This is a genomic window from Anaeromassilibacillus sp. An200 (assembly GCF_002160025.1).
GTDB lineage: Bacteria > Bacillota > Clostridia > Oscillospirales > Acutalibacteraceae > Caccousia > Caccousia stercoris.
Genome location: NZ_NFJU01000004.1, coordinates 1 through 115,343, shown reverse-complemented (window position 1 = coordinate 115,343; position 115,343 = coordinate 1). Strand labels below are relative to the sequence as shown.

General features: G+C 55.6%; 107 protein-coding genes, 1 tRNA gene and 1 pseudogene (1 of these 109 running past the window's edge). 63 read left to right on the top strand and 46 right to left on the bottom strand.

Annotated elements, in window-relative coordinates; genetic code table 11:
- From B5F35_RS03355 to B5F35_RS03220, 28 genes and pseudogenes are all read left to right on the top strand, one after another.
- Positions 1–143, top strand: the 3' portion of a protein-coding gene (locus tag B5F35_RS03355; RefSeq protein ID WP_087238060.1) for an SMI1/KNR4 family protein. It extends 448 nt beyond the left edge of the window; only the last 143 of its 591 coding nucleotides appear in the window; its start codon lies beyond the left edge, outside the window; its stop codon occupies positions 141–143.
- Positions 140–457: a hypothetical protein gene (locus B5F35_RS03350; protein WP_087238058.1), complete on the top strand. Its 318-nt coding sequence runs from the start codon at positions 140–142 to the stop codon at positions 455–457. The genes B5F35_RS03355 and B5F35_RS03350 overlap by 4 nt, the downstream gene beginning before the upstream one ends.
- Positions 458–484: 27 nt before the next feature.
- The gene (locus tag B5F35_RS03345; protein ID WP_087238056.1) at positions 485–1,081 is read left to right on the top strand and encodes a hypothetical protein; all 597 of its coding nucleotides are present in this window, start codon (positions 485–487) and stop codon (positions 1,079–1,081) included.
- Positions 1,082–1,103: 22 nt separating this feature from the next.
- A complete protein-coding gene (locus B5F35_RS03340) occupies positions 1,104–1,739 on the top strand; it encodes a hypothetical protein (RefSeq protein WP_087238054.1) in 636 nt (211 codons plus the stop codon).
- Positions 1,740–1,765: 26 nt separating this feature from the next.
- Complete coding sequence (locus B5F35_RS03335; RefSeq protein ID WP_087238052.1) at positions 1,766–2,320, top strand: SUKH-3 domain-containing protein; 555 nt, start codon at positions 1,766–1,768, stop codon at positions 2,318–2,320.
- A 23-nt stretch (positions 2,321–2,343) separates the two neighbouring features.
- The gene (locus B5F35_RS03330; protein ID WP_087238050.1) at positions 2,344–3,192 is read left to right on the top strand and encodes a YwqG family protein; all 849 of its coding nucleotides are present in this window, start codon (positions 2,344–2,346) and stop codon (positions 3,190–3,192) included.
- A gap of 40 nt (positions 3,193–3,232) precedes the next feature.
- On the top strand, positions 3,233–3,490 hold the full coding sequence (locus B5F35_RS03325; protein WP_242969381.1) for a hypothetical protein: 258 nt from the start codon (positions 3,233–3,235) through the stop codon (positions 3,488–3,490).
- The gene (locus tag B5F35_RS03320) at positions 3,477–3,803 is read left to right on the top strand and encodes a DUF5713 family protein (protein WP_055270415.1); all 327 of its coding nucleotides are present in this window, start codon (positions 3,477–3,479) and stop codon (positions 3,801–3,803) included. The genes B5F35_RS03325 and B5F35_RS03320 overlap by 14 nt, the downstream gene beginning before the upstream one ends.
- 5 nt (positions 3,804–3,808) lie before the next feature.
- Positions 3,809–4,156 (top strand): hypothetical protein, encoded by a 348-nt coding sequence (locus B5F35_RS03315; protein ID WP_087238046.1) that lies wholly within the window; start codon positions 3,809–3,811, stop codon positions 4,154–4,156.
- Positions 4,157–4,192: 36 nt separating this feature from the next.
- Positions 4,193–4,924: a DUF4241 domain-containing protein gene (locus B5F35_RS03310; protein ID WP_087238045.1), complete on the top strand. Its 732-nt coding sequence runs from the start codon at positions 4,193–4,195 to the stop codon at positions 4,922–4,924.
- An 11-nt stretch (positions 4,925–4,935) separates the two neighbouring features.
- The gene (locus B5F35_RS03305; protein ID WP_087238043.1) at positions 4,936–5,895 is read left to right on the top strand and encodes an NTF2 fold immunity protein; all 960 of its coding nucleotides are present in this window, start codon (positions 4,936–4,938) and stop codon (positions 5,893–5,895) included.
- 8 nt (positions 5,896–5,903) lie between these two features.
- Positions 5,904–6,140: a hypothetical protein gene (locus B5F35_RS03300; protein ID WP_087238041.1), complete on the top strand. Its 237-nt coding sequence runs from the start codon at positions 5,904–5,906 to the stop codon at positions 6,138–6,140.
- A 17-nt stretch (positions 6,141–6,157) separates the two neighbouring features.
- Positions 6,158–6,757: a hypothetical protein gene (locus tag B5F35_RS03295; RefSeq protein WP_087238039.1), complete on the top strand. Its 600-nt coding sequence runs from the start codon at positions 6,158–6,160 to the stop codon at positions 6,755–6,757.
- A gap of 2 nt (positions 6,758–6,759) precedes the next feature.
- Entirely contained in the window at positions 6,760–6,996 is a 237-nt protein-coding gene (locus B5F35_RS03290; RefSeq protein ID WP_206424001.1) for a hypothetical protein, read from the top strand.
- 25 nt (positions 6,997–7,021) lie between these two features.
- The gene (gene ybiA / locus B5F35_RS03285; protein ID WP_087238036.1) at positions 7,022–7,891 is read left to right on the top strand and encodes a riboflavin biosynthesis intermediates N-glycosidase; all 870 of its coding nucleotides are present in this window, start codon (positions 7,022–7,024) and stop codon (positions 7,889–7,891) included.
- A gap of 54 nt (positions 7,892–7,945) precedes the next feature.
- Positions 7,946–8,389, top strand: coding sequence for an Imm51 family immunity protein (locus tag B5F35_RS03280; protein ID WP_087238034.1), 444 nt, complete (start codon positions 7,946–7,948; stop codon positions 8,387–8,389).
- Positions 8,379–8,708: a hypothetical protein gene (locus B5F35_RS03275; RefSeq protein WP_206424000.1), complete on the top strand. Its 330-nt coding sequence runs from the start codon at positions 8,379–8,381 to the stop codon at positions 8,706–8,708. The genes B5F35_RS03280 and B5F35_RS03275 overlap by 11 nt, the downstream gene beginning before the upstream one ends.
- An 18-nt stretch (positions 8,709–8,726) precedes the next feature.
- Positions 8,727–9,023, top strand: coding sequence for a DUF6881 domain-containing protein (locus tag B5F35_RS03270; protein ID WP_087238032.1), 297 nt, complete (start codon positions 8,727–8,729; stop codon positions 9,021–9,023).
- Positions 9,024–9,039: 16 nt separating this feature from the next.
- A complete protein-coding gene (locus tag B5F35_RS03265; protein ID WP_242969380.1) occupies positions 9,040–9,591 on the top strand; it encodes a hypothetical protein in 552 nt (183 codons plus the stop codon).
- A 67-nt stretch (positions 9,592–9,658) separates the two neighbouring features.
- A complete protein-coding gene (locus B5F35_RS03260) occupies positions 9,659–9,940 on the top strand; it encodes a hypothetical protein (RefSeq protein WP_087238030.1) in 282 nt (93 codons plus the stop codon).
- Positions 9,937–10,905 carry a hypothetical protein gene (locus B5F35_RS03255; protein WP_087238028.1) on the top strand — a complete coding sequence of 323 codons (969 nt, stop codon included), beginning with the start codon at positions 9,937–9,939 and terminating at the stop codon, positions 10,903–10,905. Before B5F35_RS03260 ends, B5F35_RS03255 begins: the two co-directional genes overlap by 4 nt.
- Before the next feature lie 16 nt (positions 10,906–10,921).
- Positions 10,922–11,491, top strand: coding sequence for an RNA 2'-phosphotransferase (locus B5F35_RS03250; protein WP_087238026.1), 570 nt, complete (start codon positions 10,922–10,924; stop codon positions 11,489–11,491).
- Between the two features lie 126 nt (positions 11,492–11,617).
- Complete coding sequence (locus B5F35_RS03245) at positions 11,618–12,466, top strand: hypothetical protein (RefSeq protein ID WP_087238024.1); 849 nt, start codon at positions 11,618–11,620, stop codon at positions 12,464–12,466.
- 25 nt (positions 12,467–12,491) lie between these two features.
- The gene (locus B5F35_RS03240; protein ID WP_275532246.1) at positions 12,492–15,971 is read left to right on the top strand and encodes a suppressor of fused domain protein; all 3,480 of its coding nucleotides are present in this window, start codon (positions 12,492–12,494) and stop codon (positions 15,969–15,971) included.
- A gap of 15 nt (positions 15,972–15,986) precedes the next feature.
- Positions 15,987–16,130: pseudogene (locus B5F35_RS03235) on the top strand (CbrC family protein); the annotation flags it as partial.
- Positions 16,131–16,187: 57 nt separating this feature from the next.
- A complete protein-coding gene (locus tag B5F35_RS03230; RefSeq protein ID WP_087238020.1) occupies positions 16,188–16,604 on the top strand; it encodes a hypothetical protein in 417 nt (138 codons plus the stop codon).
- 49 nt (positions 16,605–16,653) lie between these two features.
- Positions 16,654–17,190: an SF0329 family protein gene (locus tag B5F35_RS03225; RefSeq protein ID WP_087238018.1), complete on the top strand. Its 537-nt coding sequence runs from the start codon at positions 16,654–16,656 to the stop codon at positions 17,188–17,190.
- A 21-nt stretch (positions 17,191–17,211) separates the two neighbouring features.
- Positions 17,212–17,406: a hypothetical protein gene (locus B5F35_RS03220; protein ID WP_242969379.1), complete on the top strand. Its 195-nt coding sequence runs from the start codon at positions 17,212–17,214 to the stop codon at positions 17,404–17,406.
- A 274-nt stretch (positions 17,407–17,680) separates the two neighbouring features.
- Here the strand turns inward: B5F35_RS03220 and B5F35_RS03215 are convergent, their stop codons facing one another.
- On the bottom strand, positions 17,681–18,418 hold the full coding sequence (locus B5F35_RS03215; protein WP_087238016.1) for a hypothetical protein: 738 nt from the start codon (positions 18,416–18,418) through the stop codon (positions 17,681–17,683).
- The gene (locus tag B5F35_RS18370; protein ID WP_140401131.1) at positions 18,415–18,930 is read right to left on the bottom strand and encodes a hypothetical protein; all 516 of its coding nucleotides are present in this window, start codon (positions 18,928–18,930) and stop codon (positions 18,415–18,417) included. The genes B5F35_RS03215 and B5F35_RS18370 overlap by 4 nt, the downstream gene beginning before the upstream one ends.
- 382 nt (positions 18,931–19,312) lie before the next feature.
- Between B5F35_RS18370 and B5F35_RS03205 the strand changes: the two genes are divergently transcribed.
- On the top strand, positions 19,313–20,134 hold the full coding sequence (locus tag B5F35_RS03205) for a helix-turn-helix domain-containing protein (protein WP_087238014.1): 822 nt from the start codon (positions 19,313–19,315) through the stop codon (positions 20,132–20,134).
- A gap of 301 nt (positions 20,135–20,435) precedes the next feature.
- On the opposite strand, the gene B5F35_RS03195 is transcribed toward B5F35_RS03205, so the two are convergent.
- A complete protein-coding gene (locus B5F35_RS03195) occupies positions 20,436–21,473 on the bottom strand; it encodes an aldo/keto reductase (protein ID WP_087238012.1) in 1,038 nt (345 codons plus the stop codon).
- A 307-nt stretch (positions 21,474–21,780) separates the two neighbouring features.
- Between B5F35_RS03195 and B5F35_RS03190 the strand changes: the two genes are divergently transcribed.
- The 7 genes from B5F35_RS03190 (at position 21,781) to B5F35_RS03155 (ending at position 31,594) form a co-directional block, all read left to right on the top strand.
- Complete coding sequence (locus B5F35_RS03190; RefSeq protein ID WP_087238010.1) at positions 21,781–22,668, top strand: LysR family transcriptional regulator; 888 nt, start codon at positions 21,781–21,783, stop codon at positions 22,666–22,668.
- A gap of 379 nt (positions 22,669–23,047) precedes the next feature.
- Positions 23,048–24,139, top strand: coding sequence for an NADP-dependent oxidoreductase (locus B5F35_RS03185; protein WP_242969378.1), 1,092 nt, complete (start codon positions 23,048–23,050; stop codon positions 24,137–24,139).
- A gap of 987 nt (positions 24,140–25,126) precedes the next feature.
- Complete coding sequence (locus B5F35_RS03175; RefSeq protein WP_087238004.1) at positions 25,127–25,990, top strand: CbrC family protein; 864 nt, start codon at positions 25,127–25,129, stop codon at positions 25,988–25,990.
- A 53-nt stretch (positions 25,991–26,043) separates the two neighbouring features.
- Positions 26,044–27,642: an Imm5 family immunity protein gene (locus tag B5F35_RS03170; RefSeq protein ID WP_162611316.1), complete on the top strand. Its 1,599-nt coding sequence runs from the start codon at positions 26,044–26,046 to the stop codon at positions 27,640–27,642.
- A gap of 109 nt (positions 27,643–27,751) precedes the next feature.
- On the top strand, positions 27,752–27,985 hold the full coding sequence (locus B5F35_RS03165) for a hypothetical protein (RefSeq protein WP_087238000.1): 234 nt from the start codon (positions 27,752–27,754) through the stop codon (positions 27,983–27,985).
- Between the two features lie 55 nt (positions 27,986–28,040).
- Positions 28,041–29,090 (top strand): mannonate dehydratase, encoded by a 1,050-nt coding sequence (gene uxuA / locus B5F35_RS03160; RefSeq protein WP_087237998.1) that lies wholly within the window; start codon positions 28,041–28,043, stop codon positions 29,088–29,090.
- Positions 29,091–29,200: 110 nt separating this feature from the next.
- On the top strand, positions 29,201–31,594 hold the full coding sequence (locus B5F35_RS03155; protein WP_140401130.1) for a beta-mannosidase: 2,394 nt from the start codon (positions 29,201–29,203) through the stop codon (positions 31,592–31,594).
- A 33-nt stretch (positions 31,595–31,627) separates the two neighbouring features.
- Here the strand turns inward: B5F35_RS03155 and B5F35_RS03150 are convergent, their stop codons facing one another.
- From B5F35_RS03150 to B5F35_RS03140, 3 genes are all read right to left on the bottom strand, one after another.
- Positions 31,628–32,809, bottom strand: coding sequence for a Gfo/Idh/MocA family protein (locus B5F35_RS03150; protein WP_087237994.1), 1,182 nt, complete (start codon positions 32,807–32,809; stop codon positions 31,628–31,630).
- A 117-nt stretch (positions 32,810–32,926) separates the two neighbouring features.
- A complete protein-coding gene (locus B5F35_RS03145) occupies positions 32,927–35,194 on the bottom strand; it encodes a glycoside hydrolase family 95 protein (protein WP_087237992.1) in 2,268 nt (755 codons plus the stop codon).
- Positions 35,195–35,321: 127 nt separating this feature from the next.
- Entirely contained in the window at positions 35,322–36,203 is an 882-nt protein-coding gene (locus tag B5F35_RS03140; RefSeq protein WP_140401129.1) for an AraC family transcriptional regulator, read from the bottom strand.
- A gap of 214 nt (positions 36,204–36,417) precedes the next feature.
- On the opposite strand from B5F35_RS03140, the gene B5F35_RS03135 reads away from it, so the two are divergent.
- The 4 genes from B5F35_RS03135 to B5F35_RS03120 all read left to right on the top strand — a co-directional run bounded on the left by B5F35_RS03135 (position 36,418) and on the right by B5F35_RS03120 (position 40,527).
- Positions 36,418–37,380: an aldo/keto reductase gene (locus tag B5F35_RS03135; RefSeq protein WP_087238153.1), complete on the top strand. Its 963-nt coding sequence runs from the start codon at positions 36,418–36,420 to the stop codon at positions 37,378–37,380.
- Between the two features lie 97 nt (positions 37,381–37,477).
- Entirely contained in the window at positions 37,478–38,443 is a 966-nt protein-coding gene (locus B5F35_RS03130) for a uroporphyrinogen decarboxylase family protein (RefSeq protein WP_087237988.1), read from the top strand.
- A 104-nt stretch (positions 38,444–38,547) separates the two neighbouring features.
- The gene (locus B5F35_RS03125) at positions 38,548–39,213 is read left to right on the top strand and encodes a M24 family metallopeptidase (RefSeq protein WP_162611315.1); all 666 of its coding nucleotides are present in this window, start codon (positions 38,548–38,550) and stop codon (positions 39,211–39,213) included.
- 42 nt (positions 39,214–39,255) lie between these two features.
- The gene (locus tag B5F35_RS03120) at positions 39,256–40,527 is read left to right on the top strand and encodes an L-cysteine desulfidase family protein (RefSeq protein WP_087237984.1); all 1,272 of its coding nucleotides are present in this window, start codon (positions 39,256–39,258) and stop codon (positions 40,525–40,527) included.
- A gap of 47 nt (positions 40,528–40,574) precedes the next feature.
- Here B5F35_RS03120 and B5F35_RS03115 read toward each other — a convergent pair whose 3' ends face one another.
- From B5F35_RS03115 to B5F35_RS03100, 4 genes are all read right to left on the bottom strand, one after another.
- Positions 40,575–41,531, bottom strand: a complete 957-nt coding sequence (locus tag B5F35_RS03115) for a uroporphyrinogen decarboxylase family protein (RefSeq protein WP_087237982.1) — start codon at positions 41,529–41,531, stop codon at positions 40,575–40,577.
- Between the two features lie 43 nt (positions 41,532–41,574).
- Positions 41,575–42,996 (bottom strand): Sapep family Mn(2+)-dependent dipeptidase, encoded by a 1,422-nt coding sequence (locus tag B5F35_RS03110; protein ID WP_087237980.1) that lies wholly within the window; start codon positions 42,994–42,996, stop codon positions 41,575–41,577.
- A 178-nt stretch (positions 42,997–43,174) separates the two neighbouring features.
- Positions 43,175–44,353 (bottom strand): Gfo/Idh/MocA family protein, encoded by a 1,179-nt coding sequence (locus B5F35_RS03105; RefSeq protein WP_087237978.1) that lies wholly within the window; start codon positions 44,351–44,353, stop codon positions 43,175–43,177.
- A gap of 15 nt (positions 44,354–44,368) precedes the next feature.
- The gene (locus tag B5F35_RS03100) at positions 44,369–45,208 is read right to left on the bottom strand and encodes a sugar phosphate isomerase/epimerase family protein (RefSeq protein ID WP_087237976.1); all 840 of its coding nucleotides are present in this window, start codon (positions 45,206–45,208) and stop codon (positions 44,369–44,371) included.
- A 332-nt stretch (positions 45,209–45,540) separates the two neighbouring features.
- Between B5F35_RS03100 and B5F35_RS03095 the strand changes: the two genes are divergently transcribed.
- Together B5F35_RS03095 and B5F35_RS03090 are read left to right on the top strand one after the other, a co-directional pair.
- Positions 45,541–46,353, top strand: coding sequence for a sugar phosphate isomerase/epimerase family protein (locus tag B5F35_RS03095; protein WP_242969387.1), 813 nt, complete (start codon positions 45,541–45,543; stop codon positions 46,351–46,353).
- 106 nt (positions 46,354–46,459) lie between these two features.
- Entirely contained in the window at positions 46,460–47,338 is an 879-nt protein-coding gene (locus B5F35_RS03090) for a DUF4261 domain-containing protein (protein ID WP_087237972.1), read from the top strand.
- 188 nt (positions 47,339–47,526) lie between these two features.
- On the opposite strand, the gene B5F35_RS03085 is transcribed toward B5F35_RS03090, so the two are convergent.
- From B5F35_RS03085 to B5F35_RS03045, 9 genes are all read right to left on the bottom strand, one after another.
- Positions 47,527–48,804 carry a sn-glycerol-1-phosphate dehydrogenase gene (locus B5F35_RS03085; RefSeq protein WP_087237970.1) on the bottom strand — a complete coding sequence of 426 codons (1,278 nt, stop codon included), beginning with the start codon at positions 48,802–48,804 and terminating at the stop codon, positions 47,527–47,529.
- A gap of 92 nt (positions 48,805–48,896) precedes the next feature.
- On the bottom strand, positions 48,897–50,006 hold the full coding sequence (locus B5F35_RS03080; protein WP_087237968.1) for a bifunctional chorismate mutase/prephenate dehydratase: 1,110 nt from the start codon (positions 50,004–50,006) through the stop codon (positions 48,897–48,899).
- Positions 50,007–50,031: 25 nt separating this feature from the next.
- The gene (aroC, locus tag B5F35_RS03075; RefSeq protein ID WP_087237965.1) at positions 50,032–51,135 is read right to left on the bottom strand and encodes a chorismate synthase; all 1,104 of its coding nucleotides are present in this window, start codon (positions 51,133–51,135) and stop codon (positions 50,032–50,034) included.
- Positions 51,083–52,408: a 3-phosphoshikimate 1-carboxyvinyltransferase gene (gene aroA / locus B5F35_RS03070; protein WP_087237962.1), complete on the bottom strand. Its 1,326-nt coding sequence runs from the start codon at positions 52,406–52,408 to the stop codon at positions 51,083–51,085. Before aroA ends, aroC begins: the two co-directional genes overlap by 53 nt.
- A 5-nt stretch (positions 52,409–52,413) precedes the next feature.
- Complete coding sequence (aroB, locus tag B5F35_RS03065) at positions 52,414–53,490, bottom strand: 3-dehydroquinate synthase (RefSeq protein ID WP_087237960.1); 1,077 nt, start codon at positions 53,488–53,490, stop codon at positions 52,414–52,416.
- 110 nt (positions 53,491–53,600) lie between these two features.
- On the bottom strand, positions 53,601–54,449 hold the full coding sequence (locus tag B5F35_RS03060; protein ID WP_242969377.1) for a prephenate dehydrogenase: 849 nt from the start codon (positions 54,447–54,449) through the stop codon (positions 53,601–53,603).
- A gap of 3 nt (positions 54,450–54,452) precedes the next feature.
- Positions 54,453–55,469 (bottom strand): 3-deoxy-7-phosphoheptulonate synthase, encoded by a 1,017-nt coding sequence (gene aroF, locus B5F35_RS03055; RefSeq protein ID WP_087237958.1) that lies wholly within the window; start codon positions 55,467–55,469, stop codon positions 54,453–54,455.
- Between the two features lie 378 nt (positions 55,470–55,847).
- Complete coding sequence (locus tag B5F35_RS03050; protein WP_087237956.1) at positions 55,848–56,375, bottom strand: shikimate kinase; 528 nt, start codon at positions 56,373–56,375, stop codon at positions 55,848–55,850.
- Positions 56,375–57,250, bottom strand: a complete 876-nt coding sequence (locus tag B5F35_RS03045) for a shikimate dehydrogenase family protein (protein WP_087237954.1) — start codon at positions 57,248–57,250, stop codon at positions 56,375–56,377. The genes B5F35_RS03050 and B5F35_RS03045 overlap by 1 nt, the downstream gene beginning before the upstream one ends.
- A 240-nt stretch (positions 57,251–57,490) precedes the next feature.
- Here B5F35_RS03045 and acpP point away from each other — a divergent pair, with 240 nt between their 5' ends.
- The 5 genes from acpP to proS all read left to right on the top strand — a co-directional run bounded on the left by acpP (position 57,491) and on the right by proS (position 61,403).
- Positions 57,491–57,718: an acyl carrier protein gene (gene acpP / locus B5F35_RS03040; RefSeq protein WP_087237952.1), complete on the top strand. Its 228-nt coding sequence runs from the start codon at positions 57,491–57,493 to the stop codon at positions 57,716–57,718.
- Positions 57,719–57,822: 104 nt separating this feature from the next.
- Positions 57,823–58,338: a GNAT family N-acetyltransferase gene (locus B5F35_RS03035; RefSeq protein WP_087237950.1), complete on the top strand. Its 516-nt coding sequence runs from the start codon at positions 57,823–57,825 to the stop codon at positions 58,336–58,338.
- A 285-nt stretch (positions 58,339–58,623) separates the two neighbouring features.
- On the top strand, positions 58,624–59,706 hold the full coding sequence (locus tag B5F35_RS03030; RefSeq protein ID WP_087238150.1) for a sodium ion-translocating decarboxylase subunit beta: 1,083 nt from the start codon (positions 58,624–58,626) through the stop codon (positions 59,704–59,706).
- Between the two features lie 18 nt (positions 59,707–59,724).
- A complete protein-coding gene (locus B5F35_RS03025; RefSeq protein ID WP_242969376.1) occupies positions 59,725–59,919 on the top strand; it encodes a hypothetical protein in 195 nt (64 codons plus the stop codon).
- A gap of 47 nt (positions 59,920–59,966) precedes the next feature.
- Entirely contained in the window at positions 59,967–61,403 is a 1,437-nt protein-coding gene (gene proS, locus B5F35_RS03020; protein WP_087237948.1) for a proline--tRNA ligase, read from the top strand.
- A gap of 329 nt (positions 61,404–61,732) precedes the next feature.
- On the opposite strand, the gene B5F35_RS03015 is transcribed toward proS, so the two are convergent.
- The 11 genes from B5F35_RS03015 to B5F35_RS02965 all read right to left on the bottom strand — a co-directional run bounded on the left by B5F35_RS03015 (position 61,733) and on the right by B5F35_RS02965 (position 74,298).
- Complete coding sequence (locus B5F35_RS03015) at positions 61,733–62,845, bottom strand: phosphotransferase enzyme family protein (RefSeq protein ID WP_087237946.1); 1,113 nt, start codon at positions 62,843–62,845, stop codon at positions 61,733–61,735.
- A gap of 5 nt (positions 62,846–62,850) precedes the next feature.
- Complete coding sequence (locus B5F35_RS03010) at positions 62,851–63,777, bottom strand: nucleotidyltransferase family protein (RefSeq protein ID WP_087237945.1); 927 nt, start codon at positions 63,775–63,777, stop codon at positions 62,851–62,853.
- A 104-nt stretch (positions 63,778–63,881) separates the two neighbouring features.
- Positions 63,882–64,790: an AraC family transcriptional regulator gene (locus tag B5F35_RS03005; protein ID WP_087237943.1), complete on the bottom strand. Its 909-nt coding sequence runs from the start codon at positions 64,788–64,790 to the stop codon at positions 63,882–63,884.
- Between the two features lie 11 nt (positions 64,791–64,801).
- Positions 64,802–65,662 (bottom strand): helix-turn-helix transcriptional regulator, encoded by an 861-nt coding sequence (locus tag B5F35_RS03000; RefSeq protein WP_087237941.1) that lies wholly within the window; start codon positions 65,660–65,662, stop codon positions 64,802–64,804.
- A 224-nt stretch (positions 65,663–65,886) separates the two neighbouring features.
- Positions 65,887–67,338, bottom strand: a complete 1,452-nt coding sequence (locus B5F35_RS02995; RefSeq protein WP_087238147.1) for an arylsulfatase — start codon at positions 67,336–67,338, stop codon at positions 65,887–65,889.
- 81 nt (positions 67,339–67,419) lie between these two features.
- A complete protein-coding gene (gene gnpA / locus B5F35_RS02990) occupies positions 67,420–69,591 on the bottom strand; it encodes a 1,3-beta-galactosyl-N-acetylhexosamine phosphorylase (RefSeq protein WP_087237939.1) in 2,172 nt (723 codons plus the stop codon).
- A 126-nt stretch (positions 69,592–69,717) separates the two neighbouring features.
- Entirely contained in the window at positions 69,718–69,921 is a 204-nt protein-coding gene (locus tag B5F35_RS02985) for an ABC transporter permease family protein (RefSeq protein WP_442856420.1), read from the bottom strand.
- A 28-nt stretch (positions 69,922–69,949) separates the two neighbouring features.
- Complete coding sequence (locus B5F35_RS02980; RefSeq protein WP_087237937.1) at positions 69,950–71,167, bottom strand: ABC transporter substrate-binding protein; 1,218 nt, start codon at positions 71,165–71,167, stop codon at positions 69,950–69,952.
- Between the two features lie 237 nt (positions 71,168–71,404).
- Positions 71,405–72,070 carry a DUF6320 domain-containing protein gene (locus B5F35_RS02975; protein ID WP_087237935.1) on the bottom strand — a complete coding sequence of 222 codons (666 nt, stop codon included), beginning with the start codon at positions 72,068–72,070 and terminating at the stop codon, positions 71,405–71,407.
- Positions 72,067–73,344, bottom strand: coding sequence for a hypothetical protein (locus tag B5F35_RS02970; protein ID WP_087237933.1), 1,278 nt, complete (start codon positions 73,342–73,344; stop codon positions 72,067–72,069). The genes B5F35_RS02975 and B5F35_RS02970 overlap by 4 nt, the downstream gene beginning before the upstream one ends.
- Positions 73,345–73,350: 6 nt before the next feature.
- Positions 73,351–74,298 (bottom strand): alpha/beta hydrolase, encoded by a 948-nt coding sequence (locus tag B5F35_RS02965; protein WP_330396263.1) that lies wholly within the window; start codon positions 74,296–74,298, stop codon positions 73,351–73,353.
- 225 nt (positions 74,299–74,523) lie between these two features.
- Here B5F35_RS02965 and B5F35_RS02960 point away from each other — a divergent pair, with 225 nt between their 5' ends.
- The 3 genes from B5F35_RS02960 to B5F35_RS02950 all read left to right on the top strand — a co-directional run bounded on the left by B5F35_RS02960 (position 74,524) and on the right by B5F35_RS02950 (position 78,602).
- Positions 74,524–75,870, top strand: a complete 1,347-nt coding sequence (locus tag B5F35_RS02960; protein ID WP_087237930.1) for a butyryl-CoA:acetate CoA-transferase — start codon at positions 74,524–74,526, stop codon at positions 75,868–75,870.
- 232 nt (positions 75,871–76,102) lie between these two features.
- Entirely contained in the window at positions 76,103–76,387 is a 285-nt protein-coding gene (locus tag B5F35_RS02955) for a zinc-ribbon domain-containing protein (protein ID WP_087237928.1), read from the top strand.
- A gap of 166 nt (positions 76,388–76,553) precedes the next feature.
- Complete coding sequence (locus B5F35_RS02950; protein ID WP_087237926.1) at positions 76,554–78,602, top strand: beta-galactosidase; 2,049 nt, start codon at positions 76,554–76,556, stop codon at positions 78,600–78,602.
- Between the two features lie 68 nt (positions 78,603–78,670).
- Here the strand turns inward: B5F35_RS02950 and B5F35_RS02945 are convergent, their stop codons facing one another.
- The 5 genes from B5F35_RS02945 to B5F35_RS02925 form a co-directional block, all read right to left on the bottom strand.
- Complete coding sequence (locus B5F35_RS02945) at positions 78,671–80,656, bottom strand: right-handed parallel beta-helix repeat-containing protein (RefSeq protein ID WP_087237924.1); 1,986 nt, start codon at positions 80,654–80,656, stop codon at positions 78,671–78,673.
- Positions 80,657–80,828: 172 nt separating this feature from the next.
- On the bottom strand, positions 80,829–81,644 hold the full coding sequence (rhaD, locus tag B5F35_RS02940; RefSeq protein WP_087237922.1) for a rhamnulose-1-phosphate aldolase: 816 nt from the start codon (positions 81,642–81,644) through the stop codon (positions 80,829–80,831).
- A gap of 14 nt (positions 81,645–81,658) precedes the next feature.
- Positions 81,659–82,903 carry an L-rhamnose isomerase gene (gene rhaA / locus B5F35_RS02935; RefSeq protein ID WP_087237921.1) on the bottom strand — a complete coding sequence of 415 codons (1,245 nt, stop codon included), beginning with the start codon at positions 82,901–82,903 and terminating at the stop codon, positions 81,659–81,661.
- Positions 82,904–82,941: 38 nt separating this feature from the next.
- Positions 82,942–84,429 carry a rhamnulokinase gene (gene rhaB, locus B5F35_RS02930; protein ID WP_242969375.1) on the bottom strand — a complete coding sequence of 496 codons (1,488 nt, stop codon included), beginning with the start codon at positions 84,427–84,429 and terminating at the stop codon, positions 82,942–82,944.
- Positions 84,430–84,483: 54 nt separating this feature from the next.
- Positions 84,484–85,458: an AraC family transcriptional regulator gene (locus B5F35_RS02925; RefSeq protein WP_087237918.1), complete on the bottom strand. Its 975-nt coding sequence runs from the start codon at positions 85,456–85,458 to the stop codon at positions 84,484–84,486.
- A 146-nt stretch (positions 85,459–85,604) separates the two neighbouring features.
- On the opposite strand from B5F35_RS02925, the gene B5F35_RS02920 reads away from it, so the two are divergent.
- Together B5F35_RS02920 and B5F35_RS02915 are read left to right on the top strand one after the other, a co-directional pair.
- Positions 85,605–87,281 carry an FAD-dependent oxidoreductase gene (locus tag B5F35_RS02920; protein ID WP_087237916.1) on the top strand — a complete coding sequence of 559 codons (1,677 nt, stop codon included), beginning with the start codon at positions 85,605–85,607 and terminating at the stop codon, positions 87,279–87,281.
- Between the two features lie 117 nt (positions 87,282–87,398).
- Positions 87,399–88,334: a ferredoxin-like domain-containing protein gene (locus B5F35_RS02915; RefSeq protein ID WP_087237914.1), complete on the top strand. Its 936-nt coding sequence runs from the start codon at positions 87,399–87,401 to the stop codon at positions 88,332–88,334.
- 90 nt (positions 88,335–88,424) lie between these two features.
- Here the strand turns inward: B5F35_RS02915 and B5F35_RS02910 are convergent, their stop codons facing one another.
- Positions 88,425–89,585, bottom strand: coding sequence for an aldo/keto reductase (locus B5F35_RS02910; RefSeq protein WP_087237912.1), 1,161 nt, complete (start codon positions 89,583–89,585; stop codon positions 88,425–88,427).
- A 188-nt stretch (positions 89,586–89,773) separates the two neighbouring features.
- On the opposite strand from B5F35_RS02910, the gene B5F35_RS02905 reads away from it, so the two are divergent.
- The 7 genes from B5F35_RS02905 to gatB all read left to right on the top strand — a co-directional run bounded on the left by B5F35_RS02905 (position 89,774) and on the right by gatB (position 94,974).
- The gene (locus B5F35_RS02905) at positions 89,774–90,139 is read left to right on the top strand and encodes a winged helix-turn-helix transcriptional regulator (RefSeq protein ID WP_087237910.1); all 366 of its coding nucleotides are present in this window, start codon (positions 89,774–89,776) and stop codon (positions 90,137–90,139) included.
- A 59-nt stretch (positions 90,140–90,198) separates the two neighbouring features.
- Positions 90,199–90,275 (top strand) — tRNA-Ile (locus B5F35_RS02900).
- 68 nt (positions 90,276–90,343) lie between these two features.
- The gene (locus tag B5F35_RS02895) at positions 90,344–90,775 is read left to right on the top strand and encodes a GNAT family N-acetyltransferase (RefSeq protein ID WP_162611313.1); all 432 of its coding nucleotides are present in this window, start codon (positions 90,344–90,346) and stop codon (positions 90,773–90,775) included.
- 70 nt (positions 90,776–90,845) lie between these two features.
- Positions 90,846–91,817, top strand: coding sequence for an aldo/keto reductase (locus B5F35_RS02890; protein WP_162611312.1), 972 nt, complete (start codon positions 90,846–90,848; stop codon positions 91,815–91,817).
- 43 nt (positions 91,818–91,860) lie between these two features.
- The gene (locus tag B5F35_RS02885) at positions 91,861–92,139 is read left to right on the top strand and encodes an Asp-tRNA(Asn)/Glu-tRNA(Gln) amidotransferase subunit GatC (protein ID WP_087237904.1); all 279 of its coding nucleotides are present in this window, start codon (positions 91,861–91,863) and stop codon (positions 92,137–92,139) included.
- Positions 92,132–93,562: an Asp-tRNA(Asn)/Glu-tRNA(Gln) amidotransferase subunit GatA gene (gene gatA / locus B5F35_RS02880; protein WP_087237903.1), complete on the top strand. Its 1,431-nt coding sequence runs from the start codon at positions 92,132–92,134 to the stop codon at positions 93,560–93,562. Before B5F35_RS02885 ends, gatA begins: the two co-directional genes overlap by 8 nt.
- On the top strand, positions 93,559–94,974 hold the full coding sequence (gatB, locus tag B5F35_RS02875; RefSeq protein ID WP_087237901.1) for an Asp-tRNA(Asn)/Glu-tRNA(Gln) amidotransferase subunit GatB: 1,416 nt from the start codon (positions 93,559–93,561) through the stop codon (positions 94,972–94,974). The genes gatA and gatB overlap by 4 nt, the downstream gene beginning before the upstream one ends.
- Positions 94,975–95,077: 103 nt before the next feature.
- Here gatB and B5F35_RS02870 read toward each other — a convergent pair whose 3' ends face one another.
- The 6 genes from B5F35_RS02870 to B5F35_RS02845 all read right to left on the bottom strand — a co-directional run bounded on the left by B5F35_RS02870 (position 95,078) and on the right by B5F35_RS02845 (position 103,875).
- Positions 95,078–96,688 carry a DUF4091 domain-containing protein gene (locus B5F35_RS02870; protein ID WP_087237899.1) on the bottom strand — a complete coding sequence of 537 codons (1,611 nt, stop codon included), beginning with the start codon at positions 96,686–96,688 and terminating at the stop codon, positions 95,078–95,080.
- 206 nt (positions 96,689–96,894) lie between these two features.
- A complete protein-coding gene (locus tag B5F35_RS02865; protein ID WP_087237898.1) occupies positions 96,895–98,490 on the bottom strand; it encodes an extracellular solute-binding protein in 1,596 nt (531 codons plus the stop codon).
- Between the two features lie 83 nt (positions 98,491–98,573).
- Positions 98,574–99,470, bottom strand: coding sequence for a carbohydrate ABC transporter permease (locus B5F35_RS02860; protein ID WP_242969374.1), 897 nt, complete (start codon positions 99,468–99,470; stop codon positions 98,574–98,576).
- A gap of 17 nt (positions 99,471–99,487) precedes the next feature.
- Complete coding sequence (locus tag B5F35_RS02855; RefSeq protein ID WP_087238141.1) at positions 99,488–100,414, bottom strand: ABC transporter permease; 927 nt, start codon at positions 100,412–100,414, stop codon at positions 99,488–99,490.
- Between the two features lie 301 nt (positions 100,415–100,715).
- Positions 100,716–102,095, bottom strand: a complete 1,380-nt coding sequence (locus B5F35_RS02850; RefSeq protein WP_087237896.1) for a response regulator transcription factor — start codon at positions 102,093–102,095, stop codon at positions 100,716–100,718.
- Positions 102,088–103,875: a sensor histidine kinase gene (locus B5F35_RS02845; RefSeq protein WP_087237894.1), complete on the bottom strand. Its 1,788-nt coding sequence runs from the start codon at positions 103,873–103,875 to the stop codon at positions 102,088–102,090. The genes B5F35_RS02850 and B5F35_RS02845 overlap by 8 nt, the downstream gene beginning before the upstream one ends.
- A gap of 307 nt (positions 103,876–104,182) precedes the next feature.
- Between B5F35_RS02845 and B5F35_RS02840 the strand changes: the two genes are divergently transcribed.
- Positions 104,183–105,667, top strand: a complete 1,485-nt coding sequence (locus tag B5F35_RS02840) for a sulfatase-like hydrolase/transferase (protein ID WP_140401128.1) — start codon at positions 104,183–104,185, stop codon at positions 105,665–105,667.
- Between the two features lie 82 nt (positions 105,668–105,749).
- Here B5F35_RS02840 and B5F35_RS02835 read toward each other — a convergent pair whose 3' ends face one another.
- The 3 genes from B5F35_RS02835 to B5F35_RS02825 form a co-directional block, all read right to left on the bottom strand.
- Positions 105,750–108,368 (bottom strand): beta strand repeat-containing protein, encoded by a 2,619-nt coding sequence (locus tag B5F35_RS02835; RefSeq protein ID WP_087237892.1) that lies wholly within the window; start codon positions 108,366–108,368, stop codon positions 105,750–105,752.
- A 136-nt stretch (positions 108,369–108,504) separates the two neighbouring features.
- On the bottom strand, positions 108,505–109,374 hold the full coding sequence (locus tag B5F35_RS02830; RefSeq protein ID WP_087237890.1) for a carbon-nitrogen hydrolase family protein: 870 nt from the start codon (positions 109,372–109,374) through the stop codon (positions 108,505–108,507).
- Positions 109,375–109,487: 113 nt separating this feature from the next.
- Complete coding sequence (locus tag B5F35_RS02825) at positions 109,488–111,245, bottom strand: glycoside hydrolase family 35 protein (protein WP_087237888.1); 1,758 nt, start codon at positions 111,243–111,245, stop codon at positions 109,488–109,490.
- Between the two features lie 251 nt (positions 111,246–111,496).
- Between B5F35_RS02825 and B5F35_RS02820 the strand changes: the two genes are divergently transcribed.
- Positions 111,497–113,500, top strand: coding sequence for a beta-galactosidase (locus tag B5F35_RS02820; protein ID WP_140401127.1), 2,004 nt, complete (start codon positions 111,497–111,499; stop codon positions 113,498–113,500).
- 119 nt (positions 113,501–113,619) lie between these two features.
- Here the strand turns inward: B5F35_RS02820 and B5F35_RS02815 are convergent, their stop codons facing one another.
- Positions 113,620–114,288: a hypothetical protein gene (locus B5F35_RS02815; protein ID WP_206423999.1), complete on the bottom strand. Its 669-nt coding sequence runs from the start codon at positions 114,286–114,288 to the stop codon at positions 113,620–113,622.
- Between the two features lie 256 nt (positions 114,289–114,544).
- Here B5F35_RS02815 and B5F35_RS02810 point away from each other — a divergent pair, with 256 nt between their 5' ends.
- Positions 114,545–114,784 (top strand): hypothetical protein, encoded by a 240-nt coding sequence (locus B5F35_RS02810; protein ID WP_140401126.1) that lies wholly within the window; start codon positions 114,545–114,547, stop codon positions 114,782–114,784.
- A gap of 23 nt (positions 114,785–114,807) precedes the next feature.
- Positions 114,808–115,206, top strand: a complete 399-nt coding sequence (locus B5F35_RS02805) for a uroporphyrinogen decarboxylase/cobalamine-independent methonine synthase family protein (protein ID WP_087237882.1) — start codon at positions 114,808–114,810, stop codon at positions 115,204–115,206.
- Positions 115,207–115,343: the final 137 nt, after the last annotated feature.

Below are 115,343 nucleotides of genomic sequence, written 5' to 3'. Positions count from 1 at the left end.
TCTGTCAGATCGATCATGAGGTTCTCTTTTCCTTGGATGAAGATACTGTTCAGAAAGAGGAGATCGCCCAAAACATGCAATATCTATCGCAAAACCTCTTCACTTATTTGGAGAGCATTTTGGATAACGGAGAATTATCATGAGCAATGTGTCTATCATCTTCACTCCAGAACCAGATCAGTGGGGGCTTCGGGGCGACCCTTTCCTGTGGCAGCTTCTGAAGGAGCGGTATCAGGCGGTGGAACTGCCGTATCCACCCAATGTTCTCTGGGAGGAAATCCTCCGCATCTTTGCTGATTTGACCGGCGAGCTTCCGGAGCCGGGCAAACACTACTATGTAGATCAATTTGCCAAAACTCATGTAGGAATGTCCACTGGTTGGATAAGCGGAGATTTTTGGCAGGCTACGGCAATCCCACTGTTGATGGGACGACTGGAGCAGGCCAATCGTTCATAAAGGGACGCCAGGAAAGGAGGTGCGGCGATGAGACAGAACAGTAATCAGACAAAGCATCTGCCCACACTTCTGGTTCAGCAGATCCGCCTGCAATGGTATAAAGACTGCCGGGGCGGAAATGCGGCCGCACAGCGGAACCAGTATCCCAGAGCCATGCGGCTGCCTAAAGACTTCTTCTCCTATTATCCTTTTGGGTTACCTACTCACTTTGCATCTATCATACAGAGGCCCGATGGATTTCAGATCGATAGGGACTGTCGTAGGCTGATGGAATGGAAGCCGAATGGCACAATGCGGCTTCACCCTTTTGAACTGATTCAGCAGGAGACCGGAATCCATGTGCGTTACCGCAATGATTGGCACATCGGGGCGATGCCGGAGCGATATACCTACGATAAGACCGGGCAGAAACAGCCTCTCAATGAGCTGGCATTAGATTTGGCTCCCGGCGAGTATGGGAGAGCTGTCTGCAATGGGCGGTTCCGGGACTGGGATACAGGAATCTGGTATTATGTACTGGATATTTTGAATGTGATGCCGCTTACAGAACCCACTGACTCATTGACCAGTTTTACGGACAGAGAGCCTAATAAGATATATACCCAGATTGACCGACTGTGGTGAAGGAAGACAGGAGGATAACCACATGATTTCCACAAAAGATTTATCTTGCTTTCCCAGTGCGGAGCGCCTGAAAAACTTCTGCAAAGGGCTGGCAGCTCTGGACATCATCATGGTGGAGGAGGAATGGAGCTTCATCCGCCACTATACCTACAACCCCGCATGGCGAAAAGGCAAAGAGGCATTCTTTGCCACTGATGGCAGTGACCAGAGCATGATCGTCATGTTTGCGCCGGAAGGCTGTGTAATCAATGGTGTGGATTCCGAACTCTACGACTGGGAGGAAAAACTTCCCCGTATCGAAGACCTGACGGATGGAATGCCCTCTGCTTTACAAAAGCTCATGGGCAGCCGTGAAGTCAAAAAGATGAAAAGTACCTTCTGCGTTTGGACGGAAGATGGCACCACCTGGCACTGCAATCCCATGGACGGCGAGGACGCATCCAAGGATCTGCTCTCCACGATTGATGGTAATCCACAGAGCTATGTGGATTACGGGAAGTGGTTTTACCCAGCAGACCTGCCTTTGGAGGCTGTGCGCCAGCTTGCTGATGCGGTTCCGGTAACAAAAGAACTGGTCGCTGCGTTGAACCCTAAGCGCAATGAATGGGAAGAAATAAAGGCGGGCTTGGATAAGATCGGGTATCCAAATGAACTTTGATTGGCAGCCGACAGGAGAGGATTCGAATGATCAAAGAACGTATCCCCATCTCCGGCGATCTCAAAAGCAAGGTCAAGCAGCTGATGGAGTACGCCGGATGGCAGGAAGGGCGAAAAGTGGACATCTCCATTGCGGAGAAGTATTACGCCGAGCATGGCGTTCCGATGATGAAGACCACCCAGCGGTTTTACCGTAAGTATTTCGGCCTGTGCTGTGAGTGGTACTTAGCACAGAAAAAGATGGACTGGGCGGCCGACTTTGAATTCGCTCTGTTTCCCTATCTCATCAACGGAATTAAACACCATTTGGAGGAAGCTTATTTTCGGGATATGTCCGGTTGTGATTTGGCGGAGATTGAAGAAGTGGCTGGTCAGAAATGCCAGCCCATCGGTCATATCGGCTACTACTACCCGGCAGAGGTCTGGATCTCCGAGTACGGGAAACTGTATGCAAGATATGAGTATCAGGATGAGATCGAATGCTTTCCGGATGTGTTTGCCCTGATTGAGCGGGACCTGCGGCAATGTAAATTTGATTCCGCTGCCATGAAAACGGTTGAGGCATTGGATGGAAAGCTGTAAGAACTCTTCAAGGAGGAACTGACATGAGCATCAAAGAAAAACTGGAGTCGTTGGGCAGAAACAGCATTCAGCTGAAAATTGCCAGAAAAGAAACATACAAGCTGGGCGCTACCCGCTTCGGCGGGAAGCCGGATGTGCCGCCGGACTTCGTTTGGCCCACCTATGAGGGCGAGAGCTATGACCATGTGGTGAAGGATCGTCCTCTCACTTTCCTGGCTCAGTTCAACTGTGCGGAGCTGGTCCAGTTTGACAAAGAGCATCTTCTGCCCGACCACGGCCTGCTCTCCTTCTTCTATGAAACGGACACCCAGTGCTGGGGCTATGACCCCAAGAATCAGGGCTGTGCCCGCGTCTACTGGTTTGAGGACATGTCCGCGCTGTCCGCCGCTGACTTCCCGGCGGATATGGGAGAGGATTTCAAGTTTCCAATGGTCAAGATCAAGCTGGATGCCAAGACCTCCTATCCTTCCTGGCAGGACTTCAGCGAGATGTTCCCGGATGAAAAGGATGACGACGCTTTCAACGATGCTTTGGATGAACTGACTGGCGAGGACCCCGAGAACCCGGATGATCGCTCCCAGCTGCTGGGCTGGCCCGATGTGATCCAGAACAGCATGTTTGACGAGTGCGACCTGGTGACTCAGGGCTACTATCTGGGCAACGGCTGGCTCAATATCCCCAAGGAGGTCCGTCAGCGGGCGGAAGAAACGGCCCGTGACCGCTGGATGTTGCTGTTCCAGCTGGATATCGTGGAGCTTGGCGACTTTGAGCTGATGTTCGGAGACTGCGGGCACATCTATTTCTACATTACCAAAGAGGATCTGGCCGCCCGCCGCTTTGATCGGATCTGGCTGATCCTCCAGTGCTATTAAAAATATGAAACAGGACTTTACTATTTGGCGCAATCAAATATTGCAGAATCCACGGGACATTTCACCGCTGAAATTCGGAATATCGCAGGATGAGGTCATAGAAATCTTCGGGAATCCCGATGCCGTTTCCACCATGAGAAGCGACGGGAAACCTCTAATCCTCAAATATCATGACATTGAACTGCATTTCGATAGAAAGGCCCCTCATGGGCTGCATTTGGTTTATAGCGACGATGAGATTGAACTGAGCATTACAGCCGAGTACGAAGAAAGGAGCAATCCCTATGAAAGCATTTGACCCGAATTACAAACTGTTGGACGAGATGTATCAGGACGATTACTATCCTGCTTTTCTGGTAGACAAGGTAAAAGACGAACTTCAGAAGGTCATCGACCTGCTGGAGAGCGGCGAAACCGACATTGAAGTAGTGCAGGAGACGCTGGACGAGGCGGTCTGCGGCATCAATGATCTCCAAGAGGAGTTTGACGAGAACGACAGCGAGATCGAAACGGTGGCCCGGGATTGTATTGGTGTCACTGTGGCCTACATTCTGGAGTGGTTCGGCATTCCGATTGATATTGAGGAGGCCATCCGAGAAAGGGACTGGTAAAAACAATGTCCATTGAAAATATGTTTGGCGAACTGGATAAGATCGACATTCTGGCAGAAACCAAAACCGGAGAAGTGGTGATGGTTTTGGTTTGTAATGGCTTTATTGACGGCTCCCCGGAAACGCAGAAGGCCCTGCTGGACAAGATGGAGGGCTATCTGAACCACACCCAGAGTGAGGAATTTCAAAAGGAATATAGTGGCTGGCCCGTGATTCTGCGTGTGACCCTTGGCCGGGAGCCGGATGAGCGCATCCTGGCCCTGCTCAGCAAGTGCCCTGCGTGGGCGGCGGACTACGGCGTAAAGCTGGAAATTGAAATTGGAGGAAAACAGGTCCGCATTGTAGAGAGCTGACTTATCCTCAAACCAAATCAACAGGAGGAAGCGACTATGCCGACAACAGAATGGCTGAACAAATATGAATCCATCAAAGATAAACTGGTCTGCAAAACGGACCTGGACGCCTATTTTACAGAAAAAGTGATTGGGAACATGGGTGTGGATGTGCTGGACATTGGCGCCGCCCATTTCTCCACCGGAACGATCTTCGCCTGCGATCCGCTGATGGAGCTGGAGGACACGCCGCCCTTTATCCAGACGATCCCCGCCGGGACTTATCCCGTGAAGATCTGCGTGGTACCCAGTGAGAAATACGGGGACCGCTACGCCTGCGTCAAGGTGGAGGTCAGTCGGGGAAAGCCTGTTCGCTATGAGCTGGGTATGACGGGCAATGAAAATCTGGATGAAGAACTGGGCGATGATGACTACTTTGGGTTTGGAGTGGATGCCGGAATGGGATGCATTGCGGACGTTCAGACCCAGGCGGCCTTCAAGACCTACTGGGCCAAGCGGCTGGAGGAAGACCCGGACATCAACCCCTACGATGACCTGTTCTATGATTTGATGGAGGAAAACGCTAAAGCCCATCCCAAGTATCAGGAGAGCCATGGCGACTGGCTCAACTGGACAGTGCCGGACACGGACTGCAACCTGCCCATCTTCTCCTCCGGCTGGGGTGACGGTTACTATCCCGTCTACTTCGGCTATGATGCAAAGGGTGAAGTCTGTGCCGTGTATGTGCGTTTCATTGACATTGAGGACGATTACCAGAAGCAGGTGTAAGGAGGACAGCGATGGAATGGCCAAAACGAGCGCGGACAGTGGACTGGGTAAGTGGTGTCCTGACCTTAGACGGAGAAAAGCAATTTGAAGTCCCAGAGCTGACCGCAGAGACCATGGAGCGGCTGGCCGCTTACACCCTGGTGAGCTTTCATGTGAAAGGCTATCCGGTGACGGATGAACTGCTTGCCCCCTTTGCCGGGCATAAAAGCATGGCCAACTTCGGCGTGGAGGACGGCGCGCTCACTGACGCCTGTTTCGCCGTTTTTTCCGCTATGCCCAAGCTGCGCTATCTGCTGCTGGACGGCAATGCCGCCATCCATGGCAGCGGCCTGTCCGCCCTGCAAGGCTGCAAGCTGGACCTTCTGACCCTCAACCGCACCGGGCTGGATGATGCCGGTCTGCTCCAAGCGGCCTCCATCCCCAAGCTCTCCCACATTCAGATCGACCATACCGCCGTTACCTATGAGGGCCTACTGGCCATCGCTGGCAACAACCGCATCGAGCCGGTGGCCCATGTGCAATTCACCAAGGAGCAGATGGAACACTTCTCCCAGCTCCAGCGGGAAAAGGCCAAAAAGCCCGTCCAGCTGGACGGGCAGGCGGCGGAAGAATGCCGCAGGGTGTTGTCCGCCTTCTTTGCCGAGATGACAGAATGGGAGCAGTACATGGAGCAGGCCGGGTTTGAAGATGCCGAGGCTGTGCCCCGCCTGCGGGCGATCTGGGAGAAGTATGTGAGTGAAAAGCCCCGTCCGGGCTATCGGCCTCTGGGCCTCTTATACAGCGCCCAGGGCACCTACAACGGGGAAGAATTCCTTGACGTGGAGCAGATCACCAAGAACAAGCTCTACATCTACACCAGGGAGAAAAATACTGGCTTTGACCGCCGCTTCCTCATGAAGCGTGTGGGCGAGGGCTGGAGGATCGACGGGGTGCAGGAGCGGCTGGACGGCTGGCAGCGCACGGGATTGTGAGGCATCACATGGCTTGGAAATATGAAACCTTTGGCCCAGACGGTCAATGCAAATTGTTCGGTGTGAACATCTTTGACTACGACTGGCAAACCACGGGAAAGCGAGTAAAAGTCCAAGACCCGATCTATCACCAAGACCATACCTTCGAGGTCTGGCAGGTGGAGATTGACGGGCAGATCCACCACTTTGCCGCTGGAGAGTTCTCCAACTGCGTATGGGGATTCTATCTGGAAACGAACGGATGAGAGGAGTGTGTGGGCGCATGAGCCGAATTGTCGATAAACCCTATTTCACCCACAGTGCCTACAGCGCCTTCACCACTGGCATCCAGGTAAAATGCCCCAAATGCCATGGCACGGGTGTGGTGACAGCGGACGATGACAACGCCTATTTCCGCTGCTTGAGCTGCGGCCATCAGGAGACACGCGACCGGACGATCTACCGCTATGATGTCCATAACCAGTGCAAAAACTGCGGCAGGTACTATCGGGTGGATATTGAAGATGAGACAAAGCAGCATTTTTTCGTTCTCCATGTGGCCTGCCCCTATTGCGGGGCAACCACGCCGGGCGCGGTATATAAGACGGCGGAGGCTTTCTCCTGTGGCTCGGAGATTCGGGGTGGCCAGGATCCCTGGTTAGGCCTGGAACTGTGGTTTTTGACCTCATTCCAGGGTAAGCCGGTCTGGGCCCTCAACCGGGAGCACCTTGCCTATCTGATCGCCTATCTCAGCGCCGACCTGCGGGAAAAGCCATCGGGAAGCCAGAAAAAGACCCAGGCAGATCATCTCCCCACATTCATGAAAACCGCAAAGAACCGGGAACGGATCGTGAAGCTGCTGAAGAAACTACAGGAGGGATGAGGATGGATCAGAATGTCCTTTATCGCGGTCAGCGTCTTACCCTGACGCGGTTTTGGGCGACGGGAGAGCCTTGCCTGTGGATCACCGATCCAAAGCAGATCGGGATGCCTAAAATGGAATTTGTGGGAGGCCACCCGGACGAATACTGCATTTTCCTGAAAAATCTGACTGAAACAGAGCTGGCACAGATCACATCCCTGGACGGTGCTCCACTGGATGCAAAGAATGAATTGCGATAGTATCTAACAGGAAAGGGCAAAACCTATGGCACTACAAGATAAGAAAATCATGCCTCCCCCTTGGCTGGCCCACCGGGAGATCGAGCGATACTCCATTGGCTGGCGCATGGGCTATGGGGAGGATTACATAGACCGATTTGGCGATTGGCTGGACACCCTCTCCCCGGAGGAGCGGACGGAATACCGCACTCTCTTTCCCGAGCCGGTGACCTGGAAGGGCTGGTGGGATGACGAGGACAGCAGCGAGGTACTGGAGCATGGTGACTTCTTGGTGGATGCGTGGCAGCCGGAGGGCCGGCCAAAGTACACCCGCCAGTGGCTCCAGCAGGAGTTTGCCGCCGGGCGGAAGCGGGAGCTGTGCCTGTTCTGGGGCCATCAGCTATCCGAGGACGGCCAGCTGACAAAAAGCTGCCTCAGCCAGTGGTGGATGGAGGACTTCTATACGACGGCTGACTCCTACCTCTGCATGGAGCAGTATATGATGGCTGCCAAGGCCGAGCTGTTCGGCGACAAAGAGATCCGGGACCAGATTTTGAAATGCAGCGACCAAAAGCAGATCAAGGCCCTGGGCCGCAAGGTGCGGGGCTTTGAGCAGAAGGTATGGGACAAGTTCAAGTACGCCATTGTGCTGCTTGGCAACTGGCACAAATTCAGCCAGAACCGCGAACTGCGGGAGTTTCTCCTTTCCACCGGGGACAGCGTGCTGGTGGAGGCCAGCCCCTATGACAACATCTGGGGTATCCGCCTCGCGGCCAGCTCCCCGGAGGCCCAGGACCCCATGAAGTGGCGCGGACAAAACCTGCTGGGCTTTGCGCTGATGGAGGTGCGGGACGAGCTGCGCCGGGTGACACAGAATGAAATGCTTTGCGATTGGAGCATGGTATGGCAACAATGAAACTCTATGAACTGGTCAACTGGGCTGCTGATGTGCCGGAGAGCGAGGGATTACATGAAAGACTTTTCCCAATACGGAAACAGACCGGACGACCAGTGGGAAATGCTGCCCTGGATACCCAATCCGCGCCCGCCCTTCAAAATCTGGGTGAAGCCGGAGCAGATCTCGCCATTCTTCCTCATTCCCCACCACCCCTATGCAATCTCCCTCCTGCTAAAGATCAGCGACGGATTCCGGGCAGAAGAATTCTGCCGGCTGGGACTGACCGGCAGCAGCGGAGACTGGGAACGGCTGGTCCGGGGCGTGATCCGGGAGTTTGAGGAAAATAACAGCGGCGAGGATCTGTTTCACTTCGACTCCGACGAAGATGTGTTCTGCGTGTACTCCCAATACATCGACGATTTGATGCTACTGTCCAAAATGATCCGGGCGGCCTGTGACAATGAAAAAACGATGGGGACTTATCTGGGTATAGGTGAGGTGGAACATGAGAAATAAGGAGCAGGAGATGGCATGGCGAAAAGTAATGGAAGCCTGCATGGAGGATGTGAAACACCACTTCGATGACATCCAGCAGGCCATTGAGTTTGGCTACTACATCCAGCCGGACAACTACTTTGCGTCCTACATCTTTGCCACGGACTCGCAATTAGAGACGGCGCGGCAGAGCGGCCTGACGGAACAGATCAATTCCTATCACAGAGAGCAGCTGATAAAGCGTCATTACCCCATTGAGGGAATCAAGGACTGCACCTTTGCCTCACAGGAGGAATGTGACCGGGAATTTGGCGGGAATTGGTATTACTATTTCAAATGATACGATGAGGGGATCGAGATGATCGAGTACATCAAGCTCTTTTGGAAAGGCGCACCGGAGGGAGAACCAGCGGTCATCCTCTATGAAGTAGATACCGAAAATGAGCGGCTGGCCCATCGCTCCATCGACATTTTTGTAGATGGCCGCACCCACAACATTCCTGACCTTTACGACGGTGTCATCGAGATCACGCCGATCCCCACCGTGGAGGAATTGAACGCCCATGTATGGGGCGAGGAATTCCACGCCTGCATCATAGAGCAGGCGGAATTTGAGGCCATCTGGGAAAGCCGATTTTATAGCGGAGCGTTTTGAAAAGCGAGGAATGACAATGGTTGAAATCAATCGTGTCTGGCTCAATGTGGATACAGACACCAACAAAATCACACTATTCAGCCGTCCCCGTGTATCCATCCATGTGGATGAGTATATTTGGAGTTTGATCGAAGAACATATCGTGAAGCCCCATAAGCTCATGCGCAGCGAAAAGTATAGGTATCTGCTGAAAATTTCATTTGACCGATTTGATCCGGTGCGGCACCGGTATTATCCGCTTTCCCCGTACAATGGGCCGCTTTGGGAAGGCGTCAAGCCGGACAGCGCAAACGGATGGTATCCCCGTGAGGACTTTGCAGACTCTGAGGCACGCGCCACCTGGTTCTCTCCCGATAAAATCTGGACAAACTGCGGCAAAAAGGTTCTGGATATAAATATTGACGCTGCCAATGTAAGCGAGAGCATCACCCCCAGAGAATACGCAGACTTGCTGTTCGATGGGATTGGGGCAGCATTGGTGTTTAACTTCAAAAGGCTCAAGCGCGAGGAGCTTGATGGGCTGAAACCCAAGATCGACTGGAGCATGATAGAGAGTTTTCCCTTTTGAGAGTGAGGCCAAGTGGCAGTTTGCCGCTTATCTGCCAGAATGTCCGTGCAGCCAGGAAGTCAAAGACATGATCCTGGACTTCGCAAAGGACCCCAATGAATATGTGAGCCGGCGGGCACTTTTGGCGATGCCTGCTCTGCGTCCTGACTGTGTGGAACAGTTCGCTCCGCTGTTCTGGGAGCGGAACTGTTATTCCCTCGAATTACAGGAATACCAGCGGATCGCTGTTCTGGTCTCGCTGGACGCCATCCATTCCGACCTGCTTCCACAATACTTGGAGCAGGCCAAGCAGGATGGCCGGCGCTATCTGCTGGAACACGCAGAAAGGATCGAAGGAGGACTACTGTGAACGAAAATTTATTCCGCACCCAATTCGATCAACTGGAAAACACCGAGAAACAGGCGCTGATGGAAAGTCTGGCTGCTCGTTATGATATGGCTTTTCTCGGTCTACATACCTTTGACCGCTGGGGCCAGAGCAGCACCACTGGCATATTCAAGAAAGATGGCCGGGAGTTTGTCTTTGTTCCCGGTGATACCGTCACCCTGGGCTGGGAACAATTTGCCGTAGGGCTGAATCAGGAGAGCCGGGATGAATTGGAGTACCTGTTCCGGGAATGGGAGATGGAACAGGACCCGGAGGAGATGATCCGGGAAAGCATGGCTCCCGTTCGGCAGGCAGCCATTGGCCCTATGCTGGTGGGCCGGGAACTGGAGGAACTGTGCTGGGAGCTAGTCACAATGGACGATCCCAGATTGACCGCCTATCCTGACTGGCTGAAGCAGTTTCGGGATTTTGCCTGGAGCGACCTTGACAGCCTTACCATGCACAAGTCGGCCCGCATTGAGCGGACGGAAAAGGGCTTTCAGATCTGCATCTATAACCGCACAGACTACGATGAACTCCTTGCCGGGATGGAAAAGCAGGGGCTCTCGCTGCCTACAGCAGACGAGTGGGCCTATCTGTGCGGCGGCGGGTGCCGCACCCTGTTCCCCTGGGGGGATGGAATGGACTACTCCATACACCTGCATCACTTTGAAAGCCCGGAGGATGAGGACAAGCCCTTCGATATGGAGGAGCCCAACTTCTTCGGCCTGTCCATCGCCTATGACCCCTATATGCGGGAGGTCGTGCAAGCCGAGCAGTTTACCACCTGCGGCGGTGATGGCGGACGCAGCATCTGCGGCGGACTTGGAATTTTCCTCGGTTTCCTGCCCTGTTCGCCGCACTGCAAGCCGGAAGTGCAGGAGGACAAGGAACTGAACGGCGACTATGACTTCTACCGGCCTATCATCCGGGTGGAGGTAATTTGAGAATGCGGAGGGCACCATGAGAGAAACAACACCCGATCTCACAAGGATCAGCAAGTATATCAGCTTGATCCTTCGGCACAAGCCGGAGGTTATTGGGATCCAGTTGGATACCCACGGCTGGGCGGATGTCAATGCGCTGCTGGCGGGTATCAGCAGAAAATACCCCATCAACCGGGACATTCTGGAGGAAATCGTGCGGAGTGATGAAAAGCAGCGATATTCCTTCAGCGAGGACGGGACAAAAATCCGGGCCAACCAGGGCCACTCCGTCCAGGTGGATGTGGAACTCCCCGTGACTGAACCACCGGAGACGCTGTACCACGGAACGGCCCGGCGGTTTGCCGCCTCCATCGAGTCCCAGGGACTGCTCCCCCAGAGCCGCCTGTATGTTCATCTTTCACCGGATCAGGAAACAGCGGAGAAAGTTGGGTGCCGGCACGGAGAACCTGTGATCTATCGGGTGGATGCCGGACGGATGCACCGGGATGGATATCTCTTTTATTTGTCCGCCAATGGAGTCTGGCTGACAAAGGTAGTTCCTGCGACCTACCTGAAACGCTTGGAAGATGGATTGAAACAGCATTGACCTATCCCACCGTTATGGTTGTAGAAAGTAATTTGTAGCCGGAGGGTGAAAGAAAACCTGGGCACCCGGCTGTGGGGCCGGTGTGGAACCTACTGCTTACAGAAAAAAGCTGAAGGAGGCGTCAACATGGATGTCGTGAAACTTCCCAAGAAAGTCCGCATGGTCTGCTATGAGATCATGGATGGCAACGAAGGAGCCTTGGACACCCTGGAATCCTTTGCCGATAAATACCCCCATCAGGTAGCGGCGGTCAAGGCTGAGGTCGCCTATTTCAACCTGGACTATGAAAAGGCGCTGGCTTTGGATTTGGCCATCCTTCCCTGGCTGGAGGAGTGGTATTACAGCGATGTGAGCGATGAGCACATGATCGCCATGACGGTGGCGGCCATCCGGCTCCATCGAGAGCAGGAGCTGATGGAGGCGCTGACGAAGGAACAGGCGCGCATCCGGGCTGAGAACGGCCTCCCCCAGCGGGATCGGTTCTGTGACATCCTAATGGACTACCTCAAGCGGGGCGTGATGCCCTTTGCGGACAATGACAAGAACTACCCTTACCATGAACCGGAGGAGCCCCAGACGAAGGAGCAGCTCTGGGCGAAGCTGGTGGAACAGAATAAGAAGCTCTCGCCGGACGATCCCGATGCCAGGCGGAAGCTCTATCACCACTGTTGTATGTTCGGAACCGCCAGGGATGCCGTAGATCTCTTCGAGGAGATTCAGGACGTCCCCTTGGCTGACTCCTCCTATCGGGACGCAATCGCCCGCTATCTCTATCTGGGGGATCGGGAGAAGGCGCTCCAGACAGCGGAGCGGTTGGCAACATTGCGGCTGTGGGCGGTTGCCGGGCCGACACAGGTGCGTCCCATGTCCTTCTTTGAGGACCCGAACCTGCGGGAGTTTTTGCTGGAGCCGGAATCCCTCCGGCGCATCTGGGAAGCTGCCTTCATTGATGACGGGAGCTTAATCCGAAAGTAAATTGCTTTGGAATGGAGGATCTGCCATGAGCAAGGGTATTTTAGAGCAGTGCCAGAAGTGGCATGAGGAGGACAAACACCAGAAAATCGTTGACGCGCTGGAGGCCATCCCTGCCGAGGAGCGTACCCCGGAAATGGATATGGAGCTGGCGCGAGCCTACAACAATTTGGGGAATCCCGGAAGTTGGGAGGGCAGAAAGCTGCTGCGCAAAGCACTGGAGCTGATGCAATCCCACGAGGAGGAACTGGGAGATACTTATTCCTGGAATTTCCGCATGGGCTATTCCTATTTCTACCTGGATCAAGAGGGCCGCGCTCTGCGGTATTTTGAAAAAGCTCTGGAACTGCATCCCGGTGATGATCCGAAACTCAATACCCGACAGGACATTGAGGAACTGATCGACTCGTGCAAGAAGGGGATTTCCCTGCCGCAGTTCTCGGAGTGCTTCCGGGAGCGGACAGAGGACTGGTGGGAAACCTTTGCCGAGATGGAAGCAGAATTGCGCCAGATGATGGATGAGGACAAAGACCATACCCGCGGCGCAGAACTCGTGTCCCAAATGCAGGAAACGCTGAATCTGGTTTTTGATGAAATCTCTTTCGAGATGGGCTTCAATGGTGAAAAGCATGAGCTGATCCTCACCCCAGAGGGTGACAAGGTCAAACTGTTTGAGCTGGTCTACTTCCAGAAGCACGCCTCCAAGGAGGTGCTGGAGCACTGGAACATCCTTGTGGGCCGTCAGCCCATCCGAAACATCGAACTGCGCACCGAGGATGGATGGAATATCTCTGGGGATGATGTGAAGATCTGGTTGGAGGAGCAGGGCGAAAACAGCTTCACCATCTCCGCCTACTGCGAAAAGCTGCTGCCCATGCTCCGGGAGGCGGAAGGCCGTGTCTGGTGGATGCTCACCACCCTCACTGACCAAGTGCTGGGCGAGATTCCCCACATGTGGTACATTGATGACTTCAATGTACTGGAGGAGCCCAAGGCGGAGCAGTCCTTCCTCCTGTCCCAGCTGCCCGATATGCTGAAGGAAAAGGGAGCGAACCTCTCCACCGACCCGAAAGCCTATCTGGAGAGCTATCTTGGCTACAAAATGGAACCCAACAAGGACCCGCAAGCCGACTGGCGGATGGATGTGATGGTCGGCTCCACCAACTGTGTGCCCCTCATCAACGGCTATCTGAATGCCGACAATGACTTCATGGACGCACTTCATGCCGACGGCGCGGTGGCGGGCTTCTTCTGCTATCCTCTGGATATTCTGCGTGAGGAGGAAGGAACGGATAAGATCTTCGACTTCCGGGATAAACTGGAAGAAGCGTTCACCACCGGCGACGGCCCGGAGGTTCTCACCCTCACCGGCGGAGCCACCGGCCTTTTCTGCGGCTATGTGGACTTCATCGCTTGGGACATCCAGGCGGCGCTCCAGATGGCAAAGAAGTTCTTCGAGGACAGCGACATCCCCTGGGCCAGCTTCCACACCTTCCGTCGGGAAGCAGGCACCGTGAACCTGAAAACGCCGCCCGAGGAGGAACCGGACAATGAGGATACGCAGGATGAGGAAGAATTTAGTAATCCCGAAGTCTACATCGAGGAGGAAATGGAAGCAGTCGAGGGGCACATCCAGCAGTATTTCGGCAAGTTCGAGAATGTGTTCCATGAGCTTTCTTCCCCCGACATCCACGTGGACATCTGCGTTGTTCCGCCTTCGGAGAAACGGGACTACTATACCCTGGTCACCATGGGCATGGGCGCCCACCGGATGAATGTCCCGGAGGAACTGGCCGAATACAAGCTGGAGCGGGCGGAGCTGGCCATCGCGCTGCCGGGAAACTGGAAGCTGAAGCATGAGGATTTGAAGAATGAGCGGTGGTATTGGCCTATCCGCCTGCTGAAAACTCTGGCCCGCCTGCCCATTGCCAGCGATACCTGGCTGGGCTTCGGCCATACCATGGACAATGAGGAGGACTTTGCAAAGGGCACAAAGCTGTGTGCCGCCATTCTGACCGGCCCCCAGGGCGCCGAAGACGGCAGCGAGGTCTGTATCCTGCCGGGTGGCAAGGAGGTCAACTTCTATCAAGTGATCCCCCTCTACCGGGATGAATTGGAATATAAGCTGGCCCATGACGCGGACGCCCTGTTGGACAAAATGAATGGCATCAGCTTTGTGGTGGAGCCTGATCGTCAGGACGCCATCACCAGAGGAACGCTTGCAGATGAGGATTTCACCGGCTATATGGACGATGCCTCCTATCATATCGAGAGCATTGAGGAGAAGGAGCTGTCCATTGACCCCGTCAATGCCTACAACCACATGGCCATCTATCTGCGCTGGTGCATGGACCACGAGCTGATGAGTGATGAATTTATCGTGCGTTACAACGAGGAATATGAGTTGTTCATGAAGGATTTGAAGCGTGCTGATCTGCGCTCATTTATCCGTGATAAGCTTGGCGGAAAGCTTTTTGGGGCGCTGTTCAACAAGCAGGGAGCGGCCTTTGCGGGCTATTATTACGGAGAGGGTGACAGCCCTTACTATCCTGCTGATGTTGATGACCATGCCTTTCGTTTCTTCGGCCCGGAGCGGTATCACTCCGATAAGTTTCAGGATGAAGCCTATCTGTTCATCCCCTTTGACGAGGACTACTACCAGGCCATGGCAAAGGCGATCGAGGAACGCTTCACCAACTGGCAGGGACAGGACTTCGACGAGGACACGCTGGAACCCTCCGAACTGGCTGAGGCGTTGATGGAGTATCTGGACTGCAAATGCACCTATTTCCCCTCCATGAAGGACGATGACCCCATCATGGCAGCTTACGGTTATGCCAAGCGGGACAGCGCCCAGGAAGGCTTTGTGCCGGTGCTCATCAAGGCGGATGACGAAACGCTGCTGGAGTGTCTGGTGATGAACGCCGACCCAGGGAATGATGCGGACTTTTACGAATTTGACCTCAAAACCGTAACGGAGTACCGGAAGAAGATGCTTTCCACCCCCATCAAGGACGGAAAAGCGGTTATGGAGGGGTTGATCGGCCAGCGCAAGGAAGAAGCCGAGGATGATGATATGGACTGGGATGAGGAAGTCCTGGGCGAGATGGAGGGCGGATATGATAATGACCGTTTCTCCTGCTACTGGAATTCTGACAACGATATGACCTATCCCCTTATTCTGGCAAAAATTCCGGTGAAGAATCCCTGGGAGATCTTCGCCTATCTGCCCTTCGGAAATTGGAATGACTGCCCCGACACGCCAGAGTTAATGGCAGCGGCCAAATACTGGTTCGAGCAGTACGGCGCGGTGCCTGCCGCCATGAGCCACGATGAATTGGAATTCCTGCTCCCGGCCCCCGTTCCCAAGGAGAAGGCTATGGATGCAGCGGTGGAGCTGTATGGCTTCTGCCCCGATGTGATCGACCAAGGGCCCGAGGACGCCACCGTAGGTGCTCTGGCTGATGTGCTGCGGCAGTCCACTGTCTGGTACTTCTGGTGGGATTAACGGGAGAGTGTGACCATGAACGAATACCTGAAGCAATATATTGAACTTCAAAAGCAGTTTTGTGAGACAGAAGGAGATCCGGACAGTGTGCGCGCTCTCTATGCCTTCAAGGAGAAACTGGAGCAGTCGGAAGACAAACAGGCCAAGGAAGTGCTGCTGGGGCTCATACAAAAATTCCAGCTCTGTCCAGAATAAATTAAGAAAGGAGCAAACATTGTGAGCTATGATTTAATGGTATTTGAAAAATCCAAAGCACCTGCTGTAAGAAAAGAATTTATGGTATGGTATGAAAAACAAACGGAATGGAGCGAGGAGCATGATTATCAAACAATCAGCGTAGCCTCACCGTCCCTGAAAAATTGGTTCATGGAAATGATTGAAAAGTTTCCGCCTATGAATGGCAAGTATACACCAAACCTTGATCCCTTTGACGAATCCGAGGCGGAAGATCTGGAGCGTCATTCAGTTGATTACTCCATTGGTCGCGATATGATCTATGCCGCGTTCTCATGGTCAGTGGCGGAGGAGGCGTATGAACAGATGCGTAGCTTAGCGCAAAAGCATGGAGTCGGCTTTTTTGATGTGAGTGGAGAAAAGAGTGAAATTATCTTACCGGATGGTACGATGATATAACTTCAACCCCAGGTAATGACTCAGTGGACGCAGAAAGGAGGCGATCCCTATGTCAAACAGCCGAGTATCCACTTGGAGCGGAATCCGGAACAAGTTAGAGAATGACTACCTGTGCCCGGCGCTCCGGGGCCACATCCAGTATTTTGCTGCCAGCTACCGGGAAAGCCATGACCAAACAGGCCGGGCGGCCATTCGGCTGGACGGCGTGGAGGTACTGCGAAGCAACTACTATGCCTATGAGCAGAATTACTGGAACAGATATCAGGCCCTGCGGCGGGAGGGCGTCGGAGAGGACGACCCAAAGGCCCCCTTCCGGCTGGCCCATGAAGGGACGCTGAGCGATGGCTGTTTTGACAACGGTTTTTTCTATGAGGCGTTTCACGAATTTGACAACCAGAGTATAGAGAAAAGCCTTGTCAGCGAGAATCCCCTTGTCCGTATCTTTGCCCTTCTGGACCGCAGGCTGGGAAAGCGCCGCCTGCTGGCTTTGGAGAAATCCATGGAGCAGGAGCTGGAGTGGGTGCGGGTCTTCTATGTAATCCGGATGCAGGCTGAAGGGATGAAGGGGAATAAAAAAGGGATATAGTGCGGGGAGGAATCTTGTCAGATGCCTTTTACAGAAGAGCTGAAGGAAGAATCGGGTGAGCCAGACAAGGAAAAGGTCTATTATACCATTGACACCATCTACGTTGCGGTCTTGGATTATTGCCAAATCAGGTTTCAATATTACGAATACACGCTGGCCCCCCTATGCGCTAGAATGGAAAAACGATCATTATTACCTGATTGGCAACTCTCATAAACACCAGCGGATGGCGCATTTTCGAATTGATCACCTTATGTTCGCTTCATCGGAGGTGTTTCCGGAGCTGCAGATTGTTTTGCTGGATCAATTTAATCATGTGGTAAAGGCCTGTGAGCAGCGTTCCGTAAATTATGTGATAAAGTGCGGTGGATGTGTTGTGTCGTGTTCGGGAGAGCACAGGTCAGGGGGATAGTCCGCATCTTGCAGCCGCAGAAGCTCCTGATCGCAGTTGACCGGTGCGGTCTCCATGTAGCCGGTGTAATATTGTAAATCACTTGATATCCTGATGCTTCAAAATTCCAAAACCAACAGCAATAGATAAAATAAGATAACCACTTAACACAACGAAGCACAGTAAAAATGATGATAAATCATTTGACGCCGCATGAATCGATGGCATATGTGCAGAGATTTTGAAAAAATCAAGTTCCATGTTTATTTTCAAAAGACGAAATACCATCTCCAGAATTTGTGGGATATTTGGAATCACAAGCCCGAATATAACGCCTGTAATTGCATTTTTGGTGAGAATCGTCATCGTCATTGCAAAACTGATGTGTGTCATCACAAAAAGAACGCGTGCCACTATAGAAAGAGTGTAGTAAGCGGGATAAAGAACTGTTCCTATGCCAAATCTGCTGTATGCGAAAACGCCCATAACGATGCCGCTAATCAGCATGACCAGCAGATATGCAGCGGATATTGTAAAAACGATGGAGAGGTAGTATTTTTTCTTTTCGATACCGCGTCCTATGATCGTTTTCATTGCGCCGGAACGATATGCTTCCGCAACCATATTCGCTGTGAGCAGCATAAAGGCATAGAGAATAAAATCGCCGCCCAAAAGTGTATCCATAAAACTGCTCACACCCATAACAGGGCTTGATTCCGATCCTGAAGAAAAAGACCGGATTGATATAATCAGAAAAATAACGCTGAGAGCAAGGCATCCGAAAAAGAAATGGTCTTTTTTAAGCTGATAAATATTTCCACGAATGAGATTTTTCATACCGCTTGCCCTCCAGAAAGTTTTTCTACAAAAAATTTCTCAATGTCTTCCTCGTTTGTTCCCAAACCACACACACGCACTTTGTTTTCCACCAAAAATTGATTAATGTCCGCCGGATTGATTTTCTCATGCAAACGCAGGCTTTGATTGGAAACAACTTCACATTGGACGTCCGGATAACGGGAGCCAATGAGCTTTTTTGCATCTTGCAGGTATTCGGGCTCAACTGTAATCTGGACGCCGCTGCTGCATGCACGTTCCAGTGTTTCTTTGCTGAACTCATCAATCAAACGTCCACCATCAATAATAGCGTAATCCGTCGCCAGTTTATATAATTCGCTCAGAATATGGCTGGCAATTAAGATGGTGGTGCCGTTTTCACGGTTTAATACCTTCAGCATTTTACGCATCTCATAGACGCCTTCGGGGTCGAGGCCATTGATCGGCTCATCGAGAATGAGAAAATCGGGATTTCCCAGCAGTGAAATTGCAATTCCCAGTCGCTGCTTCATCCCCAGTGAAAATGCTCATGTGCGGTAAAGAAGCAACCCAAAATAAGACAAGAACAGCCATCTAACCACTATTCCGTCAACTGAGTATAGATAGCAGAACAGGCAGTAGCAGTTAAGGGGAAAACGAATGGTACATACGCACCGCCCTACGGCAGTTACCGCCTGTTCTTTTGTAGCAAGCAAGGGAGAAACAGAATAAAATGCTGTTTTATTCGCCCGTTATGGGGCGAAATGATAGAAGTGTTTATATCTTTGTGCTAAAATAATACGGATACTGATAAAAATGCTTTCCAACCAATAGTTGAATCCCTATAATCCAACCGTCGGTTCGTGTAAAAATAATGCAATTAGGTATATCGTTAAGCTGAAAGGAGAAAACATGATGAATCAAACAGAAATTGGAGAATTTATTGCCAAATGTCGTAAAGAGAAAAAACTAACTCAAGCGCAGTTGGCAGAAAGGTTAAACATTACAGATAGAGCAGTATCTAAATGGGAAACAGGAAAAAGTATGCCGGACTCATCTATAATGTTGGAACTTTGTGAAATATTGGGAATCACAGTGAACGATTTGCTAAGCGGGGAGAAAATTAGCATGGAAAGTTATGAAAAAAAAGCAGATGAAAATTTGATTGCCTTAAAAAGAAAAGATGAAAACAACATGACAAAGAATGCAGTTATTTCACTCTTGTTTTCAGCAACACTTTTGATAGGAATTATGGTATGTCTGATTTGTAATATTGCAATATCTGGGAATTTGACGTGGTCACTCATTCCGATTAGTTCCATTGTTTTTGTATGGGTTGTATCTTTTCCGAGTATCATATTGGGGAAAAAGGGAATACTTATAAGTTTAATATCATTAAGTGCTTTTGTTATTCCTTATTTATTTTTGCTGAGTAGGTTAATAAAAGTAAAAGAAGTGTTTTCAGTTGGTGTAATTATGGCAGTGGCTTCAATCCTTTTCTTGTGGGTAATAGCTGCGATTTGGAATCGTGTTGGAAAAACAAGAAAATTGATTGCGTTAGGGATGATTTTTTTATTGGCTATCCCATTTATGGTTATCATCAATGTAATTTTATCAAGAATGATAGTTGAGCCTGTCCTTGATATATGGGATATGTTGTCTATCTTCATTTTGTTGATATTAGCATTTATTTTTTTTATTTGTGACTATGCTAAGAAAAAGGGATTGATGAAATAAATAGATAGCAAAGCCAGTCGAGCCAGTCAACGACAAGATGAACGTCGCTCCGCGCCGTCGTTGACAGCCCCGTCTGCCTTTGCTGATGGGTAATCAAGGAGCGACAGCCTAAAGTGCTGCCGCCCCTGTTTATCATAAAAAGCAACTATCAATCAACCACAGCCCTTTGTGGAGGAAAGGGGGCATTTCTATGACTTGCACAGAAGAATACAAGGAGCATATCGAATACACGTTCCACGCTTTTTGTAAAGTCGTTATCCGTAACGCCAAGTACAACGCCTTACCAGATACACCGTCATATTCAGATGATCGGATTACCGATGGACCAGACATGCTGCTTTTTTGCTGCCGCAATCGTGTTCTGAGCCATAACACCCACCAGCGGATGGGGGGTGTAGAGTTCCTCCAGATAGGCGCATTCCTCCACCGTCAGGTTGAGATTCACCGCCTTGGCAGCCCCCTCGATGTGGTACAGTTTCGTAGCCCCAACCACTGGAGCGGTGACCTTGGTCAGCAGCCAGGCCAGGGAGATCTCCGTCATGGATACACCATGGCGATCTGCCAGCTCTGCCACCCGAGCCAGGATAGGAGCGTCCTGATCGTGTGCCGCGCCGTACTTGAGCTGAGCATAACTGTCCTCCTGAAGCCGTTTGGAGGTCTCACCGGGATGCTTGGACAGTCGTCCACCGGCCAGAGCACTGTAAGGGGTCATGGCAATGTTTTCCTCTCGGCAGAAGGGGGCCATCTCCCGTTCCTCCTCCCGGAAAATCAAGTTGTAGTGCCCTTGGACGGAGACGAATTTGGCAAAGCCCTCTTGCTCGGCCAGATCGTTTGCCTTGCAGAGCTGCCAGGCGAAGCAGTTGGAGATGCCGATATACCGAGCCTTGCCTGCCTTTACAGCGTTGTTTAGTCCCTCCATGATGTCATAAAGGGGCGTCTGGTGATCCCACATATGATAGATGTACAGGTCTACATAGTCCATCCTCAGGTTCTGCAGGCTCTTATCCAGCATCCGATGGATATGCTCCTGGCCGCTGATGCCCTCTGTGATCTCCTCGTTGGTACGGGGAAGAAACTTGGTGGTTACCACCACCTCGTCCCGTTTGGCAAAATCCCGAAGGGCTCGGCCCACATACTGCTCACTGGTTCCACTTTGGTAGCTAATGGCTGTATCAAAGAAATTGACGCCCAGCTCCAGACCGCGCCGGATGATCTTCCGGGAGTGCGTCTCGTCAATAGTCCAGGAGTGCTGACCGTTTTGGGAGTCGCCAAACCCCATGCAGCCCATGCAGATACGGGAGACATTCAAATCAGATTTACCGAGTTTTATGTATTTCATATCAATTCACCTCAGAGTTTCAATCCAGCTCCCTATGCCGTCCGATCTTTTTCTCGCAAGAAGCCCGTCGAACAGCCGGCCGTCCAGAATTTTGCCATCAGGAGTGCTTGTTCATCCAGTTGAGATCAGGGTGGCAGGAAAATAAGCAGCCAATGCGTTCATCAATGAACTCTCCTTTGCTCTCATTGTAAATCCAGTATTTAAAAATGTAAAATGCTCATTTTCTATTTGGAAATATTCTTGCAAAGCATTTTTACGTTGCCGGATGAAGATGGATATGATACGATGAGATAAAGGAGGCAGAACCATGGAACTTCGGGTTTTGAAATACTTTCTGGCGGTGGCCCGGGAGGAGAACATCACCAGAGCGGCGACCCTGCTCCACCTGACTCAACCCACTCTCTCCCGACAACTGATGCAGCTGGAGGAGGAATTGGGAGTGCAGCTCTTTCACCGCAGTCGGTATCATATTGTTTTGACCGACGAGGGGATGCTGCTGCAGCGACGGGCTCAGGAACTGGTGGATCTTGCGGAAAAGACAGCCCGCGAATTCCAAAAGGATCCCGAACTGCGAGGGGAAATTTCCATTGGAAGCGGGGACCTGGAGGGAATGTATGTTTTGGCGGAGCTGCTGGCCTCGTTCCAGAAGCTTCACCCACAAGTGACCTATCAAATCTACAGCGGAAATGCCGACCACACCAAGGAGCGCATTGAAGGCGGGACTCTGGACCTGGGGCTTTTGCTGGAACCCGTGGATATCAGCAAATATGATTTCATTCGGATGCCGGTGAAAGAACAGTGGGGCGTGCTGGTCCATGAGGACACCCCACTGGCCCGAAAGGAAGCGGTAACGCCGGAGGATCTGGCTGGAATCCCCTTGATCCTCACCCAGCGGGGGTTGATCCAGCAGGAGATGGAGCGCTGGTTCGGCTCCTATGCCCAGCAGCTCCAGGTAAACGCCACAGGAAATCTGCCCTACAACATGGCTCTGTTGGCTGGCGCCCACATCGGAGTTTATCTTACTTTGAAGCTTCACTGCACCTATGAAGGGCTGCGTTTTATCCCCCTCTATCCTCCGTTGGAGTCCAGTACTGTGCTTGCCTGGAAAAAAACCGAAACCTTCCCTGCGATAGTGACGGCACTGCTGGAGCATATTAAAAAATACCTTATGACTATTTCTGGTAATCCTAAATAAGTATTAGGCATAGATTGAAAATCGCCTTAGAATGGAGCAAAAAGCAGCTGGCTTTCCCATATCACAGTGGAGGTTCCCAGGACAAACACCTCCAACGAGTGGCTGAAAGCGGTTACAGCGGAAGATAATACATATCTGGGTTGACAGGAAGACAGTTTGCGGTTTTGGTCAAAGTTCAGAATATGCTGACAATATGCTATACTACAGCCATATTCTGGATGAAAGTATTTAAGCTTAAAAAGATGGCTGAGATCAATAAAAAATAAAGCGAAGCAAGCGCCTCCAGAGGCAGCATCTTACGATGTGTTTCTGGAGGCGCTCTGAATTTGTTGTAACTATTGACTTTACATTATATGGATGTTACACTCTTATAGATGTAATGTCATTTGTTACATCGATGTTTTTAATGGTTCTTTTGATAAAAAGAAAGAGATTCCATAAGACAAATCCATTCAGAAAGAGGTCTTGTATGAAAACAGTTCAAATTAACGGGTATTCAAAACAGATCCATACAGTTCTGTGTGATATCCCATTGCCCCAAATTTCCGATTCCGAGGTGCTGATTCAGGTAAAGGCGGCAGCGGTCAATCCTTTGGAGATACTGATTCTGACAGGCAGTGTAAAATTGATTCAGGATTACTCTATGCCCCTGATATTGGGCAATGAATGTTCCGGCATTGTAGAGGAGGTAGGCAGCAAAGTCACAGGTTTTCAGAAAGGAGATCTGGTTTATACCCGCCTTCCTTTGGGAAAAATCGGTGCCTTTGCGGAATATGTGGCGGTGGATCAAAACGCAATTGCCAAAATGCCGCAAGGCTATGAATTTAACGTTGCTGCCGCGATCCCGCTGACCGGACTGACGGCCTATCAGGCCATAGTAGAAGAGTTGGAAGCAAAGCCGGGAGAAACTCTGCTGATCCCCGGTGGTTCAGGCAGCTTTGGTCAGATGGCAGTTCCTATTGCAAAAGCGTTAGGCCTGCATGTCATCGTGACCGGCAATGCACGGGCAAAAAAGCAGTTCCTTTCCATGGGCGTTGATCAGTACATGGACTATAAGCAGGAAAATTATTGGGAGCAGTTATCTGATGTTGACCATGTCATTGACACCTTGGGGGCTTCCGAATTTGAACATGAATTGGCGGTTCTGAAACAAGGCGGGCGGCTGGTGAGTCTGCGAACAGGCCCTAACAAAGCCTTTGCAGTAAAACATCATGTTTCCGGTCTCAAAAAGCTGCTGTTCACTATGGCCGGAAACAAATACGACAAATTCGCCGGAAAACAGGGAAAAGAATACCGGTTCCTGTTTGTCCGCTCCAACGGGGCACAGCTGAAAAAGATCACAGAGATCGTGGAGCAGCAACAGATCAGGCCTGCCATTGATTCTCGTATTTTCTCGCTCTCAGAGGCCGACGAAGCGCTGCAGCTTGTGTCCAAAGGGCCGATCGATGGGAAAGTAATCATTCAAATGTGAGAGGAAATCGAGCAAATAAAGTTGTCAAGTCCTCAAAACACCTTATATCTGGGTGTTTCCAGCTTCTCCCTGAAAATAAAGCTGTTATATGGGTTATAACGGGTCATGTTTTCCAGTATCATTTACACTTCATAAAAAGATTGAATCAGTTCTGTTATATCCACAGCGGGGGCATCTACAAATAAAGCGTATTCTAAATAACCATTAACCCATGTTGCAGTGATACTGTCATTGTTGTTGAAGATGTAATGAGTAATTCCATTATACTCATATTGCTTTACAGCACGGGCATCTTTTTCATAGACAGACTCAATTTCACCAGAGTATTGCGTTACATTAAATCCAATAAAATCGGACTCATCTAATAAATAATACTAAACCTTACACAGTTTGTTTCGGGATCAATTACCATACAAGGTTCTTCCGGTTTAAAATCGAGTGGAATTTTAGGATAACACAGGGGTAATCTGCGCTTTTCCAATTCTTTCCTTCTGTTTTAAGCGCAGAGTTCTCTGAGTTCTCACTTGGAAGATCACCAAAGCTGAATGCGCTCTGACTCCAATGCGCTATTGCTCTCAATGCGTCAGGATACGCATCAATCACGGCAGGATCATAGTTATCCTCCGCCATAATAGACAGCGCATATGCGGAAGAGTATAAAATAGCTCAGTAAAATACAAAAATTAGTCGCCAAATAAACAAAAAATATGATATAATGAAACGCAAAGATCGCTATGCCAGATCGACATTTTGTGGATGAAGGAGTCTGTTGATGGGATCGGCACCAGAACAGCCGCAGGCTGTTTCTTTTCAATATGAGAAAATGATTTTGTTTGCAGAGGAAACCGCACCGGCAAATGGATGGGGTTCTTTCCCTGCGGCTTTTTCGCGCCCTGCGCCAGCCTGTCCAAGCGGCAGGGTGCCGCAGGGCGTTTTTCTATGGGGCGCCGTCCGGTATCTGGTGGAATTGATTAGGGGAGTGTATCAATGAACGAGTACTTAGAGCAATATATCGAGCTTCAAAAGCAATTTCAAGAGACAAAAGGAAATCCGAACAGTGTCCGCGCTCTCTACGCTTTCAAGGAGAAACTGGAGCAGTCCGAGGACAAGCAGGCCAAAGAAGTGCTGGTGAGTGTGTATGATCTGCTGGACTTTAAGAAAGACGCTTACGAACTGCTTTGCCGGATCGGAAATCGCTCCGATAAAAAAACTCTCAAACGGTTGGGTACACTGAGGGAATATGCAGAAAAATGGGGCAACCACTATGCCCTCCTCAAGCCCAAAACGCCGGAGGAAAAGCAGAGAGAGAAGGAGCGGCAGGCTCAGATGGGCCTGCCCGCCTTCCGGTATCACCCGGACCCGTTGGAGACAAGAGCCTTTGAGGAGTCCGAGGAGGACGTTGTCTGCGACTGCTGCGGCAAAACCACCCGCATCTACTACAGGAGCCCTTTCTACTCTGTGAAGGAGATCGCGTATTTGTGTCCGGCATGCATTGCCAGCGGAAAAGCTGCCCTAAAATTTGATGGCGAATTTCAGGATGAATATTCTGTCGATGATGGTGTGGATGATCCCGACAAGCTCGACGAGCTGATTCACCGCACGCCCGGTTACCACGGCTGGCAGCAGGAATACTGGCGCGCTCACTGCGGTGACTATTGCGCCTTTTTGGGCTATGTGGGTGCCAGAGAACTGCGGGCTCTGGGTGTGTTGGAAGAGGTGATCGACGATCCTGCATGGGACGATGAACAGAAAGAAATGATCCAGGAATCCGTCAATGGCGGGCATCTGCAATGCTATCTGTTCCAGTGCCTCCACTGCGGAAAGCACTTGGTGTGGATGGATTTGGATTGAAGAATTTCCTATGACTGTGCGGCTATATGCCGCTGTATGAGGAGAGAAAGAACATGCACGCAGTTATGGAGCAAGCCCAAAAGGAGCTTGCACAGACAGGCCGTTTATCTGTCTCCACAAGGCAGCAGCTTTGGCTGGCCTTGGGCCCGGCGGAGGTGACGGATCGGGACCCTTGCCCGCTTACCGAGGCGGTTCAAAAGCGGGCTCAGCTGGCTCTGGCCTGCGGGAAAAAGGTCTCCAGGGTTTGGGCGGCCTATGACGCGCAGGATAAGAGGCCCCAGACTCTGCTGCGGCAAACCAGCGCTTATTTGCAGGGCAAATGTACGGCGGAGAAGCTGGATCGGCTGCTGAAGGACACCAACTTTATGCCTTTGATGGATGAGGAGCGGTACAGCAGCGCTCCTCTGGCTGCCTTAGCCGCATACTGGGGGGCGGTGGCCGCCCTCTATGATGAGCCCTTGCTGGATTCCGCCAGACTCGGCTGTAAGGAGGAGCAGCTGGATTTCTACGACTGGGATGCTGCCTGGTGTGCTGCCCTGGCCTGGGCAGGCAGGGACGAGAATGCCGGAACAGGAAAACAGCGGGTGGAAGAGATGAAATTTTGGGCCTGGTACCTGGAACAGGCAGCGGAGCTGATGGGGGAGGAGAACTACTGCTTCCCCAAAAAGGAAATCAAAAAATTCCAGGAACAGCAGGATCCGCCCGTCCCGGTGCCGGAACAGGCGGATTTGGAACATTTTGTTCAGTTTATGGGGCTGGGAGATCTGCAATACTGCGTCCGTCAGGAATCGGATCAGGGATATGTGATTCAAACCATTCAGCGGTCGATGGAAGCGGTGTGCCCTGTGTGCGGCGTACATATTACCCAGCCGAAATTCTGGTATGGCGTCAACTGTTTGGATGATGCGTTTCCTAAAAACGGCCCACCCATCCACCTTTTGAAGACAGTGCCTATGCTGCACTGTCCCAAGCATCAGGATGCGCTGTGCCGGAACATCGACGGAGAGTCCATCAATCCCAAAGCTGCCTGGAAGCGTTATCTGTCTGTTCCAGGGCGTGCGGAGGAATTTCTGGCTGAGCTGGAACGCAGGACAGTCAATGCTTTCCAAATAGGGAATGCCTTTATTAGTTTGAATCAGTATACGGCCTTTCACCATAACCTTCCCATCCCGGAGGAAATAAAGGGAATCCGGTGGATGGACCGAGAGATGGAGGAGATGGAGATCGACCTGACGGCCTTTGGTCCCCATGTCTATTTCAACGGCGTGACACTGGAGGAATTTTGCCGCTGCTACTCAGATAAAGTGCAAATGGAGAAGGATGGTGTTCTCCTGATTACCATGGAACGCCATTGGATTCGCTGCGAATTGGATGAAAATGGCGCCTTGGTTCGTGTGATCATCCGGTCACGGTTCTGCATCCGATTTGACAAGCGTGCGGAAAAGATGATTAAAATCGCTTTTTTGACGGAAGACCAGAGCCGGATCCTGAGCGAGATCCTGCATCTCCCCACTCAGGAGGCGCTGCGTCTGCCCTGGGAGGAACTGTGCAGCCGGCTTTCGGGGCTGACCCGGCCCCAGGCTCTGGCTATATGGAAAGATCTGCAAAGCCACAAAATTTTCTGTGATATTCTGCCCAACCCGTTGGGATAAGGAAAAATGGGAGAAGACAGGAAACCTCCCGCCGAAGGGTTCGCACATTTGCGAGTCCAAAAGACTTCTGCATATGGATCTGCGGGGATAAAGAGAGGAGAAAATCGAAATGGACAAGCGAACTGTAATTTCCTTTTTCAGGGATAATTGGCGTTTTATTGCGGCGGTCTTGGGTGTGGTGCTTATGACAGGAATTCTTCTTAACTGGAGGTCGATCTATAAGCCATCGGATCAGCCCGATTCGCGCCGCCGCGCCAAGGTTTGCCGGCAGATAACCTTTTTGATGCTGGGAATTGTGCTGCTCATTTTGGGGTTGTGGATTTTAGTAATGATACTGAAGTGAACCTGAAAATTGAAAAATGTGATGCTTCAGGTTTGAGAAAGAGGGGGAATGACAAATGAAGCTTTCATTTCGGTGGTATGGTCCAGAGGATACGATCCCGCTTGGGTATATTCGTCAGATTCCCGGAATGCGCAGTATTGTGACGGCAGTATATGCTGTTAAACCCGGCGAGGTGTGGCCAAGGGAGAGTCTGGCTGCCCTGCGGCGGGACTGCGAAGAAAACGGTCTGGTTTTCGATGTGGTAGAATCCATTCCTGTGCATGAGGATATCAAGCTGGGGCGCGGCGAGGTGGATCGCCTGCTGGAGACATACTGTGAAAACATCCGGCGGTGCGCGGAGTTTGGCGTTAAGTGTGTGACGTATAATTTCATGCCGGTGTTTGACTGGACGCGGACTCAGCTGGACAGAAAAGCGCCGGACGGCTCCACCAGTCTGGTCTTGTATCACGATCAGATGACGGGCCTGGATCCTCTGACGGACGACATTCATCTTCCGGGTTGGGACGCAAGCTACAGCCAGGAGGAGGTCCGGGAACTGATTGCGGCCTATGGGGCTCTCGGCGAGGAGGGGCTCTGGGCGAATCTGGAACGCTTCCTCAAAGCTGTGATTCCGGTGGCGGAATCGTGCGGCGTGAAAATGGCTATTCACCCGGATGATCCGCCGTATGCCATTTTCGGCCTGCCCCGCATCATCACCTGTGAGGAAAACCTTGATCGTCTGCTCCGCATCGTGGACAGCTCTGCCAACTGTCTGTGCCTGTGCACCGGAAGCCTGGGGTGCGCGGCCTTCAACGATGTTGCGGCCATGGTGCGCAAATATTCTTCCATGGGACGGATCGCCTTCATGCACATCCGCAATGTACAGAGGCTGGAGGACGGCTCCTTCGAGGAGCGCGCTCACTTGTCCGCCTGCGGTTCTTTGGATATTTATGAGATCGTGAAAGCGCTCGTGGAGACCGGATTTGATGGCTACGTCCGTCCCGATCACGGCAGGATGATCTGGGGGGAGACAGGGAAGCCCGGTTATGGTCTGTATGACCGCGCGCTCGGCGCGGCATACCTTAATGGACTGTTTGAAGCCTGTGAAAAGGCGCTGCACAAATAAGGGGATTATAGATCCACAGAAAGGTCACAGACAGCATCTTTCTGTATTTTTAAACATCTCAGAAAAGAAGGCGGCGTACATTGGAAAAAAATCTGAATCAAAATTGGAGTATGACATTTGAGCCATACGGAACCTTTACGACCGCTCTGCCAGCTTCCGTTTACACGGTGCTGCTGCGGGAAGGCAAAATTCCGGATCCTTTTTATGGGCTGAACGAATTTTCGGTCCGTGAGCTGAGCCGGAATGATTCCGTCTTTTTCACAAGCTTCCACCTCACGGGGGATGAGCTGAAAAGGGAGCATTTAATTTTGCGCTTTGACTGCATAGATACCATTGCCACGGTGTTTGTCAACGGTGTCCCAGTGGGCCGGGCGGACAATATGTTTGCCGCATGGGATTTCGAGATCGGCTTCGCCGCACGGGAGGGGACGAACACGCTGCGTGTGGAGATCGATTCCCCCATCCGGTGCGCGGAAGAGGCGCAGGACGCCGATCATCTCTGGGGACAAGAGGAATGGATGACGATGCGGGGCTACCAGCATCTGCGCAAGGCGCACTGTATGTTTGGTTGGGATTGGGGTCCGCAGCTTCCGGATATGGGAATTTATCGCGGTGTCAGGCTGCTGGCGTATGATGGAGCCCGGTTGGAGGATTTTCTGGTCTTGCAGCACCATAGAAAGGATGGGAGCGTCGAACTGACGGTGACAGCCGAGTTTTCGGACGGCGTGCCGCACAATGGCGTTGTATCGGTAAAGGATCCGGACGGTGGGCAGATGGATGCCCCGCTGGCGGACGGGAAAGCCTCCTTCATGGTGGAATCCCCTCGCCTGTGGTGGCCGCATGGCTACGGTGAACAGCCGCTTTATACGGTGACGGTGTGTGCGGGAGAGCAGGGGGAGCAGACGAAACGAATTGGCCTGCGCACGCTTACCGTCAGCACAGCCCAGGATCGATGGGGCAGTGAGTTTGCCTTTGTGGTGAACGGCGTCAAGATTTTTGCCATGGGCGCCGACTACATCCCCGAGGACAATCTGATCCCGCGGGTAACGCCCGAGCGCACGGCGGCGTTGATTCGTTCCTGCGTGGAAGCGAATTACAACTGCCTGCGCGTATGGGGAGGCGGCTATTATCCGGACGATGCCCTGTTTGATCTCTGCGATGAAAACGGCCTGATTGTATGGCAGGACTTCATGTTCGCCTGTGCGGTCTACCGGCTGACCGATGCCTTCCGGGAGAGCGTCACGCGGGAGTTTGTCCATAACATCAAACGGCTGCGCAGCCATCCAAGCCTGGGGCTTCTCTGCGGCAACAATGAGATGGAAATGGCGTGGGTCGATTGGGGACTGCCGAAAAACGAGACGCTGCGGATGGATTATCTGGAGCTGTATGAAAGACTGCTGCCGCGCATCGTCAGGCAGTACGCTCCGCAGACCTTTTACTGGCCCGCTTCCCCCTCCACCAACGGCGGCTTTGACAACCCGAATTCCCCTGACGGCGGCGACGTCCACTATTGGGATGTGTGGCACGGAAGCAAACCGTTCGAGGATTACCGGAACTATTATTTCCGCTTCTGCTCGGAATTTGGCTTTGAAGCCTTCCCGGACTGTGAGACGCTGCGCGGGATCGGGGAAGAAAAGGATATGAACCCGTTTTCCCGCGTGATGGAGAGCCATCAGAAATGTGCGGGAGGGAACCAGAAGATACTGAATTATCTTGCGGGAGAATACCGCTACCCATCCAGCTTTGAAAACTTTGTCTATGCCTCACAGCTTTTGCAGATGGACGCTATCAAATACGGCGTAGAGCATTTCCGCCGCTTCCGGGGGCGCTGCATGGGAGCCGTGTACTGGCAGCTCAATGATATCTGGTCGGGACCGTCCTGGGCCAGCGTGGACTATTACGGCAGATGGAAGGCGCTGCATTACGCCGCAAAGCGTTTCTTCGCTCCGGTTCTGCTTTCCATCCATCTGGGAGACGGCAAAGCCGTTTTGAATATTTCCAATGAAACAAGAAACGTGTTCCGCGGAACCGTGCGGGCCGGAATCCGCACCGCCGCCAACCAGGAGGTGCTTTCTTTGGAGCAGAGCTGCACGGTGGATGCTCTTTCCAGTCTGGATGTGCTGGTGCAGCCGGTGGATACTCTCACGGAGGAACAGAGATACTCCTGCTATTTCTGCTGTGAGCTGCTGGACGAAAACGGTTCTCTCCTGTCCCGCGACACAGCGCTGTTTGTCAAGCCGAAGCATTTTGAGTTTTTGGACCCGTGTCTTACAGCCGATGTGCTTTTGCATGACGGAAAAATTTCTGTGCGTGTGTCCGCTTCTGCCTACGCGCGCGGTGTGCGTCTCTCAGCGGGCGATCTTCCGGTTCGCTTTACGGATAACTATTTTGACTTGACCGGCAGCCGTGTGACAGTGGATGTTGTTGCGGTTTCAAAGGAACCGGTAAGCTTACAGGAGCTGGAAAAGAAGCTGTCTGTTTGTTCCGTGTATGGGATTGGCTGACAATGGAGCTGCCGGACAAACGGAGAGAAGGTTTTACCAGCGCACACTCCACCGCGTCTGATACTCTTCGCTCATTTTCTCTGTCTGTACGGTCCGGCGGGGGGACAGACGCTCTTCCTCCTGACGCTGTGTGAGAAAGCCTTCAAAACGCTCCTCGTCCACCGGAAGATCAGCCCAGCTGTTTGTCCATGCGGAGAGATAGGCGGCGTTTGAGATGGAGAGCGAGCGGATTCCCTCAGCTCCGGGAGCGATCAGCGGCTCTCCGTGCAGAATGGCCCGCGCAAAGTTTTGCAGAATGATCGGGTGACCGTCCGGTTCCGGCGCGGAGAAGCGTTCCTCCTGTACTTGCGGCTGGAAGAAACCCTCCTTGGCGGAAAAGCAGAACTCGCGTTCCGGAGCGTCCAGCCGCTGCCACAGAAGGCTGCCGTTTTCAAGCACCAGACGGCCGCGATCCCCGGAGATCTCCAGCCGGTTGGTGCCGGGCGTTTCTCCCGTCGTGGTGATGAATGTCGCGCTCGCGCCGTTCTCGTACTCGGCCTGGATGGTCACATCATCCTCCACGGCGATCCGGTGGTATTTGCCAAACGAGCAGAAGGCGAAAATGCGCTTAGGCATCCCGAAAATCCATTGCCACAGGTCGAGATTGTGCGGAGCCTGGTTGAGCAGTACACCGCCGCCCTCACCGTTCCAGGTGGCGCGCCAGGAGCCGGAGTTGTAATAGGCCTGTGTGCGGTACCAGTTTGTCACGATCCACACCAGGCGCTTCGGCACGCCGAGCTGCCCGCTTTGGACAATCTCCCGCGCCCGGGCGAAGAGCGGGTTGGTGCGCTGGTTGAACATGATGGCAAAAATCTTCCCGCTTTTTTCCGCCTCCTCGTTCATGCGGCGCACGCTGCGGACGGATACGCCGGCAGGCTTTTCGATCAGCACATGCTGGCCTGCCTGGAATGCGTGGATCGCCGCAAGGGGGTGCACCTTATGGGGAGCGGCGACGATCACCGCTTCCGTTAATCCAGAGGCAAGCATTTCCTCGTGGGTGGCGAAAACAGGAACCCCCGGAACCTCGCGGTGCAGCAGTTCGCGCTTTTGCGGATCGATGTCGCACAGGGCCGCAACGGACAGGCCGTCCTCGGGATGTTCCAGCATCCAGCGCAGGTGTGCGCTGCCGATGTTTCCGATTCCGATCAGGCCGATTCGAACGGATGGTGTTGTCATAATAAACGCCTCTGTTTCATGTGATATTGATGGAGCCTTGTAATGCTCTCGCGCCAATGAAGCTTGCCGCCCCAGGGCACGGTCATCGAGACCGTAACCGGGGCGGATCGTTTTTTCTCAGCGCTGGAAGTGGAAAACCGCCGGTTGTCCGGCAGAAACAGTGATTTTTTGCTCCTGTCCGTAAGCGCGCAGGAGCAGCTGTGCATCACGTGCCGGAAGAAGGGAGCCGCTCAGTGACGTCTCGTCCCAGGAAACGGAAACCTCATGTCCGCCATGGGCGCGCAGGCCGGTAAATGAGCCGGTTTTCCATTCTGCCGGTACGGCGGGCAGCAGGAGCAGTTCCCCTTGCGCGCCATCCTGCAAAAGCATCTCTGCCACACCGGCGGTAAAGCCCGTGTTGCCGTCGAGCTCGTAAATTCCGCCAGTGATCGAGGTGGTCGGCCCCTGATGGGTGATCATCATATTGTCCCGGCTTAAAAAGGAGATCATCGGCTTGATGAATTCTCCCGCTTTTTCCCGTTCACGCAGGCGGGCATGGAAAAGAATCAGCAGCGCACCCGCCCAGTTGGCGTATACAATGTCCTTTGCATTCTCGCCAAGACGGCGGCGAAGCGTCGTGCGGACAGCTTCACACAGCGCCGGATCGCGGTCGGGGGAGAGAAGCCCCAACGGATGGAGGGAAAGCACATGTGACATATGGCGGTGGTCGGGGTACACTTCCTCAAAGTCCTCATGCCATTCCATAAGCTGTCCATGCTTTCCGGCGCGGAACGGCGGCAGTCGGTCGAGCACCTTTGCCAGCGAGCGGGTAAAGTCATCCTCCCGGCCAAGAATAGAGGCTGCTTCCCGCACAGCGAGAAACACGGCGCGTGTCACCGCCGTGTCAAATGTGCCGCCCACCGCCAGACAGTGCGGTTTTCCTTCCCATAAGAACGCATTTTCCGGCGAATAGGACGGAACCGTTACAAGCTCGCCGCTTTTCGGTTCCTCCATCAGGATATCGCAGAGGAAACGAGCGCTTTCCCGCAGTGTTTCATAATAGTCGGAGAGGAACGCGCGGTCCTCAGTGTACTGATAATGCTCCCAGATGGAGAGCGCAATCCAGCCGCCGCAGGAGATGCTGAAGCCCCAGGAGATATCCCAGCCGGGCGCGGCCCAGCCGAAGGCGTTGGAGATGGTGTGTGCGCACCAGCCTTGGGCTCCGTAAAGGGTCTGTGCCGTTTTTGTTCCGTTTGGAGCAAGGATGTCCCGGATCCAGCGCAGAAGCGGCGCGGCACAGTCACCAAGCCCGGTTTTCTCCGCCGGATAGTAGTTCATCTGTGTGTTGATATCAAGGTGCATGTCGTCCGTCCACTCCATGCGGCAGGCGCGGTCATCGTTCCATACCCCCTGCAGGGCGGCGGGGAGGAGTGAATCGGGGCGGGAGGATCCGAACAGCAGATACCTGCCGTATTGGAAAAAGAGGGAAATAAGCCCGTTATCCCCTCCGTCATGCTCCGCAAAAGCGCGGATGCGTTCGTCTGTCGGAAGCTGTGCGCGAGTGTCCGGCATGGTGAAGGTGCAGCGGTTCATGGCTTTTGTATGTTCCGCGAGATGATCGGCACGTACGGCGTCATATCCTTTTGCAACCGCCTTCAACACACGCCTGCGGCAGAGTTCTTCCGGATTGTTTCCCGAAAAATCCGTGGCCGCCGTGAGAAAAACCGTCAGTGCGGAGGCGTTTTCCATCACAAGACCGCGGCGGTTCCATGAAACCTCGCCGTCCGTCTCATAGTGCAGGCAAATGCAGTAAGACACGCCTGTGAGACCGTCACTGTGGATGTTTTCCAGCGCGCGTCCCGATACGGTGAGTGTGTGTGCTGTTTCGTCCCAGTCGGTATGGCATGGCTGACTCCATCCCTCGGTCCAGAGGCAGAAGGTGCGCCGCTCTCCCTGCGCCGTCATGCGCACGGCCATTACCTTATCGGGATTGGAGGCAAAGCTTTCCCGCCGCACTTTCCCGCCTTCGAGTGCGATCCCATCAAGTGCAAGGCCTGTCTCCAGCTCAAGCTCGCGGGTTTGGGAGACTGGCTCCGCTTCAAGCGCGGCCATCAGTCTGCCGAGCGGAACCTGTGTGCCGTAATTTCCCTTTTGCCCAATGCAGCTTTCCAAAAGCCGGTCGGCCTGTTCATAGTCTCCGGCCAAAAGATATTCCCTTGCCCTGTGCATCTTTTCGCCCGCGTTTTTGTCCAGCGGACAGGGCTGGTTTTCTCCTGACCAGCAGGTGTTTTCCGAGAGATCGAACCGCCCGGATGCACCGCCGTAGCACATTGCGCCCAAGTGTCCGTTTCCAATCGGCAGGGCCTGCGTCCATTCGAGTGCTTCCCGTGTATACCAAAGCTTCATAACAACTCCTCCTTTTTATGAGCCAGATACGGATTGGCCGAAAAGGCGATTTGCTTTTATATTAGTCTGCCGTCCATAGAAACGCAAGAGCCAGCGCGGAAATTTTCCGCGCTGGCTCTTTGCAGGGCTACAGTTCAAACTCCGACCGGACAAAATTCTTTTTTTGGATGGAACGGCAGTAGTTCCTGTATTTGAGCGGAGACATTCCGACGATTTCCGCAAAACGGCGGTTGAAGCTGGAAGGAGAGGAAAATCCCACGCTCAGGGAGATGTCCAGAATGGATTCTTCGGTACTGAAAAGAAGAATCTGGGCCTTTCGGATCCGGATATGATGGATGTATTCCAGTGGAGAAAGCCCCACAGCGTTTTTAAAAATACGCCGGAAGCTGGTCAGGCTGGTAAAACAGAGATCAGCCAGAGTTTTCGGCGGGATGTGCTCCATGTAATGGTCGTTGATATACTCCACAGCGGCAGAGAGGCGAAACACCTGCCTGGACTGGGGAGAATTGTTTTCCGAAGAGGTTACGGATGGAAGCGACTTTTCCAGCTCTGTCAGCAAAAGCAGCGCCAGGGCACGGATACAGTCTTGATGGCACTCCTTTTTCTCGCGCATATGCTGGAGAATTTCGAGCAGCAGCGAAGCCGCTCGTTCATTTTCGCCGGTATGGACCACATAGGGGAATTCTGGAGAATTATGCTGAAAAAACCGAATCCTGTCGATGGAAGCAGGGAAGACCTTCTCCAGGAGACGTACAGCATCCACATAAAGGTATTCTATGTTCGGGTCGTCCATGCGATTTTCCCCGTCTCCCTGAAAGGTAATATGGCTGGCATAGGGAGGAATCAAAAACAGATCTCCGGCATGGATGGGAAAGGTCTGATCCTCCACGGCCAGCGTGGTGTCCCCAGAAAAGACATAACCGATCTCCATACAGTTGTGAAAGTGCATGTAGTTGGGAAGGGAACGCGACTTGGGAAAGAGAAACTGGCCGTTGAGCAGGGCAATCACAGGGAAGTCTGCTGCGAGCGGATAGCTTCTGAATTCCAGGATAAATCTGGGAGTTGGTTTTTTTGCATAAAATCTGTCCTTTTTCAAGAGGAAAATATCGCTTTAGTCGATTAATATAAGTACATCAACCAAAAAACAAGAAATAAATCTCAAGAAACTGTAAAACAAAGGAGGAATTTTCTTGTATTGTGCAGACACGAGCAGATATGACCATATGCTTTACAACCGGTGTGGAAAAAGCGGGATTCGGCTGCCCTTCCTTTCCCTGGGGCTGTGGCACAATTTCGGTGAAAATGTACCGTATGAGCGGGCAAGGGAGCTTGCGCTTTTTGCGTTTGACAAAGGCATTACCCATTTTGATATTGCAAACAACTATGGCCCAAGGCCGGGAAGCGCCGAGATTACCTTCGGACGGATTCTCAAAGAGGATCTCGCGCCGTATCGCGATGAGCTCATAATCTCCACAAAAGCCGGATATTACATGTGGCCCGGTCCTTATGGGGAGTGGGGCTCCAAAAAGAACCTGCTTGCCTCTCTGGATCAAAGCCTGAAGCGGCTTGGGCTGGATTACGTGGATATTTTCTATCATCACCGCCCCGATCCGGATACGCCGCTGGAGGAATCCATGGAGGCGCTGGCCTGCGCGGTACGCCAGGGGAAAGCGCTCTATGTCGGCATTTCCAATTACAGTGCGGAGGATACCCGCCGTGCCAGCCAGATTCTCAAGGGGATGGGAATCCATTGTCTGATTCATCAGCCCAATTACAGCATGTTCAACCGAGCACCGGAAAACGGTCTGTTCCAGGCGCTGGAGGATGAGGGGATCGGGTGCATTGCGTACTCCTCACTCGCACAGGGGCTTCTCACAAACCGCTACTTTAACGGCATTCCGGAGGACTCCCGCGCCAACGGACACAGCGTTTTCCTGACTCGGGACGGGGTTACGCAGGAAAAGGTGGAGAAGGCCAAAAAGCTTGACGCGATTGCTCAAAGAAGAGGGCAAAGCCTTTCCCAAATGGCTCTTGCATGGAATCTGCGCAATCCGCAGATGATCTCTCTGATTATTGGCGCCAGCAAGGTGCAGCAGATTGAAGAGAACCTCAAGGCGCAGGAGAACATGCAATTCTCGCAAGAAGAGTTGGAAGAAATTGACAAAATTCTTCTGGGAAGTATGTGAAATCCGTATGTAACTCATTTTATCATCCGTATCCGTTCTTTTCAACACACATTTTATTTTTTATGTGCCGGTGAACGGAGAACAAGGGGAGACAGATGTGACAAAAAAAGAACGTCTTTTGGCGGCGTTGAAGGGGGAACCGGTGGATCGCCCGCCCGTCAGCTTCTGGAGGCATTTTTCCGGCCCGCAGGCACATGGCGCGCTGTGTGTGGAAAAGCATATTGAGTTTTACCGAAAAACCGATTTGGATTTTATCAAGGTCATGCACGACGGATTGACGGCTCCCTGTTCTCTGGATGTGCACAGTCTGAGTGATCTGAAAGCATACCGCCCGCTCGGCAGAAAAAACGCTTACATCACAGCCTTTACAGAGCGGGCCAGTCGGATTGTTGATGCGATCGGGGACGAGGTTTATGTTTACGCCAATGTCTTTTCCCCTCTCACCCTCCTGCGGCGGATCGGGGATGAGAAGCTTCGTTATTATGTGTATGAGGATGAAAAAACCGTAACCTATGCTCTTGACGTACTGGCGGAGGAACTTTCCCTTCTGTGCAGCCTTTTGGTGAAGGAATACGGCTGTTTAGGCGTGTTCGCCGCATTTCAGGGGAATGAAGTCAGCCGGTATACAGAGGAACAGTTTTACCGGATTGTGTATCCCTACGACAAAAAAATGCTGGAAGCCGCGAACGAGGCTTCCCCTTATAACATCCTTCACTTCTGCGCCTGGGATGAGATTCCCAATCGTCTGGGGATTTGGAACACCTATCCCGGCTGTGCGGTGAACTGGGCCGTTCATATTGAAAACCTTTCTCTGGCACGCGGGCGTCAGATGTTTGACGGGCGCACGGTTATGGGCGGCTTTGACAACCGCCGGGGAAAGCTTTTGTACTCCGGAAGCAAGCGTGCTGTTCAGGAGGAAACGCAGCGTCTCGTTCGTTCTTATACGGAGGAAACCGGCTCAAACAGAGGATTGATTCTTGGCGCGGACTGTTCGTTCCTGCCGGATTTTCGGCTGAACCGCTTTCTTTGGGTATCAGAGGCCCTTGACGGCCTCCTGGCATAACGATACTTTACATCTTGAGGAAAATGGAGGTTTATGTATGAAAAGAAAATGGAAACGTTCGTTGTCGGCCATTGTGGCTGCCATGCTTCAAAACCTCCAAGGAGGTGGAAAAGCTCACCCGCGCTCAAAGGATCACGGAGCAGGCGCTGGAACAGACGCTTCCCTCGTTTCGTCCGGGGGTGTCGGAGTTGGATCTGGCCATTGAGCTGGGAACCCGCATGTCAAAGCTTGGGTCAGACCGCAAGTCGTATGATTTTATTTTGACCTCCGGTCCCAAAACCTCCCGCCCGCATGGCGGAGGCCCCATCCGCCGGGTGGAAAACGGGGATTTTGTCATGATGGATATGGGAAGCCAGATCGGCGGTTATGCCTCCGACATGACGCGGACCGTTGCGGTGGGAAGCGTGACGGAGGAGCAGAAACGTGTGTACGAAATTGTTCTGGAAGCACAAAGGCGCGCTATAGAGTCCATCCGTCCCGGCGTGCCGTGCAGCGCGGTTGACGAAACGGCGCGCGGTTATATTGCTTCCATGGGATATGGCGACTATTTTGGCCATGGGCTTGGCCACAGTCTGGGAATCGAAATTCATGAGCAGCCCCGCCTGAGTCCTGTCTGTACCGATGAGCTTGAGCCTGGCGTGATTGTAACAGTGGAGCCGGGGATTTATCTGCCGGGGAGGTTTGGGGTGCGCATTGAAGATATGGTGTTGGTCACTGAGACAGGGCACTGCAACCTTACCGAAAGCCCAAAGGAATTGATGATTTTATAAAAGCATTGTCACAGGAATATGTAATTTCCACGGAGGGAAAGCATGAATCAGGAAGAACAAAATCGATATATCGCGGTGCTCCGCAGGGAGCTTGTACCGGCTATGGGCTGCACCGAACCGATTGCGATTGCCTATGCGGCGGCACTCTGCCGGAAGTACCTCAAGGGGCCGCCAAAGAAAATCCATGCGGCGTGCAGCGCCAATATCATCAAAAACGCCCATTCCGCCTTTGTTCCGCACACAGGCGGAAGGAAAGGCATGGAGGCCGCTGCGGCAGCCGGTGCCCTTGCAGGGGATCCGGACAAAAAGCTGGAGGTTCTGGCAGGCATAACGCCGGAGGATCTGAGACGGATTGACGAAGCCTGTCAAAGCCATATCTGTACGGTGAGCCGTATCGAGGGAGGAGCGCTGCTCCATGTAGCGGTGACGCTGGAGAACGAATCCGGCAGCGCCTGCGTGGAAATCCGGGATTCGCATACCAATGTCATCAAAATTTCGCAAAACGGTCAAACGGTATGGGAAAAGGAGGACTCTTCTGCACCGGAAAGCGAAACCGCGGCGGATGACTCCTTTTTGACGGTAGACGGTATTCTGGATTTCTGCGAAACCGTCCGTTTGGAACAGGTGGAAGATCTGATTGAGCAGCAAATCCGCTGTAATATGGCGATCGCGGAGGAAGGGCTTTCCGGAAAATATGGCGTTGCCATTGCCAGCTGCTTCGACCAAAGCAATTTGTATCAGAAAATGAAAGCCTTCGCGGCCGCTGCTTCCGAAGCCAGAATGAGCGGGTGCGAGCTTCCCGTGGTCATCAATTCCGGAAGCGGGAACCAGGGAATTGCTGTCTCGGTTCCCGTGATTGTATACGCACGTGAAACGGGTGTTCCGCGGGAACGTCTTTACCGTGCGCTTCTCCTTTCCAATCTTCTTGCCATCCATCAGAAATCGGGCATTGGAAAGCTTTCCGCTTTTTGCGGGGCTGTGTGCGCTACCTGCGCGAGCGGGGCGGCCATCTGTTACCTGCAAACAAACGGAAACCGGGAGGCTGTCCGCCGCAGCATTACCAATACGCTGGCCAATACCTCGGGAATCCTGTGCGACGGGGCGAAGCCCTCCTGTGCGGCTAAAATCTCGTCCGGTCTCGACGGCGCTTTGCTGGGATGCGCGCTTTCTCTTCATCAGCGGCAATACTGCGAACAGGACGGCATCGTGAAAAACAGCGTGGAGGAAACGATTGACGCTGTGGGGCGCATTGCGCGGGAAGGGATGGAGGAAACCGATAAGGTTGTATTTGATGTTATGCTGGAACAAGCATGAAAAAGTAAAGCGCCTGATTTCCACTTGGGAATCAGGCGCTTTGCCTTTTATTTCTCTGTCAGCTCATTGACTGCATCGACCACCCATTGGATCCGCTGCTTGTCAATCGTGGCAGGGAGCGTGCAATCGGCTCCGATCATCATGCCCTGTGAACCGGTATTCTGAACCAGCTCTTTGGTGAAGCGCACGATTTCCTCACGGCTTCCGGTAAACAGCAGGCCTGTGGGACGGTTGTCAAATCCTCCGAGCACCGGTTTTCCAAAATATTCCCGGCCCTCCTTGAGGTCCATCCCCTCAATGTACACGGCCCAATTAAAGACAGCGGCGGGGTAATCCTTCCATACCTCCAGGTTGTTTTTAATTCCGGCCCATCCGCAGCAATGCAGGATGTTGTGTTTGCTGAAACGATTGGCGTGCTCAAGCACATAGAGGTCGCTGGGCGTAATCAGGGAACGGTATTCCTCCGGGGTAAAACGGTCATGCTCACCGCCCTGGACACAGTAATAAATACCGTCCATTCCGCCCTCTTCCACCAGAAGCTGGGAGAGCAGAGCGTTCATTTGCGCGATGGCGTTCAGCGCGTGCTGCACCGCTTCCGGATTTTCCTTGAGCGAGCGCATCACAAATTCATCCGAAGTGCCGAAACGAATCGAAGAGAAGGGGGCAAACACATTGTAAAACATGCAGATGTTTTCCTTCACCCCGGCCCGTACCCGCCGGGCTCTCTCCACCTGCTCCTGTATAAACGGATGGTCCCTGTCCAGGGGCTGGAGACGGCTCCAGTCCTCCGGTGCCTGGATCTCCTTGGGGATCGGGTACTCAAAGTAGTGGTCGCACATGATTTTGGCGAAATCGACATCAATGCGGTTGTAATAATTCAGATGCGCGTCCACACACGCTTGTCCTTCACACTCCTCCGCGGGAAAATGGAACCAGAAGCCCACCGGCGGACGATCCACCGGCTTGCCTTCAAAAGCATTGAGAACTCTTGTCCTTTTGTCCATACAGAACTCCTCCTTTTGCTTGAGCCCCCTGTGGGGCGCAGTATCAGAACGTCAAATCATCAATGGCAGCCAATCCCAGGGCGTAAATTTCCATCGAACGGAGCTGCCGCGTGAGATCCAGCGCTTCGTCCGGCTGATGGAAATCGCCGTGTCCCTTTGGAAAAACAGATAACGGCAGAGGTTCCACCGGCATGCCCGTGCCAAAGGCGACGGCGCGCGGGATCTTGCGGGCGTAGGTGCCGCCGCTCATGATAAACGGTTTTTCCGCTGTTCCCATCACACGATTGTAAACCTCCGTGAGACGCTGCACCGCGGGATGGTCCCGGTTGTAATAATTGGGATTTCCGGCGCGCAGAATGTTTACGCTGCATCCCCGCGCCGCGCAGGCTTCTCTTACCAGAGGCTCGAGCTGGGCGCAGCGCATGGAAACGGGAAATTTTGCGCTTGCCTCAAAGGTCAGGCGGCGATCCGGTTCCAGACGGAGCATTGTGGCAGCGCAAATCAAAGGACCGGATTCCTCATCCGCACAGGCCAGTCCCAGCGCCGTTCCCTGGAAATCAGAGCAGGCGTCCTGCAAAAACTCCAATGCAGACCGATCCGTTTCGCTCAGGGACGGGCAGGAAAGAAGAACACGGGCCAAAAGTCCCAGCGGGGAAATCGCTCCATCGGGTGACATGGCGTGACGTGATATGCCGTGTGCGGTCAATACCTTTCCCTCTACAGAATACGGCGGTTCTGTGCAGGTGCGCAAAAAAGCCTCCGCTCCTGCGCATCCTGTGAAATCGGCACGGGCTGTCTCCGGGATCATGGTGCGCACTTCTCCGGCATAAACGGCAGGAAACTCGTCGCTGACCGGTTTGTCCGTGGTGACTGCAAAATCAAAAGCGCCGCGTTCCCCGTAACATACCGGAAACCCGCTGTCCGGAACAAGGCTGAATTCAGGACATGCATACCGTTTGGTATAGTAATCCATATCCGCCATTCCCTTTTCCTCATTGGTTCCGGCAAACAGGCGGATAGAGTGCTTCATTTCGATTCCCAGATCCCGCAGACAGCGCATTACATAGAGCATGGCGATGGCCGGACCTTTGTTGTCCTGTGCTCCGCGTCCGATGAGATAGTTGCCCTTCTGCACAGCGGAAAATGGTTCATACAGCCAGCCTTCGCCCACCGGAACCACGTCCAGATGCGTCCACAGGCCAATGTCATGTTCTGCATTTCCCATACGGATTTCCGCGACATAGTATTCATAGTTCCTGGTCTCAAATCCGTATTTTTTTCCCAGCTCCAGAAAGGCGTCCACCGCGTCCCGGCAGCCTTGCCCGAACGGCGCAATCCCGGAAGCGGAATCCGAAACGCTGGGGATGTTCACAAGCATTGTGAGATCCCGAAGCATTTCGTCCTTGTGCGTCTCTATCCAGTGCCGCACGTTTTCCTGAAAGGCTTTTTCCTGCACCTTCCTCATTCCCTCCTTTCCTAATGAAAATCTGTTCTCATTATAGCGAAAATCAGCTGCTTTTTCTGATGCAAAAGGAGCAAAAAAAGTGTGAATTCAACCAATTTATTCGGTTGTCTTTCCGAAAACCCGGAACAAGCGGCTCCGGGTTAAGGGGCGTGGTGAGAGATGCCAGCGGGCAGCGCAGTCAATTCGGCACTTTGGCGCCCCCATAGGTGCCGGAGGTATCCGCGATGACGGCGGTGACGTTTTCCTTGCGGCGGGAGGTGGCGATGCGCTTTTTGAGCTCCTCGCAGAACAGGTCCTCGTCAAACGGAACCTCCACCGGATGGCCGAGCCACGTGGAGAGATGCATGGCGTTTGAGATGGTGAGACCGAAGATGCCCTCTGTGCCGGAGGCGATCAATGGCTCGTCTCGCAGGATAGCGGCGGCGAAGGCGTTGAGCACGCCGACGTGCTGCTCCGATTTGCCGTCTGTCTCCACCTGGATTTTCTCCGCCTTCGGGCAGCCGAACGGGATGGTGTTGGTGCGGGTAAACTCCGGTTCGGGCATTTCAAGCTTCCAAAGTGTCAGCTCGCCGTTCTCCGCGATGAGCTTGCCGCCGTCCAGGGTGATCTCAAAGCGGTTTGTACCGGGAGCATCGCCCGTTGAAGTGATGAAGGTGCCCGTCGCGCCGTTCGCGTACTCCACATACGCCGTCACATCGTCCTCCACCTCGATGTCGTGCCATTTTCCGAAATGAAGTTTGGCGTCCACCTTGACCGGCATGCCGCAGATCCATTGCCACAGATCGAGGTTGTGCGGACACTGGTTCAGCAGAACGCCGCCTCCTTCGCCGCTCCATGTCGCGCGCCAGGCACCGGAATCGTAGTACGCCTGCGGACGATACCAGTTCGTAATGATCCAGCTTGTGCGGCGAATTTGGCCGAGACTGCCGCCCTGCACAAGCTCGCGCATTTTGCGGTAGATGTGATCGGTGCGCTGGTTGAACATCAAGCCGAATTTTACATTTGACTTTGCGGAGGCCTCGTTCATTTCCCGCACCTGCTTGGTGTAGACACCAGCGGGTTTTTCCACCATTACATGGAGGTTCCGTTGAAAACACTCGATAGCGTATTTGGGATGGTCGTAGTGCGGGACGGAGACAAGCGCCGCTTCGATCAGCCCGCTGTCAAGCATCTCTTCCGCCGTGGAAAAAACGGGCAGATCTTCGCCGAGCTGTTCGCGCGCCCACTTGAGCCGATCGGGATTGATATCGGCCACAGCGGCGACTTCAAGTTCAGGGCAGAGCCCCTCCTTGATATTTTTCAAATGGCCTGAACCCATATTGCCCACGCCGATGATGCCAAGCTTTACTTTTCTCATGCTGTTTTCCTCCCTTTATGTGTTTTCGCCGATCAGCTTCCGCAGCGCGGCGGCGGCAGCAGCGAACGCTTCACGGTTTGATGCGTACTGGTAGGAGGGAACGTCTGAGCGCGCACCCTCCTGCTCCAGTGCCTTGAGTCCTTCAAAGACGGCCAGATGCGGCTCGAGTGTCAGCACCGTCCCCTGATACCGCTGCAGCAGCTCCGGCAGATGCCCCTCGCCGCAGCCCGCCGGAACAACGCTGCCGTCCGGCATGGCATCCTTGATGTGCATGTATTCCACATAAGGTGCGAGCAGCTCCCAGGCCGGGAGCGTCGCTTGGCCGGACTGGATGAAGTTCGCCGGGTCAAAGACGGCCTTCAGCTCCGGCAGAGCGCGGTGGATCTCCGCGCAGCGCGGGGCCACATCGCCGTAGATTCCCTTTTCATTCTCGTGGCACAGGACAATCCCGCTTCCCTTTGCCGCCTCGCAAAAGCGGGAAAGACGATCCAGCACCTCATCGCGGAAGGTTTCCGGCGCTTCGCCGCGCGGCAGATAAAAACTGAACAGGCGGATATGGGATGCGCCGAGGGCTTCTGCGAGCTCAAGGCCATGCCGGAATTCATCGAGACGCAGACCGAACGCTTCGGTTACTTCTGATTTACCGTATGGTGAACCCACGGACCAGACGGCGATCCCCTCGTCCGCCAGGCGGGCGCGCAGCGCTTTGGCCTCCGGTACGGTCAGGTCGGCGACGCTTTTGCCGTCGACACCGCGAATTTCAAGGAGGGAAATGTGTTCCGCCCGCATAGCTTCGATTTGGCCGGATATGGCGGCGTCAGCCTCATCGGCGAAAGCTGCAATCTGATAACGCATGGTAGTTTCCTCCTGTGTGTTGTCTTGGATTTTGATATGCCGGAACTGATATCAGTTCCCGTCCGTTTCTCTACACCATAATAGCACATTTTTTATGAATTCCCAGGGGTTTCAGCAAAATGTCTGTTTTGATTCAGGAAATTATTTTTCATGATGCAGGACGTTTTTTTGGATTTCCTTCAGTTTTCTGCGGAAAGGAAAAATAAATCAGTTTACAACCAATGGGGAAGAGGCTAAAATGAAGGATAAGAGTGCAGGCAGCCCTCGGATTTGCGATGGCGCATCTGTATCCGGGGGATGCGGTTTCCAGCAGGTTTTTCCATGTGGCAGGCATGGAAGAACGAGAGAGTGAAAGGGGAGAGAGTATGTTTTCTTTTGGCTGCTGCCTGCCGGGTGGGCCGTTCGACGCCGGACAGGCCCATCGTCTGGCAGCAATGGGTTTTGCCTATGGAGAAATTGCCGCTGCGCCGCTGGCTGCAATGACAAACGAAGAGTTTGCCGCCCTGCGCCGGGAGCAGCAGGTGGGAGGTTTGCCGATTCAGGCGGCGAACTGTTTCCTTCCGGGGGAGCTTTCTCTTTTTGCGCCGGATCAGAAAGAGAAGCTGCGCGGGCATGTGGAGCGCGTTCTGCACCGTGCGGCGGATCTGGGCATTGATACGGTTGTTTTTGGAAGCGGAGGAGCGAGACGGATTCCTAAAGATACCCCGCGTGAGGTGGGCGAGGATGTGATCGCGGACTTTTTGACCTTGTGCAGCCGCTTCTGTGCGCAGACGGGTGTCACACTGGTTATTGAACCGCTCAACAAAACAGAATGCAATGTCCTGAACACCGTGGAGGAAGCGGCTCGGCTTGCGCGCCGCCTGGATTTGCCGCAGATCCGTGTGTTGGCGGATGCTTATCATGTTTTCTGTGAGCAGGAGGATTTCTCTGTGCTTTCCCGCGAACGGGAATGGCTTGCGCATATCCATGTAGCGGAGCCTCCCGGGCGTATGGTACCCGGCGCGGACGGGGGAGCCTATTTGGCATGTTTTGGAAAGGCTCTGCGTGAGGCTGGATATGACGGACGTGTTTCGATCGAATGCCGCTGGGAACATTTTGAAGCGGAGATGGAGCAGGGGCTTCACTTTTTGAAAAAATCCTTTTGATCCGCTTGTCTGCAAATATGGGGCAGAGAAATCGGCTGCTGCCTGACTTTGACGGTACACAGAATCAAAAGGGATGAATTTGAATTGATAGATAGGAGAATAAACTATGAGCGAAGAAGTGTTTCAGCAGAACCTGGAGAACGCGAAGGAAGTGATGCCCGGCGGTCCGTATCTCATTCAGATGCTGTTCAAAGAGCCGGTGTCCATGCCGGACAAGGAGAAAATGATCGCCGTGATGGAGCGGCATATCGGAGCCGTGGAGTGCTTCTGCCATGAGGAAAAGACCGTGGGCTTTGCCGCTTTGGATCATATCGCGGAGTTTAAGGACGGCAAGGCCCCGGTGCAGCTCATGGTGACAGGATGCACCGAGTTCAAGGGAGATAGCTTTGACACTTTCCTCTTGAGCCAGATGTGGGACTGTCAGGAGGATCGGGAGCGGATTTTCCGGGAGTGCCAGTATCAGGTTGTGGCTGTCGACATGCTGACTTCCGCGCTTCCTGCTCTGGAGAGAGCCAACCTGGACGCGGATTTTCTGGATGCTCTGGCGGAGCTGTACCCGGACTGCGAGGCGTTCTATTTTCAGAACTGCGGCAAGCTGTTTCTGGCGGAGGATGTGCGCTCCCACCAGATGCAGGGGCCGGATCGTTTCATCCGTTTTGGCGTCAATGCCCGGTTTTTCAACATTGAAGGCACAGAGGATATGCTGATTGACACAGTGGGCATGAGCACTCTGTTCCTCCCGGATCTGCAATATCATTTTCACGGGATGGATCCCAACTGGGTGGTCAACCATGCTTACAATGTGGCTTCTTACCTCCTGGCCAATGATAACCCCATCGAAAGCGGCGAGACCGTAGACGGCGTTCAGGGCGGCAGGATGTGCCAGGATCTCCAGTGGAAATGTCAGTATGAGGACGCTTTGATCCAGCCGCCCAGAGTGGTTCTGGATATTCACATGGGTGAGTACGCTTCCGGAGGCCGCTGATTCTCTTCCCACTTGGAATGTATGCCGTCCCGCGAGTGACGGACATTCCCCTGTAGGATTGATGCGGCCAATCAATGACAGAGAAAATGCCCCCTGACGCAGGCAAAAAGTGCTGCGCCAGGGGGCGTTTGCATTGCGGAGAGTTTCCTATATACCGCTGTGTGTAAAGCGCTGAAGGGCTGACCCGTTTACAGGATATCGTGCTCAAAGGAGAAGAGCTTGAGCATCCGCATAAAGGTCAGGCGCGCCCGGACATAGGGGGAGAGACGGGCGGTGGGGGCGCGCATGGAGTCGGGCAGGCCGATCTCCGCCAGACTTTTGCCCGCTCCGGCGCGGGCAAGCATATCTGTCAGCTCCTGCGGCGTGGGGATTTCCTCAATGGAGCGCAGGATATCCGGCAAAGCGGCGCGCAGCGTGTCCGGTTGGATGGCGTCGAGCGGGTTCACGCGGTTTTCGTCCAGAATTTCCCCGAGCATGGCCTTGTCCGGGAAGCTGGATTCGAGCAAATCCATTTCCAGCGGCATGTGATCCCGGATGGTGAAAGCGCCCCGGCGGATTTCCTCCGCGGCACGGTGGTAGATGCCGGAGGAGAGCACCAGGCCGACGGAAACCTTCTCGCCGTGATAATAGTTGACATGGCCGTTGATGACCTCCATCTCCCACAGGTGGGACATGTGATGCTCCGCGCCGGAAGCCGGACGGGAATTGCCGACCATCTGCATGGCAAGGCCGGAGAGCAGCAGCGCGTACATCAGCTCCTCACAGGCCTCGCGTCCGCCCTCTCGGATGGCGTCAAGCCGCTGGCAGACGACTTTAAGGGCATCGTATTCCAGCTGGCAGACACGGTCACAGATGTATTCACCCGTGACAGCGTGGGCGATCTTCCAATCCGCCAGAGCGGTGTATTTGCCGAGCAGATCGGAGAAGCCGGAAGCGTTCAGACGGTGCGGCGCACGGGAGAAAATGTCGCTGTCCGCGACGACAAGAACCGGAGCCACGGCGGGAAAGGTTTTCTTGCAGCCGTTCCACGTCATGGCGGCCACGGTGGAAACAAAACCGTCCACGCTGGCCGCTGTCGGTACGGAGACGAAGGGCAGTCCCCGCTTATGCGCGATAAAACGTGTGATGTCGTGGATTGTGCCGGAACCGACAGCGAGCAGTACGTCCGGGGTATGGAGCGCGTCAAGCTGTTCCTCCGCCATGGCGACGCCGTGCTCGTTGGCGTGCAGGTTTTCCGGGTTGAGAACGATCAGGCCGCTTCCAGGAAGGAGATCGCGCACGGCCTTCCCCGCCGCCTCATAAGTGTTTTCGTCGCAGAGGATGACGGGATTTTGGCAGCCGGATTGGTCCAGCAGAGCGGGCAGGCGGCGGATGGCTCCCGGCTCAATGTAGATGCCGCACACGGAGATTTCGTGTGTATGGCCGCAGGGACAGGGCTTGGCAAACTCGCTGACGTCAATGTTCATGACAGACAATCCTCCCTCATATTTCCGATTGGAACTTACGAAATGGTAAAAGAAAACCGAAAACTTACGTTTTCGGTTTTGATTATAACACATTATTCGCGTTCTGTATAGTTCCCAAGGAAAGAAAAGCGGGGAAGCTCAGCGGAGAGGGAAGCAAGGAGCGTCAGCGTATCCGGGTCCTGAACGTTTCCGGTGAAGTCGAGATAGAAGTCATATTCAAAGCGGCGGCCCGGGATCGGACGGCTTTCGATTTTCGTAAGATTCAGCCCCGCCTGCGCGAACCGGGAGAGCACCGCGTGCAGCGAACCGGTCTGGTGCGGCAGAGAAAAGCACAGGCTGATCTTATCCGCATCTGTGGGGAGAAAGAGCGTGCGGCTGATGACAATAAAGCGGGTGCAGTTGTTTTCTGTATTTTGAATCCCGCGTTCCAGAATCGTCAGTCCGGCGGAGAGGGCGGCTTCCTCGGAGCAGATGGCGGCGGCGTCCGCTTCCTGTGCGGCGGTGAAGGCGGCCTCGGATGTTGTTTCACACGGGACGGGCTGCAAATGCAGGGCGGCAATCCGTTCCGAGCATTGTGCAAGAGCCTGCGGGTGGGAATAAACGCGCACAGGCGCCGCGCCGGGCCGGACGGCCAGGCAATGGTGCACCCCGAGTGTGGCCGCGCCCACAATGAAATAGCGGAACTGCAAAATCAGATCATAGACTTCACCCACAGAGCCTGCGGAGGAATTTTCCACCGGAAGCACGCCGAATTCCGCGTCCCCGGCTTCGACGGCGCGGAAGATCTCCGAAAAGCTGTTGAAGGTGATGGGGGTGCAGCCGGGAAAGAGACGCTGCGCGGCAGTGTGTGAGAACGAGCCGGGGCGTCCGAAGGTGGCAATGCGCCCCACCTGCTTTGGAAGCGGTTCGGCTTCCGCCACCAGTGCGCGCAGGGGAGCGCCGCTGTCAAGCAGGCCATGCTGGAGTCCGCGGCTGACCTCCATCAGGGTGGAATAAAGGACGCGCGCCGCCCCGGCGTATTCGCCCGCCTGTCCGGCCACACGGTCGAGGATGGCTTTCTCACGTTCCGGATTCAGCACGGGCAGCCCGGCTTCCTTTTTCACCGCCGCAACCTCCCGGGCACAGTCCATCCGTGCTTCAAACAACGGCAGAAGCTGAGCGTCGATCGCGTCAATTTTTTTTCGGATTTCTTCGAGTGTCATCGTGGTTTCGTTCCTTTCCTTGTTCTCAGGGGCGCAGGGCACCGTTTAAGAGCAGCAGCTCCAGCGCGGCCACGGCGGCGGCGCTCTCCGCGACGGGTGCGGCACGCGGCACAATGCAGGGGTCGTGCCGTCCGTGTACCTCCAGTTCGGTTTCGCTCCGGATTTGCAGATCGACGCTTCTCTGCTTTTGGGAGATCGATGCGGTGGGCTTGACGGCGATGCGGAATACGAGCGGCATCCCGGTCGTGATGCCCCCGAGGATCCCGCCCGCGTGGTTGGAGACGGTGCGGATCTCCCCGTTTTCCGCGACGGTGTACGGATCGTTGTTTTCGCTGCCGCGCAGAGACGCAGCGCCGAAGCCTTCCCCGAATTCCACGCCCTTTACGGCGGGGATGCCGAAGAGGATGGAGGAAAAGAGCGATTCCACGCCGCCGAACAGCGGGCCGCCCAGACCGGCGGGCAGGCCGGTGACGGCACACTCCACAATCCCGCCCACGCTGTCGCGGGCCATGCGTGCTTCCTCAATCACGGCGCGCATCTGTTCCTCCACGCCCTCCCCGATCACGGGAAAATATGCTTCGGACAGGCGGTGCAGCAATTCCTGCGGGACCTCTGGCCCGGGCAGAACAGCGTCGCGCACCGGCCCCACGGCGGCCACATGGCTGCCGATGTGGATTCCCCGCCGTTCGAGGATCTGGCGGCAGACAGCCCCGGCGGCGCACAGGCAGGACGTCAGCCGCCCGGAAAAATGCCCGCCGCCGCGCACGTCGTTGCAGCCGTGGTAATGAATATAGGCCGGATAATCGGAGTGGCCGGGGCGCGGAACCTGCATCAGGTTGGCATAATCGCCCGAGCGTGTATTGGTATTTTGAATGACGATGCACAGCGGCGCGCCTGTGGTGCGCCCGTTCAGCATGCCGCTGAGGAATTCAGGTGTGTCGGCTTCCTTGCGGGGTGTGGAGCTCTTGTCCCGGCCCGGCGCGCGGCGCGCCATCTGGGCGAGCAGAGCGTCGCGGTCAATCGGTTCCCCAGCGGGCAGACCGTCGATTACCACGCCCACAGCCGGGCCGTGGCTTTCACCGAAGATCGAGATTCTGAGGTTCGTTCCCCAGACGGATGATGCTGCCATGTGCAGTCCCTCCCAACATTTGATAGTCCTGAAAGAAATCAGGGTAGCTTTTGCGGATGCTTCCGGCGTCCGTAACGGTGCACGGAGAATCGGAGCGCAGGGCGGCGACGGCGATCGCCATCACCACGCGGTGATCGTTCTTTCCTTCGGCGGTTCCTCCCGCGAGGGCGGGTACGCCGTGCAGGATCAGCCCGTCCGGCGTTTCCTCCACCTGTGCGCCGATCGCGGTCAGCCCTTCGGCCATCGCGGCCAGACGGTCGCTCTCCTTCAGACGGAGCCGCTCCGCGTGATGGATGACGGTTTCTCCCTCCGCGAGCGAAAAGGCAGCGGCGAGGATCGGCACCAGATCCGGGATCTGGGAAGCGTCGATCGCGATCCCGTGCCATTGATCCGCCGTGCAGCGCAGAGCTCCATTTTCCCAGGTGAGCCGCGCCCCGCCCTGTGCGAGCAGATCGGCGATGGCTTTGTCCCCTTGCAGGGAATCCTCCCGCAGACCCCGGACGGAGACATCCCCGCCGAGCGCCCCGCCCGCGAGGAAAAACGCCGCCTGCGACCAATCGCCCTCCACTGTATGGCGGCAGGGCCGGTATGATTGCTGTCCGGGGACGTGCCAGCCGTTCGCGGTGCGTTCCACATGCACGCCGAACGCATCCATCGCCTGCACCGTCATCGCAACGTAGGCGGCGCTTTCGAGCGGTGTGGTCAGGCAAATTTCGCTGTCCTCCGGCAGAAGCGGAAGGGCGAGCAGCAGGCCGGTGATAAACTGGGAGCTGACGTTTCCGGGCAGGGAAAAGCAGCCGGGCTGCAAACGACCCTCAATCGCCAGCGGCAGACCGCCCTGCGTCCGGCAGGAAACGCCGTGCTGCGGCAGCAGTTCCGTGTAAATGCCGATGGGACGATCCGGCAGGCGGCCATGCCCGGTAAAGACGGCGGGAATGCCGAGGGCGGCGGCAATTGGGATCAGAAAACGGAGCGTGGATCCGCTTTCCCCGCAGTCAAGCGAGACGGTTCCCGTCGGGCGTGTCCCGGCGGAGACGGTGCACACGCCGTTTTCAAGGACAGCCCGCACGCCGAGTGCGTGCGCGGCGCACAGCGTTGCCCGGATATCGTCGGACAGGGCGAGAGGGGAGAGGATACTTTCCGTTTCTCCCGGTGACGAGAGCGCTGCGAGGGCGGCGCAGAGAATGGCCCGGTGCGCGGCACTTTTTGAGGGCGGCGCGTCCACACAGCCGTTCAGACGGCCGGGCAGAAGCGTCACGCGATCCGCGTCCATTGCTTTCACCGTCCTTCCCACTCCGCGAAGGCTTCGCGGCACAGGCGGGCAAATTCCGCGCGCGGCAGGCGGTGAACGAAGCTGTCTCCGATCGTGCGCAGAAGAACGATCCGCAAATCACCGCCCAGCCCCTTTTTATCCAACGCGGTGGCTTCCACGATTTGGTCAAGCGGTGTGCTGTCTGAGACGGGCAGGCCGTATTTTTCCAGCAGAGAGGCAATCTGTTCCGTTGTTCCCGCTTCCGTCAATCCCATGTGCTCACCCAGGTGTGCCATCAGCACCATGCCGATCCCAACGGCAGCCCCGTGCGTCAAACCGGTGTAGCTGTGCGCCTTTTCCAGCGCGTGGCCCAGCGTGTGGCCGAAGTTGAGCACCATCCGTTCCCCGGTGTCAAATTCATCGTGCTCCACGATCTCCCGCTTGCAGTCCACGCAGGAAAACAGAATGGATTCCATCTGCGGCGTCAGATCGGCGGCGTCCCGAAGCGTATCAAACAGCGCGCGGCTGCGGATGCAGCCATACTTGATGACCTCTCCCATGCCGTCTGAGAAAAAGAGCGGCGGGAGCGTGCCGAGCGTGTCGGGGTCGATGAGGACGAGGGCGGGCTGGTGAAAGGCTCCGGCGAGGTTTTTGCCCTGCGGCAGATCCACCGCTGTTTTGCCTCCCACGGAAGAATCCACCTGCGCGAGCAGCGAGGTGGGAACCTGCACAAACGAAACGCCGCGCAGGTAGCATGCGGCGGCAAAGCCGGCCATATCCCCCGTCACGCCGCCGCCGAGGGCCACAAGAAAGTCGCTCCGCGTCAGTCCCTGCTGTGCGAGGAAGCCGAGCATGTCCCCCACGGTGGAGAGCTGCTTGCTGCCCTCTCCGGCGGGGAACACAAAAGAGGAGGGGGCAAAGCCCGCTTCGCGCAGGGAAGCCATTGCGCGCTCGCCATAAATCGGGAACACGTTGCTGTCGCTGATGACGGCGGCCTTCGCCCCGGCGGAAAACAGGGCGGCGCAGCGTCCGCCCAGCTCGTCGAGGCAGCCGCGCTCGATGATGATTTCATACGGTTTTGAGGTGTTGACTGTCAGCTGCATAATGGAATCCGTTTCCGCGGCAGGCCGCTGCCTGTGCGGAGCTCCTTCCTTATTATAATTATAGATATAGCATTTCTTTTATTTTGACCGGACGGTGCCTTGCCATCCCTTTACTCGCCCAAAGCTTCCTTGACAAGCCGCCCCTGGCGCAGGAGTGCGCAAAGACGTTTTTCGTCACCTTCCCGTACCGCGTCGCGCACGGCGGAGAGGTTGTCAATCAGAGTATCCAGCTCCTGGGCAAGGGGGTCCGCGTTGCTCAGGAAAAGCTCCGTCCATAGGGTTTCGTTGATGTTTGCCACACGGGAAACGTCGCGGTAGCTGCCCGCGGAAAAGCCCTTGTGTCCGGGACATTGCGGGCTCAGGACATAAGCACAGGCCAGCGCGTGAGGAACCTGGCTGGTGAAAGCGATCATCCGGTCATGCTCTTCCGGTGTGGTAACCACGCACCGTCCGAAGCCAAGCGCCTGCGCCATGCGCTGCAGCAGGGCGACATCCTCCTCCGACGCGCCGCATGGGGTGATAAGATAGCTGGCCCCACGGAACAGGGAGGCTTCGCTGGCGGCAAAGCCCACCTTTTCACGGCCTGCCATCGGGTGGCTCCCGGCGAAGCGGAAGCCGTATTCCCGCGCGAGGGCGGAGAGATCGGCACAGATTTTTGTCTTGATGCCGCAGGTATCGGTGACCAGGCACGAGCGGGAAAGCTTCGCGCCGTGCTCCCGCACGAAAGCAACGGCGGCCTGCGGATAGAGGGCAAGGATCAGCAGATCCAGCCGCCCCAGATCGTCCCAGGCTCCCGCGAAATCGATCGCTCCGCAGGCCAGCGCACTGTCAAGGACAGCGGGATCGCGGTCGAAGCCCCAGACGGTGCAGTTCGTGTATTCCCGGAACGCCTTTGCGAGGGAGCCGCCGATCAGTCCCAGCCCCACGATCCCGACGCGCAGGGACAGCTCCTCCTCCACGGCTCAGCCCTCCGTCCGCAGCAGCTTCGCTGCGGTGAATACGCGCTTTGCCACATGGTCGAACTGATCCGGTGTGAGCGACTGCGCGCCGTCGGACAGAGCCTTGGCGGGATTGTTGTGCACCTCGATGATCAGTCCGTCCGCGCCGGCCGCGACGGCGGCCATGGCCAGCGGTTCCACCAGCCAGGCAATGCCGGAGGCGTGGCTTGGGTCCACGATGACGGGCAGATGGGACAGGCGCTTGAGGATTGGCACAGCGGAGATGTCAAGCGTGTTGCGTGTGTACGTCTCATAGGTGCGGATGCCGCGCTCACAGAGGATGACCTGATCATTGCCGCCCGCCATGATGTATTCGGCGCTCATCAGCAGTTCCTCGATGGTGCTGGAAAGGCCGCGCTTGAGCAGGATCGGCTTGCGGATTTTGCCCAGCTCCTTGAGCAGCTCAAAATTCTGCATGTTGCGCGCGCCGACCTGGATGATATCCACATCCTCGAAGAGAGGCAGATGGGCGGCGCTCATGATCTCGGTGACGATCGGAAGCCCTGTTTTCTTGCGGGCCTCGCGCAGAAGCTCCAGGCCGTCCGCCTTCAGGCCCTGGAACGCATAGGGGGAGGTGCGGGGCTTAAACGCGCCGCCGCGCAGGAACTGCGCACCTGCCGCCTTTACGCGCGCGGCCACCTCGCAGATCTGCTCTTCCGTTTCCACAGAGCACGGACCTGCCATGATCGACAGGGAGCCGTCCCCGATTTTCTGCCCGCCCGGCAGAGTGATCACTGTGTTGTCGGGGTGGAATTTCCGGTTTGCCTTTTTATACGGCTCCTGCACGCGCTTGACGCTCTCCACAAAGTCCTGCGCGGCAATGTAGTCGATGTCAATGGCCGAGGTATCGCCGATGAGGCCGAGGACGGTGCTCTGTGTGCCGACCCAGGTGTTAACTTTAACGTCGTAGTCGTGCTTGAGCCCTTCGGTGAAGTGGTTGAGCTGTTCGACGGTGCAGTTCGGCTTTAATACGATAATCATGGAAATTCCTCCTTTGAATGATGAAAGTGCGGGGGATGCGGGAAAAGGGCAACAAAAAACGGCGGGGCTGTTTCCAGCTCCGCCGTTTGATCGTCAGCAGCATCGCGGTGTTTCCGGTATCCCGAAAACACAGGCTTTGGTTTCGATTACAAGCCCTTCCGTCTGCTGCGCGGCATGGAGTTTCCACAGCAATCAGCGCATGCACAAAAATCCCGCGCCATAAAATAGCGGGGATAGCCAAAGCTTGTAAATCGTGCGCTGAAAATTGCGTTCATGTGGAAAGTCTCCTGTTCCGCGGCAACCCGGACAGCTCCCGTTTTGAAATCTTTTTTATCATACCGTTCTTTTTTTGGTTTGTCAACCGGAAATTTCAGAAAGCTAACATGTGCGCGGCGCTTCTCCCAGCACGGCGAGGATCCGCCGCGCCACTGCTTCCGGGGACTCCTGTGCCGGAATGGCATAATCCGAAACGGCGCGGTAGATCGGCAGGCGCTCCGCGAGCAGCGACTGAATCACGGCGCCGCGCTCGGGTTTTTGCAGCAGCGGACGGGAGGTGTCCTCCTTCAGGCGCTCCAGAAGTGTGTCAAACGGCACATCCAGCAGAACAATCACGCCGGTTCTGCGCAGAATTTCATCGTTTCCCTTTTGGATCAGCGTGCCGCCGCCGGAAGCGATCACGAGTCCCTGTTCATGGGAGAGGGCTTCACAGGCTTCCTTTTCCAGGGCGCGGAAGTGCGTTTCTCCCTCCTCGGCGAAGATAGCGGAGACCGATTTTCCGGCCTGCGACTCAATGTAGGAATCCATATCCACAAAGCGCCTGCTGCTCATTCGTGCAAGAAGGGGGCCGACGGTACTCTTGCCGCAGCCCATGAAGCCGCACAGAATGAGGTTGCGTTTCTCTTCCATTAGGCTCCCTCCCCAAACTGCCGGTTCATTTCCTCCACGGCCTCGCGGCACAGACGCAGCAGGCTGTCCGTATCGCATGCGGGAAGCCCCCAGAACTCCTCGGAAACGGCGGCCTGCCCGCACAGCATTCCGATTCCATGCACCGCCGTTTTCTCCAAGCGTTCCGCCGTTTGCAGCAGAACGGTTTCATCCGGATTGTACACCGCGTCAAAGACCGCTTTGCACCGGTTTATCACCTGTTCGGAAACGGGGCAGCCGTCGGTGTGCGGGTGCATCCCGACGGGTGTGCCGTTGACCAGCAGATCCCAGCGTTCCTGCGTGCCGCGTTCCAGCTCCTCGAAGGATTGCGCGCGAATTTTACAGGAAAGGCCGCGCTCCCTGGCAAAGGAGCGCAGATCTGCCAGAAGGGGCTCCGCGCGCTCCGGATGGCGTGCCGCGACGAGAATGGAGGAGGCTCCGGCCAGCAGGGCGGTGCCGCCCATCGCGCGGGAGGCTCCGCCGCAGCCGAGCAGCAGCAGGCTTCCTTTGCAGGATACGCCCGCCGCCCGCAGAGCGAAGAGAAAGCCGTCGCCGTCCGTGGAGCAGCCGATCAGCCTGCCGCCCTCGTTTTTCACCGTATTGACGGAGCCGAAAAAGGAGGCTGTTCCGTCGACCTCGTTGAGATAGGGCAGGATCGATTGCTTGTATGGGATGGTGATGTTAAAGCCGTCGAACTCCCGCAGGCGCTCCACGGCGGCAGGGAGTTCCTCCGGAGCAGCGTCGAGCAGCTCATACGACGCCTGCACGCCGGCGGCTGCAAACAGCCTCTGATGCAGGAACGGAGACATGGAGTGGGCGAGCGGGTGGCCGAGCAGGGCAAATTTGGCGGTGGACATGGCAGGTCATCCTTTCAGGAAAAATGCAAATGGAAACGGAAATTTCCAGCAAAGGGGAGGGATTTCCAAAAAAATGATTGACAAAGGGCCGGATAACTAATAATATGTGGATAGGCAGGGTGCGGCAGTGGTTCTGCCACGCCTCGTATTGTAGCACAACCGCCCGCCGTTTGTCCACCGGCAGGGGTACTGTGCCGCGCCTGACGTCTCTGATTTCATGTGAAGATAGGAGGGAAACGCATGGTTCTGGAAAAAGTGAAGAAGATTCTGAGCGATCAGTTTGATGTGGAAGAGGATTCCATCACTCCCGATACGATGATCGAAGGCGATCTGGGCGCGGATTCTCTTGACGTGGTTGATCTGCTCATGTCGATCGAGGACGAGTTTGAGCTCGAAATCCCCGACGAGGAGACGGACAACATTAAAACCGTCGGCGATCTGGTCCAGTATATTGAGGATCATACCTGATTTCCGTATTTTGTCCCCCGCTTTGGCGGGGGTAAACCATTTCAGGCAGCGGATGACGCAAAAGCGTCCGCTGCCTGTTTTCTGTTTGAGGGAGGAGACGGCGCATGAAAATAAAGGGAAAACTAAGCGGAGAGTGTGTGCGGCTGCGCAGCTATGAAAAAGAGGATCTGCCGTTTTGCATGGGGATTTGGCTGGATGAAGAAAACGGAAGATATCTGAGCGATCCCACTGCGAACTTTGTGGATGTGGTATATCAGAAAGCGCTCGACAATCTTCAGGACAGAGAAGATGTGTATTATCTGATGGTAGAAACCAAGGACGGAGACAGGGTTGGGACCTGCTTTGCGGCCCCGGATGAACAGGGGCTTGGATTTGACATTGGATATTGCATAGAAAAGCACTGCTGGAAGCAGGGATATGGAACCGAAACGCTGCACCTTTTGATCGATTGGATTCGAAAGCTGGGCGGAAAATGGGTTACCGCCGAAGTAGCTATAGAGAATTTGGGATCCATTGCGCTGTTGGAAAAGTGCGGGTTTGTGTTGGAAAAGGAATCGGAATTTCAAAAATACAATATGGATATTCGTTTTCCAAGCCGCTGCTACCGTTTGGAGCTCTAAAAGGAGATTGAGAGCGGAAAGGTTTCCGGAATTTTTTGGCTTGCAATGGGACATGCTTTCCATTATAATATAAGGTGCTTTTCCTGCGGTGGGGTTCAGCCGCAGGATTTTCTTGAAGCCGCGCGTCCGGCCGCTCCGGGGCGCCATGCGAAAATGTAGGTCCAGGCAAAGCGGAGGAGTCTCCGCACAGATTTCGGGCGGATAGAAAAAAGAAAAGGAGAGAAATAACACTTGCTGAGCGAATTTGAATTTCTGATCAACGGGTTCCAGAACGTCACATGGCAGATGGTGTTCATGTGGGTGATCGGCGGCCTGCTCATCTGGCTGGCGGTGAAAAAGGACTTTGAACCGGCCCTTTTGCTGCCCATGGGTTTCGGCGCGATCCTTGTCAACCTCCCGCTTTCGGGCGTGGTGGGGGAACACGGCATCATCACCTGGCTGTTCGAAAAGGGGATCAATGTGTACGAGGTTTTCCCCCTCGTGCTGTTCATCGGCATTGGCGCGATGATCGATTTCGGCCCCCTGCTTTCCAACCCGCGTATGCTTCTCTTCGGCGGAGCGGCGCAGTTCGGTATTTTCCTGACGGTCGTTTTGGCAGTCCTTCTCGGCTTTGATATGAACGACGCCATGAGCGCCGGTATCATCGGCGCGGCGGACGGCCCGACCTCCATCATGGTTTCCCAGAAGCTGGGAAGCAGCTATCAGGGTGCTATCGCGGTGGCGGCGTATTCGTACATGGCCCTTGTGCCGGTGATCCAGCCGCTGTGCATCCGTCTTGTGACCACCAAGAAGGAGCGCATGATCCGCATGCCCTACAACCCGGCGAAGGTCAGCAAGACCACCCGTATCCTGTTCCCGATCATCGTTACCATCATCGCGGGCTTCATTGCCCCCGATTCCGTAGCCCTTGTGGGCTTCCTGATGTTCGGCAACCTGATCCGTGAGAGCGGCTGCCTCGACAGTCTGTCTCAGACGGCGCAGGGACCGCTTGCCAACCTCATCACCATCTTCCTCGGCATCACGATTTCCTATCAGATGCGCGCGGAGGTCTTTGTGACATGGGGAACGCTCGTCGTCATGGCGCTCGGCCTGGTTGCCTTCATCTTTGACACCATCGGCGGTGTGCTGTTTGCGAAGCTGCTGAACATCTTCCTGCCCAAGGACAAGAAGATCAACCCGATGGTCGGCGGCGCGGGTATTTCCGCGTTCCCGATGTCCGCTCGCGTGATCCAGAAGATGGCTCTCAAGGAGGACAACCAGAACCACCTGCTCATGCACGCGGTCGGCGCGAACGTCGCGGGTCAGATCGGTTCTGTTGTGGCCGGCGGCATCATTCTTTCGCTGGCTCCGCAGTTCCTGGGCATGTAAGGAAAGGATGGATGTGCAATGATGAACAATCTGTTTTTTGCGGCGTCCGTGCTCTTTCAGAGCGTTCTTGGGGATGTGACGGATCAGGAGGTTTTCAACTCCCTCAAGCTGATGGGCTTCGGTATGCTGGGTATCCTGATCGTTATGGTCCTGATCTGGATCGTGATTGCCGTTCTCAACCGTGTGACCTCGGGAAAAAGCGAGGAAAAGTAATCATCCTCCGGCTTCTGCCGGGGAATTCATAAAGAGGAGAGACTCTCATGGCTGAACAGAAAAAAATGGTCGAAGCCATCACCCCCATGGAGGAGGACTTCGCCCAATGGTACACCGACATCGTGAAAAAAGCGGAGCTGATGGATTACTCCAGCGTGCGCGGCTGCATGGTCATCGAGCCATACGGTTATGCCATCTGGGAGAACATCACCCATTTCCTCGACGCCCGTTTCAAGGAGCTGGGGCATGAGAATGTGTCGATGCCCCTGTTCATCCCAGAGAGCCTTCTGCAGAAGGAGAAGGATCACGTCGAAGGCTTCGCGCCCGAGGTGGCGTGGGTGACGATGGGCGGCTCCGAAAAGCTGGAGGAGCGCCTGTGCGTGCGTCCGACCTCCGAGACCCTTTTCTGCGATCATTATGCCCGCGTGATCCACTCCTGGCGTGATCTGCCGAAGCTGTATAATCAGTGGTGCAGTGTGGTGCGTTGGGAAAAGACGACGCGCCCCTTCCTGCGCAGCGTGGAATTCCACTGGCAGGAGGGCCACACCATGCACGAGACGGCCGAGGAGGCCATGCAGGAGACGGAGCAGATGCTGCGCGTCTACGCCGACTTCTGCGAGCAGCAGCTGGCCATTCCGGTCGTAAAGGGCCGCAAGACCGACAAGGAGAAGTTTGCGGGCGCGGAGGCTACTTATACCATTGAGGCCATGATGCACGACGGCAAGGCCCTTCAGAGCGGCACCAGCCACTATTTCGGGGATGGCTTTGCCCGTGCCTTCAATGTGACCTTCCAGAGCCGCGACAACAAGCCGCAGTATCCGCACCAGACCTCCTGGGGCATGAGCACCCGCATCATCGGTGGTATCATCATGACGCATGGCGACGACAACGGCCTTGTCCTGCCGCCTGCCATTGCTCCTATCCAGGTTGTGGTTCTGCCGATCGCCCAGCATAAGCCGGGCGTGCTTGACAAGGCCGCTGAACTGCGCGACCGTCTCAAGAAGTCCTTCCGTGTGAAGCTGGACGACAGCGAGCAGAGCCCCGGCTGGAAGTTTGCCCAGTATGAGATGAAGGGCGTGCCGCTCCGTCTGGAAATCGGCCCTAAGGATATGGAGAAGAATCAGTGCGTGCTGGTACGCCGTACTGACCGCGAGAAGATTTTCGTCTCTCTCGACAATCTCGAGGAGGCCATTCAGGAGCAGCTTTCCATCGTGCGCCAGCAGATGTTTGACAAGGCGCTGGCCCGCCGCGAATCCATGACATATGAGGCCCGCACGCTTGACGAGATGATCGACATCGCTGCCAACAAGCCTGGTCTGATCAAGGCCATGTGGTGCGGCGACGAGGCCTGCGAGCAGAAGCTCAAGGACGACGCGGGCGTTTCCTCCCGCTGCATCCCGTTTGAGCAGGAGCAGCTCTCTGACGTCTGCGTCTGCTGCGGCAAGCCTGCGAAATCCATGGTATACTGGGGCAAGGCTTACTAATCTTTTTCCGCAAACATAAAAAATTCCCCCGCAGTCTCTTCCGAAGATTCCGGAAAGACTGCGGGGGATTTTCTTTTGATGTGGATTGAAAAACATCCGGAAAAAATCGCTTCGCTCTTTTTCCTGGCTTCTTTGTGGCTTCGCACAATAGTATGGGGCTCTGGGTCTCGCCTGCCGGCTCGGTCGGCGCTAATTCGTGCGCCACTGGCGCACCGCGCCCCCAAACCCCGCCGGGTCTTCGCTCCGCTTCGGTCGGCGCCTTGTCTGTGTGCCACCGGCACACGGCGCCCTTTTGAAAAAGGCGGGCGAAAACTTCACGTTCGCACTTTTTATTTCCTGTACTGATCGATGACAGCCTTCATGTCGTCCCACTGCTGCTCCATGTCGGAGACCAGCTTGAACTGTGTGCGGCAGCGGTCGAGATTCTGGCCTTCCCGATGCGTGCGGAAGTAGTGGTCGCCCTCCAGATAATCCGTCAGGAAGCGGATGCCGCACTCAAGCGTCATCAGCTTTGCGCCCCACGGGAGATAATCCAGTTCGGCATCTGTCAGAGCGCCTGCCGCGCCCTCCAGGAAGCCGCGTGTGTAGACGTTGAAAAGAGAGATATCAAAATTCACCTTGGACAGATCCTTCTCGTCCTCGGCGCTGTGGTTGGCGCCAAAGCGGATCGAGTCGCCGAAATCATTGATGGACAGGCCCGGCATAACGGTGTCCAGGTCGATGACACAGACACCGCGGCCGCTCTCACGGTCAATCAGCACATTGTTCAGCTTGGTGTCGTTGTGAGTAACGCGCAGGGGCAGCTTGCCTTCGCGCAGAGCCTGCAAAGCGACGGAGCAGTCCGCCTCACGGGCAGCGACGAAATCCAGCTCGGGCTGGACCTCCTTCACGCGTCCCATCACGTCGGCAGCCACGGCGGCCTTGAGCTTGGCAAGACGGTCCTCGGTGTCATGGAAATGCGGGATGGTTTCATACAGCGTATCGGCAGGATAATCCTTGAGCATGCGCTGGAAATTGCCGAACGCGAACGCGGACGCCTCGAACAGCTCCGGTGTCTCCGCGGCCTGAAGGCAGATAGTGTCCTCAATAAAGGGGTACACGCGCCATGCACCGCCCTCTTCGTCCGCATAGAAGCTTTTTCCGTCCTTTGTCATACAGACCTGCATGGTCTCGCGGGTGGGATCGCCGCCTGCCGCAGCGATCTCCTTGCTGAGATAGGAGGTCACGCCCACGATGTTTGCCATGAGCTGTTCCGGATGATGGAAAGCTCCGGAGCTGATCCGCTGAAGAATAAAGCGGCGGCAGGGATTCTCGCCTGGCTGTGTGTGGACGCAGAAGGTATCGTTGATATGTCCCTTGCCGTAGCGCACTGCACCGACAACCTCTCCGCCGAAGTCAAACGCATTCAGTGCGTTCTGCAAATACTTTTCTGCCCGTTCCATTGTTTTCAATCCTCCCAAAGCTTGTCGGGGTAGATCCCCTTTGCCGTCATATCCGCAATCGCCTTCACAACCACCGGCTTGTCGTCGCGGTAGGTTACGCCATACCATTTATCTGTGCTGCGCAGAACCTTCACACGTGCCTTGTCCTCCTCCAGCAGCTGCGTCACTACGCTGGGAAGGAAGTATTCTCCCTTGAGCGGGTTTTCCACAAGCGCCTTGTCAAGGAAAGCCGGGAAACGCTTTTCTGCTTCAGCCAGGAAGCTTTTGGTGAAGCCCCACAGGTTCATGGAAACGATGGTGCTGCCGGGCAGGCTCGTCCAGGTCTTGCCGTCATCCTCAGTGAAGCGGGCGTTTTCGCCGTCCTTCTCAATATGTGTGTGTTCGGTGACACGCACGAGATAACCCTTGCCATCCTCCTCACAGACGCCGCGGGCGACATGGCCGTTCTCGGTGACGGTGTTGCCCAGCAGGTAAGCGACCATTGCAAACTCATAGCAGTTGGGCCGGTCGGGATGGTTTTCCAGATATTCATAGATGCTGCGGAACGCGTCGTGACCATAATAGTCGTCCGCGTTGATGACGGCAAACGGTCCGTCCACGACCTTGCGGGCCGCCAGAATGGCATGCGCGGTGCCCCAGGGCTTCACGCGGCCTTCGGGAACCGTGTAGCCCTCGGGAAGATCCGCGAGCTCCTGATAAGCGTACTCCACATGGATGATTTTGGACAAACGATCGCCGATAGCGGATTTGAATGTCTCCTCGATCTCGTGCTTGATCACGAAAACAACGGTTTCAAAACCGGCACGGTGGGCATCGTAAATGGAATAATCAATGATCAGCTGGTTGTGGTTTCCCACAGGATCGATCTGCTTGAGTCCTCCGTAACGGCTTCCCATGCCGGCGGCCATCACAACAAGAACCGGTTTACTCATAAAAAATCCTTCCTCTTCAATAAAATGTCGGTGGATGGTTTGTGTACTTCTTTTTTGTCTGCTTCCATTGTAGTCCTCCCGGCAGGGAAAGAAAATAGACGATCTTACCCATTATTTGCACAATCGTCCGCAGAAGCCCCGGGAAGCTCCGCCAGCATCTTGACGCTGCGCGCATACTCGCTTGGCGTCATGCCGGTAATCATGCGGAACTTGCGCGAAAAATAGTGAATGGACTGAAATCCCAGACTTGCGGAAATCTGGGTAAAATTAAGCCGTCCTTCCCGGATCAGCCTGCGGGCGGCACGGATTTTCATTTTGCCGAAATACTCCATCACTCCGCCGCCGGTCTGCGCATGAAACAGCTTTTGCAGCTGGCTGCGGCCGATGAGGTTATCCCGGCAGATTTGTTCAATGGTAAGCGCACGGTCAAGATGCTCCTCCAGGTATTCCGTAACGCGCGCAACCGTACTTTCCTCCGCTGCCGGGGGCGCAAGCGGCCGGGCCGGCTGGCTGCCGCGCCGGATCAGGCGGATCAGGAGCTCTTCCAGAGCGGCGCAGATCAGCTGTTCGCTCCCGAAAAGCGAATTGGCACGGCGGTTCAGGCCGGTGGTGTAGGGGGAATTCAGCGGGGTGGAGAAGGCTTCGGTGCTTTCCTCCACGATACGGGCCAAAAGAGCGCGTTCCTGGGAATCCGCCCGCGTGATGCGGCCCCGGAAGAAGTCCATGCACGGGCTGTGGCACGCAAAGCTGACCACCACCAGATCCGGCGCGACGCCCAGAGCCGAGAGGGCGTGAAATTCGCCCGGTTCGTGGAAAATCATCTGCCCGCTTGTGAGGTCGCAGGTGCGATCTCCGGCGGTGACACGCAGAATCCCCTTGTCCACATAAAGAAATTCCCAGAAATCATGCGATTCCCCCGGAAAGGCATAGCTGCCGGAGTATTCAAAATAGTGGACTGTATACAAGGCAGAGATGGCCAGGGGCTTGGAGGGGCACAATGCGGAGTATGGCATGGAGGCCTCCTTCAACGGTTGGGCTTGTCATTCTCTGCGGCAAGCCTTGAAAGCTTTCGGTATTCCTGCGGACTGATGCCTTCAATCCGCCGGAAGCTCTGCGAAAAATAGCTGGGAGAGGAGAAGCCGAGAATCTGTGCGATCTGCGAAAGGGTGTGGTCGGTGTTGGAAAGCAGAAAACGGCTTTCCTGGGTTCTCCGGGAGATCAGATAGCTGATGGGCGAAACGTTGTATTCCCGCCGGAAGGCGTGCACCAGATAATATTTATTCATGTGAGCCACGTCGGCCAACTGATCCAGGGTGAGGTTTTCCTTGAAGTGGTTGTCAATATACCGCCGCACCAGGCTGCATTCCTTGCTGATTTTGCGTTCCGGCTCGTCGGAGGTGAGGGAAAAGCCATCCCGGCGCTGCAAACGGATCAGCATGGCATACAGCAGATGCTGGCAAAAATCCTGATAGCCGCTTTGGCCGAGGCGTGCTTCCTGTGTAATCAGGCGCAGAAACCACTGGATTTCTTCCCAGCCGGCGTCAAAGTGCAGGAGCGCGAAGCCTCCCGTATCGCCCAGTACCTCCAGCCCGTCAACGCCCAGGACAGTGTATTCCATAGGGCTTCCTTCCTGGCTGAGCTCGGTATGGGGGACATTGGCGTTCACCACAATCAAATCCCCGACGGCAACAGAGAAGCTTTCCTCCTGAAGGCGGAAGCGCCCGCGCCCGCCGGTCACAAAGAAGAGCTCCGCACAGGAATGGGTGTGGAGGGTGGAATTCCATTCCTGGCTGTATTGAGCGCAGCTGACGTACAGGAGTTTTGCGCTGGACTCCTCTACAGCAGCATGATCCGACGAGGGCATGATATAGTGAGTGGAATGCATAGATCAACCTCCTTACAGCGTTTCCGGCGCAGTTAAAAAGTGGGTTCAGAATTTTCTCCCATTTTCTCACGATATAGACATTATAAAACTTTTTGACGAATTGTTCAACTTCTAAAAAAACACAAAATATTTTTCCCTTCATTTTGATGAAATGACCAGATATAAAACAATCTCCACGCACCGCCGAAGGGCCATGCGTGGAGATAGGCAAAAGGGCTGTTTTTTCAGCAGTTGGGAAGGGCGGCGTTGGAAAGGCAGTTGACCGGGGTGCGTCCCGGGATCAGGCGTGTTCCGTCCGAATACCCTTCCTCGGAATCCCGAAGCTCCTGGATCAGCAGATTGCGCAGATACGCGATCCGCTCCTGCTTGTCGGGATCGTGGATGGCGTTGTGCGTCTCGTCCGGATCGTGGACCAGATCGAAGTACTGTTCCTCATTGCGTTCATTGAGCCAGACGAATTTATCCGTTTTCGTGACAATGAACTGGCTCGACCAGTGGTTGAAGGAGAAGGTGTGCTCTCCATGAAGGTATTCGCGGTCGATGGGATGCAGCATGCTTTTTCCGTCAAGATGCTCCGGGATGGGTGCTCCGGCCAGATCCAGCAGTGTGGGCATCACGTCGCGCAGCTCCACCAGGGAATCCTCCACACGCCCGCGCGGGCCGATAAAGCGTTCGGGACCGCTGATGAACATGGGGATATGGGCGCTGCCGTTGTAGGGCAGAGACTTGCGGCACCAGCCATGATCGGAGAGCATTTCGCCGTGATCCGAGGTGAAGAGGATGACCGTATTGTCCAGCAGACGATGCTCGATCAGCGCCTGAATAATGCGTCCGATCTGGTGATCCACATGGGTGATGCAGGCGTAATAGCCGATCTGCTGCTGCCGGATCAGTTCCGGATCGCTCGGGCCGGTGCAGGAATTGAACACCATGCCGCGCTTTTTCAGCATTTTTGTGTCGTCCCAGTCTCCGTGTACAGGCGGACGAAGGGGCTTGTCCTTGTAGAGATCAAAATAGCACTGCGGTGCGTCATAGGGGGCATGCGGACGCACAAAGCTGGCCATCAGGAAAAAGGGCTGGCGCGGATCCCGGCGGCGCAGGAAATCGATGGTGCGGCTTGCCACCCAGTTGGTGGGATGATACTTCTCCTCATAGGGCCAGGGGCGGGCGGTCCAGCCGTTGCTGTTCATACCGGAATCCGTCACATCGGCCTCGGCGCCCAGCTCGTTTTTGAGCCAGTAGAAGTAATCGTCCGCGAACAGCTGATTTTCGTAGTGATCCACACCCGCGAAGCGGTATTCATGCAGATAGCCGTCATGCAGCTCCACATTGTGAAAGCCCAGATAATTGCGCAGGGGATGGACATGCATCTTTCCCACGCACTGCGTATAGTAGCCCGCCCGGCTCAGCTCGCCCGCCATTGTGCAGCCATAATTCCAGTCCACCCGGTCCTGATAGCCGACTTTTCCGGTGTGGCGCTGGCTCAGGCCCGTGTGCAGGATTGCGCGTGCCGGGACACAGGTGGGGCAGGAGGACCAGGCGTTCGGGAAATAAACACCGTCGGCGGCCAGGGAGTCCAGATAGGGCGTTTTGACGTCCGGATGTCCGGCATAGCCCAGACAGTCCCCGCGCTGTTCGTCGGTCATGATCAAAAGGATATTGGGACGTTCTGCCAAAGAAATCACACTCTTTTCTTTTAAAATGACAGAACCTGTACCGGAAGAACGGATCCTTCCGGTACAGATCTGTGTTAAGGATTAGATTTCATACCACTTGATTTCATTTGCATCCAGATCCAGATCAAAGCTGGAGCCGTCGCCCTTGTAAACGGTGGTGTGCTGCGGTTCGTAGGTGTTGTTGACCACGCAGTATTTGCCGTTCTTCACATAGGCGTGAACCTCAACGTTGAAGTTGGTGGAGAACCACTTGTGCAGATTTGCCTCGTCGTGTGCCGACCAGAGGATGGAACGGTACAGGAGGCGGCTGTTTTCAAAGCTGTAGGGCAGGCCGCTGATGTAAACGGTACGGCCCTCGCCGAAGCTGTTGACGGCCATCTGCACTTCCTTCTCACGCTGCACCAGGATTTCCGCTCCCTCAAGCGCATACATGCTCTTCTTGCCCTCACCGAAGTCAACCGGGCCGGTGGTGTCCTGCAGGATGAAGTGATCCGGGTGCTCCTCCCAGTTGTACTTGTCATAGTTGAGCGTGAAGCCGGTTTCCTTTTCCACGCCCATCACATTCGCCAGCTGGAGGTAATGGCCCTGATACTGGTGTCCGGCAGGCTCGCCGACGCCGATGAAGCCGCCGCCGTTTGCGATAAAGCGCTTGATGGCGCTGGAGATGGCGGGATCCTCCCAGATAACGCCGCCGGTGTGAGCGGTATCGCCGTCGCCGACGTTGATGATTACATCAATAGAATCCAGGATGGAGGGATCGGCTTTCACATCGTCAAAGCTGATGAATTTCACGTCGAACGGCGCGCCGCTGAGCGCTTCGATGACGCCCGCGTAGCTGTAGTTCTGCTTCTGGTAGAGCGCGTGGTGCACCATGTGGCAGCCCCAGGCGCGCATCTTGCCCCAGCAGTTGAGCACCGCGACGGTCTTCATGCAGTAGGGAGTGGTTCCCTTGATGTTCTCATACAGTTCGCGGAACTCGTTGCAGACGCTTTCGATGTAATCGACAAACTCCGGGAAGTCCAGGGCAAGCTTGAGGTAGCCGCCGTAGCCGATGCGGTCGATCGGCTTGCGCAGGATGGCGCGGCGGGCTGTCACCCAGTTTTCCTTGCCCTCCTTGACGGGATCGCCGCCCTCGTGGAAGGTGTCCGGGAAGAAGTACGGCAGGAAACGGCCCTCGGTGTATTTCACGCCGGGGATATCGCTGATCAGGCGCAGCGTCGAACCATTGCCCACGCTTCCGACGACAGCGTCGAGACCGATGGTCTTGAACTCGTCCATGAAGGGCTCCATGCCAATCCAGTGATCGCCCAGGAACATCATGGCTTCCTTGCCCAGCTCATGGGTGATATCAACCATTTCCTTGGCCAGCTTCGCAACCTCACGGCGCTGGAAGGCCTGGAAGTCCTTGAACTGCTTGCTCGGGATCCGGTACTGGTTGTTGTAGTAGCCCTGGTCAATGATGTACTCAGGGCGGAAGGGATAGCCGACTTCCTTCTCAAACTGCTCGAGAATGTACGGGGAAACACTTGCGGAATAGCCATACCAATCCACATATTTTTCCCGCTTGAGCTCGTCGAACATCAGCGTGAACTGATGGAAGAAGGTGGTATAGCGGATGACATCCACATAGGGGTGATCCGCGATGAATTTGCGCAGGCGTTCCATGGTGAACTTGTGCGTTTTGGGCTGGCGTACATCAAAGGTGATCTGGTGCTCGAAGTCCTTCCAGTCGTTGGTGACGGCGTTGTACATATGGACCGGATCCCAGATCAGATAGGCGAGAAAGCTGACGGTGTAATCATGGAAGGCGACGGGGGAGGGGAGCTCCACACAGCCGGTTTCCTCATTGTAGCGCCACGCATCCGGGGAAAGAGGTTCGCCCGTTGTGCGGTCGATTACTTCCCACCAGCGGCGGATATCATCGCGGGTGTTGACCTTCATCAGCTCGGGAGAGATGCCCTTCATGAGCGGGATCGAAAGCATTTCTCCATCGCGGGCGGTGTAGAAGCCCGTCATGATGTAGCACTGCTGCACCTCGTCCGGGTTGGCCTTAGCCCACTCGTTGTCCTTGCGGGTGGTGTAATAGGTGGAATAGATTTTCGCGCCTACGCCGGTGAGCTTCTCAGGGAATTCGGTGCCGTCGCAGTCACGGATGGCGTCGGCTCCCCATTTTTTGAGGATCTCAATTGTTTCGGGAACGACGTCAAGGTTGGTAGGGATGGTAACACGGCCAGTAGTTCTTTTCTCGTCCATGGATTCCTGCCTTCTTTCTTTTTGAGTATGAAAAGGGGCGCGGAAAGCCGGGATGCTTTGCGCGCCCCTTTCTGGTCGTTTCTATGCTGGGATGCGGGAAGCTGCTTATGGGAAATATGTGCCGGGTTATCCTTTGACGCCACCGGCGGTGACGCCTGCGATGATTTTTTCACTCAGGAAAATGTACAGCAGGAAGGTGGGCATAAACACGATAATGACCGCAGCGAACAGGCCGCCCAGATCACCCACGCTCTTCATGGCGCTCACCATGTTGAACAAACCGATGCCCACGTTCTTGAGTTCGTCGGAGCCCGCAAAAATCAGGGCCATGAAATATTCATTCCAAACAGCGAGGAAGTTAAAGATGCTGACAGTGATGATGCCGGGCTGTACCACCGGTCTGCACATTGAACGCGTCACGAACGCCTGCGAGCATCTCGGGCCACTCCTCGTTGCGGGTGTCGGCCGGAATGCCGTTGCTTGCCATAGCCATCTTGGCGTCAAACTCGCCGGAGGTGATCTTCGTGATCAGGTCGAAAGCCTCCTGCGGATGCTCGGAATAGGAGGGGATGGCGAACGCCTGGGCGCCAATGTTGGCGACGGTGTTCGGATCCTTGCCGCCTTCCACGGCGGGATAGTTGAACATGCCCCACTCAAGGTCGCAGTCGGTGTTGTTCGTGATCTCGCTGGGAACCCAGGAAGCGTTCACGACCATTGCGGCCTCCTCGAAGCCGATGCGGTTCTCACCCTCGGGGTAAACATCGAGACCATCGATGTAGCCCTGGGAAACCAGGTTTGCGATATCGTCGGCAGCCTTCTTGGCTTCGGCGCTCTGGGACCAGCCGCCGTTAAGGGCCAGCTCCTTCACAGCGTCCTGGCCGATGTAGCGGGCCAGCTGGAAGCCGTAGGTGTAGAGGACATAGGCGTCGTCCTGCACGAGCGGGACATAACCGGCGTCCTTCAGCTTCTGGCAGACCTCGAGGAATTCATCCCAGGTCTCGGGCTCTTTTTCAATTCCGGCGGCCGTAAAGGCGGCCTTGTTGTAGAACACGCCGGAGGTGTAGGGCTGGTAGGGGATGGCGATCAGCTCGCCGGCCCAGTTGCGCACAGCGGCGGGCAGAGCGGCAACAGCGTAATCCTCATAGCCGACAGCTGCGGCCATGTCTTCCAGGTTCAGGCAGTTCTTGTTGTACTGCGTGGAAACGCGCTGGAAGTCCTCGTCGAAGAGGTCGATAGCGGTCTGGCTGTCCAGAGCGGCCTGGATGGTCTGCTGCTGGGTATCACGGCCGTTCCACTGTACCTCCACCTTGATGCCGGTCTCCGCCGTATAGGCGTCGATGGCTTCCTGAATGGCGATTGCCTGCGGCTCGGTGGAGTTCCACATGGACCAGTAGGTCAGTGTGATATCGCTTGTGGCGGCGTCTCCGCCCTCGGCCTTGCTTTCCTCAGCGGTACTCTCCTCCGCTTTGCTTTCCGGCGTGCTCTCCGTGCCGGAAGAAGCAGGAGCCGACTGGCAGGCGCTCAGTGCGCCGGCGGCGAGAAGGGCGGCCAGTATGGTACTCAGAACCTTTTTCATTGGTATTACCTTCCGTTCAATGTAACAAGACGGCGATCGGAAAATTTCTGTACAAAATCTCCATATTGCCGAACTTGATTCTGTACTTTTAGTATACAGGAAACACCAGGAATTGCAATCTCAATCTTGCTCTAAACTTTATAATTGTTGTGAAAGATGACGGATTTTTTACACATGGTCGGAAATCTCTTTCCATTCAGGCAAGGGTTCGCGAGGCTCCGAGGGAAGTTTTCCTCATTATATATGAAATCTTCTGCGGATCTCCGCCCAAAACGGCCCCCAGAAAAACATCACAAGCCCGGCCAGGAAAACAACCGCCGCGCTGCCGCAGATGAGAGATGGCAGCGGCAGGTGAATGACGCCGCACAGCAGAAGAACGGCGGGAACCAGGCCCAGCAGAATGGATTCCCCGAAATACAGCAGGCAGTCCGCGGGCGGAATCCGCCGAATTACGGCGATCGCCAGCATCAATGCCATGCAGGCGAGAAAAACAATAGGGAGGGCCAGATCGAGCGACCAGCGGTGCCAGCCGGTGGCAAGATCCCACAACACACAAAGCAGCGCCGCGGCTCCTGTCTGGTAGATCAGATTTTTCAGCGGCGTCCTCATTTTCTTGAGAAAGAGCAGCAGAAGAATCCATGCGCTGGCAAGCCCACCCGCCACATAGAGCACCCACCAGTCATGCTCCGGGATGGAGAAGTTCACAGCGGCACAGATGGCGAGCGACGCAAAGGTGAGAAAGGCGAGAATCCGCAGGGCAAGCGCACGCCTCGGAAAGCCGGAGGGCAGGGAGGGGAAATCCGGGGCTTCCCCGTCCCACTCTCCCGTCAGAGGAGATTGACATAACGGACAAAGAGAACGGTTGCCCGCGACAAAAACACCACATTTGGAACAATGCTTCATGCCGTTTCCTCCTCTGCGTTCAAATTTGTGATGATAGTCATCGAGATTCCCGTTTCCGTCAGCATCCGGAAAAAGCGCCGCGGCACGTCCGGGGATGCGAAGGCGGAGGAAAAGCACAGCGCCATGCGATCGCCGCAGGAGCATACGCAGAGCTGCAATTTCGGTGTGCTGGTAAAGACGTCGAAAAACTCAATATAGGGCATGAGCGGCTCCGGAATCCGGATGATTCCCACGTTTGACAAAGCCGCCGTGGCGGAGCGCTCCGAAATGCGGTACGCTGCCTTCATAGCCAGATCCTTGATCGGGAGCGGTACAATCCGCGAAATGGGATTATGCTCAAGTCCCGCCAGCCCGTCAAGGCGGTTTTGCAGATACTCTTTCGTCAGACGGGAGGTGAACTGTTCCTTGACAAGAGGAAAAATTTCCTCCAGCGGCGGCACGCCGTCACGGAATTCCATCACGGCCGGGATCAGGCTGAAAAAGTTGCGTGCGGACTGGGAGTCAAAATAATTCCGCAGGTTGACAGGGATCGTCAGCACAACGGGCTTTTTGCGATCGGCCACCCGCATGTCCAGGCCGATGGCACGCAGCAGCACGGAGGTGAGCAGCACAGTGGCTGTCACACCGCGCTTCTTTGCGGCGGAGAGAACCTCCCGGCTGGAACAGAGTCCCTCGATGACGGTGAGGAGCCCTTCCGGGTTTTTGAGGCCGCGAAGCTGAAAGGCGGGGGGATCCCCGGGATTGCGCTGTTTGTTCTTCTTATTATAGTATTGGTCAAAGCTGTCGTTCATTTTTTGGGCGAACGACGCATCGTAGTCCGAAAGAGGAGGGTTGCTGCCGAACGTGTCCGGATGACGCAGGGCAAGGTAGCGGCACACCACTTCTTTGAGGAATTGGATTGCGCCGGTGCCGTCCGTCAGCGCGTGATATACCTCCAGCACGATATGCTGCCGGAAGTATATCACCTGAAACAGAAGTTTTTTGGAGTTTTTATAGAGTGTGCTGCATGGCGGCTCCGTTTCCTCGCGCACCTTGGGGCGAAGGGGACTTTCCTCCAGGTAATACCAGAACGCTCCGCGCTTTAAAATGCAGCAGAAACCCGGAAATTCCCGGATTGCCCCGTCAAGCGCTTTTTGCAGTACATCGGGTTCAACCTCCTCCGTCAGACGGCAGGAAAAGCGGAACACCTTCGGATCCCGGCGTGTGCTGGTGGGAGGGAAAATTTTGGCGGCGTTGTCCAGCCGGTTCCATGTTTTGGACGTTTTTGGGTTCATATCCCGTCACCTCGGTTCTGCCTGGGCTGTGGAGGAAAGAAACTGACGGATCCTCTCGTGCGCTTTCCGCACCTGGGAAAAGCGCGGCGGAAGGGAGAAAAAGCCGTGCAGCGCGTCCGGCATCCGGAAAAGCTCTGTCGGAACGCCGGCCTCATGCAGGCGATGGGCGTAGGCTTCCCCCTCGTCGCGCAGGGGATCGTATTCCGCCGTGATGACGAGCGTGCGCGGCTGGCTGGAGAGATCCGGCGCGTTCAGCGGGGAGCAATATGGGTTTTTGCGCTGCTCCGCGTCCGGCAGGTACAGATCCATATAATCGCAGATCCGCTTTGATGTCAGAAGATAATCCTTCCCGTTTTCCTGAATGGAGGGGAAGGGGGAGCTTTCGCTGTGGTCATCCGCCGTGGCGGGATACAGGAGGATCTGCCGGTCGGGCAGAAGGACGCCGCGATCGTGGGCCAGCAGGGAGACGGCGGCGGCCAGGTTGCCGCCCGCGCTGTCCCCGATGATTGTGATGTCCTCACGTGAGGCGCGCAGCAGCCAGGGATTTTTCAGAAGCTCCTGCGTCGCGCAGTAGCAGTCCTCAAGCCCGGCGGGGAAGGGGTATTCGGGGGCGAGCCGGTAATCCACCGACGCGACAACGCAGTTTACAGCCATCGCAAGCGCGCGGCATACCGGACTGTAGCTTTCCATGTTGCCCGTTACCCAGCCGCCGCCGTGAAAGAACAGCAGCACCGGCAGACTCCGGCTGGTTTCCTGGCCCGGCAGGAAAATCCGCACCGGAACCTGGTGTTCCCCATTCATGACGCGGTGCTCCCAGGTGCGGTAAAGCCCTCTGAGCTTCGGCATCTTGGCGGCTGTTTCCGCCGTTCGCAGAAGACGGTAATTCTTTTTTACATCAATTTCCGCATGGGACATCGCCCGCAGCGCGGCCTTCATATATCGGTTGATTGCCACTTGACTCCCGCCTTTCGCATTTCTGTCCTTATTGTAGCATGGGCGTGCATGGAACACAAGCCAGGGTGCGCAGATCGGAATTTGCAATCTTCCGCTTGACCCCTGTGCGGCGTCATATTATAATTATAGTTATAATGTGAAATAATGGATAAGAATTGGCTCCGGGCGCCGGAGCTGTTTTTCCCCGCGCGGCGGGCAATTATTTGTTGGAAGGGGCTTTTTACGATGAGTTTTGCAGAGGAATACCAAAAGAAACTGGTTTCGCCCGAGCAGGCGGCAGCCGCCGTCAAGTCCGGGGATTGGGTGGATTACGGCTGGTGCATCGCCACGCCGCAGGAGATTGACCGTGCCCTGGCGGCACGCATGGGAGAGCTGGAGGATGTGAAGATCCGCGGCGGCATTCTGATGCGTGTGCCGGAAATTTATAAGATTCCGGAGCCGGAGAAGCATTTTGTCTGGAACTCCTGGCATATGTCCGGTATTGAGCGTCACGCGGTCAATTCCGGCCTGGCTTACTATGCCCCGATCCGCTATTCCGAGCTTCCGCGCTACTACCGCGAGAATATGGGGCCGATCGACGTGGCTGTGTTCCAGGTTGCCCCGATGGATGAGCACGGTTACTTCAATTTCGGTCCGTGTGTCTCTCACATGGGAGCTATGTGTGAGCGTGCCAAGCAGATTTATGTGGAGGTCAACACCAACATGCCGCGCTGCCTTGGCGGCACGGAAAACGGGATCCACATCTCAAAGGTGACCGGTATTGTGGAGGGACAGAACCCCCCGATCGCCGAGATGGGCGGCGGCGGAGCCGCTGCCGAGGTCGATGAGGCCGTGGCGAAGCTGATTGTGGAGCAGATTCCGAACGGCGCCTGCCTGCAGCTTGGCATCGGCGGCATGCCGAACGCGGTCGGTTCGCTGATTGCACAGTCGGATCTCAAGGATCTTGGCGTGCATACGGAGATGTATGTGGATGCGTTTGTGGACATCGCGAAGGCTGGGAAGATCACCGGCGCGAACAAGAGCCACAACCGTTTCCGCCAGGTGTATGCCTTCGGCGCCGGCACCAAGAAAATGTATGACTACATGGACAATAACCCGGAGCTGATGGTCGCGCCGGTGGATTACACCAACGACGTCCGCGTGATCTCCGAGCTGGACAATTTCATTTCCATCAATAACGCGGTCAACCTTGACCTGTTCGGCCAGGTGAACGCGGAGTCTGCCGGAACCAAGCCGATCAGCGGAGCGGGCGGCCAGCTCGATTTCGTACTCGGCGCGTATCTTTCCAAGGGCGGCAAGAGCTTCATTTGCTGCTCGTCGACGTTCACGGATAAACAGGGCAACCTGCAGTCCCGTATTCTGCCGACGCTCGCAAACGGCTCCATCGTCACCGATACCCGCGCGAACGTTCATTACCTTGTGACGGAATATGGTATGGTCAACCTCAAGGGCCTGTCCACCTGGGAAAAAGCGGAGGCGATCATTTCCGTGGCGCATCCGCAGTTCCGCGATGAGCTGATTAGCCAGGCGGAGAAAATGCACATCTGGAGACATTCTAACAAGAGAGGCTGAGAGAAATCCAATCGAAGCTTTGAGAAAACGGCATGGCCCTGACTGCGGTCATGCCGTTCCCGCGTTATAGGAAACAGCTTTTTGCCTTGCTCCCCCCATATGCATAGGCTGTAAAGGGTGTCAGGTGCTTTTGTACGTGCGAATGCCGGAGCATTTCCGGTAACGCTTGACATCTGCTGCGGCTGGCATGTACAATGAAATAACTGTAAAATAAAGAAAGCGAGGGTTGCACATGTCAAAGAAATGCCGGCGCTGCGGGCAGGAGAATGACGATGAGCGCCATTTTTGCAAGCAGTGTGGAGAACCTCTGGACGAGAATATCAGACTTCTCATGGATTATGAGAGAATCAAAAAAACGCCTTCCAAGGTCAAACAGGCTGCGCCGAAGAAGGACGATGACAATTATGTTTATGTTAAGCGGGAAAGGAAAAAGAAGTCCTATGCCATCTGGTGGGCAGTGGGGGCATGCGTTGTCGTAGTGGTTGGCATTGCGCTGTATTTTCTGCTGGCCCAATAAGGCAGATTTTAACACTGCCTTGCTGAGAGATTGAGTTGTAAATCTCACATTTTTCCCAAAAGTTCCTCCATTTTTCCATTTACATTTTTGGAGAGTATGGTATTCTTACAAAGGAAATTATCTGCCGCCATACCGGGCGGATGGAGAAAACAGGGAGGAACTGAAAATGAAGTATTGGAATGTGCTGCTTCACGGCGGCGATTACAACCCCGGCCAGTGGCTGGATCATCCGGAAATTCTCAAGGAGGATATCCGTTTGATGAAGCTGGCAGGCTGCAATGCCATGTCCGTCGGGATCTTTGACTGGGAGCGTCTGGAGCCTGAGGAAGGAAAGTATGATTTTGACTGGCTGGCGCAGATCATAGAGAACCTGTATGAAAACGGGATCTATACCGTGCTGGCCACACCGTCCGGCGCGCGCCCTGCCTGGATGGCTGAAAAATATCCAGAGGTGCTGCGCGTCAATCCGGACGGCCGCAGAATCCTGTTTGCCGAGCGCCACAACCACTGCTGGACGTCCCCCGTGTACCGGGAAAAGGTGCGCCAGATGAACAGCGCGCTGGCGCAGCGCTTTGGAAAGCATCCCGCCGTGGTTCTCTGGCATCTCTCGAACGAATACGGCGGCGAGTGCCATTGTGAACTGTGTCAGGCAGCATTTCGGGAATGGCTCAAAAAGAAATATGGCACACTGGAGAACCTGAACCATACTTACTGGTCCTCCTTCTGGAGCCATAGCTATTCCTCGTGGGATCAGATTACCTCCTCCATCGAGGGGATCGGCGAAACGGCGCACCATAATCTGATCCTGGACTGGAAGCGCTTCACCACCGATCAGGCCGTGGATTTCATGCAGGCGGAAAAGGATGCTCTGCGCACCTTCTCTCCGGATGTGCCTGTCACCACCAATATGATGGGCTTCTACGACGGCCTGAACTACGGCAAATTCCGTGAGGTCTGCGACGTGATCTCCTGGGATAACTACCCGAACTGGCACAACGGCCAGGAGTCTCTGCCCGCGTATATCGCCATGGCACATGACTGGATGCGCGCCCTCAAGCCGGGCGAGCCCTTCCTGATGATGGAATCCTCCCCGAGCGCAACGAACTGGCAGCCCGTGGCACGCCTCCGCCGCCCGGGGATGCATGAGCTGTCCTCCCTCCAGGCTGTGGCCCACGGATCGGACAGCGTCCAGTATTTCCAGTGGCGCAAGGGCCGCGGCGGTGCGGAGAAATTCCATGGGGCTGTTGTCGATCACGACGGTTCCGCCGACCACCGCGTATTCCGCGATGTGGCGCGGGTGGGCGAGCGCCTGCACGCACTCACCGATACGGTGCGCACCGTGTTCCCGGCGCGTGTGGCTGTGATCCACGATGTGGAGAACCGCTGGGCGCTGGGCGAGATGAAGGGCCTGCACAATACCCAGTACCAAAAGGGCTTTATGGAGGACCTGCTTGCCATGTACCGCCCGTTCTTTGATCAGGGTGTGAATGTGGACGTGGTGGACGAGGAGGCGGACTTCACACCGTATAAGCTGGTGGTCGCCCCGATGCTGTATCTGCTGCGCGCCGGGATCGCGGAAAAGCTGAGCCGCTTTGTGGAAAACGGCGGTGTTCTCGTCGGCACCTACTGGACCGGCGTGGTGGATGAAAACGATCTGTGCTTCCTCGGCGGCACGCCGGGACAGGGTCTGGACGCGGTGTTTGGTCTGGAGCAGACGGAGATCGACGCACTTTACCCGCACGACAAAAATTCCCTGCGCCTGCTGCCGGACAGCGGCCTGCATGGTCTTGCACGCGAATATCAGACCGGCGATCTGTGCCAGCTGGTGCGTGTGACAACGGCCCGTACACTGGCGGAGTATGGGGCGGAGTTCTATGCCGGAACCCCGGCTCTGACGGTGAACTCCTTCGGCAATGGCCGTGCTTACTATATCGCCTGCCGCACCGGTCAGGATTTCCTGAACGATTTCCTGGGCGTGCTGATCCGGGATCTGGGCCTGCGCAATCTGGATACGGAGCTGCCCGCCGGTGTGACGGTTTCGCTGCGCTGCGACGCTTCCACGGGACGGGAATTCTTCTTCGTGCAGAATTTCTCGGATTCCGCTGTGGAGATCGCTCTGCCCGGCAGCTTTACGAATGTGGAAACCGGCAAAGCATGCGGAGAAACACTTTCGCTTCCGGCCTATGGAGTCGCTGTGCTGAATCCCGTGAAATAAAACGAATATTCCAATAAAAAATGGGCCCCATGCGGATGCATCTGTCATCGGCATGGGGCCCTTATTTTTTACCAAAGCGGTTTTTCTGCGTCCTGTGCGCCGGCAAACGGGCCGGGCAGGACACCGATGCCGCGGTGTCCGCCGAAGTAGTCGCGGTCGAACACGATCTCCGTACCGTCGGGATTCTCAAAGCGCTCCTCCGGCTCAAAGGCGTAGCCAAGGATATCGCTGTTTACCATGCCGGTACGGTATTCCTTCAGATATTCATACAGGTTGGTCTCAAGAACAGGCTTGCCGTCACGGAAGGCCAGCTCCACGCGGACCTTATGGTTGTCGTCTACCAGATGATCCGTTTCGTTCTTATATGCCCTCGCTCCGGCAAAGTAAGCGTTGCCCTTCACCCAGACGGGCAGATGGCTTTCGTGGGCGGGAGCCATCTTCATCATATCGGGAACGTCGGTATCCATGTCGAACATCGCAATCCACTCATCGTAGGTGGGATATTCGTCAAACACATGCGTGCCGACCTCGCGGTTGTCCTCGTCCTGTCCTTCGCTGCTGTCGCGCAGAGTGATGTAAGATGCGGACGGCCATTTCTGGACAAAGATGTTGTTGTAGAAGCGGTCGTCGCCGTGTAGGATCGTCATGAAGCCCATGACCTCCGTGCGGTGCGGGATGTGGTACGGTGTGTAGCGCGTGCCCGTGCCGCCGCCCACGCAGGTGAAGGAGCCGCAGATCAGGTTGTGCACCATCGCCACGCCCTCGGTCGCGATGCGCAGGGAAGCGTCCGACAGCAGGATATTGTTGTCGATCAGCGTGGGGCCGTGGCCGACCTCCACGAAAATATCCTGGCTCATCATGCCGCCCTTGAGCGGCTTGGCGAAATCGGGACGCTGGTTGTCGTGCATGAGGTTCTGCGTGATGCGTGTACCCTGGGCCTCCCAGTCGCACCAGATGCCCATGGTGCAGTGGTGAATGTAGTTGCGGCGGAATGTCACGTCGATGGCGGCATGCAGCTTGATGCCCGCGATCTCCGCGCCGCCAAGCTCCATCATGTTGTTGATGTGATGGATGTGGTTGTCCTCAATCACGGAGAACACCGCGCCCATGCGGCCGATGATGCCGCCCTGCTCGCAGTTGTGGATGTTGCAGCGGCGCACGATGTGGCTTCCCACTTTTTCCTTGAGGCAGCCGTGGTACTGTCCGCGGCACACCGCGTCGCGCTCCATCTGTGTGGGGCTCTTCACATGCTTCACGGTGAAGTAATGATCGTTGTCCGGATCGAGGTATTTGCCCAGCGAGATACCAGCGCACTTGCTGTTGCTGATCTCGCAGTCCTCAATGATCCAGCCCTTGGACCAGTGCGGGCCGATCATACCGTCCTGGTACGCGGCGGGCGGAGCCCATGTCGTGGCTGCCTTGCAGATGGAAAAGCCGCTCACGGTGATATAGCCCACGCCGGTTTTGGAGGGCATGAAGCATTCGCGGCGCACGTTGATCTCCACATTTTCCTCGTTCGGATTCTTTCCCTGGAAGTTTCCATAAAGGACGGTTTCTCCGCCGTCCTGCTCCGCGTACCATTTGTAAACGGAAGCTTCCGGTTCCCAGGAGCATTCCCAGACCGCGCCTTCCAGGCAGGCGTCAATGGAATCCGCTTCATAGAGCATCTTGTCGTTCAGATACACCGCGCCGGTGTGCTTGCTTTTTCCGGCAAAATACCAGTCGCCGTAAACATAAGTGGTGTAAGGGTTATAGCCGCCGAACACCGTGTTGTCGATGCGGCAGACCCACACGTTCCCTTTATACGGCTTCCAGCTTTTGACCTCCTCCGCACCGGTGATTACCGCGCCCAGCGGTTCCGTGCTGCGGTAGGTGATGCGCGCGTCAGGCGTACCGGCGTTCTGCGGGTCGACGTATTCGCGGTACACGCCAGGGGCGACCAGAACCTCATCGCCGGGCTGTGCGATCCGCGCCGCGTCGCCGATGCGGCGGAAGGGCATCTCCTTCGAGCCGTTTCCATCACGGCCCGCGTTTGCGTTGACATAAAGAATCATTGGTATTCTCCTCCTGTGGCTGCCATTGAAAAACGGCATTTGAAAAAGAGCAGAGCGGCCCTTGGTCCACTCCGCCCTTCTTACATGGGATCGTACACCTTTTTTGAGATCCCGTCAATACTTTCTTTCGATTTCTTTCAAAACAGGAACGAATTTTGCACAGGTGAAAGTATTATACATCGAGATAACCGGCGCGGGGGGTCAGGCCGAATTCCTCGCACAGTGCGGCGAGTTCCGCGTCTGTGATCGACTGCTTCCACGGGACGTTCTGGATCTTGATGTAGATCTCGGCGGCCTTTTCGACCGTCTCGATCAGCCCGAAGGTTTCGTCCATGTCGCGTCCCGTGCCGAAGATGCCGTGCGCGGCCCAGAGGACAACGCGCGTATCACGGATTTTCTCCGCTGTTGCTTCTCCGATCGCGTTGGTGCCGCAGACCATCCACGGCAGCACGGAGATGCCCTCCGGGAACACGACGATGCACTCGGTGCACATTTGCCACAGCGTCTTGGTGAACGCCCGGTCGTCGAGGTCATGAACATATGTCATTGCGAGGATGTTCGCCGGATGGCAGTGCATGACGACACGGTGCTGTGGATCCGCTTCCAGGCGGGCGATATGGTTCATCAGATGGGTGGGAAGCTCGCTCGTGGGGCGGCCGCCGTGCTCAAAGCCCCAGAGAATGTCGTACGATTTCCCGTCCGCACCGATGCGGATCACGCCCATGTTGTCCTGCGGGCAGCGCTCAACGTTGCGGAAATAGCGTCCGGTGCCGGTGACAATCAGATACCGGCCCGCCAGAGCGGAGGCATCGAAGCTCAGCGGCAGAGTGCGCAGCACGGCGGCGGGGTCAAGATACTGCTCTACGGCTTCCTTTTCGAGAATCCAGCTGATGTTGCCGCCGTTGCGCTCATCCCAGCCCATGCGGTACATGTTGGCGGTGATATGGCACATTTCGCGCACAAAGGGCGCTTCAAAGATGTTGTTCATAATACGTTCTCCTCTCAAACTCTCTCGGCCAGGATTTTCTTTTCGTAGCCGCGCACCTCGTCCAGCCACGCAAGGCCTGCCGGGACGCCCTGCCGCTCGCAGAACTCATCCCACACAGCCTGCCACGGCATAGCTTTCATTTCTTCCAGATACGCAAGGCGGGCGGTGTAGTCGCCGTCGAGTTCCAGCTTCTTCATAACGGCGGTGGGCTCCAGCAGGGCGCGCAGCAGCGCTTTCTGCATGTTGCGCATGCCGATGACCCAGGCGGCCACACGGTTGATGCTGGCGTCGAAGAAGTCCAGGCCGATGTGGATGCGGTCCGCAAGGCCGTTGCGGATCACCTCGTTGGCGATCTCCTGCAATTCGTCGTCGAGCGCCACGACGTGGTCACTGTCCCAGCGCACGGGGCGGGAGACGTGCAGCAGCATCTCGTCGCTGAACAGGAGCAGGGAGGACAGCTTGTTGCTGATAACCTCCGTGGGATGGAAATGGCCTGCGTCCAGGCAGACGGCGACGTTATTCTTCATCGCATAGCCCATATAGAATTCATGGGAGCCGACAACATAGCTTTCCGAACCGATGCCGAACAGCTTGCTCTCCACCGCGTCAAGGTTGGCGGCGGGATCCAGTTTTTCAGCAAAGATTTCATCGAGCGATTCCTTCAGGCGCAGGCGCGGCGCGTAGCGGTCCACCGGAACATCCTTGCTGCCGTCCGGGATCCAGACGTTTGTGACGCATTTCTGTCCCAGCTCTTTTCCGAAATATTCGCCCACGCGGCGGCTGCGGCGGCAGTGCTCGATCCAGAAGCGGCGGATCCCTTCGTCGGCGCTCGAAAGGGTGTAGCCGCTCTCCGCCTTTTCATGGGAGAAGCAGGTGGGGTTGAAGTCCAAACCCAGGCCGTGCTCCTTGGCCCACTGGACCCATGAAGCGTAATGGCGCGGTTCAATCGCGTCCAGATCGATGGATTCCTCCGTATCCGCATAGGTGGAGTGCAGATTGACCTTATGCTTGCCGGGAATGAGGGAGAAGGCTTTGTCCATGTCGGCGCGCAGCTCGTCCGGCGTGCGGGCTGCTCCCGGATAGTTGCCCGTGGCCTGGATGCCGCCGGAAAGCTCCCGATCACGGAACAGAAAGCCTTTGACGTCGTCGCCCTGCCAGCAGTGCATGGAGATTTTGATGGACGCCAGACGCTTCATGGCCTCCTCGGCATCGCTTCCCAGAGCGGCATACCGCTCTTTTGCTTCTTCATAAAGTTTCATACGGAAATTCCTCCTTGCTTTCTTTTATGCTTCTTCCTTTAAGAGGGAATACTTTCGCCTGGAACCGTGGTGATGGGGAAGGAGCGGCGCACGGCGGCACGGGCCTGAGCCGCGTCTGTAAACACGCCGTCCGCGATCATTTGGGCAAGCAGATTGCCCGCTGCCGTTCCCTCGGAGGGGCCTGCCCAGACCTCCTTGCCTGTGGCGCGGGCAGTCAGGCGATTCAGGTAATCGTCTTTGCTGCCGCCGCCCACCAGATACAGACGGGGGCAGGTTTTTCCGGTGAGCGTTTCGAGTTCCCGCACCGCATCCTGATAGCGCCGCGCCAGCCCGTGATAGACACAGGAGGCCAGCTCTCCCGGCGATTGCGGCACAGCCTGGCCCGTGCGGGTGCAGTAGGCGCGCACTGCTTCGATCATGCTCTGCGGGGCGAGAAAGGAAGGATCGTCCACATCAATCCGGGCGGGGAATTCCCCCACAGCCTCCGCCTCACGGCTCAGCCGGGCAAAGTCATATTCCTCCCCCAGCTCCGCGCGGATGGATTGCAGCATCCAGAGCCCCATAATGTTTTTCAGATAACGGATGGTGCCGCCGAAGCCGCCTTCATTGGTCAGGTTGGCCAGGCGGCTGGTCTCGGAGCAGTCCGCTTCGCGGCGCTCCATGCCGATAAGCGACCAGGTGCCCGAGCTGAGGAAGAGGAAATCTTCTTCTTGTGCCGGGACAGCCAGCACGGCGGAACCGGTGTCGTGCGTGGGCGGAAGAACCACACGGCAGTCAAAGCCAAGTTCCGTTTGAAGCTCCGGGCGCAGGGAACCAAGCACAAAGCCAGGCTGCTTCGGTTCGGAGAAAATCCGGCGCGGCAGGCCGAGACGGTCGATCAGTTCAAAATCCCAGGTGCGCGTTTTCGCGTCAAGCAGCTGGGTGGTGCTCGCGTTGGTATATTCCGCAGCCATATTTCCCGTCAGCAGGTAATGCAGGTAGTCGGGGATCATCAGCAGATGCTCCGCCTGTTCGAGCAGTTCGGGCTCCTGCGTTTTCACGGCCATCAGCTGGTAAATGGTATTGAAGATCTGCTTTTGGATTCCTGTGCGCGCGTACAGTTCTTCCTCGGAGATTTGTGTGCGCAGGATTTTGTCCATCCCGGCGGTACGGCTGTCGCGGTAGGCCACGGCGTCGCCCAGCCGGTTTCCCTTGGCGTCGAGCAGGACAAAATCAACGCCCCAGGTGTCCACGCCCATGCTCGACGGAATTTTTCCGATCTCCGCACAGCGGCGCAGTCCCGCGCAGATCTCCCGGAACAGTGCGTCCGTGTCCCAGCAGCGGCGGCCATTTGTATTTTTGGCTCCGTTCGGAAAGCGCCACACCTCCTGGGTGCAAAGCGTGTCTCCTTCCATCCATCCCAGAACCATCTTTCCGCTGGACGCGCCGATATCGACCGCCAGATAATACCGTTCCATATGCTCTCTCCCTTCTTCGCCCCATGGGCGGGCGGCGCGGGCGTTTCCCGCTCCGTTTCCTGCTTTCATTGTAAACGCCGGCGGCAGAGAAAAAAAGGACGCTGCTTGAAAAAAACAGCGTCCTTATTTGTGGGGATCGCAGGCAGGACTTTCACGGTATTCCCGGGGGCTTACGCTGAAGATTTCCCGAAAACGGCGGTGAAAATAGCTGGTATTGCTGTAGCCGACGGCATAGGCCACATCGGAAACAGGGAGCGACGTATTTTGAAGCAGAGCGGCGGCTTCCCGGAAACGCTTTTTCTGTAAAAGCTCCTTGAAAGTGCTGCCGGTTTCCCGGTGCACGGCACGGCTGATTTCCGCCAGCGGGCGGTGCACGGCACGGGAGAATTCCTCCAGGCTCGCGTTGGCATAGTGGTCATCAATGTAGCGCAGGGCGCGCAGGACAACTTTATCCATCCCGGCGCTGTCGGTGGAGAGCCGTTCCGCGTGCCGGAGAAGCTGCTGGAGCAGCAGTCCCATGGTGAGCTGGTTCAGGCGGCTGTCCGGATCATCGTGGTAGACGGCAGACCAGATCAGGTTTTCGATCAGATTCTGCACCGGGAGCAGCCCGGCGGTGTGAAATTGCAGCGACAGCGGCGCGGGATCCTCCTGTGTCAGACAGTGCAGAAGGAAGTCGCTCATGCTGTTGCCTTTCCCCAGCATTCCGAAGGCGGTGTGGAAAAACTGCGGCAGCACGATGATGTTGACCCCAATATCCTCCTCCCCCGCCGGAAGGATCTCATGGCGGCACGACTGATTGAGGAAGAGTAGATCCCCCTCCCGCAGAACCACAGTCTTTTCCCCGTTGAGAATATGGGTGATGCTGCCCGCGCAGACATACATGATTTCCACATAATTGTGCCGGTGCCGTGGAAAATAAGCAAAGCGGGTGTGGGTGGAAACGTCCATCAGCCGTCCGGGGCCAATCACGCGGCCGCTGTCCACCGTGAATTCACCTTCCGAAGAGTAACGCTCACGGCGGATCCCGCCGCCCGTTTCCAGCAGAGCGCGTTCCTCGGCGGTGATTTCACGCAGATGTGTGAGCAGATCCTGGTTCATCCGAACCCTCCCTTCTGTCAATCTGTGAACGAATTGATAATCTTTGCGGTTTTCGTTTTACAAAAACATGAAAAGATGGTACTCTTATGGTAAGAGAAATCAGGGGGCTTCGGGATAGAAGCCCTATAAAGAAGGAGGCTTTTCTCATGAAGGTAGTGATTGTCGGCGGCGTGGCCGGCGGAGCATCCGCAGCGGCGCGTCTGCGCAGGTTGGACGAGAAGGCGGAGATTATCGTTCTGGAGCGCGGGTCGTATATCTCGTTCGCAAACTGCGGCCTGCCCTATTACATCGGCGGGGAGATTAAGAAAAAATCCGCTCTGACGCTGCAAACGCCGCAGAGCTTCAAGTCCCGTTTCAATGTGGAGGTACGCGTCAACAACGAGGTGACGTCGATCGATACAGCGGCGAAAACCGTCACCGTCCGCACCGCGGAGGGCGAATATACGGAATCCTACGACAAGCTGATTCTTTCCCCCGGCGCGGCCCCGATCGTTCCGCCGCTGCCCGGCGCGGACGGCAGCCGCGTCTTTACCCTGCGCAGCATCCCGGACACCGAGCGAATCCGGGAATATGTGGAGGAGGAATTCCCCGACAGCGCCGTGGTGATCGGCGGCGGCTATATCGGCGTGGAGATGGCGGAAAACCTGAAAAAAGCGGGTGTGGAAACCACAATCGTGGAACTGAGCGATCATCTGATTGCCCCGCTGGACTACGATATGGCCTGCGAGGTGCACCAGTATGCCAGAAGCCAGGGGCTGAACCTTGTGCTGAAAAACGGTGTGACGGCCATTGAGGACAATGGCGGCAAAATGACGGTGAAGCTGAACGACGGCTCCATTGAGACGGATATGGTAATCCTGTCTGTAGGTGTGCGTCCCGACACCGTGCTGGCCAAGCAGGCCGGGCTGGAGCTGAACGCACGCGGTGCGATCCTCGTGGATTCCCACATGCTCACCTCGAACCCGGACATTTACGCCGTGGGCGACGCGGTGGAGGTAACGGATTTCGTCACCAAGCAGAAGGCTTATGTCCCGCTGGCGGGCCCGGCCAACAAGCAGGGACGCATTGCCGCGGACAACATCTGCGGCATCCCGAGCGAATACAAGCAGACGCAGGGATCCTCGGTCCTCAAGCTGTTTGACATGACCATCGCCATGACGGGCGTGAACGAGCGCGCCGCCAAAGCCGCCGGTCTGGACTATGACAAAATGTACACCTTCAACCAGTCCCACGCCTCCTATTATCCGGGCGCACACGGCATTTCGATGAAGGTACTGTATGAGAAAAAGACGGGCCGCCTGCTCGGCGCGCAGCTTATCGGCTATGATGGGGTGGACAAGCGCTGCGACGTGCTGGCTGTGGCGATCCGCGCCGGCATGACCGCGTCCGACCTGACGGAGCTGGAGCTTTGCTACGCCCCGCCGTTCGGTTCCGCGAAGGATCCCGTCAACTATGCGGGCTATGCGATCGAGAACGTCCTGACCGGCAAGATCAAGGCCTTCCACTGGGACGAGGTTGCTTCCCTGCCGCGCGACGGCAGTGTGACGCTGCTGGATGTGCGTACCCCTGCCGAGCGCGAGAACGGAGCCATCGAGGGTTTTACCGGCATCCCGGTGGACGAGCTGCGTGAGCATATCGGCGAGCTGGATCCGAAGAAGCCCATCTATGTGCATTGCCAGAGCGGCCTGCGCAGCTATATTGCGTGCCGTATCTTGGCGGGCTATGGCTTCGACTGCTGGAATCTCACCGGCGGATACCGCTTCTACAGCCTGGTTGTCAAGGAGACAAAGGCGATGGAGCACCCCTGCTACGGCACAAAATAAATCGTATCTGCAGAGGGAAGCTCTTCCCTCCTACGATACACGAAATTTTCCTGATTTGCAAGACGCCACCTTCGGAGGGGCGGTCTCCTGTGTACTTTATGGATGGAGGTATTACCCATGTCTGTTTCCCCCAATGAGATCAAGCGTGTAAAAAGCCAGGGCTTTCTGCTCAACCGCAGCACCGACAATTTTTCGGGCCGCATTATCACAGAGAACGGTGTGCTGACCGCGGCGCAGATGCGCTGCCTGAGCGAGGCTGCCGCGAAGTTCGGCAATGGCACGCTGACCTTCACCTCCCGCCTGACGGTGGAGCTGCCCGGCATCCCCTTTGAGAAGATCGAGGACTTCAAGGCCTATGTGGCGCAGGAGGGCATGGTGACGGGCGGAACCGGTTCGCGCGTGCGTCCCGTCGTGGCCTGCAAAGGCACCACCTGCGTGTTCGGCCTTTATGACACCCAGGCACTGGCGAAGGAGATCCACGACCGCTTCTATGTCGGCTATGCCGGTGTGACGCTGCCGCACAAGTTCAAGATTGCGGTCGGCGGCTGCCCGAACAACTGCATGAAGCCTGACCTCAACGATCTGGGCATCGTTGGCCAGCGTGTGCCGAAGTTTAACCCTGAAAAATGCCGCTCCTGTGCCAAGTGCGCCGTGGAATCCGGCTGCCCGATGAAGTGCGTCGCTGTGGAAAACGGTAAGCCGGTGTTTGACAGCGAGATCTGCAACAACTGCGGCCGCTGCCTCAAGGCATGCCCGTTCGGCGCCATGGAGGAGACGGAGACCCTGTATAAGGTCTATGTCGGCGGCCGCTGGGGCAAAAAGACGCGCGTCGGCACCCCGCTGAACCGTCTGTTCACGCGCGAGGAAGTCCTGGACGTGGTGGAAAAGGCGATCCTGCTCTTCAAGAGCAAGGGCGAGACAGGCGAGCGCTTCGGCAGCACCGTGGACCGTCTTGGCGTCGAAAAGGTGGAAAAAATGCTGATTTCCGATAATCTGCTCAAGCGCAAGGAAGAGATTCTCGAGCAGGTGACGATTGGCGGCGCAAGCTGCTGAAAGGCGAAAGCAAAGTATATTTTGCTGAGCAACAAACTTTAAATCAATAAAGGAGGCCGCGCCTTTTGCAGGGCGCGGCCTCCTGGTATATTACACTGGGCGGGAAGGGGCGAATACCGCCCTGGCCCGCTTCATGTTTTCCCGGATTTGGACTCCGAAGGGGCAGTTCGGTTCACATCTGCCGCACATCAGGCAATCGTCCGCCGTGGCGGAGAGAGCCCAATAGTGCTGTGCTACTGTTTCCGGTACCGTGTCCTGCTGAACAGCCAGATCCAGGAATTTGGTCACGGCGGCAATGTCGATGTGGGACGGGCAGGGCTGGCAGTGGTTACAGTACATGCACCGGCCTGTCATACGGATGGCGTTTCCGGCGCTGAAAATATGGGAATAGCTGCGCTCGCTGGCCGGTGTGTTGTAGTACTTGACTGCCTCCAGCACCTCCTCCACCGTATGGCAGCCCACAATGACAACCTTCACGCCGTTGCGGTCCAGACAATACTGGATGCATTGCGGTACGGTCATGGCCACGCCGAAGGGAGAGCTTTCCGCTTTCAGAAGCGTACCGGCTCCCAGCGGTTTCATCACGGTGATGGCCACACCAGCCGCCTCGCAGGCGGAATACAGCTTCTGGCGGGCTTCGTCCACCACAAGGCCATCCTTTTCCATGCCCTTGAATTCCATCAGATCGAAGATGTCGGTTTCCGGGGCTTCCATGTCGTAGGCCGGATTGATGCTGAACATCAGCACATCCACCAAGCCGCTTTCCACAGCCCGGAGCGCAATATGCGGGTTGTGGGAACTCATGCCGATGTGGCGGATGATCCCCTTTTCCTTCAGCTCTTTGGCATAGGCAAGAATCGGCCCCTCAAAGACAGTCTGGAAATCCTCCTCGCTGTCCACATAGTGAATCATGCCGATGTCAATATAATTGGTTTGCAGGCGTTCGAGCAGATCCTCAAAGGACCGCCTGGTTTTTTCCATATCCCGGGTGCGGGTATACTGTCCATCTTCAAATACGGTGCACAGATGCCCCTGAATGATGAATTGCTCCCGGCGTCCCTGCATGGCGGCTCCCAGATTGCTGCGGGTAGGGGCCTGAGGCATGAAGATATCGATGTAGTTGATGCCGTTTTCCTGCGCCGCATCCAGAATGGCAGCGGTTTCCCCTACGGTCAGGCCGTTGAACCACTCGCCGCCCAGGCCGATCTCGCTTGCCTTTAATCCGGTGCGTCCTAAAGTCCTGTATTCCATACGAACCTCCCTGTTGATTTTCCGCCGCAGCCCAGCCGCGCCAATCTCCCCAAAGGCGTCTGGTCCAGGCGGTGTCTTGCAAATTCGTAAAATTACGCTATACTCGTATTATACCGTTCGACCTGCATAGCAGCAAGTACGCACATTTTTCTCAGCAAGTGAAAAAAGTGCACTATAAGGAGAAGCGTATGGAAAAAATACAGGTGACCTGTGAGATGGAAGTAACTCTGAAAATGATTGGGGGCAAATGCAAACCGCTCATTCTGGATAGGCTGATCCAGCAGGGACCCCAGCGGTTCAGCGAACTGATGCGCGTCATCACGCAGGTGTCCCAGCGGACGCTCACCAACCAGCTCCGGGAGCTGGAAAACGATGGGCTCATTGCGCGCAGAGTGTACGCCGAGGTACCCCCGCGGGTGGAGTATTCCATCACGCCCAAGGGACGCTCTCTGGAGACGCTTCTGGATCTCATGTGCGAATGGGGCGAAAAGAATATTGATGACCGCTTTGTGATGACAAACCCGCAGTGCCAGGGGGGAGGAGAGGAAAAATAACTCTTGCGAAATAACAGGAGATATGATAGAATAAATCTGTTTTGGAGTCTATATTTTACGGGCCATTAGCTCAGTTGGTCAGAGCAGCCGGCTCATAACCGGTCGGTCCAAGGTTCGAGTCCTTGATGGCCCACCAAACCAGATGAATCCGAATCCTGTGCGGGCGCATGGGGTTCGGATTTTTTGTCCGGGAGGGATAACGCCGTGATACATCTGACGGAGATTGGTCCGGAGAACTGGAGACTTGGCCTGAAGGTTTCTGAGAAGCAAAAGGCGTATGTTTCCGACAGTGCGGGACTGTTGGCCAGGGCCTACGCTTACCGCAAGGAGCGCAGCCGGGCCTTTCTCATTTGCGACGGCGAAACGCCGGTGGGGATGGGATTATATTATGATGTTCCTTCCATGCAGTGCTACGATTTCAGCCAGCTTTTCATTGATGAGCGCTATCAGGGCCGTGGATACGGCAAAGCCGCTGTGAAGCTGGTTCTGGAGGAACTGAAGCGGGACGGCAGATACGGCAAGGTGGTTCTCTGCTACATAGAGGGGAACGACGCCGCCAAAACTATGTATGTACAGTTCGGTTTTGTGGAAACAGGCCGTGAAGAAGACGAAATAGTGATGGAGTTGACGCTGTAAAAGGCGGGAGAGTACAGCCCGGATTCTGTGCGGGCGCATGGGATCCGGCGGCGAAAAGGAGAGAAAGGCTATGATGGAAAAGCGTTTGCCCGGTGTGCCGCTTCCGGTTTCCCCCGTGAGTCTCGGTACGGCACAGTTTGGCGATTCTCTGGGAGAAAAGGAAGCCTGCGAGCTTCTGGACGTCTACACGGAGCGCGGAGGAAATCTGCTCGATACCGCGAACTGCTATGGCCGGTGGCTGCCGCACGGAGAAAATGTCAGTGAGCAGATTCTGGGGCGCTGGCTCAAACAGCACGGGAACAGGAACGGCCTGGTGATCTCCACAAAGGGAGGCCATCCGCCCTTTGACGCTATGACTGCCAGCCGCCTGCACGAAAAGGAGCTGCGATACGATCTGGAGAGCAGTCTCCGCGCACTGGGGACGGATCATGTGGATTTGTACTGGCTGCACCGGGACGATCCCACCCTGCCGGTGGAGGAGCTGCTGGGCCTGCTGGAACAGTTCCGCCGGGAGGGGAAGCTGCTCTCCTACGGCGTGTCCAACTGGACAACAGAGCGTGTGCGGCAGGCGGCGAAAGCAGCCGCCGCGCATGGGTATGCTGGCTTTTGCGGTGTGCAGAACCAGTGGAGTCTGGCGCGCGCTGACCATGATAAGCTGGTGGATCCCACGCTGGTCTGTATGGATCAGCCGTTGTACGATCTGTTGAAGGAGCATCCCGATACTCTGTGCACCATGGCATTTTCCGCGATGGGCAAGGGATATTTCACCAAGGCGGCCGCCGGAACGCTGCGGGATGGGGCTCTCAGGGAGTACCGCTGTGCGCTCAACGATCGCCGTCTGGATGCTCTGCGGGAGATTTCCGGCACGCACGGCGTTCCGATTGCCGCCCTTGTTCTGGCATGGATGGCCGGAAAGCCTTTCCCCGCCGTGCCCATCGCGGCTGTTTCCGGTATGAACCAGCTTCTTGAGCTGACGCAGGCGCTGGACTGTTCGCTGAGCGCGGACGAGATTGTGCTGCTGGACGCGGGCGAGGAATACTGAGAACAGAAGGATCGGCGTTTGCGTGCCGGTAGAAGGAGAACACATGGATTTTTCAATCACGGAAATCGCCAACCTGGCCAATCTGCGCCTGACGGCGGAGGAGACGGAGGAGCTGCGCGCTGATTTTGAGGAGATTCTGCAATTTGCCGCGCAGATGCAGGAGCCGGAGGGGACGGCGCACGATCCCGAGGATCTGCCCTTTCTGCGTGAGGACGTTCCCTCCCCTTCGCTGACGCAGGAGGAAACGCTGCAAAACGCTCCGGCGGTGCGGGACGGCTGCTTTGTCCTTCCCCGCGCGATAGGAGGGAAAGCGCATGCGTAACGGGGAGAAGTGGACGGTCCAGACGCTGGCCCGCGCTCTGCGCGGCGGGAAATGTTCCGCGCGGGAGTTGACGCTCGCCTGTCTGAAGCGCATAGAAGCTTGTGAGCCGGAGGTACATGCTTTTCTGACGGTGACGCGGGAAAAAGCCCTCACTGCCGCCGATCGGATCGACGCGCGCCTGGCGGCGGGAGAGGAGCTTCCTCTCCTGGCCGGAATCCCGATGGCGATCAAGGATAACATCTGCACAAAAGGCGTGCGCACCACCTGCGCGTCGCGGATGCTTGAAAATTTTATCCCGCCGTATGACGCGGACGCGGCGGAGCGGCTGCACCAGGCGGGAGCTGTGCTGCTCGGCAAGCTGAACATGGATGAATTTGCGATGGGAAGCGATACGGGGACGTCAGCCTTCGGCCCCACAGCCAATCCGCTCGATGTTTCGCGCGTGCCGGGGGGAAGCTCCGGCGGTTCGGCGGCAGCGGTCGCGGCGGGGGAAGCAGTGTTCGCTCTGGGAAGCGATACGGGCGGATCGGTGCGCCAGCCCGCAGCGTTGTGCGGTGTGGTCGGCCTGCGCCCAACGTATGGACGGATCTCACGCTATGGATTGACCGGCTTTGCCCCTTCGCTGGATCAGATTGGCCTGGTGACCAGGGATGTACCGGACTGCGCCGCAGTGCTTGCCGCTGTTGCGGGCTTTGATCCGCGTGACGCCACAAGCTCCCGCGTTCCGGTGGACGATTATCTCACGGGTATCGGGGAAGGGGTGCGCGGGATGCGGGCGGCTTTGGTGCGGGAGAGCCTGGAGGAATCCTCGCCCGGTGTGCGGCGGGAGCTTCTGCGCGCCGCCGCACGCCTGGAAACGCTGGGGGCGCGGGTGGACGAGCTTTCCCTGCCGTTTTTGCGGGATATGCTTCCGGCGTATCACATTCTTTCTTCCGCCGAAGCGTCATCCAATCTGGCGCGCTTTGATGGAATTCGCTACGGCTTTTCCGCGACGGACGCGGCGGACTGGCAGGAGCGGATCCGGGAGAGCCGCAGCCGCGGCTTTGGCCGGGAAGTCAAGCGCCGGATCCTGCTCGGCACCTTTGTTTTGACCAAGGAGCAGTACGGCCCCTGCTACGAAAAAGCCAGGCGGCTGAAGGGAAAAACCTTGGCCTCCCTGCGCACCGCGCTCTCCTATTACGATTTCCTGCTTCTGCCCACCTCGCCGGAGGTGGCATGGAAGCGGGAGGAAAAGCGCGATCCGGTCGCAATGTACCGCAGCGATCTTTTTGTGGTTCCGGCCAGTATCGCGGGGCTTCCCGCTCTTTCGGTGCCGTTTGGGATGGACCAGGGGCTGCCCGTGGGCATGCAGCTGGTCGGACGCGCGTTCGGGGAGAAAGAGCTGTTCCGCGCGGCCCATGCGCTGGAGGAGGGGAAAGCATGAACACACGCTATGAAACCGTGATCGGTCTGGAAACCCACATCGAGCTGAAAACAGAAACCAAGGCTTTCTGCTCCTGCTCCGCTGTGTACGGGGATGAACCGAACACACACTGCTGCCCCGTCTGCACCGGAATGCCGGGGGCGCTTCCCGTCCTGAACGCAAAAGCGGTGGAGCTTGCGGTGAAAGCGGGCCTGCTGCTGCATTGCCGCGTTTCCCTCTGGTCGAAGATGGATCGCAAGAATTACTATTACCCCGACCTCCCCAAGGCGTACCAGATTTCCCAGTATGACCGCCCTCTGTGCACCGGCGGATGGCTGGACATTCCCAGCGGGGAGGGGACAAAGCGGATTCGTATTGAGCGGATCCATCTCGAGGAGGACGCGGGGAAGCTGCTGCATACCGAAAACGGGACGCTGCTGGATTTGAACCGCTGCGGCGTGCCGCTGATTGAGATCGTGACCATGCCGGATTTCCGCGGTCCGGAGGAGGTGACGGCGTATTTGCGGGAGCTGCGGGAGCGCATCCGCTTTGCGGGTATTTCCGACTGCCGCATGAACGAGGGCTCGCTGCGCTGTGACGTCAACCTCTCGATCCGTCCCGTTGGGGAAAAGCATCTGGGTGAGCGTGCCGAGATCAAAAACCTCAACAGCTTCCAGTTCGCGGCAAAGGCGATCGCCTATGAGGCGGAGCGGCAGGCCGCCGTGCTGGACGCGGGCGGCGTGCTGTTCCCGGAAACGCGCGGCTTTAATGAGAGCACGGGAACCACGTTTTCCATGCGCCGCAAGGAAAGCCAGTCGGATTACCACTTTTTCCCGGAGCCGGATCTGCCGCCTATTGTCCTCACACAGGAAACAGTGGAGCGGTGGAAAAGCGAGCTGCCGGAACCGCCCTCCTCCCGCCGGGAACGCTGGCAGGAGCGCTGGAGCCTGGCCCGCGAGACGGCAGAGGCGCTCACCGTGTCCCGGGAAGCGGCGGACAGTTTTGAGAGAGCAGCCGGGATGACCCGATATCCCAAGCAGCTTGCGGTGCTGCTTGCCGCGGATCCGGCCCGCCTGGAAACGGAGCGAATCCCGGTTTCCGATAAGCATCTGGCTGCCCTTGCGGATCTTCTGGGAAGCGGGGCTGTCGGGAATGCCGCCGCAAAGGAACTGCTGGAACGGCTCTGGCAGGAGGATGCGGATCCTGTGGAGATGGCAGAGCGTCTGGGACTCGGAAAAATCACCGATCGGGCCGCGTTGGAAGAGTTGGCGCGCGAGGTGATCGGCAGCTGCGCCCGCATGGCGCAGGATTACCGCGCGGGCAAGACAGCGGCACTCCAAGCTCTGATCGGCCAGATGATGCGCCGGACACAGGGGCGCGCGGATCCGGAGCTGTCCCGTGAGATTCTTTTAAACCTGCTGAAAAGCCAATGAAATATTCCCCGTGCCGCCGGAGATGGCTCCGGTGGGGCACGGGGGATATTTTCAGCTAGGGAGATTTATCAGGAGGTCTATGTGGTAAGCGTTTGAAAAGCTGTCAGCAAGCTTCCAGCAGGGCAAGGATTTCGCGGCGCGTTTCCTCAAAGTGCTCCGCGGAGAGCTCATAATCGGTGTTGGTGCGGAAGGTTTTCTGCATCACCTTCTCATAAGCGTCCGGATTCTTTTCTTTCAGCAGAGCCAGCAGCTCGAAATCCTCCGCGCCGCGTCTCTGCGCTTCCAGACGGTTTCCGAGCCACGGCCCGTCCTCACCGCCCGGATAGACGATGTAAGCGTCTCCGGCGGGATAGATGCCATTGAACGGCTCGTTCGGCGCGTTGGATTCCTCAAACGGATCAAAGTTCTTTTGCGGCCAGTAATTGAAGCCCCAGTGCAGATAACCCTTGAGGCCGAAGCGGGAGCAGCCCCAGAACAGCAGACGGGAGCGAAGCAGATCAATGTCCAGGAAACGGTTGAGCCAGCGGCCGGTTGGGACGCAGCAAACGTAGCACCAGACCTCGTCTCCCAGCGCGGACATCTTGTCGTATTCCTCACGGAATTCTTCGTAGTTGGCCGTCAGCGGTACCCAGATATCCACAGCGCCTTTGAATTGTGTGGTCTTGACCGCCTCGATGGTGCGGCAGCCGGGGAAATACCGCCGGAGAATACTGACCACGCGCAGGTACTGCTGCTTGCGCTTTTCCATGGATTCGGGAGAGGAGATATGGACGTCCGGCTCATCGAAGATATGGAAGATTGTCTTATCGCGCCAGCCGTTTTCTCCCAGGAACGACGCAAGGGACTGTGCCATGGCGAGTGTCAGATAATAGCCCTCGTCGGAGGAAAGCGGAACGGAGGGATCCGCCGCGCATTTGATTTCATCGGTAAACAGGTTATCGTGCTTCGTTCCGAAGTTGCCGAATTCCATGGTACGGAAGCCTTCTTCGAAGAAGATCTCGATGATGGGCTTGAGGTAAGAAAAATCGAAGCGGTAGGGATTTTTGGATACCAGCGCTTTTTTCGGATCGAACGAGATGAAGAAATGCGTCTGGCGGGTGCGGCGCATGGCGCGGGCATACTTCCGCAGCATGTCAAAATAAGCGGGCGTGTTCATTTCGATGCCGTGGAACAGCGCGATGTTGTCCAGGTTGAACCAGTTTGTGACATGCAGCGTTTCCTCGGGGATGGTCACACCATAGACCCGCACGGTCAGAGAAAGGGTATAATCCCCGGCGTGCAGCACCAGCTTGCGTGTCCCGGGAGCCGTGCCGGGTTTCGGAGAAAGGGTGAGGTACAGGGCGCAGCGGCCGCCGCGCGGCTCCATGCTGAGAGTGTGCAGGGGACGCAGAGCCTCATAGACGCGGAAAGGAGCCTTGCGGGTGCAGTAGTCGGGCTTCTCGTATTCCTTTTCGGTGATGACGAACATCCCGTCCTGTTCTTCCTTTTCCGTCTCGTTGTACCCAACGCCCACGTCGATCATTTCAAACCATTCCGTATCAAATTCGTCCGCGCCCTCAAGGGAGAGGGAAAGGGAACCGCTTTCCAGCGGAAGAAGCAGGCGAAGGGCCTCCTTTCCGTTTTGCGCCATGTGGAGCTCCATGCTCTCGGGCAGCTCGGCCAGTTCCTGATCCGGGAAAAGCCACTCTTCCCGTGCTGTGCAGAATCCTTTCATAACAACACCTCATCAAAATAGAAAATAGTAGAATATGCAGAAGGCCCTTCCCAAAGCGGCAAGAAGCAGGCGGAAAAGCTGCCCCGCCTCCGGGCCTTTCCGGCAATGCTGGAGATGGATTGTGGTCAATCTCAGGCTTCCAAGGGAAACAGTGCGGACTGGAAACCGGCCCGCACTGTCTTTAGGAGGATGCCTTCAGCTTGTTCTTATTCAGAAATCTTGGCGTTTACTTCTTCGATCATCTTGGAGAGGCCTTCGCTCTCATAGGAAGCCATCAGATCGTCATACATCTTATCAACAGACTCTGTGCCGGTCATAATGGTGAGCAGATCTTCCGCGGGCTTGATGATGAACTCGTTTTTGGTGGGAGTGGAGAGGTTGGTGTAGCTCGGCTCATACTCCGGAACCGTGCAGGTTTCGTCGATGAGGTTCCAGTAGTCGATATCGATCTGACGGTAAACATCTCTCTCCGCGTCGCCGGTCAGCTGGAGATTATGCCAGTTGGCATACTGCGCCAGGCCGCCAATGTTGGTGACAGGATAGGTATTGGTTATGTCGGAATTGAGCTGAATGATGCTGTCGCCCTCTTTTTTCCAATCCTCGCCTTCAAAGCCGTAGCGGACCATTTCGTCGTTTTCAAGATAGTAGTTGTACAGTCTCAGGATGGCGTCCATCTTATCGGCGGACTGTGCGGAAATGTAGGATTCGGACCAGTAGGTCTTGAACACAGGGCAGGTGGTGTTGCCGTCAAGGCCCGGGAAGGGCTTGGCCAGCTTTACACAGTCCTCAAACTTCTTGTCGGGGTTGACCTCGTTCCACTTCTGGGCGAGATTGTCGGACTGCTGGTTGGCGTAGTAGGCGGATACGCTTCCCTGCAGGAACTTATCCTCGGAAAGCTGCTGCTTGGCCAGCGCGATATCGGGATCGATGGTTCCTTCCTGATACATGTCACGGGCAAGCTGGAAAACGGCTTTCAGGTCGCCTGCAAAATAGGCGGGAACATACTGACCGTCCTTTTCAATCCATTTGAAGTCGCTGCCGGAGCCGTCGCCCATGCCCAGCGGCACACCGTAAGGCATGAAGAAGCTGTCAAGCAGCTGCGGAATGGAAACCGTCATGCCGGTGATGGATTTTCCCTCCGGATCGGCTTCGATAATCTTGCGCAGCATATCGCGGAATTCCTCATAGGTTTCGGGTTCCTTGGTGACGCCTGCCGCCTGTGCGAGATCCCAGCGGTAGAACATCTTGCGCTCGGTTGCGCTCTGCCGGATCTCCGCCCAGGTGGTGCGGGGGATGGTGTAGAATTTTCCATCTTCCTTGCGGAGAGCCTCGATATCGGGAGAAGACATGTATTCCTCGAGAGCCGGATAAGCGGAGAGATCCTCGGGCAGCGGCGCCACGACGCCCTGCTCCGTCCAGTTGTAGTAGAAGGAGGAACCGATCACGTCGATTGCAAATACGTCGGGGAGCTGATTGGAGGAAGCCCACAGCTGAATTTTCTGGCGGTAGTCGTCCCAGGTGATGTTCAGCGGCTTGAGGATGGTGTTGGTATCCTCCTGGATTTTTTGCAGGAGCTTGTCATTTTCGCCGCCGGAGAGACCCTTTTCCACATCCCAGTAAGCGATGGTGATTTCGGTCGGCTCACCGGAAGCCGTATCACCGGATCCGCCGGCATCCTGAGAGGTGCTGCCCGAAGCCGGGGAAGCGCCTGAGGAAGCGGGAGCGGGCGAGGTGCATGCACCGAACGCGGAAGCGGCCAGGAGGGCGCACAGGATCGCTGCGGTTGCTCTTTTGACTTTCATAGCAAATTCTCCTTTGCAAATAAAATTACTTCTTCTAAATAACGGTTATGATAAAGCAAGTCTGCCGGGGAAGCGAAGAAAGATTACTCTTTGACGGACCCTACCATCACACCTTTGACAAAGTGCTTCTGGATAAAGGGGTACACACACAGGATCGGAACGGTGGAGACCACGATGGTAGCCATCTGGATAGACTGGAAGTTCGCTTTCTGGTTCTGGGAAATCACGGAGATTGCCTGCTGAGCCAGCGCGCTGTTAAAGCTGACAAGCAGTTCGCGCATGTAGATCTGAAGGGGCTGCTTGGCTTTTTCATTGATGAACAGCAGGGCGTTCCACCATTCGTTCCAGCGCTCCACAGCATAGAAGAGAAAGAAGGTGGCAATAAACGGCATGGAAATCGGAAGAATGATGCGGAACAGGATGGTCAGATCATGCGCTCCGTCGATCTTTGCCGCTTCCTCCAGGCTGGGGGGCAGGGAGACGAAATAGTTCTTCATGATGATCAGATAGAAGGTATTGATGGCGGTCGGAAGAATCATGGACCAGAGGGAGTTGGTCAGTCCCATTCCGCTGACCACGAGGTAGTAAGGGATGAGGCCGCCGCTGAAGAGCATGGTAAAGAGAATCAGGGAAAGGAAGAGTCCACGGCCGACCAGACGTTTTTTCGAGAGTGCGTATGCACCGCAGATGGACAGCAGCATGTTGAGCAGCGAGCCGACCACGGTGACGAAAACGGAGTTAAAGAAGGCCTGCAGGAAGGAAAAATCTGCGAAGATGACCTTGTAGCCTTCAAAATCAATCACATACGGAAGCAGGTAGGGAACATGGTTTCCGAAGGCGTTGACATTGGAGAAGGACACGATCAGAACGTAGTAAAACGGATAGATGGTGATCAGGCTCATCAGGCCGAGGATGACAATCAGAATGACGTCGAACACGGTGATGCCGCGTTTTTTGCGGACAGATTTGGATGCTTTCACGCCGAACTCCCCTTTCTTTAAAACAGTCCGGATTCACCGGTTTTGGTCACAATCTTGTTGGTGATCGTGATCAAAATAACGTTGATAACAGATTTGAGGAATCCGACAGCCGTGGTGTAGCCAAAGTTGGTTCCAATGCTGAAGGAGCTGCGATAAACGAAGGTGTCCAGTGTGTCGGCCACATTGTATACAGGCTCGGAATAGAGGTTAAACACCTGATCAAAGCTTGCGCCGCTCGTCATCAGGCTGCCGACTGCCAGAATGAACATGATGGCGACGGTGCCGCGGATGCCCGGCCAGGAAATGTGGATCATTTTCTGGAAGCGGTTTGCGCCGTCGATGCTGGCTGCTTCATACAGTCCGGGGTCAATGCCGGCAAAGGCCGCGAGATAAATGATGGAATCCCATCCGATTTCTTTCCACAGAGCGGAAAGCCAGATGAAGGGACGGAACATACTTGAGTCGGAAAGCGGTGAAATTTTCTGAAGGCCAAGCGCGGAGAGGGAGGCATTTACCATACCGTTGCTGCCGAACATGTTAATGAGGATACCGGCCAGCACAACCCAGGTGATAAAGTGCGGGAAGGTAAAGACGGTCTGGAAAAACTTTTTTGTCTTGTTTGCTCGCATCTCATTGAGAAGAACGGCCAGAAGCACGGGCATGGGGAAGAGGATGCAGATTTTGCCCGCGGCAAAAACCAGAGTGTTTTTGAGCGCATTCCAAAAGTCCTTGTCTTCAAACATTTTGGAAAAGTGCTCAAATCCAATCCATGGGCTGCCCCAGAGTCCCATGTCGTAGCGGAAGCTCTTGAAAGCGAGGGACAGGCCGCCCATCGGAAGATACGCGAAGATCAAGTACCATGCGATGACGGGGAGAAGCAGAAGATAGAGCAGCTTGTCGCTTCGGATTTGTTTCCATTTGCGGGCCCATTTGTTGGTTGGCATGTTAGAAACCGCAGCAGCTTTTTTCACATTCATCACCTCTCTGATTTATCTGAATTATACTATTTGCACGAAAAAAACGGTATGGTTTTTTTGATTTGCAATACAAATTTTCTTTATGGATATTTTTTAGTTTGTTCATAATATTCTAAAGAAAGTCCAATTTTCGTTGTCTTATTCATAGTTTTGTCATAATTTGAAATGCATATGGGAATTTTTTTAGATCAATCCATACAAAAGCCCCCGTGATGGATTGGCAATAAGCTCCATATCCATCACAGGGGCTCTATCTTTATCATACCACTTATTCTTTTGAAGCTTCCGTGTCGTTTGGATCGCCGGCCAGTTTTCTGCGGTATTGGCTGGGAGAACAGGAGGTGTGCTTTTTAAAGAGCTTGATAAAGTAGAAATAATCATTGAAGCCGCAGGCGTCGCTGATGGCAGATACCGGAAGATCCGTGCACTGCAAAAGCTCTTCCGCTTTCTGCATGCGCAGGGAAGTCAGATATTTGACGATGGTGTTTCCGGTTTCTTTTTTGAAAAGCTGGCTGACATAGCTTGGATTCATATTGAATTCTCTGGCAATGTCGGCGGTGGAGATATCGGTCGAATAGTTCTCATGAATATATTTGATGATTTTCAAAAAGCCTCTGCTGTAGCCGCCCTCACTGATCTCCTTTTCCACGTCCGGCGTCATGGCCTCCATAATCCCGGCGACCATCTCTTCGTAGCTGCGGTAGGTGGAGAGAAGCTGCTGATAGCTGTAAATCTCCAGATCAATGCCAAGATGGCAGAAAATATAATTGTAAATGTCCAGGGCCTGGGAGATGTGCGAAAGCTGGCCCGACCAGGACAGAAGAAGAGTGCGCAGAGCAGCGGGCTGGTAGAGGAGAGGGGAGATTTCCTGCTGAACGCCTTCCAGGTAGACGGCATGCGTGCGAAAAACGCGCGATTCCCGGTGAAAGAAGAACTGGCAGCTGTCGTAGAGATTTTGAAAAACGGCAGACTGCAAATCGGAAAACTTCACCGGAAGCGTGCTGATGGAGATCCCATCCACTTCCGAATCCTCCAGCAGCCTTTCTGGAATCTCTTTGGGAGGCTGGCGGAAGAGATAAAGATGCTCATGGTAGCCCAGGGGCTGGCACAGACCGTCGAAAAGGTGCTTGAGAGGAGTCCTGCCGATGGATACAGCGGTATAGATGGGTTCTTCCAGACCTTCGCTTTCCAAAATTCTGGAAAGGCGCGGGACATCGTTTTCATACAGCGCCTCCACAAGCTCCGGATCACAGTCCTGCCCGTTGGAGGAGGGCTGCACCGCCTTGCGGATGTATCCCTGCAGCTCTTCATAGTCCACAGGCTTGAGACAGTAGCCAAGCGCGCCGAAGCGGATGGATTTCTGCGCATAGGCAAAATCGGCGTACCCGCTGATGATGATGAATTTTACCTCGGGCCGCAGAGCCTGCACACGGGAGCAGAGCTCCAAACCGTTGAATGAGGGCATGGTGATATCCGTGATGACAATGTCCACCGGGTTTTCCTCAATATAATCCAGCGCTTTTTTTCCATCGGTAAAAACGCCGCAGATCCGTGTTCCCAATTTTTCCCAGTCGATTCCGGTCTGGATGGATTCCAGAACTCCCGGTTCATCGTCCACAAGAACGATGCGTTTTGCTTCCTCAAGCATCTGTTTCGCCTCCTGATTGCGGCAGCTGCGGTGTTTCAGGCAGCTTTGGGGCAAGCCGCAGTGTTACCTTTGTTCCCTCGTTCGGTGTGCTTTCTATGGTAAGCCCGTACGGAGGGCCATACATCATCCGGATCCGAAGATGCACGTTGCAAAGGCCGATGTGGTCGCTTGTACCGCTGAAGGTCTGGGCAGCTTCCAGCTGCGCGCGGAGCTCCGCGAGACGTTCCGGGGGAATTCCCTCTCCGTCGTCATACACCGTGATCACAAGGGCATCGTCGATCAGTGAGCTGGAGATATACAGCATTGTCTGTTCGCTGCGCTGCTCCACCGCGTATTTGAAGGTATTTTCCAGCAAGGGCTGCAAAATCATTTTAATGACGGGAACTTCAAGGGTGTTGGGTTCGAAGTGATAAATGACCTGCACTTTGTCGGAGAAGCGGGCTGCCTGGATGCCGATGTACGCCTTGGCAGCCTCAATTTCATCCCGCAGCTTGACAGTACTTCCTCCTTTGATGCTGTAGCGGAAAATCTTGCCCAGCGCCGTGGCAATGTTGGAAGCGGCGAACAGACCATTCCGGTTGCACAGCCCGCGGATGGTTTCCAGCGAGTTGTAAAGGAAATGTGGATTGATCTGGCTGCGGAGGAAGGAAATCTCCGCTTTTTGCTTTTCAATCTCCAGACCATACATACGCTCCGTTGTTTCAAACAAGCGATGGGAACGAAGTTCAAATTCGTCAATCAGGGCGTTTAGGTCCGTGGCGAGCTCCTGCATTTCCCAGTTGCCGTTGACATGGATTTTTTTCTTGATGTGTGTGTAGTTTCCGCTTGTGATCTCATGCATATAGTAGTGCAGCGCGTAAATCGGGCGCACGAGACTGCGGTAAATGAGAATCAGGGTGATAAACAGCAGAGCGACGGACATCCCGCAGATCAAAAAGAGCAGACTCTGCATGTAGCCGACGTCCGAAAGCAGGCTGTTTTTATCTGTGCAGCTTACAATGCGGATATCGCATCCCTCAATCTGTTTAGAGATTAAAAGATACTGTCCAACGCTTTTTTCCCCTTCAAAGGGGACCTGTGAGATTTCCTGCGGAAGCGTCTCGATGTTTTTGGCATTTGCGTTGAGCGGCGCGGCTATCCCATGGCTGTCAACCAGGAAAAAGCTGGTCTCCCCCTGATCCAAATCCTCATACATCAGCTCGTCGATGCGAATGGTCAGAATACATTGCCCGACAGGCTTGGCATAGCTGTTATCAAAGGAGGTACCGTAAAGATTGGAGACAAAGGCCAGCACTTCATATTTCCACGGGGTGCTGGGTTGTCCGTCGTCTTGCTGAATAAAAATACCAACGCAGGAGGTTTGCTGTTTGTCCTTATAACGCTCCAGCATCGTCTGAATATCCCCTTCACGCAGCTTGGTCCGGTCCTGCCTTCTGCCAAGAAGGGCGATATCGTCCAGCTCCGGGTAAATCAGATATACGCTTGTGAGAAATTCATCCATATCGCGGTAAATAGCGTATTCATTGGAGGTTTGCTCCTGCTCAAAATAGGTATGGATCTCTGTGCTGTATTGCAGAAAGTTCATCACAGCCTGTGCCTTGTTGTGGATATAGCGGACCTCCTGCGCGTATTTATCTGTGGTGTACTGCGTGTATTCTACGTTTTTGCTGATCAAAATCTCCGTGAGAAAATGCGCGGTCAGGATCCCTACGGCAATAAAGCTGAGGATCACCACAGCGGCTACGGTGTTTAGCTGGCGGCGTATCGTTTGCCGTTGCATGAAGCATACCTCCTGCTTTTGGATATTCAGGGAAACCTGACAAAAGTTTTAATTGTTGTCGTGCAGTACAATTTTACACTATAAATAAAGGATCAATTTATAATTTATTACAATTACAAAAAAAGATCAAGAGCTGTATAGCAAAAAAAGGATCAAGAGTTCATTTTTTATTCATAAAAGAAATGAAAAAAATTGTATTGTGGAAAATTTTTTATTATGCTATCCTTAGAGAAAAGCGGCTCGATCGGAGTCATTTTACGGAAATTCTTTCTGCTCTGGCGGAAAAAGAAAAGAAAGAAGGAAAAGCATGGCAAAGGTTATTTTTATCATGACAGATTCTCAGCGGTATGATATGGTAAATGCCAATGTTCCCACAGGCCTGAAAACCCCGTGCCTGGATCGTCTGGCGTCGCAGGGCATGCGTTTTTCGCGGGCATACACCACCCAACCGGTCTGCCAGCCGGCGCGCTGTGCTCTGTTCACAGGCTTGTATCCCCATTCGTGCAACAGCTGGACCAATTCCTCCGCGCTTTCCGCTGATGTGCACACCATCGGCCAGCGTTTGCAGGATCATGGAGTTCACACTGCCTATATCGGGAAATGGCATCTGGATGGCGGCGATTATTTCGGGCTGGGGCACTGTCCGGATGGCTGGGATCCGGAATACTGGTACGATATGCGCAATTATCTCGAAGAGCTGACGCCTGAGGAGCGGGTGGCTTCCAGGCGCACCTCCACCATGGAGACGACGGAGATTTCCCCTTCCTTTACCTATGCCTTCCGTTGTTCGGACCGGGCCGTGCGCTTTTTGCAGGAGCATGGCCAGGAGGAAAATTTCCTTTTGTGCGTATCCTACGATGAGCCGCATGGTCCCTATCTCTGCCCGCGGGAATATTGGGAGCAGTACCGCGATTTTGAGTTCCCCCGTTCCAGGAATGTAGAGGATACGCTGGAGGGAAAGCCGGATTACCAAAAGGTCTGGGCGGGCGGAAGACAGGAAAAGGACAGAAGCGCGGTACGGATCAAGGCGCCCTACTATTTCGGCTGCAATTCCTTTGTGGATGCTCAGATTGGCCGCGTGCTTGACGCGGTGGATACGTATGTGGGTGAGGATGCCGTGGTCATCTATACCTCGGACCATGGAGATTTCCTCGAATCCCATTGCCTGAGCGGCAAGGGCCCAGCGGCTTATGATGAGATCACGCGGGTCCCGCTGTTTATCAGAGGGCCGGGGATTGCCTCCGGTTCGGTCAGCGATGCCCCTGTTTCGCATATCAATCTGGCCCCGGCGGTGTTTGAGCTCTTCGGTATTCCGCAGCCTCCCGTGTTTGCCGGGAAAAGCCTGTTGCCGCAGGCACGCGGAGAGCAGGAGCGCGTGAATGAGTTCTGTTTTATGGAGTTCGGGCGCTATGAGGTGGATCATGACGGGTTCGGCGGCTTCCAGCCGATGCGCGCTGTTTTTGACGGCCGGTATAAGCTGAGCCTGAACCTGCTGTCTCAGGACGAATTCTATGATTTGCAGGAGGATCCGCTGGAAATGGTCAACCGAATCGATGATCCGGCCTGCTATGAACGGATCTGCCGCCTGCATGACGCGATCCTGGACAATATGAACCGCACGCGTGATCCATTCCGCGGCTACTACTGGCGCCGCCGCCCGTGGCGAAAGGACGCTCCCGATGCGGCGTGGAGCGATACCGGCTATACCCGCCAGTCGGAAAATGATTATGAGGAACGTCAGCTGGATTATGAGACCGGTCTGACAATGGTGGACGCGGTCCGGAAAAAATAAAAATTACTTGGAAGAAACGAAAAGCCCGTTCTGGAATAAACCAGAACGGGCTTTTTTGACTTGGTTTTGTATCAGTCAGGCTTTAGGAAACAGTTCCCACTGCTACAGGAGTGGGCGCTTTGTTGACATAGAACCCACATGCGTCTCCGGGATTACCAATGGCATACACCTTGAAGAAATAGTTGCTGCCGCTGTTTCCCGCATACTCCACACGGAACGACGGAGAACCGGCCACAAAGGTCGGCATGCTGCCAGCCGTAATGCGGAACTGATACGAGGCCCCCTTCTTCACCTGGAAGGGAGAGGTGGTGTCACTGATCACCGACTGTGCGGTGGTGACGTTGACAAGCTTTTTGCCGTTGAGATATACAGTTGCACTCTGGCCGGGCGTGACGACATATACCTTGAAGTAGTAATCGCGTCCGCTCTGAGAGGCCAGTTCCACACGGAAATGGTTATTGCTGAGCGTCATAACAGGGGTAGCACCCGTCATGGAGGTGATGCGAAACTGGTAAGAGTTGTTGATCGCCACGTCGGAGGTGGTATCGCTGATGAAGGATACCTGAGGAGCAGTGCCGCCCGGACGGTTGCCGTTGACGATGCCGCCGCCGCTCGGAAGTGTGCCGCTGATTACACCGGAGTTGTCGATGGTTCCGCTGTTGCTCAGGGAGCCGTTGTTGGTCACGGTTCCATTGTTGTCGAAGTCGCTGCCATAGCGCACCAGGATGGAGCCGTTGTTCGCGATGGCGCCGTTGTTGATCAGCGTGCCGCTGTTCGAGATGGTGGCTCCCGTGTCGTTCGTGATATCGCCGTCGTTTGTCATATCGGCAGTGTTGTTGATGGTTCCCTTGTTGAGGAAGGTGGTGTTTGCGCGGATATCAAAGGTACCGTTGTTGGTCAGCAGACCATTGTTGGTAGTTTTGCCGCCGCTGGCGAAAATACCGCCCTTGTTGACTTCCAGTCCACCGTTGATGGTCAGGGAAACATTATCCGCAACCGTCAGCATTCCGTCCTTGGCAATGCTCAGCGTGGAGCCGGACGGGATATCCAGATCCTGCGAGAGCTCAACGGAGCCCACAACAGAGCCTCTGCCGTTTGTGAACAGCAGGAAGCCGCCCACGGTGGAGGCCATCAGCTTATCCGTGTAGACAACGCCGCCGTTGCCGGAGCCGGGGGAAATCGTGGAGGCGTGAATGCCGGCGCTGCCGGAGGAGCTGCTGCTCGTAGCGGTGAGCGTACCGCCGCGAACCATGACATCAAAGGCAGCATGCACACCGTAGCTGTTGCCGGAGGATACGCCGCCTCTGGCTTCCATCACAGCGATTCCCTTTGTGCTGTTGTTTGTATTTGTGCTTTGCAGATTTCCCATCTCCACACTTCCCTGGGGAGTGCAGACGCCGCAGCTTTCTCCCGTACGGGATGTAACGTGGCCTCCGGACGCTTTGAGAGTGCCTCCGAGAAGGGTAACGCCGCCGGAGGAAGCACAGACACCGCGGCTTGCATCCACGGCATCTCCCGCAGAGGCTTCCAGAGAAGCATCCGCAGAGTTTACAGAGACAGAGTCCTGTGCATGCACACCGTAGCTCTCACCCTTTGTGGCCGATCCGCCAAAGGCTTTGAGGCTGCCTCCGTTCAGGACGACCGAATCGTTGGCGTATACGGCAGCGCTTGCTGTCAGGGTGGCGGTACCGCCCGTTGCTTCTATAGTTCCCTTCTCCATCGTCATACTGCCGTTGGCAACTGCAATGCCGAAGCTGGAGGCAGCACGATCCGCGGAAGCTTTTACCGTTCCGTTTTTCAGAAGGAACTCACCGCTGGCCACATAGAAACCATCGCTTTCCTCCTTGGCCGTTCCGCCGGAGACGGAAAGGGTGCCGTTGGTGATGGTGACATCGCCGTTGTGTGTGCAGATGCCGGCGCTGCGGCCCCTGACCGACTGGCCGCCCCATGCGGAGAGCGTGCCGTTGGACAGGGTGACGCCATACTGAACATGGATGCCGGCGCTTTCCCCGTCAGAGGCTTTGCCGCCGGAGGCTTCCACCTTACCGCCGGAGACATTGAGTTCTCCTTCCTCAAGCCGTACACCGTGGCTGGTGTTGGCCGTGCCGCCGATGGCTTTGAGGGTGCCGTTGGAAATGGTCAGGCCCTGTGCGGCGGAAAGGCCCACGCTTTCTCCATTGAGGGAGGAGGCGCCGGAGGTATCCAGTGTGGCGCCCTGGATCTGGACGCTTCCCTGTGCAAAAGTACCGCAGCTCAGGTATCCGCTGGAGGAGCCGGAGGCGATCCGCAGATATCCGCTGCCGGATACGGTGATGTTGCCGGCTGCGTAAATGCCATAGCAGTCCCATCCGGAGCGGGAAGAGCCGGAAACAACGCTGTTGCCCTCCAGCTGAATCCTCAGATCACCGTTCGCGTAGATAGAGGCCAGCTCCGCGGCGTTGGAGGAGGTGCCGGAAATTACAGCGTTGCGCAGGGTCAGCGTTCCGCTTGCCGCGTCGTAGCGAATGTTGTAATTGTCCTGGTTGCCCTCCACACCGCTGCTTCGCCAGTAGCCGCCGGCTGAAACGTCGGCTTCACCCACGAAGACTACGGTGGGGATGGTGTTTGCGGCTGTGGCCGGCGTTCCGGGGGCGAAGAGATACAGAAGCGCCGTCAGAGGCAGCAGCACAGCCAGAAGCCGCCGCCCTGTTGCTTTGAACATGAATAATACCTCCCATTCTTTACGGTTCCGCCTGTCGGGCAGGGAAACTCTTCATATAGCATCATTTTACCATGTTTTCCCCGTTTGTTCCAGTCACTCCGCAAAATAATTGCAGAAAACCAGAAAATTCCTGTTTTTATTGTGTGTCCCGCAGGAACGGGGGATGCTTTTCGGTTGACAGCAGAGGTGCGTAGAGCGCGGGACGCCGCCATGCATTGCCGTGAACCTCTTGGGCACGGTATTCGCGAAGCTCCGCGAGAGGGAAGGAGGCAAGATATACGCCTTCTGCTTCGCCTGCCTCCAAAACCAGCGTATCACGGCTGGCAGGGTCCCCCTCACGGTAGGCAATGCCGTCAAAGGCGGTGGAATGGCCGTTGCAGTCCGGCTGGCCATGGGGATAGTTGACGGTGGCAATGCCCACCATGTTTTCGTAAGCGCGGGCGCGAAGCTGGGAAATGCGGTTGATTTCCATCGGGCAGGCGTTCGGCACCAGAAGAATTTCCGCCCCGCCCAGCATTAGAAGCCGCGCGCTTTCCGGGAACTCGCGGTCGTAGCAGATCATCGCGCCGATCTGTACCTCTCCGTGTCCTGTATCGAGCGCGGCGGTAGGAAAGGCGTTTCCGGGTGTGAGGAAGCGCTCCCTGTCAAACGCGCAGGTGTGGCATTTGGCATAGGAGAGCACCAGTTTTCCCGTGCGGTCAAACACACGCAGGGCGTTGCGGGGCGCGGGCTCATACTCCTCCAGAAATGTGATGCCGATCGCCATGGAAAGCTCGCGTGCCAGATCGGAAAAAGCGGTCACAAATTCCCCGTCCGCGCGGATGGCTTCCGCCGCAAGCTGTTCCGGGTTTTCCACGCGGTAGCCGTTGCTCCACATTTCGGGAAACAGAGCCAGATCAGCCCCTGCCTGCGCGGCGCGCCGGCAGGCTTCCTTTCCCTTTTCCAGATTGCCCTCTGCCGTTGCTGTGGGCAGAAGCTGCAGCAGAGCCACACGAAACTCCTTCATGCAGTTAGTTCCTCCCTTACTATGAGAAATGGCTGCAATTATGATAACATTTTGGTGAAAAAAGGCAAGATACGCCTCTTGTGGGTTGGTGCATGGATCGCTCCAAGGCTCCTTTATCCGAGATCAGGGTGATCGGTGAGGGTGATCCATTCGCGGTCTGTTCCCTCCAGCTCCAGCACGATCAGGCTGTTTTCCCCACAGCGCAGGAACGGGGCGGGCAGATACAGCGTTTTCTGGGGACCCTGCTCGTTCCAGTAGCGGCCCAGATGGAAGCCGTTGATGAACACGCATCCCTTGGTGAAGCCGTCCAGCCGTACAAAGGTGTCGCATGGCTCGTCCTGGATGGAAAAGCTGCCCCGGTAAAAGGTGGGCTGTCCGGGAGCGGCTCCTGCAAAGCGCAGGCCGGAGAGATCATCAAGCGGGAGCGGGCGGCAGTCCCAGCCGCTGTGATGCACCTGTCCCACACGCACGCCGGTCAGCCCTTTGTGCTCTCCAATGTGACGGCCAAAGTTGACGCGCCCCATGTTTTCCACGAGAAGATCCAGCCGGGGTGCGTGCTCGCGATCAAACGACAGAATAACATCGTCATGGCGAGGACGGAAGGATTCCTGAATCCCGCGCAGAGCGCCGTCCACATAAATCAGCGCCCGGTCGTGCAGACCGTCGAGCGAAAGCTTGTGCTCTCCCGTAAAGGAGCCGCGCAGCTGTGTGGAGTAGAGAACAAAGCCGGAAGGCTGTCCCAGTTCGTCCATTGTCAGCGGGAGAGGGGAATGCACAGGGGAGGAGAGAACGTCAAGATTTTCAAACAGTCCGGCTTTTTCCGTCAGCGAAACGGTTCCGTAGGCTGCTTTCCGGCAGTTCTCCACTTCCGGCAGGTTTTCCTGCTTTCCGTAGCGCTTTTCAAGCGCCTGGCGGATTTGATGATATTTTTCCGTCATGTCGCCGCATTCGCTCAGCGGCGCGTCATAGTCGTAACTTGTCACGGTCGGCTGGTATTCCTCCTCAAAGTTGGCCCCTGCCGTAAAACCAAAGTTGGTTCCGCCGTGAAACATGTAAAAGCTGATGTTTCCGTTCCCGTTGTTCTGGTCAAGGATTTCTTCCATCGCGGCCACGGTGTCGGCGGCGGAACGGGTGTGGTGCTGCTCGCCCCAGTGATCAAACCAGCCATCCCAGAATTCCGTGCAGAGGAAGGGCTGGCCGGGATGCTGGGCTTGCAGCGTCTCCCAGGCGCGCGCGCCCCGGCTGCCGAAATTGCAGGTGGCCGGATACTCGGGGAGCGTGCCGGAGGTCAGCATAAAGTCGGTTGGGCCGTCTGAGGTGAAAAACAGGCACTGAGCCCCGTTTTCTTGGTACATGCCGGCCAAAGCACGCAGGTAGTCCGCATCATTTCCATAGCTGCCGTACTCGTTTTCGATTTGCAGGGCCAGGATATTTCCCCCCTGTTCTGCCAGCATGGGACGAAGCTCCTCAAAAAGCCGGGCAAAATATGTCCGCGTTTTTTCCAGAAAGAGCGGATCGGAGCACCGCAGGCGCATGGGGAAGCGGTTCAGCCAGTAGGGAAGGCCGCCGTTGTCGATTTCCGCGCAGATGAACGGTCCCGGGCGCACAATGGCATACAGGCCCACATTCTGCGCCGTTTCCAGGAAACGGCGGATATTCAGCATCCCGGAGAAGTCGAAGCTTCCCTCCTGCTTTTCATGCAGGTTCCAGCAGCAGTAGGTTTCCACGGTGTTGAAGCCGCAGGCCCGCAGCTTGCGCAGGCGATCCTCCCAATAGGCTTCTGGGACGCGGAAATAGTGAATGGCGCCTGAAAGAATGCGGAATGGCTTTCCGTCAAGCAGAAAGGTGTCCTTGTTGTATTGCAGTTTCATGGTCTGTGATCCTTTCCGGTTATGCGGGTGATCCGCTTTTTTCTTCATCTTACATCAAAATTTTTTCGAATGCTTGCATTATTGTCCCGCTTTTTTATAGTATTGAACCACTTTAACGGTTTGATGGATCTCACTATTTTTTCTGCTTTTTTCAGCAGGGCCTTGTCATTTTGTTTTTGGATTCCTATAATGAAGCTGTTCCCCGGAGACTGGGGAGGATACCCGCACGGCGGGTGAAGGGAGGAAACAAAGTGAAAATTGATTGGAGACGTTCACAGGAACGCGATGCCCACCGGATCCAGGTGGAGGAGAACAGCTGCACGGTGCTTCTTGGCGCAGCGGGCGGCGGGATTACTGTCCCGCAGCTTCTGGAAACGAAGGAGCGGTATCTGGTCGGTGAGGTGGAGATACTTGAGGATCATTCCGCCGCTATGATGTTCCGCTGCTACCGGGAGGGGGAACAGGAACCGCGCATTGGCATGCGTTTTGGTCTGCTGCCCCATCTGGCCACGAGGATCTGTCTGGATTTGGATCTGCTGGATAACCGCACGATTTTTACCAACCGGACACCGGGAACGCTCAAGCTGGTTGTGCATGGACAGCGTGTCCGGCGTGAGGAGGTAGCGTGCTTTGAGCTGGGAATGGAAGATGCTTTCCACGATGTGAAGGTCCGCTTTTCCGGCTTTTATACGACGGATGAAGCCCCCACGGAATTTCCCGTGCCGGAGAAGAAACTGGTGGATGAATTCGGCCAGTGGAAGGACAAGGAATGGCCCGGAAAGATCCATTCTCTGGAAGAGCTCAAAGCCGCTCTCCACGGGCAGGAAGGGAAGGCCGCTTATCCCTTCCCGGAATGGAACGAGTGGGGAGGAGATAGCGGCAGAAAACTGAAAGAGGGAACCGGCTTTTTCTCCACCTGCAAGACGGATGACGGCAGATGGCATATCACCGATCCGGCAGGGTGTGATTTCTTCTCCCTCGGCCCATGCTGTACCAATGCCGGAGAGGACGGCCGTTTTGACGGTTTTGAGAAGTGCTTTGACTGGCTGCCGCAGGACGATCCGGAGTATGCGGAATTTTTCCGCACCGGCAGCTCGAGAAGGGCGGCGTATATGCCGGTCGATCATTTCAAGATGGTAAATTTCCCGGCTGTCAATCTCAAGCGTGTGTACGGCAGTGCGTGGAGAGCAAAATGGGAAGAGCTGGCGCATTGCCTTTTGATGAACCATGGCCTGAATACACGCGGGAATTTTTCCGATCTGCGGCTGGAGTCCCCGTCCAAAATTCCGTATGTACAGGAGCTTGCCGGTTTCCCGATCACGGAGACTCTGATTTTCCGCGATTTTCCGGATGTGTTCTCACCGGAGTATCAGGAAAATTCGCTTCGCTATGCCCGCCAGCTCGCGGACTGGAAGGACGATCGGATGCTGATCGGCTACTTTCTGCGCAATGAGCCCGAGTTTAACTTTGTGGAAAATCTGTGTGTGGCGGATGAGGTGCTCCGCAATCCGGCGCAGACCTTCTGCCGCAGAGAGCTGATCGCCTTCCTGCGTGAAAAGTACGGAACGGCCGACGCGCTCAATCAGAGCTGGGGGACGGCGTTTACAGGCTTTGACGCTCTGGAACAGCCGCTGGAGGACTGTTCTCACCGGTATCCCCAATCCGCTGCCGATCTGAGGGAATTCTCCCGCCGCCTGATTGTTGAGTATATCCGGGTTCCGTCTCTGGCCTGCCGGGAACAGGATCCGAACCATCTCAATCTTGGTTTGCGCTGGTCGCAGGCCAATAACCTCGATATGATGCAGGGCTGGGAGTATTTCGATGTGTTTTCCCTCAACTGCTATGCGTTTGATCCCACGAAGGCAATGGATTTCGTCAAGAACGCCGGAGTCGATCTGCCGATCCTGATCGGGGAATTCCACAGCGGCGCGCTCGATCGCGGCCCCACAGCCACTGGACTGAAGGGGGTAAAGAATCAGGAGGAGCGCGCAGCCATGTGGCGGTATTATGTGGAACAGGCGGCTGCCCATCCTTACTGTGTGGGAGCGCATTGGTTCCAATACAACGACCAGTTCTGTCTGGGACGCTTTGACGGAGAAAACTATCAGATTGGCCTGGTGGATTGCTGCATGCAGCCATACCCTGAGCTGATGGAGGCGGTAAAAGAAAGCTCGCAGAGGATTTACCGCGTGAAAAACGGAGAAGAGCCTCCGGTTTCCCGTGTGCCGGAATCCATTCCGATGATAGGGTATTAACCGCTGATGCCGGATACGCTCCGGGAGTGGAAATTTTAAATGAAAAACGGTGCTTTCCCATGGCCCTGTCGGCCGGGGAAAGCACCGTTCTTAGATATCAGCGGGAAAAACGCCCAAAATCAGGAGGAAATAATGCCCGCGGCGCGCAGAGAATCGAGCAAACTGTTCAGCGTCGTGGCAATTTCTTCTGTTGTGGCGCTGTTCGGAGTCGCGAGGTTGGTAACGGCACTTCCCACCGTCACTGGGCCGGTTGCGCCCGTCGCGCCGGTAGCTCCTGTTGCGCCTGTGGCACCGGTGGCACCATCGGCACCCGTTGCGCCTGTGGCGCCGGTGGCACCATCCGCGCCGGTGGCACCATCCGCGCCGGTGGCGCCAGTCGCACCGGTGGCACCATCCGCACCGGTCGCACCGGTAGCGCCTGTTGCACCTGTGGCACCTGTGGCGCCGGTCGCGCCGTCAGCACCTGTTGCGCCCGTGGCACCTGTAGCGCCGGTTACGCCGGTCGCACCTGTTGCACCGGTGGGCCCAGCCGGGCCGCCGGCAGGACCGGTCGCGCCCGTGGCACCGGTAGGACCAGTCGCACCCGTCGCTCCCGCAGGACCCGCGGCTCCAGCAGCACCAGCGGGACCCTGCGGTCCCATCAATCCCATGGGCCCCATGGGTCCCTGCGGTCCGGTTGGCCCTGTCGGGCCGGTTGGGCCTGTGGGACCTACCGGGCCGGGAATGGGGCAGCAGGGAGGAATGCAGCAGTTTCTCCCACAGTCGGGAGAGCATTGATACACTTTCACTCCAAAAACCATCCTTCCGTTGTGGTTTGGTCGGGTTTCCGCGTGTTTGACGCGCGGAGGGCCGTAGCCCGGACAGGCCGTGTCTAGCGGTTCCGTCCTTTCCCTCTTCCAACAGAATATGCACAGGTGCTTTGGTTGGTGTGAAAAGCAGGGAAAGGATAAAAGATTAAAGATTCAGAATAAAGTATATTTGATATTCAAAGAAATGAGGTGCCCTTTTTGTTAAAGGATGTACAGATTTTAAGAACACTTGCCCGTGCTTATGTGGAGGCCGCTTCTGATCGATTTGGTGGAACGCCCGGAGCATACGCATCGCATCGTGTCCAAAATGGCGGAGTATTATGAGAGTTTGAATGAGCAGCTGGAACAGCTTGGGCTGTTTGAGATGGATCCGCTTCAAATCCATTGCACTTCAGCGCTCAACAGTACGCTGCCCGGCGAATACGACGGAGGGCCGGTTAAGCGCAGTCAGATCTGGGGCCGCGGAATGGCGTAGATTTTTGCTTCGGTGTGAAGGACATGCACGAGGAATTTGATATCGCTTATATGAAGAAAATCATGGAGCCGTTTGGACTGGTCTATTACGGCTGCTGTGAACCGCTCGACAAAAAGATCGATATTCTCGAGCAAATTCCGCATTTGCGCAAGATTTCCATCACGCCGTGGGCAGATATCGACAACGCCGCGGAGGTAATTGGCAATCGTTATGTGATTGCGAACAAGCCTAATCCATCTTCGGTTTCCGGCCATCTCGACGAAGATGCGCTGCGCAAGGAGATCGGCCGTATCCTCTCCGCCTGCAAGCGGAACGGGTGCAGTTTTGACATGGTGCTCAAGGACATCAGCTCCGCCGGCTATGACGTCCAGAACCTGATTCGCTGGGAACAGATCGTCATGGAAATGGTTCAAAGCTATTAATTAAATAAAAGCGGCCGCCCACAGGCGGCCGCTCAGCCTGTCGAAAAAGGTCACCGATTGGTGGCCTTTTTCTCGTATAAAGGGAGAAAATGCGGTATAATGAGTTTGGGGTGATAAAAATGCTGGTAAAGAATGCA

Coding starts and splice junctions, on each gene's coding strand:
- B5F35_RS03005 (WP_087237943.1), bottom strand. CDS start 64,790: ATGCCATACTCCGCATTGTGCCCCTCCAAGCCCCTGGCCATCTCTGCC.
- B5F35_RS02925 (WP_087237918.1), bottom strand. CDS start 85,458: ATGAACCAGGATCTGCTCACACATCTGCGTGAAATCACCGCCGAGGAA.
- B5F35_RS03025 (WP_242969376.1), top strand. CDS start 59,725: ATGATGAACAATCTGTTTTTTGCGGCGTCCGTGCTCTTTCAGAGCGTT.
- B5F35_RS03035 (WP_087237950.1), top strand. CDS start 57,823: ATGAAAATAAAGGGAAAACTAAGCGGAGAGTGTGTGCGGCTGCGCAGC.
- B5F35_RS03280 (WP_087238034.1), top strand. CDS start 7,946: ATGAAAGACTTTTCCCAATACGGAAACAGACCGGACGACCAGTGGGAA.
- B5F35_RS03330 (WP_087238050.1), top strand. CDS start 2,344: ATGAGCATCAAAGAAAAACTGGAGTCGTTGGGCAGAAACAGCATTCAG.
- B5F35_RS02890 (WP_162611312.1), top strand. CDS start 90,846: ATGATGGAAAAGCGTTTGCCCGGTGTGCCGCTTCCGGTTTCCCCCGTG.
- B5F35_RS03205 (WP_087238014.1), top strand. CDS start 19,313: ATGAATCAAACAGAAATTGGAGAATTTATTGCCAAATGTCGTAAAGAG.
- B5F35_RS02845 (WP_087237894.1), bottom strand. CDS start 103,875: ATGCAACGGCAAACGATACGCCGCCAGCTAAACACCGTAGCCGCTGTG.
- B5F35_RS03150 (WP_087237994.1), bottom strand. CDS start 32,809: ATGACAACACCATCCGTTCGAATCGGCCTGATCGGAATCGGAAACATC.
- B5F35_RS03290 (WP_206424001.1), top strand. CDS start 6,760: ATGGATCAGAATGTCCTTTATCGCGGTCAGCGTCTTACCCTGACGCGG.
- B5F35_RS03345 (WP_087238056.1), top strand. CDS start 485: ATGAGACAGAACAGTAATCAGACAAAGCATCTGCCCACACTTCTGGTT.
- B5F35_RS02885 (WP_087237904.1), top strand. CDS start 91,861: ATGGATTTTTCAATCACGGAAATCGCCAACCTGGCCAATCTGCGCCTG.
- B5F35_RS03215 (WP_087238016.1), bottom strand. CDS start 18,418: ATGAAAAATCTCATTCGTGGAAATATTTATCAGCTTAAAAAAGACCAT.
- B5F35_RS03220 (WP_242969379.1), top strand. CDS start 17,212: ATGCCTTTTACAGAAGAGCTGAAGGAAGAATCGGGTGAGCCAGACAAG.
- B5F35_RS03270 (WP_087238032.1), top strand. CDS start 8,727: ATGATCGAGTACATCAAGCTCTTTTGGAAAGGCGCACCGGAGGGAGAA.
- B5F35_RS03135 (WP_087238153.1), top strand. CDS start 36,418: ATGCTTTACAACCGGTGTGGAAAAAGCGGGATTCGGCTGCCCTTCCTT.
- B5F35_RS03175 (WP_087238004.1), top strand. CDS start 25,127: ATGAACGAGTACTTAGAGCAATATATCGAGCTTCAAAAGCAATTTCAA.
- B5F35_RS03275 (WP_206424000.1), top strand. CDS start 8,379: ATGAGAAATAAGGAGCAGGAGATGGCATGGCGAAAAGTAATGGAAGCC.
- B5F35_RS03090 (WP_087237972.1), top strand. CDS start 46,460: ATGAGCGAAGAAGTGTTTCAGCAGAACCTGGAGAACGCGAAGGAAGTG.
- B5F35_RS03190 (WP_087238010.1), top strand. CDS start 21,781: ATGGAACTTCGGGTTTTGAAATACTTTCTGGCGGTGGCCCGGGAGGAG.
- B5F35_RS03010 (WP_087237945.1), bottom strand. CDS start 63,777: ATGAGTAAACCGGTTCTTGTTGTGATGGCCGCCGGCATGGGAAGCCGT.
- B5F35_RS02830 (WP_087237890.1), bottom strand. CDS start 109,374: ATGAAGGAGTTTCGTGTGGCTCTGCTGCAGCTTCTGCCCACAGCAACG.
- B5F35_RS03000 (WP_087237941.1), bottom strand. CDS start 65,662: ATGCATTCCACTCACTATATCATGCCCTCGTCGGATCATGCTGCTGTA.
- B5F35_RS02945 (WP_087237924.1), bottom strand. CDS start 80,656: ATGATTCTTTATGTCAACGCAAACGCGGGCCGTGATGGAAACGGCTCG.
- B5F35_RS03240 (WP_275532246.1), top strand. CDS start 12,492: ATGAGCAAGGGTATTTTAGAGCAGTGCCAGAAGTGGCATGAGGAGGAC.
- B5F35_RS02905 (WP_087237910.1), top strand. CDS start 89,774: ATGGAAAAAATACAGGTGACCTGTGAGATGGAAGTAACTCTGAAAATG.
- B5F35_RS03100 (WP_087237976.1), bottom strand. CDS start 45,208: ATGCGTTATCAGATTGCAGCTTTCGCCGATGAGGCTGACGCCGCCATA.
- B5F35_RS03315 (WP_087238046.1), top strand. CDS start 3,809: ATGTCCATTGAAAATATGTTTGGCGAACTGGATAAGATCGACATTCTG.
- ybiA (WP_087238036.1), top strand. CDS start 7,022: ATGGCACTACAAGATAAGAAAATCATGCCTCCCCCTTGGCTGGCCCAC.
- B5F35_RS03015 (WP_087237946.1), bottom strand. CDS start 62,845: ATGGAACGGGCAGAAAAGTATTTGCAGAACGCACTGAATGCGTTTGAC.
- aroA (WP_087237962.1), bottom strand. CDS start 52,408: ATGGACGCGGATCGCGTGACGCTTCTGCCCGGCCGTCTGAACGGCTGT.
- uxuA (WP_087237998.1), top strand. CDS start 28,041: ATGAAGCTTTCATTTCGGTGGTATGGTCCAGAGGATACGATCCCGCTT.
- B5F35_RS02920 (WP_087237916.1), top strand. CDS start 85,605: ATGAAGGTAGTGATTGTCGGCGGCGTGGCCGGCGGAGCATCCGCAGCG.
- B5F35_RS02835 (WP_087237892.1), bottom strand. CDS start 108,368: ATGTTCAAAGCAACAGGGCGGCGGCTTCTGGCTGTGCTGCTGCCTCTG.
- B5F35_RS03110 (WP_087237980.1), bottom strand. CDS start 42,996: ATGAGGAAGGTGCAGGAAAAAGCCTTTCAGGAAAACGTGCGGCACTGG.
- B5F35_RS03250 (WP_087238026.1), top strand. CDS start 10,922: ATGAGAGAAACAACACCCGATCTCACAAGGATCAGCAAGTATATCAGC.
- rhaB (WP_242969375.1), bottom strand. CDS start 84,429: ATGAAAGCAGGAAACGGAGCGGGAAACGCCCGCGCCGCCCGCCCATGG.
- B5F35_RS03305 (WP_087238043.1), top strand. CDS start 4,936: ATGGAATGGCCAAAACGAGCGCGGACAGTGGACTGGGTAAGTGGTGTC.
- B5F35_RS03340 (WP_087238054.1), top strand. CDS start 1,104: ATGATTTCCACAAAAGATTTATCTTGCTTTCCCAGTGCGGAGCGCCTG.
- B5F35_RS03320 (WP_055270415.1), top strand. CDS start 3,477: ATGAAAGCATTTGACCCGAATTACAAACTGTTGGACGAGATGTATCAG.
- aroF (WP_087237958.1), bottom strand. CDS start 55,469: ATGATTATCGTATTAAAGCCGAACTGCACCGTCGAACAGCTCAACCAC.
- aroB (WP_087237960.1), bottom strand. CDS start 53,490: ATGCAGCTGACAGTCAACACCTCAAAACCGTATGAAATCATCATCGAG.
- B5F35_RS03310 (WP_087238045.1), top strand. CDS start 4,193: ATGCCGACAACAGAATGGCTGAACAAATATGAATCCATCAAAGATAAA.
- proS (WP_087237948.1), top strand. CDS start 59,967: ATGGCTGAACAGAAAAAAATGGTCGAAGCCATCACCCCCATGGAGGAG.
- B5F35_RS02960 (WP_087237930.1), top strand. CDS start 74,524: ATGAGTTTTGCAGAGGAATACCAAAAGAAACTGGTTTCGCCCGAGCAG.
- aroC (WP_087237965.1), bottom strand. CDS start 51,135: ATGGCAGCATCATCCGTCTGGGGAACGAACCTCAGAATCTCGATCTTC.
- acpP (WP_087237952.1), top strand. CDS start 57,491: ATGGTTCTGGAAAAAGTGAAGAAGATTCTGAGCGATCAGTTTGATGTG.
- B5F35_RS03105 (WP_087237978.1), bottom strand. CDS start 44,353: ATGAGAAAAGTAAAGCTTGGCATCATCGGCGTGGGCAATATGGGTTCA.
- B5F35_RS03260 (WP_087238030.1), top strand. CDS start 9,659: ATGATCCTGGACTTCGCAAAGGACCCCAATGAATATGTGAGCCGGCGG.
- B5F35_RS02870 (WP_087237899.1), bottom strand. CDS start 96,688: ATGAAAGGATTCTGCACAGCACGGGAAGAGTGGCTTTTCCCGGATCAG.
- B5F35_RS03350 (WP_087238058.1), top strand. CDS start 140: ATGAGCAATGTGTCTATCATCTTCACTCCAGAACCAGATCAGTGGGGG.
- B5F35_RS03185 (WP_242969378.1), top strand. CDS start 23,048: ATGTCATTTGTTACATCGATGTTTTTAATGGTTCTTTTGATAAAAAGA.
- B5F35_RS03095 (WP_242969387.1), top strand. CDS start 45,541: ATGGAAGAACGAGAGAGTGAAAGGGGAGAGAGTATGTTTTCTTTTGGC.
- B5F35_RS02855 (WP_087238141.1), bottom strand. CDS start 100,414: ATGCCAACCAACAAATGGGCCCGCAAATGGAAACAAATCCGAAGCGAC.
- B5F35_RS18370 (WP_140401131.1), bottom strand. CDS start 18,930: ATGAAGCAGCGACTGGGAATTGCAATTTCACTGCTGGGAAATCCCGAT.
- B5F35_RS02980 (WP_087237937.1), bottom strand. CDS start 71,167: ATGAAAAAGGTTCTGAGTACCATACTGGCCGCCCTTCTCGCCGCCGGC.
- gnpA (WP_087237939.1), bottom strand. CDS start 69,591: ATGGACGAGAAAAGAACTACTGGCCGTGTTACCATCCCTACCAACCTT.
- B5F35_RS03165 (WP_087238000.1), top strand. CDS start 27,752: ATGGACAAGCGAACTGTAATTTCCTTTTTCAGGGATAATTGGCGTTTT.
- gatA (WP_087237903.1), top strand. CDS start 92,132: ATGCGTAACGGGGAGAAGTGGACGGTCCAGACGCTGGCCCGCGCTCTG.
- rhaD (WP_087237922.1), bottom strand. CDS start 81,644: ATGAACAACATCTTTGAAGCGCCCTTTGTGCGCGAAATGTGCCATATC.
- B5F35_RS03085 (WP_087237970.1), bottom strand. CDS start 48,804: ATGAACATTGACGTCAGCGAGTTTGCCAAGCCCTGTCCCTGCGGCCAT.
- B5F35_RS02840 (WP_140401128.1), top strand. CDS start 104,183: ATGGCAAAGGTTATTTTTATCATGACAGATTCTCAGCGGTATGATATG.
- B5F35_RS03225 (WP_087238018.1), top strand. CDS start 16,654: ATGTCAAACAGCCGAGTATCCACTTGGAGCGGAATCCGGAACAAGTTA.
- B5F35_RS03050 (WP_087237956.1), bottom strand. CDS start 56,375: ATGGAAGAGAAACGCAACCTCATTCTGTGCGGCTTCATGGGCTGCGGC.
- rhaA (WP_087237921.1), bottom strand. CDS start 82,903: ATGAAACTTTATGAAGAAGCAAAAGAGCGGTATGCCGCTCTGGGAAGC.
- B5F35_RS02910 (WP_087237912.1), bottom strand. CDS start 89,585: ATGGAATACAGGACTTTAGGACGCACCGGATTAAAGGCAAGCGAGATC.
- B5F35_RS03335 (WP_087238052.1), top strand. CDS start 1,766: ATGATCAAAGAACGTATCCCCATCTCCGGCGATCTCAAAAGCAAGGTC.
- B5F35_RS02865 (WP_087237898.1), bottom strand. CDS start 98,490: ATGAAAGTCAAAAGAGCAACCGCAGCGATCCTGTGCGCCCTCCTGGCC.
- B5F35_RS03155 (WP_140401130.1), top strand. CDS start 29,201: ATGACATTTGAGCCATACGGAACCTTTACGACCGCTCTGCCAGCTTCC.
- B5F35_RS03145 (WP_087237992.1), bottom strand. CDS start 35,194: ATGAAGCTTTGGTATACACGGGAAGCACTCGAATGGACGCAGGCCCTG.
- B5F35_RS02970 (WP_087237933.1), bottom strand. CDS start 73,344: ATGAACCCAAAAACGTCCAAAACATGGAACCGGCTGGACAACGCCGCC.
- B5F35_RS03080 (WP_087237968.1), bottom strand. CDS start 50,006: ATGACACTCGAAGAAATCCGAAAAAAAATTGACGCGATCGACGCTCAG.
- B5F35_RS03030 (WP_087238150.1), top strand. CDS start 58,624: ATGGTGTTCATGTGGGTGATCGGCGGCCTGCTCATCTGGCTGGCGGTG.
- B5F35_RS02985 (WP_442856420.1), bottom strand. CDS start 69,921: ATGGCCCTGATTTTTGCGGGCTCCGACGAACTCAAGAACGTGGGCATC.
- B5F35_RS03170 (WP_162611316.1), top strand. CDS start 26,044: ATGCACGCAGTTATGGAGCAAGCCCAAAAGGAGCTTGCACAGACAGGC.
- B5F35_RS02825 (WP_087237888.1), bottom strand. CDS start 111,245: ATGAAACTGCAATACAACAAGGACACCTTTCTGCTTGACGGAAAGCCA.
- B5F35_RS03265 (WP_242969380.1), top strand. CDS start 9,040: ATGGTTGAAATCAATCGTGTCTGGCTCAATGTGGATACAGACACCAAC.
- B5F35_RS03195 (WP_087238012.1), bottom strand. CDS start 21,473: ATGAAATACATAAAACTCGGTAAATCTGATTTGAATGTCTCCCGTATC.
- B5F35_RS02850 (WP_087237896.1), bottom strand. CDS start 102,095: ATGCTTGAGGAAGCAAAACGCATCGTTCTTGTGGACGATGAACCGGGA.
- B5F35_RS03045 (WP_087237954.1), bottom strand. CDS start 57,250: ATGTCCACCGCCAAATTTGCCCTGCTCGGCCACCCGCTCGCCCACTCC.
- B5F35_RS03120 (WP_087237984.1), top strand. CDS start 39,256: ATGAATCAGGAAGAACAAAATCGATATATCGCGGTGCTCCGCAGGGAG.
- B5F35_RS02975 (WP_087237935.1), bottom strand. CDS start 72,070: ATGAAGCATTGTTCCAAATGTGGTGTTTTTGTCGCGGGCAACCGTTCT.
- B5F35_RS02950 (WP_087237926.1), top strand. CDS start 76,554: ATGAAGTATTGGAATGTGCTGCTTCACGGCGGCGATTACAACCCCGGC.
- B5F35_RS03300 (WP_087238041.1), top strand. CDS start 5,904: ATGGCTTGGAAATATGAAACCTTTGGCCCAGACGGTCAATGCAAATTG.
- B5F35_RS03295 (WP_087238039.1), top strand. CDS start 6,158: ATGAGCCGAATTGTCGATAAACCCTATTTCACCCACAGTGCCTACAGC.
- B5F35_RS02955 (WP_087237928.1), top strand. CDS start 76,103: ATGTCAAAGAAATGCCGGCGCTGCGGGCAGGAGAATGACGATGAGCGC.
- B5F35_RS02805 (WP_087237882.1), top strand. CDS start 114,808: ATGCACGAGGAATTTGATATCGCTTATATGAAGAAAATCATGGAGCCG.
- gatB (WP_087237901.1), top strand. CDS start 93,559: ATGAACACACGCTATGAAACCGTGATCGGTCTGGAAACCCACATCGAG.
- B5F35_RS03115 (WP_087237982.1), bottom strand. CDS start 41,531: ATGGACAAAAGGACAAGAGTTCTCAATGCTTTTGAAGGCAAGCCGGTG.
- B5F35_RS02915 (WP_087237914.1), top strand. CDS start 87,399: ATGTCTGTTTCCCCCAATGAGATCAAGCGTGTAAAAAGCCAGGGCTTT.
- B5F35_RS03245 (WP_087238024.1), top strand. CDS start 11,618: ATGGATGTCGTGAAACTTCCCAAGAAAGTCCGCATGGTCTGCTATGAG.